Origin of the sequence: Variovorax sp. dw_954 (assembly GCF_018449755.1) — a bacterium.
GTDB lineage: Bacteria > Pseudomonadota > Gammaproteobacteria > Burkholderiales > Burkholderiaceae_C > Variovorax.
Genome location: NZ_JAAVVD010000008.1, coordinates 166,495 through 272,830, shown reverse-complemented (window position 1 = coordinate 272,830; position 106,336 = coordinate 166,495). Strand labels below are relative to the sequence as shown.

At 67.1% G+C, this 106,336-nt stretch carries 105 protein-coding genes (1 of these 105 cut by a window edge); 68 read left to right on the top strand and 37 right to left on the bottom strand.

Annotation, left to right across the window (positions count from 1 at the left end; genetic code table 11):
• The 9 genes from HB681_RS15595 to dnaJ form a co-directional block, all read left to right on the top strand.
• A partial coding sequence (locus HB681_RS15595) for a hypothetical protein (RefSeq protein WP_213955749.1) occupies positions 1-216 on the top strand: 216 nt, incomplete at its 5' end.
• Between the two features lie 10 nt (positions 217-226).
• Positions 227-991, top strand: a complete 765-nt coding sequence (locus tag HB681_RS15590; RefSeq protein WP_213955748.1) for a glucose 1-dehydrogenase — start codon at positions 227-229, stop codon at positions 989-991.
• Positions 992-1,104: 113 nt separating this feature from the next.
• Positions 1,105-2,097 (top strand): tripartite tricarboxylate transporter substrate binding protein, encoded by a 993-nt coding sequence (locus HB681_RS15585; protein ID WP_213955747.1) that lies wholly within the window; start codon positions 1,105-1,107, stop codon positions 2,095-2,097.
• 122 nt (positions 2,098-2,219) lie between these two features.
• A complete protein-coding gene (asd, locus tag HB681_RS15580; RefSeq protein WP_213955746.1) occupies positions 2,220-3,086 on the top strand; it encodes an archaetidylserine decarboxylase in 867 nt (288 codons plus the stop codon).
• Positions 3,087-3,241: 155 nt separating this feature from the next.
• Positions 3,242-3,598 carry a helix-turn-helix domain-containing protein gene (locus HB681_RS15575; RefSeq protein ID WP_213955745.1) on the top strand — a complete coding sequence of 119 codons (357 nt, stop codon included), beginning with the start codon at positions 3,242-3,244 and terminating at the stop codon, positions 3,596-3,598.
• A 111-nt stretch (positions 3,599-3,709) separates the two neighbouring features.
• The gene (locus HB681_RS15570) at positions 3,710-4,060 is read left to right on the top strand and encodes an FKBP-type peptidyl-prolyl cis-trans isomerase (RefSeq protein WP_213955744.1); all 351 of its coding nucleotides are present in this window, start codon (positions 3,710-3,712) and stop codon (positions 4,058-4,060) included.
• Positions 4,061-4,374: 314 nt separating this feature from the next.
• Positions 4,375-4,947 (top strand): nucleotide exchange factor GrpE, encoded by a 573-nt coding sequence (grpE, locus tag HB681_RS15565; protein ID WP_213955743.1) that lies wholly within the window; start codon positions 4,375-4,377, stop codon positions 4,945-4,947.
• A 117-nt stretch (positions 4,948-5,064) separates the two neighbouring features.
• Positions 5,065-7,005: a molecular chaperone DnaK gene (dnaK, locus tag HB681_RS15560; protein ID WP_213955742.1), complete on the top strand. Its 1,941-nt coding sequence runs from the start codon at positions 5,065-5,067 to the stop codon at positions 7,003-7,005.
• 88 nt (positions 7,006-7,093) lie between these two features.
• Positions 7,094-8,230 (top strand): molecular chaperone DnaJ, encoded by a 1,137-nt coding sequence (gene dnaJ, locus HB681_RS15555; protein ID WP_213955741.1) that lies wholly within the window; start codon positions 7,094-7,096, stop codon positions 8,228-8,230.
• 36 nt (positions 8,231-8,266) lie between these two features.
• On the opposite strand, the gene HB681_RS15550 is transcribed toward dnaJ, so the two are convergent.
• From HB681_RS15550 to HB681_RS15530, 5 genes are all read right to left on the bottom strand, one after another.
• Positions 8,267-9,817, bottom strand: coding sequence for a serine hydrolase (locus HB681_RS15550; RefSeq protein WP_213955740.1), 1,551 nt, complete (start codon positions 9,815-9,817; stop codon positions 8,267-8,269).
• Positions 9,818-9,931: 114 nt separating this feature from the next.
• Positions 9,932-10,387, bottom strand: coding sequence for a type II 3-dehydroquinate dehydratase (gene aroQ, locus HB681_RS15545; protein ID WP_213955739.1), 456 nt, complete (start codon positions 10,385-10,387; stop codon positions 9,932-9,934).
• 59 nt (positions 10,388-10,446) lie between these two features.
• Complete coding sequence (locus tag HB681_RS15540) at positions 10,447-11,280, bottom strand: shikimate dehydrogenase (protein ID WP_213955738.1); 834 nt, start codon at positions 11,278-11,280, stop codon at positions 10,447-10,449.
• Positions 11,281-11,441: 161 nt separating this feature from the next.
• Positions 11,442-12,371, bottom strand: a complete 930-nt coding sequence (locus tag HB681_RS15535; RefSeq protein ID WP_213955737.1) for a zinc ribbon domain-containing protein — start codon at positions 12,369-12,371, stop codon at positions 11,442-11,444.
• Complete coding sequence (locus HB681_RS15530) at positions 12,371-12,730, bottom strand: hypothetical protein (protein ID WP_213955736.1); 360 nt, start codon at positions 12,728-12,730, stop codon at positions 12,371-12,373. The genes HB681_RS15535 and HB681_RS15530 overlap by 1 nt, the downstream gene beginning before the upstream one ends.
• A 254-nt stretch (positions 12,731-12,984) precedes the next feature.
• Here HB681_RS15530 and HB681_RS15525 point away from each other — a divergent pair, with 254 nt between their 5' ends.
• From HB681_RS15525 to HB681_RS15475, 11 genes are all read left to right on the top strand, one after another.
• Positions 12,985-14,091 carry an S-(hydroxymethyl)glutathione dehydrogenase/class III alcohol dehydrogenase gene (locus HB681_RS15525; protein WP_213955735.1) on the top strand — a complete coding sequence of 369 codons (1,107 nt, stop codon included), beginning with the start codon at positions 12,985-12,987 and terminating at the stop codon, positions 14,089-14,091.
• Positions 14,092-14,222: 131 nt separating this feature from the next.
• Entirely contained in the window at positions 14,223-15,134 is a 912-nt protein-coding gene (locus tag HB681_RS15520; RefSeq protein WP_213955734.1) for an alpha/beta hydrolase, read from the top strand.
• Positions 15,131-15,991, top strand: coding sequence for an S-formylglutathione hydrolase (gene fghA, locus HB681_RS15515; protein WP_213955733.1), 861 nt, complete (start codon positions 15,131-15,133; stop codon positions 15,989-15,991). Before HB681_RS15520 ends, fghA begins: the two co-directional genes overlap by 4 nt.
• On the top strand, positions 15,988-16,461 hold the full coding sequence (locus HB681_RS15510; RefSeq protein ID WP_213955732.1) for a GNAT family N-acetyltransferase: 474 nt from the start codon (positions 15,988-15,990) through the stop codon (positions 16,459-16,461). The genes fghA and HB681_RS15510 overlap by 4 nt, the downstream gene beginning before the upstream one ends.
• Before the next feature lie 33 nt (positions 16,462-16,494).
• A complete protein-coding gene (locus HB681_RS15505; RefSeq protein WP_213955731.1) occupies positions 16,495-16,947 on the top strand; it encodes a TfoX/Sxy family protein in 453 nt (150 codons plus the stop codon).
• The gene (locus HB681_RS15500; protein WP_213955730.1) at positions 16,944-17,573 is read left to right on the top strand and encodes a 3'-5' exonuclease; all 630 of its coding nucleotides are present in this window, start codon (positions 16,944-16,946) and stop codon (positions 17,571-17,573) included. The genes HB681_RS15505 and HB681_RS15500 overlap by 4 nt, the downstream gene beginning before the upstream one ends.
• 19 nt (positions 17,574-17,592) lie before the next feature.
• On the top strand, positions 17,593-18,024 hold the full coding sequence (locus HB681_RS15495; protein WP_213955765.1) for a YeeE/YedE family protein: 432 nt from the start codon (positions 17,593-17,595) through the stop codon (positions 18,022-18,024).
• A gap of 5 nt (positions 18,025-18,029) precedes the next feature.
• Positions 18,030-18,482 carry a YeeE/YedE family protein gene (locus HB681_RS15490; protein ID WP_213955729.1) on the top strand — a complete coding sequence of 151 codons (453 nt, stop codon included), beginning with the start codon at positions 18,030-18,032 and terminating at the stop codon, positions 18,480-18,482.
• A 193-nt stretch (positions 18,483-18,675) separates the two neighbouring features.
• Positions 18,676-19,653 carry a tripartite tricarboxylate transporter substrate binding protein gene (locus HB681_RS15485; protein WP_213955728.1) on the top strand — a complete coding sequence of 326 codons (978 nt, stop codon included), beginning with the start codon at positions 18,676-18,678 and terminating at the stop codon, positions 19,651-19,653.
• Between the two features lie 225 nt (positions 19,654-19,878).
• Entirely contained in the window at positions 19,879-21,312 is a 1,434-nt protein-coding gene (gene gnd, locus HB681_RS15480) for a decarboxylating NADP(+)-dependent phosphogluconate dehydrogenase (protein ID WP_213955727.1), read from the top strand.
• Positions 21,313-21,419: 107 nt separating this feature from the next.
• Positions 21,420-21,974 carry a GNAT family N-acetyltransferase gene (locus HB681_RS15475; protein ID WP_213955726.1) on the top strand — a complete coding sequence of 185 codons (555 nt, stop codon included), beginning with the start codon at positions 21,420-21,422 and terminating at the stop codon, positions 21,972-21,974.
• Positions 21,975-22,011: 37 nt separating this feature from the next.
• Here the strand turns inward: HB681_RS15475 and HB681_RS15470 are convergent, their stop codons facing one another.
• From HB681_RS15470 to HB681_RS15460, 3 genes are all read right to left on the bottom strand, one after another.
• Positions 22,012-22,416 carry a type II toxin-antitoxin system VapC family toxin gene (locus tag HB681_RS15470; RefSeq protein WP_213955725.1) on the bottom strand — a complete coding sequence of 135 codons (405 nt, stop codon included), beginning with the start codon at positions 22,414-22,416 and terminating at the stop codon, positions 22,012-22,014.
• Positions 22,416-22,637 carry an AbrB/MazE/SpoVT family DNA-binding domain-containing protein gene (locus tag HB681_RS15465; protein ID WP_213955724.1) on the bottom strand — a complete coding sequence of 74 codons (222 nt, stop codon included), beginning with the start codon at positions 22,635-22,637 and terminating at the stop codon, positions 22,416-22,418. The genes HB681_RS15470 and HB681_RS15465 overlap by 1 nt, the downstream gene beginning before the upstream one ends.
• A gap of 150 nt (positions 22,638-22,787) precedes the next feature.
• A complete protein-coding gene (locus tag HB681_RS15460) occupies positions 22,788-23,516 on the bottom strand; it encodes an alpha/beta hydrolase (protein ID WP_213955723.1) in 729 nt (242 codons plus the stop codon).
• A gap of 128 nt (positions 23,517-23,644) precedes the next feature.
• Between HB681_RS15460 and HB681_RS15455 the strand changes: the two genes are divergently transcribed.
• The 6 genes from HB681_RS15455 (at position 23,645) to HB681_RS15430 (ending at position 31,959) form a co-directional block, all read left to right on the top strand.
• Positions 23,645-24,403, top strand: a complete 759-nt coding sequence (locus tag HB681_RS15455) for a class II aldolase/adducin family protein (RefSeq protein WP_213955722.1) — start codon at positions 23,645-23,647, stop codon at positions 24,401-24,403.
• Positions 24,404-24,473: 70 nt separating this feature from the next.
• Positions 24,474-24,674 (top strand): 4-oxalocrotonate tautomerase, encoded by a 201-nt coding sequence (locus tag HB681_RS15450; protein WP_213955721.1) that lies wholly within the window; start codon positions 24,474-24,476, stop codon positions 24,672-24,674.
• 129 nt (positions 24,675-24,803) lie between these two features.
• Positions 24,804-28,013 (top strand): efflux RND transporter permease subunit, encoded by a 3,210-nt coding sequence (locus tag HB681_RS15445; RefSeq protein ID WP_213955720.1) that lies wholly within the window; start codon positions 24,804-24,806, stop codon positions 28,011-28,013.
• A gap of 68 nt (positions 28,014-28,081) precedes the next feature.
• A complete protein-coding gene (locus tag HB681_RS15440; RefSeq protein WP_213955719.1) occupies positions 28,082-29,290 on the top strand; it encodes an efflux RND transporter periplasmic adaptor subunit in 1,209 nt (402 codons plus the stop codon).
• Positions 29,291-29,331: 41 nt separating this feature from the next.
• Positions 29,332-30,738 carry an efflux transporter outer membrane subunit gene (locus HB681_RS15435; protein ID WP_213955764.1) on the top strand — a complete coding sequence of 469 codons (1,407 nt, stop codon included), beginning with the start codon at positions 29,332-29,334 and terminating at the stop codon, positions 30,736-30,738.
• A gap of 54 nt (positions 30,739-30,792) precedes the next feature.
• Entirely contained in the window at positions 30,793-31,959 is a 1,167-nt protein-coding gene (locus tag HB681_RS15430; protein WP_213955718.1) for an acyltransferase, read from the top strand.
• Positions 31,960-32,075: 116 nt separating this feature from the next.
• On the opposite strand, the gene HB681_RS15425 is transcribed toward HB681_RS15430, so the two are convergent.
• The 9 genes from HB681_RS15425 to HB681_RS15385 form a co-directional block, all read right to left on the bottom strand.
• Positions 32,076-32,591: a hypothetical protein gene (locus HB681_RS15425; RefSeq protein ID WP_213955717.1), complete on the bottom strand. Its 516-nt coding sequence runs from the start codon at positions 32,589-32,591 to the stop codon at positions 32,076-32,078.
• 41 nt (positions 32,592-32,632) lie between these two features.
• Positions 32,633-33,715 carry a beta-ketoacyl synthase N-terminal-like domain-containing protein gene (locus HB681_RS15420; RefSeq protein ID WP_213955716.1) on the bottom strand — a complete coding sequence of 361 codons (1,083 nt, stop codon included), beginning with the start codon at positions 33,713-33,715 and terminating at the stop codon, positions 32,633-32,635.
• 79 nt (positions 33,716-33,794) lie between these two features.
• Complete coding sequence (locus tag HB681_RS15415; protein ID WP_213955715.1) at positions 33,795-34,070, bottom strand: phosphopantetheine-binding protein; 276 nt, start codon at positions 34,068-34,070, stop codon at positions 33,795-33,797.
• Positions 34,067-35,224, bottom strand: coding sequence for an ABC transporter permease (locus HB681_RS15410; protein WP_213955714.1), 1,158 nt, complete (start codon positions 35,222-35,224; stop codon positions 34,067-34,069). The genes HB681_RS15415 and HB681_RS15410 overlap by 4 nt, the downstream gene beginning before the upstream one ends.
• A gap of 13 nt (positions 35,225-35,237) precedes the next feature.
• Positions 35,238-36,149 carry an ATP-binding cassette domain-containing protein gene (locus HB681_RS15405; protein WP_213955713.1) on the bottom strand — a complete coding sequence of 304 codons (912 nt, stop codon included), beginning with the start codon at positions 36,147-36,149 and terminating at the stop codon, positions 35,238-35,240.
• Between the two features lie 17 nt (positions 36,150-36,166).
• A complete protein-coding gene (locus HB681_RS15400; protein ID WP_213955712.1) occupies positions 36,167-37,147 on the bottom strand; it encodes a BtrH N-terminal domain-containing protein in 981 nt (326 codons plus the stop codon).
• Positions 37,144-37,539, bottom strand: a complete 396-nt coding sequence (locus HB681_RS15395) for a hypothetical protein (protein ID WP_213955711.1) — start codon at positions 37,537-37,539, stop codon at positions 37,144-37,146. The genes HB681_RS15400 and HB681_RS15395 overlap by 4 nt, the downstream gene beginning before the upstream one ends.
• Before the next feature lie 5 nt (positions 37,540-37,544).
• Complete coding sequence (locus HB681_RS15390; RefSeq protein WP_213955710.1) at positions 37,545-38,681, bottom strand: beta-ketoacyl-ACP synthase III; 1,137 nt, start codon at positions 38,679-38,681, stop codon at positions 37,545-37,547.
• Positions 38,671-39,651, bottom strand: coding sequence for a dialkylrecorsinol condensing enzyme (locus HB681_RS15385; protein WP_213955709.1), 981 nt, complete (start codon positions 39,649-39,651; stop codon positions 38,671-38,673). Before HB681_RS15385 ends, HB681_RS15390 begins: the two co-directional genes overlap by 11 nt.
• A gap of 119 nt (positions 39,652-39,770) precedes the next feature.
• On the opposite strand from HB681_RS15385, the gene HB681_RS15380 reads away from it, so the two are divergent.
• Entirely contained in the window at positions 39,771-40,331 is a 561-nt protein-coding gene (locus tag HB681_RS15380) for an isoprenylcysteine carboxylmethyltransferase family protein (RefSeq protein WP_213955708.1), read from the top strand.
• 148 nt (positions 40,332-40,479) lie between these two features.
• Here HB681_RS15380 and HB681_RS15375 read toward each other — a convergent pair whose 3' ends face one another.
• Entirely contained in the window at positions 40,480-41,568 is a 1,089-nt protein-coding gene (locus HB681_RS15375; RefSeq protein ID WP_213955707.1) for a PA0069 family radical SAM protein, read from the bottom strand.
• Positions 41,569-41,951: 383 nt separating this feature from the next.
• Here HB681_RS15375 and HB681_RS15370 point away from each other — a divergent pair, with 383 nt between their 5' ends.
• A complete protein-coding gene (locus HB681_RS15370; RefSeq protein WP_213955706.1) occupies positions 41,952-42,569 on the top strand; it encodes a hypothetical protein in 618 nt (205 codons plus the stop codon).
• 18 nt (positions 42,570-42,587) lie between these two features.
• Here HB681_RS15370 and HB681_RS15365 read toward each other — a convergent pair whose 3' ends face one another.
• Positions 42,588-43,244: a glutathione S-transferase gene (locus HB681_RS15365; RefSeq protein WP_213955705.1), complete on the bottom strand. Its 657-nt coding sequence runs from the start codon at positions 43,242-43,244 to the stop codon at positions 42,588-42,590.
• Between the two features lie 115 nt (positions 43,245-43,359).
• On the opposite strand from HB681_RS15365, the gene phaZ reads away from it, so the two are divergent.
• The 7 genes from phaZ to HB681_RS15330 all read left to right on the top strand — a co-directional run bounded on the left by phaZ (position 43,360) and on the right by HB681_RS15330 (position 59,907).
• Positions 43,360-44,580: a polyhydroxyalkanoate depolymerase gene (phaZ, locus tag HB681_RS15360; RefSeq protein ID WP_213955704.1), complete on the top strand. Its 1,221-nt coding sequence runs from the start codon at positions 43,360-43,362 to the stop codon at positions 44,578-44,580.
• Positions 44,581-44,796: 216 nt separating this feature from the next.
• Complete coding sequence (glgB, locus tag HB681_RS15355; protein ID WP_213955703.1) at positions 44,797-46,695, top strand: 1,4-alpha-glucan branching protein GlgB; 1,899 nt, start codon at positions 44,797-44,799, stop codon at positions 46,693-46,695.
• Positions 46,688-48,727: an alpha-1,4-glucan--maltose-1-phosphate maltosyltransferase gene (locus tag HB681_RS15350; protein ID WP_213955702.1), complete on the top strand. Its 2,040-nt coding sequence runs from the start codon at positions 46,688-46,690 to the stop codon at positions 48,725-48,727. Before glgB ends, HB681_RS15350 begins: the two co-directional genes overlap by 8 nt.
• A gap of 13 nt (positions 48,728-48,740) precedes the next feature.
• Complete coding sequence (gene treS, locus HB681_RS15345) at positions 48,741-52,100, top strand: maltose alpha-D-glucosyltransferase (RefSeq protein ID WP_213955701.1); 3,360 nt, start codon at positions 48,741-48,743, stop codon at positions 52,098-52,100.
• Positions 52,097-52,957 (top strand): hypothetical protein, encoded by an 861-nt coding sequence (locus tag HB681_RS15340; protein WP_213955700.1) that lies wholly within the window; start codon positions 52,097-52,099, stop codon positions 52,955-52,957. Before treS ends, HB681_RS15340 begins: the two co-directional genes overlap by 4 nt.
• Positions 52,958-52,973: 16 nt before the next feature.
• Positions 52,974-54,803: a malto-oligosyltrehalose trehalohydrolase gene (gene treZ / locus HB681_RS15335; RefSeq protein ID WP_213955699.1), complete on the top strand. Its 1,830-nt coding sequence runs from the start codon at positions 52,974-52,976 to the stop codon at positions 54,801-54,803.
• A complete protein-coding gene (locus HB681_RS15330; protein ID WP_213955698.1) occupies positions 54,796-59,907 on the top strand; it encodes a malto-oligosyltrehalose synthase in 5,112 nt (1,703 codons plus the stop codon). The genes treZ and HB681_RS15330 overlap by 8 nt, the downstream gene beginning before the upstream one ends.
• A 122-nt stretch (positions 59,908-60,029) precedes the next feature.
• Here HB681_RS15330 and HB681_RS15325 read toward each other — a convergent pair whose 3' ends face one another.
• Positions 60,030-60,233, bottom strand: coding sequence for a hypothetical protein (locus tag HB681_RS15325; RefSeq protein WP_213955697.1), 204 nt, complete (start codon positions 60,231-60,233; stop codon positions 60,030-60,032).
• Between the two features lie 145 nt (positions 60,234-60,378).
• A complete protein-coding gene (locus tag HB681_RS15320) occupies positions 60,379-60,621 on the bottom strand; it encodes a hypothetical protein (protein ID WP_213955696.1) in 243 nt (80 codons plus the stop codon).
• A gap of 441 nt (positions 60,622-61,062) precedes the next feature.
• On the opposite strand from HB681_RS15320, the gene HB681_RS15315 reads away from it, so the two are divergent.
• From HB681_RS15315 to HB681_RS15305, 3 genes are all read left to right on the top strand, one after another.
• Positions 61,063-62,427 carry a homoserine dehydrogenase gene (locus tag HB681_RS15315; protein WP_213955695.1) on the top strand — a complete coding sequence of 455 codons (1,365 nt, stop codon included), beginning with the start codon at positions 61,063-61,065 and terminating at the stop codon, positions 62,425-62,427.
• A gap of 349 nt (positions 62,428-62,776) precedes the next feature.
• A complete protein-coding gene (locus HB681_RS15310) occupies positions 62,777-63,475 on the top strand; it encodes a hypothetical protein (protein ID WP_213955694.1) in 699 nt (232 codons plus the stop codon).
• Positions 63,476-63,482: 7 nt separating this feature from the next.
• A complete protein-coding gene (locus HB681_RS15305) occupies positions 63,483-64,052 on the top strand; it encodes a hypothetical protein (RefSeq protein ID WP_213955693.1) in 570 nt (189 codons plus the stop codon).
• Here the strand turns inward: HB681_RS15305 and HB681_RS15300 are convergent.
• Positions 64,007-64,462: a CBS domain-containing protein gene (locus HB681_RS15300; protein ID WP_213955692.1), complete on the bottom strand. Its 456-nt coding sequence runs from the start codon at positions 64,460-64,462 to the stop codon at positions 64,007-64,009. The genes HB681_RS15305 and HB681_RS15300 overlap by 46 nt on opposite strands.
• 144 nt (positions 64,463-64,606) lie before the next feature.
• On the opposite strand from HB681_RS15300, the gene HB681_RS15295 reads away from it, so the two are divergent.
• Both HB681_RS15295 and HB681_RS15290 read left to right on the top strand, forming a co-directional pair.
• A complete protein-coding gene (locus HB681_RS15295; RefSeq protein ID WP_213955691.1) occupies positions 64,607-65,911 on the top strand; it encodes an O-acetylhomoserine aminocarboxypropyltransferase in 1,305 nt (434 codons plus the stop codon).
• Position 65,912: 1 nt separating this feature from the next.
• Positions 65,913-66,719 carry an alpha/beta hydrolase gene (locus HB681_RS15290; RefSeq protein WP_213955690.1) on the top strand — a complete coding sequence of 269 codons (807 nt, stop codon included), beginning with the start codon at positions 65,913-65,915 and terminating at the stop codon, positions 66,717-66,719.
• Between the two features lie 12 nt (positions 66,720-66,731).
• Here the strand turns inward: HB681_RS15290 and HB681_RS15285 are convergent, their stop codons facing one another.
• On the bottom strand, positions 66,732-66,914 hold the full coding sequence (locus HB681_RS15285) for a hypothetical protein (RefSeq protein ID WP_213955689.1): 183 nt from the start codon (positions 66,912-66,914) through the stop codon (positions 66,732-66,734).
• A gap of 323 nt (positions 66,915-67,237) precedes the next feature.
• Between HB681_RS15285 and HB681_RS15280 the strand changes: the two genes are divergently transcribed.
• The 10 genes from HB681_RS15280 to HB681_RS15235 are packed head-to-tail and all read left to right on the top strand — an operon-like array spanning position 67,238 to position 77,482.
• The gene (locus tag HB681_RS15280; protein ID WP_213955688.1) at positions 67,238-68,632 is read left to right on the top strand and encodes an MFS transporter; all 1,395 of its coding nucleotides are present in this window, start codon (positions 67,238-67,240) and stop codon (positions 68,630-68,632) included.
• A 30-nt stretch (positions 68,633-68,662) separates the two neighbouring features.
• Positions 68,663-69,406, top strand: a complete 744-nt coding sequence (gene pcaH, locus HB681_RS15275) for a protocatechuate 3,4-dioxygenase subunit beta (protein ID WP_213955687.1) — start codon at positions 68,663-68,665, stop codon at positions 69,404-69,406.
• The gene (gene pcaG, locus HB681_RS15270) at positions 69,403-70,029 is read left to right on the top strand and encodes a protocatechuate 3,4-dioxygenase subunit alpha (RefSeq protein ID WP_213955686.1); all 627 of its coding nucleotides are present in this window, start codon (positions 69,403-69,405) and stop codon (positions 70,027-70,029) included. Before pcaH ends, pcaG begins: the two co-directional genes overlap by 4 nt.
• A gap of 32 nt (positions 70,030-70,061) precedes the next feature.
• Complete coding sequence (locus tag HB681_RS15265; protein ID WP_213955685.1) at positions 70,062-70,601, top strand: carboxymuconolactone decarboxylase family protein; 540 nt, start codon at positions 70,062-70,064, stop codon at positions 70,599-70,601.
• A gap of 1 nt (position 70,602) precedes the next feature.
• Complete coding sequence (locus tag HB681_RS15260) at positions 70,603-72,246, top strand: acyl-CoA synthetase (RefSeq protein WP_213955684.1); 1,644 nt, start codon at positions 70,603-70,605, stop codon at positions 72,244-72,246.
• An 8-nt stretch (positions 72,247-72,254) separates the two neighbouring features.
• Positions 72,255-73,037 (top strand): SDR family oxidoreductase, encoded by a 783-nt coding sequence (locus HB681_RS15255; protein WP_213955683.1) that lies wholly within the window; start codon positions 72,255-72,257, stop codon positions 73,035-73,037.
• A gap of 26 nt (positions 73,038-73,063) precedes the next feature.
• Positions 73,064-74,089 (top strand): poly(R)-hydroxyalkanoic acid synthase subunit PhaE, encoded by a 1,026-nt coding sequence (locus tag HB681_RS15250; protein WP_213955682.1) that lies wholly within the window; start codon positions 73,064-73,066, stop codon positions 74,087-74,089.
• Positions 74,086-75,225 (top strand): class III poly(R)-hydroxyalkanoic acid synthase subunit PhaC, encoded by a 1,140-nt coding sequence (gene phaC, locus HB681_RS15245; protein ID WP_213955681.1) that lies wholly within the window; start codon positions 74,086-74,088, stop codon positions 75,223-75,225. Before HB681_RS15250 ends, phaC begins: the two co-directional genes overlap by 4 nt.
• A complete protein-coding gene (locus HB681_RS15240; protein WP_213955680.1) occupies positions 75,222-76,433 on the top strand; it encodes an acyl-CoA dehydrogenase in 1,212 nt (403 codons plus the stop codon). Before phaC ends, HB681_RS15240 begins: the two co-directional genes overlap by 4 nt.
• A complete protein-coding gene (locus tag HB681_RS15235) occupies positions 76,430-77,482 on the top strand; it encodes a phosphotransferase family protein (protein WP_213955679.1) in 1,053 nt (350 codons plus the stop codon). The genes HB681_RS15240 and HB681_RS15235 overlap by 4 nt, the downstream gene beginning before the upstream one ends.
• Positions 77,483-77,572: 90 nt before the next feature.
• Here HB681_RS15235 and HB681_RS15230 read toward each other — a convergent pair whose 3' ends face one another.
• Genes HB681_RS15230 through HB681_RS15220 form a run of 3 tightly spaced genes read right to left on the bottom strand, consistent with a single transcriptional unit; the run spans position 77,573 to position 79,849 of the window.
• Positions 77,573-78,238 carry an epimerase gene (locus HB681_RS15230; RefSeq protein WP_213955678.1) on the bottom strand — a complete coding sequence of 222 codons (666 nt, stop codon included), beginning with the start codon at positions 78,236-78,238 and terminating at the stop codon, positions 77,573-77,575.
• Positions 78,239-78,241: 3 nt separating this feature from the next.
• A complete protein-coding gene (locus tag HB681_RS15225; protein WP_213955677.1) occupies positions 78,242-78,610 on the bottom strand; it encodes a thioredoxin family protein in 369 nt (122 codons plus the stop codon).
• Positions 78,611-78,637: 27 nt separating this feature from the next.
• Complete coding sequence (locus HB681_RS15220; protein WP_213955676.1) at positions 78,638-79,849, bottom strand: YihY family inner membrane protein; 1,212 nt, start codon at positions 79,847-79,849, stop codon at positions 78,638-78,640.
• A gap of 134 nt (positions 79,850-79,983) precedes the next feature.
• Here HB681_RS15220 and HB681_RS15215 point away from each other — a divergent pair, with 134 nt between their 5' ends.
• The 16 genes from HB681_RS15215 (at position 79,984) to dhaK (ending at position 94,419) form a co-directional block, all read left to right on the top strand.
• Positions 79,984-80,388: a DUF2069 domain-containing protein gene (locus HB681_RS15215; protein WP_213955675.1), complete on the top strand. Its 405-nt coding sequence runs from the start codon at positions 79,984-79,986 to the stop codon at positions 80,386-80,388.
• Complete coding sequence (locus tag HB681_RS15210; RefSeq protein WP_213955674.1) at positions 80,385-81,803, top strand: FAD-binding oxidoreductase; 1,419 nt, start codon at positions 80,385-80,387, stop codon at positions 81,801-81,803. The genes HB681_RS15215 and HB681_RS15210 overlap by 4 nt, the downstream gene beginning before the upstream one ends.
• A 29-nt stretch (positions 81,804-81,832) precedes the next feature.
• Positions 81,833-82,021, top strand: coding sequence for a type II toxin-antitoxin system CcdA family antitoxin (locus tag HB681_RS15205; protein WP_213955673.1), 189 nt, complete (start codon positions 81,833-81,835; stop codon positions 82,019-82,021).
• Entirely contained in the window at positions 82,018-82,851 is an 834-nt protein-coding gene (locus HB681_RS15200) for a thymidylate synthase (RefSeq protein WP_213955672.1), read from the top strand. Before HB681_RS15205 ends, HB681_RS15200 begins: the two co-directional genes overlap by 4 nt.
• Before the next feature lie 9 nt (positions 82,852-82,860).
• Positions 82,861-83,364: a dihydrofolate reductase gene (locus HB681_RS15195; protein WP_213955671.1), complete on the top strand. Its 504-nt coding sequence runs from the start codon at positions 82,861-82,863 to the stop codon at positions 83,362-83,364.
• On the top strand, positions 83,361-84,395 hold the full coding sequence (locus HB681_RS15190; RefSeq protein ID WP_213955670.1) for a nitronate monooxygenase: 1,035 nt from the start codon (positions 83,361-83,363) through the stop codon (positions 84,393-84,395). The genes HB681_RS15195 and HB681_RS15190 overlap by 4 nt, the downstream gene beginning before the upstream one ends.
• A complete protein-coding gene (locus HB681_RS15185) occupies positions 84,392-85,477 on the top strand; it encodes an App1 family protein (protein ID WP_213955669.1) in 1,086 nt (361 codons plus the stop codon). Before HB681_RS15190 ends, HB681_RS15185 begins: the two co-directional genes overlap by 4 nt.
• Positions 85,478-85,617: 140 nt before the next feature.
• On the top strand, positions 85,618-86,649 hold the full coding sequence (locus tag HB681_RS15180) for a LacI family DNA-binding transcriptional regulator (protein WP_213955668.1): 1,032 nt from the start codon (positions 85,618-85,620) through the stop codon (positions 86,647-86,649).
• 56 nt (positions 86,650-86,705) lie between these two features.
• The gene (locus HB681_RS15175) at positions 86,706-88,046 is read left to right on the top strand and encodes an extracellular solute-binding protein (protein ID WP_256354081.1); all 1,341 of its coding nucleotides are present in this window, start codon (positions 86,706-86,708) and stop codon (positions 88,044-88,046) included.
• A gap of 36 nt (positions 88,047-88,082) precedes the next feature.
• On the top strand, positions 88,083-89,042 hold the full coding sequence (locus HB681_RS15170; protein ID WP_213955762.1) for a sugar ABC transporter permease: 960 nt from the start codon (positions 88,083-88,085) through the stop codon (positions 89,040-89,042).
• A 7-nt stretch (positions 89,043-89,049) separates the two neighbouring features.
• Positions 89,050-90,006, top strand: coding sequence for a carbohydrate ABC transporter permease (locus HB681_RS15165; RefSeq protein ID WP_213955667.1), 957 nt, complete (start codon positions 89,050-89,052; stop codon positions 90,004-90,006).
• Entirely contained in the window at positions 90,003-90,209 is a 207-nt protein-coding gene (locus HB681_RS15160) for a hypothetical protein (RefSeq protein WP_213955666.1), read from the top strand. The genes HB681_RS15165 and HB681_RS15160 overlap by 4 nt, the downstream gene beginning before the upstream one ends.
• A gap of 381 nt (positions 90,210-90,590) precedes the next feature.
• The gene (locus HB681_RS15155) at positions 90,591-91,715 is read left to right on the top strand and encodes an ABC transporter ATP-binding protein (RefSeq protein WP_213955665.1); all 1,125 of its coding nucleotides are present in this window, start codon (positions 90,591-90,593) and stop codon (positions 91,713-91,715) included.
• A complete protein-coding gene (locus HB681_RS15150; RefSeq protein WP_213955664.1) occupies positions 91,708-92,736 on the top strand; it encodes an ABC transporter ATP-binding protein in 1,029 nt (342 codons plus the stop codon). Before HB681_RS15155 ends, HB681_RS15150 begins: the two co-directional genes overlap by 8 nt.
• A gap of 38 nt (positions 92,737-92,774) precedes the next feature.
• The gene (dhaL, locus tag HB681_RS15145; protein WP_213955663.1) at positions 92,775-93,398 is read left to right on the top strand and encodes a dihydroxyacetone kinase subunit DhaL; all 624 of its coding nucleotides are present in this window, start codon (positions 92,775-92,777) and stop codon (positions 93,396-93,398) included.
• Between the two features lie 31 nt (positions 93,399-93,429).
• Positions 93,430-94,419, top strand: a complete 990-nt coding sequence (gene dhaK, locus HB681_RS15140; protein ID WP_213955662.1) for a dihydroxyacetone kinase subunit DhaK — start codon at positions 93,430-93,432, stop codon at positions 94,417-94,419.
• A gap of 76 nt (positions 94,420-94,495) precedes the next feature.
• Here the strand turns inward: dhaK and HB681_RS15135 are convergent, their stop codons facing one another.
• Together HB681_RS15135 and HB681_RS15130 are read right to left on the bottom strand one after the other, a co-directional pair.
• Positions 94,496-94,921 carry a type II toxin-antitoxin system VapC family toxin gene (locus HB681_RS15135; RefSeq protein WP_213955661.1) on the bottom strand — a complete coding sequence of 142 codons (426 nt, stop codon included), beginning with the start codon at positions 94,919-94,921 and terminating at the stop codon, positions 94,496-94,498.
• Positions 94,922-94,927: 6 nt separating this feature from the next.
• A complete protein-coding gene (locus HB681_RS15130; protein WP_213955660.1) occupies positions 94,928-95,185 on the bottom strand; it encodes a type II toxin-antitoxin system Phd/YefM family antitoxin in 258 nt (85 codons plus the stop codon).
• A 103-nt stretch (positions 95,186-95,288) separates the two neighbouring features.
• On the opposite strand from HB681_RS15130, the gene HB681_RS15125 reads away from it, so the two are divergent.
• Positions 95,289-96,014, top strand: coding sequence for an SOS response-associated peptidase family protein (locus tag HB681_RS15125; RefSeq protein WP_213955659.1), 726 nt, complete (start codon positions 95,289-95,291; stop codon positions 96,012-96,014).
• A 53-nt stretch (positions 96,015-96,067) separates the two neighbouring features.
• Here HB681_RS15125 and HB681_RS15120 read toward each other — a convergent pair whose 3' ends face one another.
• Entirely contained in the window at positions 96,068-97,546 is a 1,479-nt protein-coding gene (locus HB681_RS15120) for a coniferyl aldehyde dehydrogenase (protein WP_213955658.1), read from the bottom strand.
• Positions 97,547-97,897: 351 nt separating this feature from the next.
• On the opposite strand from HB681_RS15120, the gene xth reads away from it, so the two are divergent.
• Complete coding sequence (gene xth / locus HB681_RS15115; protein ID WP_213955657.1) at positions 97,898-98,671, top strand: exodeoxyribonuclease III; 774 nt, start codon at positions 97,898-97,900, stop codon at positions 98,669-98,671.
• 93 nt (positions 98,672-98,764) lie between these two features.
• Here the strand turns inward: xth and ntrC are convergent, their stop codons facing one another.
• From ntrC to HB681_RS15075, 8 genes are all read right to left on the bottom strand, one after another.
• Complete coding sequence (ntrC, locus tag HB681_RS15110; RefSeq protein ID WP_213955656.1) at positions 98,765-100,315, bottom strand: nitrogen regulation protein NR(I); 1,551 nt, start codon at positions 100,313-100,315, stop codon at positions 98,765-98,767.
• Positions 100,316-100,338: 23 nt separating this feature from the next.
• A complete protein-coding gene (glnL, locus tag HB681_RS15105) occupies positions 100,339-101,415 on the bottom strand; it encodes a nitrogen regulation protein NR(II) (protein WP_213955655.1) in 1,077 nt (358 codons plus the stop codon).
• A 5-nt stretch (positions 101,416-101,420) separates the two neighbouring features.
• Complete coding sequence (locus HB681_RS15100; RefSeq protein ID WP_213955654.1) at positions 101,421-101,921, bottom strand: hypothetical protein; 501 nt, start codon at positions 101,919-101,921, stop codon at positions 101,421-101,423.
• 128 nt (positions 101,922-102,049) lie between these two features.
• Positions 102,050-103,465, bottom strand: a complete 1,416-nt coding sequence (gene glnA, locus HB681_RS15095; protein WP_213955653.1) for a type I glutamate--ammonia ligase — start codon at positions 103,463-103,465, stop codon at positions 102,050-102,052.
• Positions 103,466-103,610: 145 nt separating this feature from the next.
• Entirely contained in the window at positions 103,611-104,435 is an 825-nt protein-coding gene (locus tag HB681_RS15090) for a molybdopterin-binding protein (RefSeq protein WP_213955652.1), read from the bottom strand.
• Positions 104,432-105,310 carry an EI24 domain-containing protein gene (locus HB681_RS15085; protein ID WP_213955651.1) on the bottom strand — a complete coding sequence of 293 codons (879 nt, stop codon included), beginning with the start codon at positions 105,308-105,310 and terminating at the stop codon, positions 104,432-104,434. The genes HB681_RS15090 and HB681_RS15085 overlap by 4 nt, the downstream gene beginning before the upstream one ends.
• A gap of 16 nt (positions 105,311-105,326) precedes the next feature.
• Complete coding sequence (locus HB681_RS15080; RefSeq protein ID WP_213955650.1) at positions 105,327-106,301, bottom strand: sterol desaturase family protein; 975 nt, start codon at positions 106,299-106,301, stop codon at positions 105,327-105,329.
• 14 nt (positions 106,302-106,315) lie between these two features.
• Positions 106,316-106,336, bottom strand: the 3' portion of a protein-coding gene (locus HB681_RS15075) for a polysaccharide deacetylase family protein (RefSeq protein ID WP_213955649.1). 780 nt of this gene lie beyond the right edge of the window; only the last 21 of its 801 coding nucleotides appear in the window; its start codon lies beyond the right edge, outside the window; its stop codon occupies positions 106,316-106,318.

Sequence of the window (106,336 nt, the reverse complement as noted above, 5' to 3'; positions counted from 1 at the left end):
GCCGGTGACGTGACTCCCATGTGCCACCACGCCCACCGCTTCCACAGCCTCAGCGCAACCGGCGCCGCCGGGCTGCTGGTGTTGCACCCGGCTGGGGATGGACTGCGCCAATTGCAGCGTGGGGGCGAACAACAAGCCCTTCAAACACGCAAGTCCTGCCGTCCGGCGGCCATAGAAGAATTGCGCGAAGCTCGGGACCGAGTCAATTTTTTATGAAGGAATCGACATGGAAGACCTGAAAGGCAAGACCGCCCTCATCACTGGCGCCAGCACCGGCATCGGCGCCGCGGTCGCCATCGCCTATGCGGCGCGCGGCATGCGCGTGGCAGTCCACTACAACAGCTCTTCCGATGCCGCCGAGAAGGTGGTCACCACGATCAAGGCTGCTGGTGGCGAGGCCTTCACCTTGCGCACCGACGTGCGCGACACCGCCGCCATCAAGGAGGCCACACGGCAAGCCCACGACCAACTCGGCGGCATCGACGTGCTGGTCAACAACGCCGGCAGCCTGGTCAAGCGCGTGCCCATCGCGGACTTCGACGACGCGCTGTTCGACGAGGTGATGCACATCAATGCCCGCTCGGTCCTGGCCTTCTGCCGCGAGGTGGTTCCGCTGATGCGCGCGCGCAAGAAGGGCGGCAGCATCATCAACGTGTCCTCGGTGGCGGCGCGCAATGGCGGCGGCCCGGGCGCCTACCTCTATGCCGGCGCCAAGGGCTTCGTCAGCACCGCCACGCACGGGCTGGCGAAGGAGCTCGCGCCCGACAACATCCGCGTCAACGCGGTCGCCCCAGGCGTGATCCAGACGCCGTTCCACGACCGCTTCTCGACCGCGGCGATGCTCGAATCCTTCAAGGCCAGCATCCCGCTGGGCCGCATCGGCGATCCGGAGGAATGCGTCGGCGCCTTTCTCTATTTGGCCTCTGACGCTATGTCCGGCTATGTGACAGGCCAGATCCTCGAAGTCAACGGCGGCCAGTACATGCCCTGAGCCGCCATCGATCGCAAGACGCCAGAACAACAAGAGCGCCACCCGCAGATGCCGAGGGAGCTGCGGGCCCTCGCCTCCATTCTTCCTGCAGACAGCTTCCCGGAGACAAATCCATGCAACGCCGCACTCTCGTCCAGTCCGCCATCGCCTCGCTCGCCGCGGGCGCCCTGCCCGCCTTCGCGCAAGGTGCGTGGCCCACGGGCAAGACCATCAGCTACATCGTGCCCTTCCCGGCCGGCGGCACCACCGACGTGCTGGCGCGCCTGATCGCGCAACAGCTCGGCGTCGCGCTCGGCACCTCGGTCATCATCGACAACAAGGGCGGCGCGGGCGGCAGCGTCGGCTCCGAGATCGCGGCGCGCGCCGTACCTGACGGCTACACGATGCTGGGCGGCACGATCAGCTCGCATGCGATCAACGTGAGCCTGTATCCCAAGCTCGGCTACGACCCGATCAAGTCCTTCGCGCCGGTCACGCTCATCGGCACCAACCCCGTGGTGCTGGTGGTGAACCAGGCCAGCCGCTACAAGACCCTGAAGGACGTGATCGACGCGAGCAAGGCCAAGGCAGGTTCCGGCGGGCTCTCGTCGGCCTCCGCGGGCACCGGCACCTCGCAGCACCTGGCGATGGAGCTGCTGGCCTACAAGTCGGGCGTGAAGTTCACGCACATCCCGTACAAGGGCAGCGGCCCGGCCATCCAGGACGTGATCGGCGGGCAGGTCGACATGATGTTCGACACCACCGTCGTGGCCGGCCCGCACATCCAGAGCGGCAAGCTGCGCGCCATCGCGGTCACCTCGGCCAAGCGCCTGCCCTCGATGCCCGACGTGCCGACCGTGGCCGAGTCCGGCATCAACGGCCTCAAGGACTTCGAGGTGGTGTCGTGGCAGGCCATCTTCGTGCCGGCCGGGACGCCCGCGCCCATCATCGACCGCCTGCACTCCGAGATCCGCACGATCCTCGCGAAGAGCGACATGCAGGAAAAGCTCACCGGCTTCGGCATGGCGCCGGCCGACATGACGACGACGCAGATCGCGACCTTCCAGAAGGCGGAGGTCGACAAGTGGGCCGCAGTCATCAAGGCCGCGAACATCAAGGCCGAGTAAGCCGCGGCCACGTCAACCGCGTAGCCGGCGCAGCGGATGCACGGCCACGCGCTGCCTGAGGAATGGCGCGTCGGCCTTTACATAGAATGCGCCCCTCGCTCCGCATACAAGGCAATCCCACCGTGTCCGACCGCTCAGCCGTCCTGCCCCAATACCTGATCCCCAAGCAGGCACTGACGAACTTCGCGGGCTGGGTCGCCGGCAAGGAGCGCGGCAAGGTCACGACCTGGATCATCAAGCGCTTCGTCGCCAAGTACGGCGTCAACATGAGCGAGGCGCTCGACAGCGACATCCGCGCCTACAAGACCTTCAATGCCTTCTTCACCCGCGCGCTCAAGCCCGGCGCCCGCCCCCTGGCCAAGGCCGACCTGGTCTGCCCGGTGGACGGCGCCATCAGCCAGTTCGGCCGCATCGAGGGCGACCAGATCTTCCAGGCCAAGGGCCATCATTACAGTTGCGCCGCCCTGCTCGCCGGCAGCGCGGCGCTGGCAGCGCCGTTCACCAACGGCAGCTTCGCGACCATCTACCTGAGCCCCAAGGACTACCACCGCATCCACATGCCGTGCACCGGCCGCCTGCTGCGCATGACCTATGTGCCGGGCGACCTGTTCTCGGTCAACCCGACCACCGCGCGCGGCGTGCCCGGCCTGTTCGCACGCAACGAGCGCGTGGTGTGCCTGTTCGAGTCCGAGCTCGGCCCCTTCGCGCTGGTGCTGGTCGGCGCGACCATCGTCGGCAGCATGCAGACGGCATGGCACGGCGTGGTCAACCCGCCGCGTACCGGCAAGGTGCGCGAATGGCGTTATGAAGACAAGCAGATCGTGCTCCAGCAAGGCGAGGAAATGGGCCGCTTCCTGCTGGGCTCGACGGTCGTCCTTCTGTTCCCCGGCCCGCCGCTCGCGTTCAGCCCGGTATGGGTTCCCGCGCGCCCGGTCCGGCTCGGCGAAGTCATGGCCAACCGCAGCTCGCAACAAGCCGCATCACAATGATGCTTTGGCGCCACAACCCGCATGCAGCGGGCTGTGGCAGCTATAAAACTTGTAGCAGCCGACTGCCTCCCGCGATATAGTCCCCGACCGGCCCGGACAGCGGAAACGCGCGGTGCCGCCGCCGGAGACCGCCTTCCCCGAGGAGATGAATGTCGATGAGCATGAAGGAAAACGCAGCCGTCAGCCAGTTGCTGGCACTGCTCGAGGCCCGATACGCCCTGCGCGTGCTCTGGGCCTTGCGCGACGGCCATGCGCAGACCTTCCGGTTGCTGCAGGACAGCGTCGGCGGCATCACGCCCAACACGCTCAACACCCGCATCAAGGAACTGCGCGAGGCCGGCATCGTGCACCACGGGAGCGACGGCTACAGCCTCACCGTCAGCGGGCAGGATCTCCTCAAGCGCCTCTCCGACCTGCAGGCCTTTGCCGGCAAGTGGCAAGGCGGCCCGGCCAAGAAGGCGGCCGCGGCAATCGCAGCCGCTGCGACGACCAGCGCTCCGCTCCTCAAGTAGCTGCGGCCGACGGGGCTGCACGCCGACCCCGGGGCGGCGGCGCAGCGAGCCCACCCCCTGGGCCCGTTAAACTGCGCGGCTCGCATTTTCCCGACCGATCCAGGAGACCCCATGCCCACCACCCCCTCCGGCCTTCAATTCGAAGACACCAAGACCGGCGACGGCGCCGAAGCCAAGCCTGGCCACCACGTGCACGTGCACTACACCGGTTGGCTCTACAACGACGGCGTGCAAGGCGCCAAGTTCGACTCCAGCCGCGACCGCAACGACCCCTTCGCGTTCTCGCTGGGCGCCGGCCAGGTCATCAAGGGCTGGGACGAAGGCGTCGCCGGCATGAAGATCGGCGGCCAGCGCACATTGATCATCCCGGCATCGCTGGGTTATGGTGCCCGCGGCGCTGGCGGCGTGATCCCGCCGAATGCCACGCTGAAGTTCGACGTCGAATTGCTCGACGCGCACTGATCGCCCGCCGAGTGGGTCGGCGCGCGAGGCACGGCCCACGCCGACGGGACACCGAAAGCGTCCCGGCTGGCCGACACCGCCGATGGGTTGCAGTTCACGCCGAGGTCCGGCGCCACTTGCTGTCGCGTCTCCACCCCGTCGCCTGACACAAATACCCGCGTTGCGGGAGAGACGGCGACCACATTCCGGCAAGCCGGTGACCGTGTTCCCGGCAAGCCAGGCCCGTCGACCCGAAATAGCGTCTCCGACGCATTTTTTTGCTTGAAACCGCCCAAAGCGGCCCCAATTCGGGCGGAATCCACTGTTTTTAGACCATGTCAGCAGAAACAACCCCCATCGATCCATATCAGCTCACGGGCGAGCCCAGCCCCGAAGAGATTGAAGCCGCTCAGGCCGCGACCGCAGCCGAGGCGCAAGACGCCCTGACTGTCGCGCAAGCCGAGCTGGCCACGCTGCAGGCGGAAAACGCCGCGCTGAAGGACCAGTTCCTGCGGGCCCAGGCCGACGTGCAGAACGCCCGCCGCCGCGCCGACGACGAAATCACCAAGGCGCGCAAGTTCGCGGTCGAAGCCTTTGCCGAAAGCCTGCTGCCGGTCACCGACAGCCTCGAAGCCGGCCTGGCCCATGCCGACGCCACGCCAGAGCAGATCCGCGAAGGCGCCGAAGCCACGCTGCGCCAGCTCAAGAGCGCGCTGGAGCGCAACAAGGTCATCGAGATCGCGCCAGCTGCCGGCAGCAAGTTCGACCCGCACCAGCACCAGGCCATCTCGGTCGTGCCGGCGCCCGACCAGGAAGCCAACACCGTCGTCACGGTGCTGCAGAAGGGATACACGATTGCCGAGCGCGTGCTGCGCCCCGCGCTCGTCACGGTCAGCGCCGCAGGCTGATCGACCCGTTTCATACAGACGAATCCACAGGAAACCCCCGCTTCATCCCTTGAATCCCGCGCGGTTATCCACACGTTCTTCACAACCTCACTTTTTCAGATTTCAGGAGCTATCACCATGGGCAGAATCATCGGCATCGACCTCGGCACCACCAATTCGTGCGTGTCGATCATGGAAGGCAACACCACGCGTGTGATCGAGAACTCGGAAGGTGCGCGCACCACGCCGTCGATCGTCGCCTACCAGGAAGACGGCGAAGTGCTGGTCGGCGCCTCGGCCAAGCGCCAGGCCGTGACGAACCCCAAGAACACGCTCTATGCCGTCAAGCGTTTGATCGGCCGCAAGTTCGAGGAGAAGGAAGTGCAGAAGGACATCAACCTGATGCCCTACACGATCACCAAGGCCGACAACGGCGACGCCTGGGTCGAAGCCCGCGGCAAGAAGCTCGCACCGCAACAGGTCAGCGCCGAGATCCTGCGCAAGATGAAGAAGACCGCCGAAGACTACCTCGGCGAGACGGTGACGGAAGCCGTCATCACGGTGCCGGCCTACTTCAACGACGCTCAGCGCCAGGCTACCAAGGACGCCGGCCGCATCGCCGGCCTCGATGTCAAGCGCATCATCAACGAACCCACCGCTGCGGCCCTGGCCTTCGGCCTCGACAAGCAGGACAAGCGCGACCGCAAGATCGCCGTGTATGACCTGGGCGGCGGCACCTTCGACGTGTCGATCATCGAGATCGCGGACGTGGACGGCGAGAAGCAGTTCGAAGTGCTGTCGACCAACGGCGACACCTTCCTCGGCGGCGAGGACTTCGACCAGCGCGTGATCGACTACATCATCGGCGAGTTCAAGAAGGAACAAGGCGTCGACCTGAGCAAGGACGTGCTCGCGCTGCAGCGCCTGAAGGAAGCCGCCGAAAAGGCCAAGATCGAGCTGTCGAACAGCCCGGCCACCGACGTCAACCTGCCCTACATCACGGCCGACGCCTCGGGTCCGAAGCACCTGAACATCAAGCTCACGCGCGCCAAGTTCGAATCACTGGTCGAAGAGTTGATCGAGCGCACCATCGCCCCGTGCCGCACCGCCATCAAGGATGCCGGCGTGAGCGTGAACGACATCAGCGACGTGATCCTGGTCGGCGGCATGACCCGCATGCCCAAGGTGCAGGAGAAGGTGAAGGAATTCTTCGGCAAGGAACCGCGCAAGGACGTGAACCCTGACGAAGCCGTCGCCGTCGGCGCCGCCATTCAAGGTCAAGTGCTGTCGGGCGACCGCAAGGACGTGCTGCTGCTGGACGTGACTCCGCTGTCGCTCGGCATCGAGACGATGGGCGGCGTGATGACCAAGATGATCACGAAGAACACCACGATCCCGACCAAGTTCGCGCAGACCTTCTCGACCGCCGAGGACAACCAGCCGGCCGTGACGATCAAGGTGTTCCAGGGCGAGCGCGAGATCGCGACCGGCAACAAGCTGCTCGGCGAGTTCAACCTCGAAGGCATCCCGCCGGCATCGCGCGGCACGCCGCAGATCGAGGTGAGCTTCGACATCGACGCCAACGGCATCCTGCACGTCGGCGCCAAGGACAAGGGCACCGGCAAGGAAAACAAGATCACCATCAAGGCGAACTCGGGCCTGAGCGAAGAAGAGATCCAGAAGATGGTGAAGGACGCCGAACTGAACGCCGCCGAAGACAAGAAGAAGGTCGAGGTGGTGCAGGCCCGCAACCAGGGCGAAGCCATGGTGCACAGCGTGAAGAAGTCGCTCGGCGAGCACGGCGACAAGCTGGAAGCCGGCGAGAAGGAAAAGATCGAAGCCGCGATCAAGGACGTCGAGGAAGCCCTCAAGGGTGAAGACAAGGCCGCGATCGAGGAAAAGACCAACACGCTGATGTCGGCCAGCCAGAAGCTCGGCGAGAAGATGTACGCCGACGCGCAAGCGGCAGCCGGTGGCGCCGCAGGCGGCCCGGGGGCTGGCGCGGAACATGCTGCGAACAGCGCGCCGGCCGACGACAACGTCGTGGACGCTGAAGTCAAGGAAGTGAAGAAGGGCTGATTCCGCAGCCCCGCATCAAGGCTGGAACACCCTTCCAAGGTGGTCCAGCCTTTTCTGCTTGTAGAGAAGAAGCCCGCACGGACAGAACATGGCCACCAAACGCGACTATTACGAAACCCTCGGCGTCCCAAAGAACGCGAGCGAGGAAGAAATCAAGAAGGCTTATCGCAAGCTTGCGATGAAGCACCACCCTGACCGTAATCACGGCGACAGCAAGGACGCCGAGATCAAGTTCAAGGAGGTCAAGGAAGCCTACGAAATGCTGTCGGACGGCCAGAAGCGCGCCGCTTACGACCAGTACGGCCATGCCGGCGTCGACCCGAACATGCGCGGCGGCCCGGGCGCGGAAGGCTTCGGCGGCTTTGCGGAAGCGTTCGGCGACATCTTCGGCGACGTGTTCGGCGGTGCGCGCGGCGGCCGTGCCGGCGGCGGACGCCAGGTGTTCCGCGGCAGCGACCTGAGCTACGCGATGGAGATCACGCTCGAGGAAGCGGCCGAAGGCAAGGACTCGCAGATCCGCATCCCGAGCTGGGACGAGTGCGGCACCTGCCACGGCAGCGGCGCCAAGCCCGGCACCAAGCCGATCACCTGCACCACCTGCCACGGGCAGGGCGCGGTGCAGATGCGCCAGGGCTTCTTCAGCGTCCAGCAGACCTGCCCGCAGTGCCACGGCACCGGCAAGATCATTCCCGAGCCGTGCGCCACCTGCCACGGCCAGGGAAAGCTGAAGAACAACAAGACGCTGGAAGTGAAGATCCCGGCCGGCATCGATGATGGGATGCGCATCCGCAGCACGGGCAACGGCGAACCCGGCACCAACGGCGGACCTCCGGGCGACCTCTACATCGAGATCCGCCTGAAGAAGCACGACCTGTTCGAGCGCGAAGGCGACGACCTGCATTGCGTCGTGCCGGTGAGCATGACGACGGCGGCGCTGGGCGGCGAGATCAACGTGCCGACGCTGAAGGGCGCGGCAGCCATCGACATTCCCGAAGGCACGCAAAGCGGCAAGCAGTTCCGCCTGCGCGGCAAGGGGATCAAGGGCGTGCGCGCGTCCTATCCGGGCGACCTGTATTGCCACGTGCGCGTCGAGACGCCGGTGAAGCTCACCGAGCATCAACGCAAGCTGGTGAAGGAACTCGACGAGTCGCTCAAGAAGGGCGGCAACAAGCACAGCCCGACGGACAAGGGCTGGTTCGACCGGGCGAAGGAATTCTTCAGCTGACAGTCCCGCGAAAGGTGGCGCGCAACCGGAGATCCGCTACGCGCCGCCTCGCACGAAGGTCCCCAGTCCTTCGCGGTCGTAGTACTCCAGCGTCAGCCGGTCGCCCGCGAAGCTGGCCTTCGAGATCGTGCCCGGCCCGGCGTTCTCGTTGAACAGGGTGAACGTGAAGACGTCGCCGTCCCAGTGCTTCAGCGGGAGCCGGAGCGGTGCTTGGCCAAGCACCATCACCAGCCCACCCGCTTCCTGGACCACCCGCAACGGCCCGTGATAGGCGTTGCCATAGGTGCCGGCATAGGCCGCCAAGCCTTGCGCCGGCGCCGGCCGCGCGGGCGGCGCGACACCCACCAGGGAGCCTTCGGGGTCGGCAAACGCCGCAAACCCCTTCGTGAAGATGTCCGCCCACGGCTGCTGGATCGCACCGAACTGCAGCAGATCGAAGAACTGCGCGACCAGGGTTTCCGGGACGCCGATCGGCGTCGCATTGGTCAACGCGACCATGCCGACGCCGGTGGACGGCACGACCGTGAACGCCGTCCCCGTCCCCAGCGCGAAACCGCCGGAGTGGCTGAACGAGGCCCGACCGGCTGCGGTGGTGCCGACGTTGAAGCCAAATCCGTAGTGCCCCGCAGGGCGCGCCCCGCTCGCCGGCGAAGACAATATTTGCGGCGACACGGCAGGCACCAGCGCAGCAGCGTCGACGATCGTCCTGCCCGCGAATGCTCCCTGCCCCACCATCATCGACAGCCATCGGGCCACGTCGTTCACCGACGAGGTGACGCTCGCAGCGGGCGCCTGTGCGTCCGGCATGCGCACCGGGCCGGGCACGTACACACCGTTGGCCTTGACGTGGCCCACCACGCGGTTCGACCGCGCCTGGAAGTCCGCGAAGCGCGAGCTGGTCCGGGTCATGCCCAGCGGGACATAGAGCGTTCGTTCGCACAGCGTCGCCCAGTCGACGCCGGCCGCCGCGGCGACAGCGGCGGCCCCGCCGGTGAGACCGAAGTTGGTGTAGTGGTAGGACTTGCGAAATGCGTCGAGCGGCAGATGGCGCAGGCGCTGCAGCACCTGCTGCCGGTCGTAGCCCAAGTCCTCGAGGCGGTCGCCAGCAAAGGCGGGCAGGCCGGAACGATGCGCATAGAGGTCGCCGATGGTGAGCTGCGCACTCACGGCCGGGTCCTTCAATTCGAACCAGGGCAGGTGCCGCCGCACCGGCGTGTCCCACGCGATGCCGCCCTGCCCGACCTGATGCGCCACGACCGAGGCACCCAGCGACTTGGACACTGACGCGAGCTGGAACACCGTGTCGGCATCCACCGGCGCCTGCGTGCCGGCGACCCGCGTGCCGAAGCCCTTGGCATAGATCGTCCGGTCCCCCTGCACGATCGCGACGGCCATGCCGGGCAGGCCCGACTTCTGCATCAAGGCGCCGGCCAGCCCGTCGAGCTGGGCGACCGCAGCCTGGAGCTTCGCCTCGTCAGTCGAAGCAGCCGCCACACGGTTCTGGCTGCTACTACCGCCGCAACCCACGAGCCCGAATGCCGCGCAGGCGCCCAGAAAATGGCGGCGTTGCCGCAGTCGGGAGTTCATGTCGACCTTCCGGGCCGCGCGTCGCCGGCGGGTTCGCCGGGATCACGGGTCGGAAGGATTCTTGTACGGCGGCACCGGCCGGCGCAACATCGCTTCCGGCGGATGGCGCCTGGGCTATGCCTTGTCGGCGAGGCGAACCAAGGCTTCGATGGCGAGCGGATAACCCTTCACGCCCAGCCCCACGATGATGCCGCGCGCGGCCGGCGAGATGAACGAATGGTGGCGGAACTCCTCGCGCGCATGCACGTTGGAGATGTGCAGTTCGATCAGTGTGACGCTCGCGCCCTTGATCGCATCGTGCAACGCGACGGACGTGTGTGTGTAGGCGCCCGGGTTCATCACCACGCCGATCATGTTGCCCGCCGCGATCTCGCGTCCGGCCTCATGGATCCAGTCGATCAGCTGGCCTTCATGGTTGGATTGGCGGCATTCGACCGCGACGCCGAGCTTCGCGCCCGCCTCCGCGCACATGCGCTCGACATCGGCCAGCGTTTCGTAGCCGTATTGCGCGGGCTCGCGCGTGCCGAGCAGGTTGAGGTTGGGGCCGTTGAGGACGAGGATTTTTTTCATGGTCTTGGCATTGTCGGGGGGGTTGGGGGGTGGGCCAGGCGCGAGCCGGCCGCGGGGGCTCAGTACTGGATTTGCGCCGACGCACGCAGTTCGTCGGGGGTGCTCGTGCCGTAGCCGAAGAACTCGAGGTACGCCGGGATCATCTCGAACAACATGTCGGTGCCGACCTGGATCGCGCAGCCCTTGTCCTTGGCGGCCTGCAACAGCGGCGTGTATTCGGACTTCATGACGACCTCGCCGACGAAGGTGGTGGGCGCGATGCGGTCGATGTCGAAAGGCAGCGGATCGCCCTCCTTCATCCCCAGTGGCGTGGCGTTCACCACCACGTCGAAACCGGCCGGGTCCTTCGAACCGGTCTTCACCACCAGTTGCGGATAGTGCTCGCGCAGGCGGCCGGCCAGCGCCTCCACCGAGGCGGTGTTCATGTCGAACAGCGCCAGCTCGGCCACGCCCGCGCCGGCCAGCGATGCCGCGATGGCCGACCCCACCCCGCCCGCGCCGGACACCAGCACCCGCGCGCCCTTGAGCGCGCGGCCCTTGCGCTCGACGCCGCGCACGAAACCGGCGCCGTCGAACTGATCGCCCAGCAGCGTGCCGTCGGGCCGCTTCAGGATCGCGTTGCAGGCGCCGGCAATCTTCGCGGTCGGCGTGACCTCGTCCACCAGGCTCATCGTCGTGACCTTGTGCGGCATCGTGACCAGCGCGCCGCGCAGGTTGGTCAGGGTGGCCAGCGTCTTCAGGAAGGCGGGATAGTCGTCGGGCTTGACGCCCATCGGCATCACGACCGCGTCGATGCCCTTCCGGTCGAACCACGGGTTGTAGATCATGGGCGCCTTGAACGACTCGGTCGGGTAGCCGATGTGGGCGATGAGGGTGGTCTTGCCGCTGATCATGATGGGGTTGTCTCCGATGGTAGGTGCGCCACTTTAGGAGCCACGGTGCGCGGCGTACACCACATCAGGGCCACCTTCGATCGATCAGCGCAAACGCATGATCGATGAGCGATCTTTTTTCGGGTTTACCCGCTTCGGCGAGCCAACTGCTTCCTTCCGGATCAGTTGGACAAAGTGGGGTTGCGCTTTTCTTCCATCAGGCGCTGCTGTGCCTGCACGACCCGGCATTCCGCCGTCTGACGCAGCGCGGATCTAGCGCACTCGGTGACCTTGCAGCGCGCGGTCGCGAAGAAGTTCATCCCGCTGCACGCCTTGGCCAGAAATGAAGCAGCAGCCGGCGCGGGCGCCGCCGCCGCGTGCGGCTTGTGCACGATACGCGCGGGGGCCGGCGTGCCCGGGTGACCTTCGGCTTGCGATGGGGCTTCCTGCCCTGCCTGCGTCGAAGCGGTGACGAGCACTTCGCCGGGAGCCAAGGTCGACGCCGCTGTTGGTGCAGATGCAGCCCGGGGCGCGCCGGTCGGCGTGGTTGCGGGTCCGTTCGAGGCTTCGGCGGCCACTGTTCGCGCCGGCTCGACGCTGGATGCCGGCGCGGTCGTCGCGGGCGCCGTGGTCGTTGCAGGCGCTGTGGTCGTCGCAGGCGCCGAAGTCGTTGCAGTCGTCGCGGTCGTTGTCATCGCAGTCGTCGCGGGCACCGCCGGCGTCACCGCAGCCTCGCGCTCCTCGACCCCGTTGCCGGCCTTGTAGATGTACCACCCGCCCGCGCCCGCCGCAGCCCAGCCCGCCGCACCGACCAGCAGCGCGATGGCAAGCGCGCCGACGCTGACCCACAGGCCCTTGCGCCCCCTTGTTTCCGGCGGCGGGGCCAGCGCGGCGGCGGCGCGCACCCGCTCCTGCGGCGCCTGCAACGGCACAGAAGCCGCGAACGCAGCCAGCGCCGAGGGCATGCCCTCCGACGCCGCTGCCTCGCGTGGCGCCGGCCGCGCCGCCAGCTGTGTCGCTTCGAAGCCCGCCGGCAGCGCGCCGATGCACTCGATGCAGAACTTCGCGACCGAACGGTTTTCCGTGCCGCAGGCGGGGCAAACCAGCGCCATCAGTGCGCGTGCTCAGGCACTGCCGAATGGCCGGTGACGCGGACGCCCTCCTGCGCCGCAACGAGGTCCCGCTGCGCCGACAGCACCAGCACGGCCTGGTGCGCCGTACGGCTGGCTGTCTTGGTGTGGCCGATCAACGTCTGCCACTCGCTGGCCAGGACTTCTGGCGGGCGCGATGCCGCATCGCGCAACAGCATCTGCGCAACGTCCACCAGCGCGGCGGCGGAGGTCAGGCACATCCCGATCGCCTCGCGGGCCGGCGTGTCGGTCGCACCACCCGTCGCACTGTCGCGGGCCATGACTTGCTCGATGGCGATCAAGGCACGCTCCAGGAGGGCTCGCTCGGAGATGGTGTTCATCGCGGATGGCGGAGTACGCACTGTTGGGTTGGCGGGAATCGTGCCATTCGACGGCCGCAACGCCGCGTGCAATAAGACACGTTTAGAAACATTAGTTAACTCAATGTAGCACTCCCGTGGGTCGCCGCAAAGGGTCCAGGGTCGCGGAAGCCATGGCGGATGCCGGCCGCTTTTTCGCAACCGGACGCTCTTGCGGGCCGGGACTCGCCTCTATAGTCAGCGCTGTCCTCCACCGTCCACCGATACCGATCATCATGAAAACCAAAGCCGCCGTCGCCTGGAAATCCGCCGTCCCGCTGACCATCGAAACCGTCGACCTGGAGGGCCCTAAATTCGGCGAGGTGCTGGTCGAGATCAAGGCCACGGGCATCTGCCATACCGACTACTACACCCTCTCCGGCGCCGACCCGGAAGGCATCTTCCCGGCGATCCTGGGCCACGAAGGCGCAGGCATCGTGGTGGACGTCGGCCCCGGCGTGACCACGCTGAAGAAAGGCGACCACGTCATCCCGCTCTACACGCCGGAATGTCGCCAGTGCAAGTTCTGCCTCAGCCGCAAGACCAACCTGTGCCAGCAGATCCGCGGCACGCAAGGCAAGGGCCTGATGCCCGACGCGACGAGTCGCTTCAGCCTCGACGGCAAGCCGATCTTCCACTACATGGGCACGTCCACCTTCAGCAACTACACGGTGGCGCCGGAGATCTCGATGGCCAAGATCCGCAAGGACGCGCCCTTCGACAAGGTCTGCTACATCGGCTGCGGCGTGACCACGGGCATCGGCGCGGTGATCTTCACGGCCAAGGTCGAGGCGGGCGCCAACGTGGTGGTGTTCGGGCTGGGCGGCATCGGACTCAATGTGATCCAGGGCGCGAAGATGGTCGGCGCCGACAAGATCATCGGCGTCGACCTGAACCCGGAGCGCGAGGCGATGGCGCGCAAGTTCGGCATGACGCACTTCATCAATCCGAAGGACGTGCCGAATGTGGTCGACGCCATCGTGCAACTCACCGACGGCGGCGCCGACTACAGCTTCGAATGCATCGGCAACACCCAGGTCATGCGCCAGGCGCTGGAATGCACTCACAAGGGCTGGGGCCGCAGCATCATCATCGGCGTGGCCGAGGCGGGTGCGGAAATCAGCACCCGGCCGTTCCAGCTCGTCACCGGCCGCAAGTGGGAAGGCTCGGCCTTCGGCGGCGCACGCGGACGCACCGACGTGCCGAAGATCGTCGACTGGTACATGGAGAACAAGATCAACATCGACGACCTCATCACGCACACGATGCCGCTGGAGGACATCAACAAGGGCTTCGAGTTGATGAAGCGGGGGGAATCGATCCGGGGCGTGGTGATCTACTAGCTCGCCCCCAGGTCGCCGCGGCACTTCGTGCCGCGACTCCCCCTCCCTACCGGAGGCACCACCAGCGTTCGGGCAAAGCCGGTTCCGCGGTGGTTCTGGAATGGAAACCGTCGCCGTTTGAGGATTGTTGAATGGAAGCATTGAGGCCGCTGAAACGCATCGAAGCCGGCGTGCTGGACGTCGCATTTGTCGAGGCTGGGCCGGCCGATGGCGCGCCAGTGCTCCTGATGCACGGCTTTCCGTACGACATCCATTCCTATGCCGAGGTCGCGCCGATGCTGGCCGCGGCAGGCTGCCGCGTGATCGTGCCGTACCTGCGCGGCTATGGCCCCACCCGCTTTCTCGACGCCGCGACACCGCGTTCCGGCGAGCAGGCCGCGCTCGGCGCCGACCTGCTCGCGCTGATGGATGCGCTGCACATCCCGCGCGCCGTGCTCGCCGGCTACGACTGGGGCGGCCGCGCGGCCTGCGTGGTGGCAGCGTTGTGGCCGCAGCGCTGCACCGGGCTGGTCTCGTACAACAGCTACAACATCCAGAACATCGCGCGGGGCATGGAGCCCGACACGGCGGAAAACGAGCACCGGCTCTGGTACCAGTACTACTTCCACTGCGAACGCGGCCGGGCCGGCCTGGCCAGGGACCGGCGCGGCATCGCGAAGCTGCTGTGGAAGCTGTGGTCGCCGACCTGGCCTTTCGACGACGCCACCTTCGAGCGCAGCGCCGCGGCTTTCGACAACCCGGATTTCGTCGACGTGGTGATCCAGTCCTACCGGCATCGCTTCGGCCTGGTGCCGGGCGATCCGGCCTATGCCGACATCGAACGCCGGCTCGCCGCGCAGCCTGCCATCACCGTCCCGTGCATCACCTTCGACGGCGCCGACGACGGCGTGCGCGATCCGGCCGACGCGTCGGTGCATGCCGCCCGCTTCACTGGCCCGCGCTCGCACCGCATCGTGCCGGGCGTGGGCCACAACATGCCGCAGGAAGTGCCGCGCGTGTTCGCCGATGCGGTCCTTGAACTCGTTGCCTCGCGCGGCCCATGACCACTCCCTTCAAGCTGCTCTCCGAACACCGCTGCTTCGGCGGCATGCAACGCTTCCTGGAGCACGCGTCGCGCGAAGTCGACCTGCCGATGCGCTTCTCGATCTACCTGCCGCCGCAGGCGGCGATCGGCAAGGTGCCGGCGTTGCTGTACCTCGCCGGCCTGACCTGCAACGAGGAGACCTTCGTGGTCAAGGCCGGCGCCCAGCGCATGGCGGCCGACCTCGGCATCGCGCTGATCGCGCCCGACACCAGCCCGCGCGGCGCCGACCTGCCCGGCGAGGCCGACAGCTGGGACTTCGGCGTGGGCGCCGGCTTCTACCTCGACGCCACCGAAGCCCCGTGGGCGAAGCACTGGCGCATGGAAAGCTGGCTCATCCAGGAGCTGCTTCCGCTCGTCGGCGCCCACCTGCCGCTCGACATGCAGAGGCTCGGCATCTTCGGCCACTCGATGGGTGGCCACGGCGCGCTCACGCTGGCCTTGCGCCACCCCGGGCTGTTCAAGTCGCTGTCGGCCTTTGCGCCCATCTGCGCGCCCATGCAATGCCCGTGGGGCGAGAAGGCATTCACCGGCTACCTGGGCGCCGACACCACGCGCTGGCTCGCACATGATTCGACGGTGCTGATGCAGCAGCAGCCCGTTGCACCCTACCCCGCCGGCATCCTGGTCGACCAGGGCCTGGCCGACAAATTCCTGCCCGAACAATTGCATCCGCAGTTGCTGGAAGCCGCTTGCGCGGCGATCGGCCAGCCGCTCATGCTGCGCCGGCACGAAGGCTACGACCATGGCTACTACTTCATCCAGAGTTTCATGGCCGACCATCTGGCGCATCATGCGCGGACACTCCACACCCCATGACACCGGCCCCCACCTCCCACGTCCGCGGCAGCCGCTTCACGCACGAGGAAGCCGTCGCCGTTGCCGGCATCTGGCGCCGCGCGTGGTCTTCCGCGCGCCACGATGCGATGGTGGTGGAGCCCATCGGCCATTGGCTCGCGCGCGTGAACGCGGAGTTCAGGCCACCCAGCGAACTGCTGCTGGTGGAACGCGAAAAGCAGGTGCTCGGCTTCATCGTGCTGCACACGGCGCACCGCTATGTCGCGCAGCTGTATGTCGACCGGCACGTGCATGGCCAGGGACTCGGGCGCATGCTGCTCGACGAGGCCAGCCGGCGCATGCCGGAAGGATGGAAGCTGCACGTGGCCCTCGACAACGTGCACGCACAGCATTTCTACGCGCGCCGCGGCCTGGCGCCCGGCGTGGTCGACCGGCACCCTGGTACGGGCATTCAACGGGTTGCCTACCATTGCATCCCGGGCGCACGCTGACGCGCGCGCGCCCACCATGTCAAGGAACCAGGCATGAGCGAGTTTGTTTCCAGCCTGCATGAAGCCTTCGAGCGGCTCGGCCGCATCGAGACGCGGCGCATGTTCGGCGGCCACGGCATCTACCACGAGGGCCGCATGATCGGCCTGGTGGTCGCCGACACGCTCTACCTGAAGTCCGATGCCGAAACCGTCGCGCACTTCGACCGGCTCCAACTGCCGGCCTTCGAATACCGCAGGGGTGACAAAACGATGCAGACCTCCTACCGCCAGGCGCCGGCCGACGTGTTCGAGGACCGCGAGGAGGCTGCGGCCTGGGGCCGACTTGCCTGGGAGGCCGCGCTGCGATCCGGCCATGCGCCAAAGGCACGGACTCCGAGGACCGCGTTGAAGCCGAAGCCCGCGAAGCCCGCGAAGAGCGCAAAGAGCGCAAAGAGCGCGAAGGCCGCAAAGACCGCCAAGGCCCCCCGCAAGGCGGCCGCGCGATGATCGCGACGCCGCCACCCCCGCTGCCCACCCGCGAGGAAATCGCACTGCTCGACGAGTTCCCCGGGCTCGGCATGCCCGACATCGAACTGGTGGCCACCGCCGAACACGCGGCACGCGCGCTGGCCGCGCTGGGCCGGCTCGACGTGGTCGGCTTCGACACCGAATCCAAGCCCACCTTCCTGAAGAACGAAGTGTCGTCCGGTCCGCACACGCTGCAGCTGGCGACACTCGACCACGCCTGGGTGTTCCAGTTGCACGATGCCGATTGCCGCGCCGCCGCCGCGAGCCTGCTGGCCTCCAGCGCGCTGACCAAGGTCGGCTTCGGCCTTTCCAGCGACCGCACACAGATCCGCGCGAAGCTCGGCGTGGAGCCGCAGGCCGTGATCGACCTGGACATGGTCTTCCGACGTCGCGGCTACAAGAACTCGGTCGGCGTGAAGACGGCGGTGGCGCTGGTGTTCGGGCAGCGCTTCAGCAAGTCACGCAAGCAGAGCACGTCGAACTGGTCCAGCCGGCACCTGAGCGAAGGTCAACTTCGGTACGCGGCGAACGATGCCTGGGCGGCGATGCGCGTGTACGAGGCGTTGGGGCTGCGGCCGGCGCACTCGGCGGACGTACGAGGGTGACGCAATGCAGTCGCTGCGCATCGCCATCGACTGGACCGCGTTCACGCCATGGCACGCCCTGGCGGGCGGCGCGTTGATCGGCCTGGCCGCCGGCATGTTCGCGTTGCTCAACGGCCGCATCGCCGGGATCAGCGGAATCATGGGCGGACTGCTGCGGCCGGCGCGGGGCGACATCGGATGGCGGATGGCCTTCCTGCTCGGGCTGGTCGCTGCGCCGCTCGCGTTTGCGGGGTGGGGCGTGTTGGCGCCGCTGCAGATCGACATCGGCTTCGCCGGGGTCGGCGCGGCCGGCTTGCTCGTGGGACTCGGGACACGCTATGGGTCGGGTTGCACCAGCGGGCATGGCGTGTGCGGCGTGTCGCGGCTCTCGCCGCGCTCGATCATCGCGACGCTGGCTTTCATGGCGGCCGGCTTTGCCACGGTGTTCGTCATGCGGCATCTGTGGCGCTGAAGCACATGCAAGCGTTCGCTGCCTTCGCTTCTGGCCTGGTGCTTGGCATCGGCCTGCTGCTGTCCGGCATGGCCAATCCGGCCAAGGTGCTGGGCTTTCTCGACCTGTTCGGGCGCTGGGACCCGTCGCTGGCCCTGGTGATGGCGGGGGCGATTGCGGTCGCATCGCTGGGCTTCCTCGCGGCGCGGCGCCGCACGCGCTCGCTGCTGGGCACGGACATGAAGCTGCCCGGCGCCGGTCGCATCGACCGCCGGCTGGTTCTTGGCAGCCTGGTCTTCGGCGTGGGCTGGGGCATAGCCGGCTTCTGTCCCGGTCCCGGCCTGGTGGCGCTCGGCATGGGCGAGCCCAAGGCGCTGGTCTTCGTGCTGGCGATGGTGAGCGGGATGGCTGGCTTCGAGCTGATTGAATGGCTGCGCCGTCGCGCAGCCAGGAACCCGAGCGAGGCGACCGCGGCATAGCCCGTCTGCCCCGCGCCCTCCACGCCGGGGCCGGGCGCAGCACGGGTGCCGGGCGGGCCTGCATCGCGTTTATCCGGCTGTCCCATGCGCTGGATCATCCCTATGCTCGCGCTTGTCGCCGTCAGCTGCCTGGGAACCCTCGCATTGGCACGGGCATGGCGACTCCAACAAAACCTATTCAAGGAGGCAAGACATGACCCATTTCAAGAAACTCGGCGCCCTGCTGACTGTGCTGCTGCTGGCCGTGGGCGGAGCGCATGCCCAGGGCAGCGGCAAGCCCGTCAACCTGATGGTCCCCTACCCGGCCGGCGGACCCTCGGACTCCGCGGCCCGCATCGTGAGCGTACCGCTTGGCAATGCGCTCAAGGAGCAGGTCATCGTCGAGAACCTGGGCGGCGCGAGCGGCTCGATCGCCGCGCAGAAGGTGCTGTCCGCGCCCGCCGACGGGCGCTACGTCTTCCAGGGCAGCCCCAACGAATTGATCCTCGCTTCGCTGGCCAATGCCGCCATCAAGCTCAAGGCCGAGGACTTCCGGCTGGTGCATCCGATGACCGATGCCACGATGGTGTTCGTCGCGCGCAAGGACCTGCCCGTCAACAACGTCGACGAGCTGATCGCGTTGGCGCGCAAGTCGGCCGACAAGCCACTCAACTACGGCAGCGTGGGCATCGGCTCGCTCTATCACTTCATCCTGGAGGACGTACAGCAGCGCACCAGCATCAAGCTGAGCCATGTGCCCTACAAAGGCAATGCGCCCTTGCTGCAGGACCTGGGCGGCGGGCAGGTCGACTTCGCGGTGCTGGTCTACAGCTCTGCGATGGGCGCGATGGCCGAGCAGGGACGCCTCAAGATCATCGGCCAGCTTGGCGCCACACGTTCGCCGTTCCTGAAGAACGTGGCCACGGCCGCGGAAGGCAAGGAACTTCCCAAGCTGGAGTACACGATCTGGAGCGGACTCTTCGTGCCCAAGGCCACGCCGGACGCAGTCGTCGAGCGCCTGCATGCGGGCATCCAGGCCACGCTGAAGGACGAGTCCGTTCGCTCCCAGATGGCGGTGCAGATGCAGACGGTGTCGGAGCCCGTCTCCGTTGCGCAATCGGCAAAGTTCTATGAAGCGGAAAACGCCCGCTACCGCGCGATCGCCAGGTCGATCAACCTGCAGCCTCAATAAGACGGAGGCGAAAGGGCCCACCTTGCCGGCAGGCGCGCACTGGCACGGCCGCCCGGTTCAACGATCCGACCCTGCCGGTGGGCGCAGCCCGACGGGTGCCGCCAGCGCGCCGCTTCCTGAGCCGGGCGGCATTGCGCTTCCCCCGCGAAGCACGCCGGCGCAAGGCCCGGCAAAATGCCTTGCTCCGCACAACAACGGGCGCTTGCCCACCTCACTAGGGACAACATGAGCAGCAGCACTGACAAGAAGAGCGACTTCGGCCTGATCGGCCTCGCCGTGATGGGCCAGAACCTGGTGTTGAACGTGGAAAGCCGCGGCTTCCAGGTCAGCGTCTACAACCGCACCACCGCCACCACCGACGACTTCGTGGCGAAGCATCCGGGCAAGAAGCTGGTCGGCTGCGACACGCTCGAGGCTTTCGTGCAGAGCCTTTCCAGGCCGCGCAAGATCCAGATCATGGTCAAGGCCGGCGCGCCGGTCGACCAGGTCATCGAGCAACTCATCCCGCTGCTGGAAAAAGACGACATCGTCATCGACGGCGGCAACAGCCTCTACACCGACACCGAGCGCCGCGACGCCTATATGACCAGCAAGGGCCTGCGCTTCATCGGCGCGGGCGTATCGGGCGGCGAGGAAGGCGCGCGCAAGGGGCCGGCCATCATGCCGGGCGGGCCGGAGTCCACGTGGGAAGTGATGAAGCCGATCTTCGAGAGCATCGCTGCGAAGGTCGACGGCCAGCCCTGCGTGATCCACATCGGACCGGGCGGCGCGGGCCACTACGTGAAGATGATCCACAACGGCATCGAGTACGGCGACATGCAGTTGATCTGCGAGGCCTACAGCCTGTTCAAGGCGGCCGGCTTCACGAACGCGGAGATGGCCGCGATCTTCACCGAGTGGAACGAAGGCGAACTGCAGAGCTACCTGATCCAGATCACCGGCAAGGCGCTGGAGCAGACGGACCCGGAAACGGGCCAGCCGCTGGTCGAGCTGATCCTCGACAAGGCCGGCCAGAAGGGCACGGGCCAATGGACGCTGCTCAACGCGGCCGAGAACGCGGTGGTCATCAGCACCATCAACGCGGCCGTCGAGGCGCGCGTGCTCTCCTCGCAGAAGAAGCAGCGCGTGGTCGCCAGCACGCAATTGCAGGGCCCGGTGCCGGCGCTCGACAAGGTGAAGAAGGAGCTCGTCGCCAAGGTGCACGACGCGCTCTACGCCTCGAAGGTGATCAGCTACACGCAGGGCTTCGACCTCATCAAGACCATGGGCGAGAAGAGGAACTGGGGCCTGGACTTCGGCGGCATCGCGTCGATCTGGCGCGGCGGCTGCATCATCCGCGCGCGCTTCCTCAACCGCATCACCGAGGCCTACCGCAGCGACCCGCAGCTGGCCAACCTGATGCTCGCGCCCTTCTTCAAGGACCTGCTCAACCGCACGCAGCAGAACTGGCGCGAGGTGGTGGCGCTGGCCGTCACCAACGGCATTCCGGTGCCGGCCTTCAGCGCATCGCTGGGCTACTACGACAGCTACCGCTCGGCGCGCCTGTCGGCCAACCTGCTGCAGGCGCAGCGCGACTTCTTCGGTGCGCACACCTATGAGCGCACCGACAAGCCCGAAGGACAGTTCTTCCACACCGATTGGCCCGAGGTCATCGGCTGACGACGCGGCCGCCGGGCCCGGCGCAGGTCGTGCAGCCTCCATCCGCCTGCCGGAGGCCGCGCCAGCGGTCCGGCGGATTTCGCCGTGTTTCCCGCATGGAGGCATGCATGGACTATCCGACTCATCTCGCAGAGGACTTCCAGCTGGCCGATGGCACGCAGTGCCGCATCCGGCCGATCCGCGCCGACGACCTGGCGCAGCACACCGACTTCGTGCATCACCTCTCACCGGCCACCGGCTTCGCGCGGCTGCTGTCGCCGCGGATTCCGGAAGAGCCCGAGTTGCGCCGCATGACCGATGTCGACTACGAGCACGAACTGGCGTTGATCGCGCTGGCGCGCGAAGGCGATGGCGAGGTGCATGAAGTCGGGGTCGCACGCTACGTGCGCGGCGACACGCCCGAGACCGTCGACACCGCCGAATTCGCCATCGTGATCGCCGATGCATGGCAGCACCGGGGCCTGGCCGAGCAGCTCATGCGCCGCCTCATCGCAGCCGCCGGGCAAGCCGGCGTGCGGCGCCTGGCCGACATCACGCTCTACGACAACCGCGGCATGCTGGCGCTGGCGCGCAAGCTGGGGTTCAAGGCGCAGCGCGATCCGGGCGATCCCAACGTGACGCGGTTGCGGCTCGACTTGAAGGGGGACGCCGAACGCGCGTGAACCGGGCCAGCCGCTCGCAGCGGAAGTGCTTTGGCGACTACTGCGAGCCTGGCAGCCGCGCCCCGTTGACCTTGGCCGCACGCTTGTCGAAGGTCCACAGCGGCAATTCGCCCGCTTGAGCCGCCAAGGCGATGTGCAGGCAGTCGGCAAAGTCGGCGGAGCCACCGCGGTACAGCTGCAGGGCCACCTCGAGGGCTTGCTCCGACTCGAAGGTCAGTTCCGCGGCCGAGAACAGGCTGCTCAACGCCGCCATCACGTCATCCTTCGCATACTCGAAACTGGCACGCAGCACCCACTCCAGTTCAAGCGTGACGGTCACCGGCACGAACAGCGTCAAGCCCTCGCTGACGCACTTGCGAATGAGTTTCCTGGCCGTCGCCAATTGCGCTTCGTCGTCCTGCACCAGGTAGCGGATCAGGACATTGGTGTCCAGCGCCGGCATCAGCGCCAGGGGTTCATGTCGTCCACGGCAACACGCTTGCCCTTGGGGGCCTTCAGCATGCCGGCCATGTCGAGGATGGACCGGGTCTTGGCCCGAACGATGATGGTGCCATCGGGCATCACCGACCAGACCAGGCGCGTTCCTGCCGTGGCATGCACGAGCGCCCGGACGTCGGCCGGGACCGTGGTCTGACCCTTGGCGGTGATGGTGGACTCAGTCATTTTTCGCCTTACTTTTCATTTAATTGTAATGCAACATAGCAATGCTGGCAATAAGCTACGACCTGCCGTCCGGACCCGCATCGACGGGCAGTGACGCTGCGGGAGGCCCCGGCATCGTGAGCAGCACACGCCACCCGGCCGAAGCCCAGCCTAATCACGCCCCGCCTCAAGAATCGCCTGCGCCAGCCGCTTCGGGTTCGAGAAGAACATCTCGTGGCTGCCCGGACACTCCACCAGCCTGAACAGCCCCAGCCGCTCCGACAGCCGCGGATGCCACGGCATGCTGTGCGGCAGCGCGATGTCCTGCTGGCAATTGACGTAGGACTTGCCCAGCGCCAGCGCAGCCAGCGGCTGGCTCAGCTTGATCTTGTCGGTGAAGGTGGCGTAGGGGTGCGGGTTCAGCTTCGCGTACGCCGCCTGCGCAGTGGCCATGTCGGCGTCGTTGATGAAGGCGTCGCGCCAGATCTCGAAGGGCAGGTTGACCGCGTTGTTGCCGGCGCCCGCGATGGCGTCGAACATCGCGACGTAGTGCGGCGGCACCATGTCGTTGAGCGACTCGCCGTCGAGCGGGACGAAGGCGTTGATGTAGACCAGCCGCTTCAGCCGCGCCGCGATGCGATCGGCCACGCCGGAGATCACCATGCCGCCGTAGCTGTGCCCCGCAAGGCGCACCTCGCTCAGGTTGTTCTCCTCGATGAAGGCGACGATCGATTCGATCGCGTGCGCCAGGCCGGTGCTGGCGCGGTCGTCGCCGGGCCGGTTGCCGGCGACGGTCGGGCAATGCACGGTGTGGCCGGCCTCGCGCATGACGGCGGCGACGGCTTCGATCTCGGCGCCGGTGTGCCAGGCGCCATGGACAAGGACATAAGTGTCGGGCATGGATGTCTCCGTTGTGGTTTTGGGCCGGGGGAAATCGTACGGGAATCGCCCGACATGCGCCCGCCGCACGCGCGCCGTGCCGCAGCGCTAAAGTGACGCTCCCTCCGCCGTGTGACAGCCTGCATCGCATGAACCAGAACCGCCGCCGACGCCCGGCCCGCACCGAGCAGCAAGTCCGCACCGACCTCGCCGCCGCCTACCGCATGGCCGCGCAGAACGGCTGGGACGACACGGTCTACACGCACCTCTCGGCCAGCGTGCCGGGCGAGCCGGGCCATTACCTGCTGAACCCCTTTGGCGCCACCTTCGACGAAATCACGGCATCGAGCCTGGTCAAGGTGAACGTGCGCGGCGAGGTGATCGACGGCTCCGGCGCGCGCGTCAATCCCAGCGGTTTCGCGATCCACGGCGCGGTGCACGCGGCCCGGCCCGAGGTCGAATGCGTGATCCACCTGCATACACCCTGGGGCGTGGCCTTGTCGATGCTGCCGGACGGCCTGCAGCCAACGTCGCAGTACGCGATGCGCCTCTACCGACGGCTCGGCCGCCATGCCTACGAAGGGCTGGCGCTGGGCGCGGACGAACAGCGGCGGCTGGTGGCCGACCTCGGCGCGCTCGACGGCCTGATCCTCGAGAACCACGGCACGCTGGTCGTCGGTCGCACCGTGGCCGAGGCCTGGATGCTGATGCACTTGCTGGAGCGAGCCGCCAAGGCGCAGTTGCGCGCGATGGCGGCCACGGGCGGCGCGCTGCGGGTCGTCGGCGACGCGCTGGCCGCGCGCACCTACGACGAATGGGTGGGCGACGGCAGCGAATGGGACGGCGATGTCGAATGGCCGGCGCTGCTGCGCCGGCTGGATCGCAGCGACCCGGGGTACCGCGAATGAACGGGCCTCGGCACGCGCCCCAAAGTCGCAGCAAACTCAGCACGCACAAACCCACAGGAGCCACCCAACCATGCCCACCATCCGAGTCGAACTCTTCGAGGGCCGCACCGTCGAGCAGAAGCGCGCCCTCGCGCAAGCCCTGACGGACGCCACAGTCCGCACGCTCGGCGGCTCGCCCGGGTCCGTCGACATCGTCTTCTATGACATCGCCAAGCAGGACTGGGCCACCGGCGGCACGCTCTGGAGCGATCCGCCGCCACCGGGCGGCTGAAGCCCGCGCAGAGCGAGTCGAGCTGGTATCGGGAACGTAAAGCCGACGGCAGGCACCAAATGTGCTGCATGCCGTCCTTGCGGGCTTTGCCCCTACGATGACGCCCTCCGCCGATTGAAGTAACAATTCGTGTCCATGGTCCAACTCGCCCTGCGCCGCCCCTACACCTTCATCGTCATGGCGATGCTGATCGTGCTGGCCACGCCCTTCGTGCTGCTGCGAATGGCCACGGACATCTTCCCGGAAATCAACATTCCGGTGATCAGCATCATCTGGAACTACAACGGCCTGCCGGCTTCGGAAATGGGCAACCGCATCTCGGCCCAGACCGAGCGCAGCCTGACCACCACCGTCAGCGACATCGAGCACATCGAGTCGCAGTCGCTTGCGGGCGTGTCGGTGATCAAGGTGTTCTTCCAGCCGACCGCCAACATCGAGACTGCCATCGCGCAGGTGGTGGCCTCGATGCAGACGCAGGTGCGGCAACTGCCGCCCGGCATCACGCCGCCGCTGGTGATCAAGTACTCGGCCTCCAGCATCCCGGTGATCCAGCTCGCGCTGTCCAGTCCGACGCGGGCCGAGAACTCGCTGTTCGACGCGGCCGTGAACCAGTTGCGGCCCCAACTGATCACGATTCCCGGCGCGGCCGTGCCCTTTCCGTACGGCGGCAAGAACCGGCTGATCTCGGTCGACCTCGACACCCAGGCGCTGCAGGCGCGCGGCCTGTCGCCTACCGACGTGGTGAACGCGGTCAACACGCAGAACCTGATCCTGCCTTCCGGCACGGTGAAGTTCGGCGCCACCGAATACGCGGTGAAGATGAACGGCTCGCCGAACGAGATCGTCGGCCTGAACGACCTGCCGGTGCGCACGGTCAACGGCGCGACGACCTACCTGCGCGACGTCGCCTATGTGCGCGACGGCTTCTCGCCGCAAACCAATGTGGTGCGCCAGGACGGGGTGCGCGGCGTGCTGCTGTCCGTGCTGAAGAACGGCGGTGCATCGACGCTGGACATCGTCTCCAACCTGCGCGCGCTGCTGCCGGTCGCGGCGCAGGGCATGCCGCAGGACATCAAGATCACGCCGCTGTTCGACCAGTCGCTGTTCGTCAAGGCGGCCGTGCAGGGCGTGGTGGCCGAAGCGGCGCTGGCGGCCGCGCTGACGGCGGCGATGGTGCTGCTCTTCCTCGGCAACTGGCGCAGCACGCTGATCATCGCGCTGACCATCCCGCTGTCGATCCTGGCGTCCATCCTGGTCCTGTACAGCCTGGGCGAGACGCTGAACCTCATGACGCTCGGCGGGCTCGCGCTGTCGGTCGGCATCCTGGTCGACCAGGCCATCGTCACCATCGAGAACATCGAGCGGCATCTGCACATGGGCACGCCGCTGCTGGAGGCGATCGACACCGGCGCCGGCGAGATCGGTGCGGCGGCCTTCGTGTCGACGCTGTGCATCTGCATCGTGTTCGTGCCGATGTTCTTCCTCAGCGGCGTGGCGCGCTTCCTGTTCGTGCCGCTGGCCGAGGCGGTGGTGTTCGCGATGCTGGCCTCCTACCTGCTGTCGCGCACGCTGGTGCCGACGCTGGTGATGCTGCTGATGGGCGGCGTGCATGAAGCCAATGCGGCGAGCACGAAGCCGAGCCTGCTGCAGCGCCTCTACCGCGCCTTCGACCGGCAGTTCGAACGCGTGCGCCGCGCCTACACGCTGGTGCTGTCGACGGTGCTGTCCAGGCGCGGCGCCTTCATCGGCATCTTCCTCGGCTTCTGCGTGCTCTCGTGCGGGCTGTTCACCGTCCTCGGCCGCGACTTCTTCCCGAGCGTGGACGGCGGCCAGATCCGCCTGCACATGCGCACGCCGACCGGCACGCGCATCGAGGAAACGGCACGCCTGGCCGACGCGGTGGAGCAGGCCATCCGCGAACTGATCCCGAAGGACCAGCTCGAGACCATCCTCGACAACCTCGGCGTCCCCAACAGCGGCATCAACCTCTCGTACAGCAACGCCGGCACCATCGGCACGCTGGACGGCGAGATCCTGATGTCGCTGAAGGAAGGCCACGAGCCCACCGAGAAGTTCGTGACGCTGCTGCGCGCCGAACTGCCCAAGCGCTTCCCGGGCACGGAGTTCTTCTTCCAGCCCGCCGACATCGTCACGCAGATCCTGAACTTCGGCCTGCCCGCTGCCATCGACGTGCAGTTCGGCGGCAACGACCAGGCCAGCAACGCGGCCTTCGCGGCCGACCTGGTGAAGTCGATCCGCAAGATCCCCGGCGCCGTCGACGCGCACGTGCACCAGCGCCTGGACGGCCCCAGCCTCAACCTGCAGATGGACCGCACGCGGCTGCAGCAATACGGGCTGACCGCATCGAACGTCGGCCAGAACGTGCTGATCGCGCTGTCGGGCAGTTCGCAGACGGCGCCGGCCTTCTGGCTCAATCCGGCGAACGGCGTGGTCTACAACATCGCGGTGCAGTCGCCGCAGTACAACGTCGACTCGCTCGATTCGCTGCTCAACATTCCGGTCGGCAACTCGGGGCCGAACAGCAACCAGGCGCCGCAGTTGCTCGGCAACCTGGTTGACGCGCAGGCGGCGCGGCAGGCGGCCATCGTGTCGCGCTACAACATCCAGCCGGTCGTCGACGTGTTCGTCAGCGTACAGGGCACCGACCTGGCCAATGTCGCCGGCGAGGTGAAGAAGCTGGTCGACGAGATGCGTCCCAAGCTCGGGCGCGGCAACGTCGTCACGATCCGCGGGCAGGTGCAGACCATGCAGAACTCGTTCATCGGGCTGGGCGTCGGGCTGCTGATGGCGATCGTGCTGGTGTACCTCCTGATCGTGGTGACTTTCCAGTCGTGGATCGACGCGGCCATCATCATCACGGCGCTGCCGGCGGCGCTCGCCGGCATCGCATGGATGCTGTTCATCACCGGCACCACGCTGAGCGTGCCGGCCCTGACCGGCGCGATCATGACCATGGGCGTGGCGACGGCCAACTCGATCCTGCTGATTGCCTTTGCCCGCGAACGCCTGGCAGCAGCCGTACCGCCGCTGTCGGCCGCGCTGGAGGCCGGCGCCACGCGCATCCGGCCGGTGCTGATGACGGCGCTGGCGATGATCATCGGCATGATCCCGATGGCGCTCGGCCTCGGCGAAGGCGCCGAGCAGAATGCGCCGCTGGGCCGCGCCGTGATCGGCGGCCTGCTGTTCGCCACCGTCTCCACCCTCTTCTTCGTGCCGGCGGTCTTCGCCGGCGTGCACAGCCGGCTTGCGCACCGCAAGGCGGCCCGCGAACAAAACCATCCGACGCCACCTGTCACCGTGGCGCCCCAGGAGAACTGAAGCCATGACGCCCACGCTCTTTCATTGCGTGCTTTCCCTGCCCCGCGACTTCTCACAGGAGCCTGGCCATGAGTGAGCAACGCCACGCCGGCCTGGCCATCCACGGCGGCGAAACGGACGATCACCACGACCTGCTGCGGCGCCGCCAGATCGTGCGCCGCACGCGCTGGCTGGTGCTCATCGTGCTGGTTCTGCTCGGGATCGGCGCCGCGCGCACGGTCCTCGTGCGAATGTCCAACGCGAAGGAACTGCAGGCCGGCACCACCGAGCGGGCCACGCAGTACGTCAAGACCGCGCTGCCGACCAAGCCCACCGCGGGCCAGACGCTGGCGCTGCCGGGCACCTTGCAGGGCTTCGTGCAGTCGCCGATCAACGCGCGCGCCAGCGGCTACCTCAAGCGCTGGACCAGGGACATCGGCGCGCGGGTGCAGCAAGGCGAGTTGCTGGCCGAGATCGAGACACCCGAAATCGACCAGCAACTGTCGCAGGCCGTTGCTGCGCGCGAGCAGGCCGCCGCCGGGCTCTCGCTGGCCAGGAGCACCGTCGCTCGCTGGGAGGCGCTGCGCCAGAAGGACGTGGTCTCGCAACAGGACCTCGATGAGCGCCGCAGCGCGGTCGCCTCCGCTGTCGCCAACCTGGCCGCCGCCGACGCCAACGTGCAGCGCCTGAAGCAGACGGAAGGATTCAAGCGCGTGCTGGCGCCCTTCGCTGGCGTCATCACACGACGCAATGTCGACGTCGGCGACCTCATAGACGCCGGCGCCGGCAATGGCGGCCGGCCGCTGTTCCTGCTCTCCCAGACCGACCCGCTGCGCGTCTACATCAACGTGCCTCAGGCCTATGCCCAGCTCATCAAGGCCGGCCAGCCGGTGGTCGTGACGCAGGCCGAATTGCGTGGCCAGACCTTCAAGGGGGAAGTCGCGCGCTCCTCCGGCGCCATCGATACCGCCACGCGAATGATGCAGGTCGAGGTGTCCTTGCCGAACCGCGAAGGCATCCTGCTGCCGGGCGCCTACGTGCAGGTCTCCTTGCCCCTGGCGGCGAGCCTGTCGCTCACGGTGCCGGCGAACGCGCTGCTGTTCCGCGCCGAGGGCACGCGCGTCGCGCTGGTCGATGCCAACAACACGGTGCGCCTGCGCCAGGTGACTCTGGGCCGCAACTACGGCGAGACCGTGGAACTGCTGGACGGCATCGCCCCCACCGATCGGCTCGTGCTCAACCCCTCCGACTCGCTGGCCGAAGGCGATGTGGTGGCCCTGGCCAAGGAAAGCCCGTGAAGCCGTCGTACCGCGTTGCCGTCTCGCTGGCTGTGGCGGCGATGCTCGCCGGCTGCGCCGTCGGCCCGGACTATCGCGCGCCGAGCACGCCGGACCTGCCTGTGACCTGGCAGGTCGAGCATCCCTGGCGCCAGGCCGAGCCCGGCGACTCGATCGACAAGGGACGCTGGTGGACCCGCTACCAGGACGCGCAGCTCGACGCGCTGCAGCAGAAGGCGCTGGCCGACAACCCGACGGTGGCGATTGCGGTCGCGCGGCTGACGCAGGCGCGCGCCACGCTGGACGCGAGCAGCGCCGCACGCTATCCGCAGGTCGGCCTCGGGGTGCGGGCGCAGCGCTTCAAGATTTCCGGGAACCGGCCGCTGACGAACTACAGCACGCCCAACTTCGAAACGGTACAGAACGATTTCGCCCTGTCCCTCACGGCCAGCTACGAGATCGACTTTGCCGGGCGCGTGAAGCGGCTGGTCGAAGGCTCCGCCGCCTCCGCCGAACAGTCGGCCGCCGACCTGGCCAATGCGCGTCTGCTGGTGTCCGCGGACCTGGCCACCAACTATTTCAACCTGCGCTACACCGACGTCGAACTCGACGTGGTGTTGCGCAGCATCGAACTGCAACGCCGCGCGCTGGAGTTCGTCACTGCGCGGCATGACCTCGGCGCCGTGTCGGGCCTGGACGTGGCGCAGCAGCAGGCGCTGCTGGAGAACACGCTGACCCAGGTCGACCTGCTGAAGAAGCAGCGTGCGCAGTACGAGCATGCCCTGGCCACGCTCACCGGCACGCCGGCGCCGGCCTTCGCCGTGGCGCCCGACCTGAAGCCCATGACGCCGCCGGCCATTCCGCTGGGCCTGCCCTCGGAGGTGCTGCAGCGCCGGCCCGACGTGGCCTCGGCGGAGCGCGCGATGGCGGCGGCCAATGCGCAGATCGGCATTGCCACGGCGGCCTTCTATCCAAGCATCACGCTGGCGCCGACGGTCGGCGTGGACAGCCGCATGATCGAGTCGCTGTTCGATGCGCCCAGCCTGCTGTGGTCGGTGGGTGTGTCAGCCACGCAGATGCTGTTCGACGGCGGCCGCATGCGTGCCAACGTGAATTTCGCCCAGGGTGGCTACGAGGCGACGGTGGCGAACTACCGGCGCGTGGTGTTGACCGCGATGCAGGAAGTCGAGGACGGCATCAGCGGCCTGGCCGCGCTCGACAACGCAAGCCGCCAGGCCCTGTCGGCCGTGGCCGCGTCGCGGCGCGTGCTCGACATGTCCACCACGCGCTACGAGGGCGGCGCCTCGACCTACCTCGACGTCATCACCGCGCAGCAGGCCGTGCTCAACACCGAGCGCCAGGCGGCCCAGGTGCTGGGCCAGCGGCTCGTCACCTCGGTGTTCCTCGTGAAGGCTTTGGGCGGCGATTGGTGCAGTACGTCACGGGACCCGGCGCCCGGCTGCGGATAGCGGCTGCACAATGGTGTTCCGACACAGGCTCACCCCACGCGGTGCTCTCCCCTTTTGAACACTGAACACAAATTCGTCTGGCTGGACTTCGTTCGCGGCCTGTCCGCGATTGCGGTTTGCCTGGGCCATTTGCGAGCCGCAACCATCGTGGACTATGCCGAGCTCGGGCAAGGAAACCTGCTGCAGAAGGCCTTCTATGCCGCCACCGGCCTCGGCCACCAATCGGTGATGGTGTTCTTCGTGTTGAGCGGCTTCTTCGTCGGTGGATCCGTATTGCGCAGCGGCGCAGGCTTCAACGCGGGCCGCTATGCGCTGGCCCGGCTGTCGCGGCTATGGGTGGTGCTGGTGCCCGCCCTGCTGCTCACCGCGGTGGTCGACCAGGTGCTGGCCAGCATGGCGCCGGACGTGCTGAGCGGCGGCTACAAGCCCATCTGGAATTCGGGCCCGGTCGATGGCCACGACTATTCGAGCAGCTGGAGCACCCTGCTCGGCAACCTCGTGTTCGTGCAAACCATCCTGACGCCGGTGTTCGGCATCAACAGTCCTCTGTGGAGCCTGGCCAACGAGTTCTGGTACTACGTGCTGTTTCCGCTGTGTTCGGTGGCCATTGGCTGGTCGGTGCGCCGCGAGGCCGCCACGGTGGCGCCGCGCGTGGTGGCCGGCGCGCTGGCCGTCGCGATCCTGTTCTGGCTGCCGGCGGACATCCGCGATGCCTATTCGATCTGGCTGATGGGCCTGGTCGTCTACTTCAGCCGCGGCCGGCTGTCTCCGACGCTGCGGCGTGTCGTGATGGTGGTGGGCCTGGTGGCCTTTGCCGCGTCACTGGGCTACAGCAAGTCCGACACGTTGCAGGCGCGCCTCGGCTGGCCGGTGGACCCGACCATCGGCGTGTGCTTCTGCATCCTGTGCGTGGCCCTGGCCAACCTGCCAATGCCGAAGAACATGAACTCGATGTTCGTGCGGCTGAGCCACGGCATGTCGACCTTTTCATACTCGCTGTACCTTTCGCACTTTCCGCTGGTGGCGCTGATCGGCGCACTTGGCTATGGCACGACGCGCGTGCGCCCGGACCTGGCCGGCATCCTGCAATTCACCGGCTGGCTGGCCCTGCTGCTGGTGGTGGGCGGCGTGTTCTGGTGGCTGTTCGAGCGCAAGACCGATGAGGTGCGACGCTTCGTCGCGGGCCTGCCCAAGCGCTATCTGCACGCCAGCGGGTCCTGATACGACTTTGCAATCAAGCGCAGAACAAGGCGGAGCGCCGCCGACAGTGCTGTAGCACGGCAAGGCGATCCAACGCAGTTATGCGTTCGATTGCGAAGTCGCATGAGCCCCCAAGCTCATGCGCCGGGGGCGTCCGGCAGCCAGCGCCACCATTCGCCCCGCAGCGCCTCGCCCTCCTGCTCGATCCAGCCCAGCAGCAGGCCATCCGGCCCCGCGCCGCACGCGGCCACGCGCATCAGCAACGACGCGTCGCGGCACACCATGAAACTGGCGTCGCCCTGCCAGCCCAGCCCCTTGGCCAGCGCCGCGAGCATCAGCCCCGACTGGCTCTGCATGAAATCGAAGGGCATCGGCAGGCCGGTGCGCAATTGCGTCATGCTGTCGCGCGTGGCCGTCTGGGGACCGCTCAGGCTGGCCACGCGCAGCCGGGCGCCGGATGGCAGCGCGGACTCGCCGGCGGCGTCCAGGCATTGCCAGGCGCCGTGGAGCGCCAGTTCGGCCCACACGCCGATGCGGCGCGGGCGGGCGCCAAGGCGCGCGGCCAGTGCGTCGCGCCAATCGGGCGGCGGCGGGTCCGACACAACATGCGCGGCGAGCCGCCAACCCGGAATGGATCCGACGGATTCGCTCATTTGCCGCCGTACGCCCGGCGCGGCTGCGCCTCGCTGCGATGTCATGACCCGCAGTCCTCCAGCACCAGCGCCGCATGCCCACCGCCAAAACCGATGGCGTTGAACAGGATGTGCCGCAGGCGCGCGGGCGTCTGCGCGGCGAGCGCCACGTCCAGCGAGGGATCGAGCGCGTAGTCCGCGGCGGGCCACGCACCGGTCTCGATGCAGGCCAGCAGCAGCACCAGTTCCGCCGCCCCGGCCGCGCCAAGCGTGTGGCCGATCAGCGGCTTGAGCGCGACCATCGGCGGCAGGCTGGCGAACAGCGTCTTCAATGCCATGGCCTCGATGGCGTCATTGGCCGGGCTTCCGGCGGCCTGCGGCTTGATGAGATCGATGTCCTCGGCATGCACGCCGGCTCGCCGCAGCGCGGCGCGGGTCACTGCGGCGATGGCGCCGGCATCGGCGCCGGTCGGCGTGTCGCCGGCGACCACGTTGGCGCCGCCGGCCAAGCGCCAGCGGGACGGCGTGTTGCTCAACACCATCGCGGCCGCGGCTTCGCCGAGCACCAGTCCATTGCGCTGCGCGCCGAAGGGCAAGGCGCGATCGGGCGAAAGCAGCTGCATGCCTCCGAAGCCGGCCAGCGTGAGGCGGTTGCTGAACTCGATGCCCAGCACCAGCGCTTGTTGCACCGCGCCGCCGCGGATCAGGTCGGCCGCCGCCAGCACCGCATTGACGGCCGACGTGCACGCCGTCGACACGGTGAACACCGGCCCGCGCCAGCCGATCGCCTCGGCCACCAGGTCGGCAAAGACCTGCACGTCGCCGGCGAAGCAGCCGGCCTGCTCCTCGAAGCCCACGTCGAGCGACGACGAGGCGACGAAGAGCGGCATCTGCGGCGACACCCTGTCGCATGGCAGGCCGCACTGCGCGACCACCTCGCGCACCGTGCGGCGCAGTTGCCCAAGCCAGTCGCCTTCGGGGGGTGGCAGCGCATGCACCGGCCATGAGAAGCCGCCCGGGACCGTCGCAGGCCTCGCGGGGACGCCGCCCTGTCGCAGCGCGGCCAGCGATTGCGGCAGGCCCCGGCCGAGCGCGCAGGCGAGGCCGGTGCCTGCCAGGTACACGTCGGCGGTCGTGGCGCTCATGGCCCCCACGCTCGGCACTCCGTGTTCTCGCTGCACCAGGGAGGGGGCGCGAGTTTGCTTGGGCGGCCCGGCGCTGCGCTCATGGCCGGCTGGCGCTCAAGTGCGCCGCCAGATGCGCAATCGAGCTCAGCGCCCGGCGCGTCTCCTTGCTGTCGGGCATGCGCACGCCATAGCGCTGCTGGATGGCCATCGACACCTGCAGCGCGTCGAGCGAGTCGAGGTCCAGCCTGGCATCGGGGCCGAACAGGGGTTCGTCGTCGGACAGGCCGCCTTCGGGCGCAGTCTTTTCCACGGCGTCGAGCACGAGCGCTTTCAACTCGGCGATCAGGTCAGGCAGCGAAAGGCTTTCGTTCATGCGGCACGTCTTTGAAACAACAGGGCGGCCAACGCCAGCATGACCGCGGAAAAAACAAGCAGGCGAACGAGCTCGGGCAGCATTTCCGCCAGGCCGCCGCCGCGCAGCAGCGCCGTCAGCAGGGCTTCCAGGCCCCAGTTCATCGGGGACCATTCGGCCACATGCTGCATGGCCGCGGGCATCACGAACTTCGGCACCATGATCCCGCCGACAGCTGCCATCAGCACGTTGGCGACGGGTCCGACCGTAGCGGCCTGGGCATGCGTGCGCACCGCGCAGGCCAGCGCCAGCGACAGGCTCACCGCGGCCAGGCCGATGGCCACCAACGCCACGACCAGCGCGTCCCAATGGATGCCTGCGAGCGACAGCGCATCGCCGCCGAGCAGGGGCATGAGCCACACGCCCACGGCCAGCATCAGGGCGGCCTGCAAGGCATTGACGCCGAGGTAGGGCAAGGCCTTGGAGACCAGCAGCATGCCGGTCGGCACGCCCAGGCTGCGCAGCCGTCCCAGCGTGCCCGACGCGCGCTCCTGGATGAACAGGCTCGACATCGACGCCACCACGAAGAACATGCCGAACACCAGCCAGGCTGGGACGCTTTGCTGCACGGCCGTCGGTCGCGGCCCGCTCGGCGCGAAGCGCTCGGCCTCCAGCAGCGTGGCCATCGATGCGCCGGGTGGCGCAGGCGGGCCGCCGGCCACGGAGGCTTCCAGCCGGCCCTTGACTTCGCCGGCCACACCGACCAGTTCGGCCCGCAGCGCGTTGAACAGGTTGCCGTCGATGCCGGGCTCCGCGAGCAGGCGCATGAGCGGCACGGTCGGCAGCGTGTCCGCGTTCAATGCGTCCGACAGACCGGGCTGCAGCACGATCACGTACTTGAGCTGGCCGTTCGTCAACTGCGCCTGCCAGTCGGCCGGCAAGTCCTGCGGCGTTCCGTGAGCGCGCTTCCAGTCGGCCAGGATCGACTGCGCGGGCACGCCGTTGTCGTGCTGCCGGACCGCATAGCGCAGGGCCGTCAAGGGCGGGTTGTAGTAGTCCTTGAGCGCCAGCGACATCACCACGATGAAGATCACCGGCATCAGGAACAGCGCGGCCAGGCCATGCACGTCGCGCACGAGGGCAATCAGCTCCTTCTTGATGAGCGAGGTCAGCATGGCGGGGCGAACTTCATGTGTCTCGTAGCGAGCGATGAGTGAGCGCCATGAACAACTGCTCGAGGTTGTAGCGCCCGAACTCGGCCTGCCGCACCGTCACGCCCGATGCGTCGAGCGCGTCCAGCACCTGGGCCGGACGCGCATCGGCGGCGAGCCGCACGCGCCAGTGGTCGGGGCCCTGCTCCACCTCGCCATAGCGCGCGAGCATCGCGCCATCGACGCCCTCGGCGCGCACCGTCAGCACCCTTCCTCCTTCGGAGAGCAAGGCCTCCAGCGTGTCGTTGCGCAGCACCCGGCCGTTGTCGAGGATCGCGACGCGGTCGGCGATGGCCTCGACTTCTTCCATGTAGTGCGTCGCATAGATCACCGCCGCCCCATTGGCGGCCAGCGTCTTGATGGCGTCGAGCACGAAGGCGCGTGACTGCGGATCCACGCCCACGGTCGGCTCGTCGAACAGCAATAACTCGGGCTCGGCCAGCAAGGCGATCGCAAGGTTGAGCCGCCGCTTCAATCCGCCCGACAGGCGCTCGGCGCGCACCGTCGCAAAGGATTCGAGTTGCGCGAAGCCGATGCATGCCGCGATGCGCGCCCGCTTGCGCGCGCCTTCCAGCCGGGCCGCACCGGCAAAGCATGCGAGGTTCTCCGTCACGGTGAGCATCGGATAGAACGCATGCTCCTGCGGCGCCACCGCCATGCGCGTGGGCGTGCGCGCGCGCACCGCCTGCAAGGGCTCGCCATCCACCAGCACGCGTCCGCCTTGCACGGCAAGCGCGCCCGACACATGCGAGATCAGCGTGGTCTTGCCCGCGCCGTTGGGCCCGAGCAGGCCCAGCACGCTGCCGCGCCGGGCCGTCAACGACACGTCGTCGAGCGCGGCTTGCGCGGCGCCGGGGTAGCGGTAGCTCAGGTGTTCGAGCGCCAGCACATGCGTCCCTTGTGCGCCTATGCCACGGCGCGCTTCAGGTCGCGAAAGAAGGCTTCCTCCTGGTCGGCCTGGCCTCGCAGCAGGCCGGCCAGTGCGGGCGGGTCGACGGGCTCCCGCCCCTTGACCATGCGCGCCGCCTTGAGGGCGAAGCGCCGCCAGCCATCGCCGATTTCGGTCATGCGGCTGGAGAACTCGACGAGCTGCGGCATCGACGCAATCTGCGCAGCCTCTTCCAGGAAGGCCGCGTAGATGAAGCGGAAGCCCGCGCCACCGGTGCCGATTTCTTCCTGCATGCGCACCATGTGGCCGATGTAGTCGATCGTGCGGGCATCCCCGGCCGGCAGGCTCGCCAGCTTCCTTGCAAGCGTCCGCATGCCGCGCACGCCGATGAGCGGCACGGGCGCCTGCATGGTGCGCACGGTCTTGCGGATGGCCTTGACGATGGCCTCGGGCTCGATGGTCTTGCGGTCGATCCTTTGCGGGTAGTAAAGCAGTCCCTTGGGCGCCAGCACGCCCTTGGCGAAGCGCGCTCGCGCCATGTCCGCACTGCCGCAGCGCATCGGTGTCTCGAACACCGGATCGCTCACCAGGTAGTCGTCGCCCTCCTTGCCGTACACCAGCAGGTTGTGCGCGTTGAAGTGAAAGCGCATCTGCGGCGGAAAGTACGGCAGCCAGTAGACCGAGGTCTGCAGGCCCACGAGTTGGCCCTCGGCCAGCAGCGCATCGAGACGCGCCTGCCCCGCTTGCGGATCGCCGAAGGTCTCGAACCGGAAGCGCGCAGCCAGCGGCGCCAGCATGCCCTTGATGATCGACCTCGGCGGCATGCGGTAGGAGATGAGCGGCAGCCCCGACAGCTTGATGAATGGGAAGTACGCGAAGGTCAGCGCCGACGCGAGCCCGAAGGCAAGGCTCTCCGTCATCGGCACGCCATGGTGGCGCAGCATATTGGAGATGACGCCGCTCTCGCAGTGCGCGGCATGCCGGTGTTCGAAATTCATGGCAGCCGCTTCAAGGCTTCGACCGACAGGCCCAGCGCATCCGCATAGCGCGCAAGTTGCGCGGGCGACAGATCGGCGAAATGACGGGCCTGCAGGTGGCGCCGCACGCGCCATTGCCAGAAGCCACTGGTCTGCGACAGCAAGGCCACGTCCATGCGGCGCTCGTACATCCAGTATTCAAGCGGCGATGCGGTGCCTGCGAGCACGCGCGCGCGTGCTTCCCCGGCCTGCGCAACCAGTGCTTCCACTGCATGCGTCGTGACGATTTCCTCCGCCTCCCAGCCGCGCGAGCCGACCGTCACCGTGTGGCCGCTGGCGTCACGCGCGTACATGAGCTTGCGATGCCCGTCCAGGGTGGCATTGCCCTCTTGTGGAACCGCGTCGACGTCCATGACGGCTACACCGCTTCCAGGTGCACGAAGCCACTGGAAAAACGGCCGCTTTCAGGCACGAACATCAACAGCTTGTGCCCCTTCTGCAAGCGACCCGACCGGATCAGCGCATCGAGCATGATGAACGGCGAGGCGGCGCCGGTGTTGCCCATCTGTGCAAGGTTGTTGAACCAGCGTTCGCGCGGGATCGGCAGGCCGACATCCTCGAGGCATTGCGCCACCGGCTGCGCGAAGAAGTGCGACGACAGGTGCGGCAGGAACCAGTCGATCTCGTCCACCCTCAGCCCGCGCCGCGCGATGATGTCGCGCAGCGGCTCGCCAACGGTGGCGCGCACGATGTTCTCGTTGAGCAGGCGCACGTCCTGCTTGATGGCGAAGATCGACTGGGCATGCCATTGCGAGGACGGCGTCTGCATCCAGCCTTGCAGCGTGCCGTCGGCAGCGCGATCGGCGCCGGCGTACATGCACACCGGCAGCTCATGGGCGGCGGAAGACAGGTCGATCCAGTCGATGCGCAAGGACAGCGCGCCGCGCGGTGCGCACTCCAGCAACATGGCGCCGGCGCCATCGGACAGCATCCAGCGCAGGAAGTCCTTTTCGAAGGCAATCTCGGGCCGCGCTTCGAGCGCGTCGACCTTGTGCGCGATCTCGGCCTCGAAGTTGGAAGCCATCAGCAACGGGGACGCCAGTTCGGAACCCGTAGCCACCGCGCGCTGCGCGTCCCCCGCGCGTACCGCCAGCCAGGCGTATTTCAGGGCCGCGATGCCTGACAGGCAGACGCCGGCGAGGGACACGGCTTCCAGGCGTGGCCAGCCCAGTTCGCCGTGCACCATCACCGCGTGATTGGGAATGAGCTGGTCTGGCATCGAAGTCCCGGTGGCCAGGCAACCCACGGGGCCGATGTCCTCGCCCAGCGCGCGAACGGCATTCGCGGTGAGTTGGGCGTTGGTCATGGCCACCTTGCCGGTGGCGCGATCGATGGCGTAGTGCCGCGACCGGATGCCGTTGCTGCGCAGGATCAACCGGCGCGCACGCGAGTCCTTGCCGCCGATCCGGCCGAGGACATCTTCGATTTCGTCGTTGGAGACCGGCGAGAAAGGTAAATAAGCTGCTGAACGCGTCAGGAATACATCAACTGTCATAACGGTGGCATCGGTCTGTGGCCGAGCCTGAGGGCAGCTCAAAGCGGGTCTTGATTTTAGTCAGTTGGCTCCTGAACAACGGCCGCAGCAGGGCCTGCAGTCCCAGGCTCACAGGCACGACGGTGACGATGAGTGCCAGCAGGAACAGCACATAGGCCAGCACCAGCGGCTGCCGCTGCGCGCTGCCCGGCCGCCCCACCGCCATGATCAGCTTGCCCCAGAGGAAGAAGCTGCGGGTGCCGGCCTTCTCGCTCACGTAGAGGCGAGGCTCGGCCACCACCGCGCCCAGGCCGGCCAACAGGGGCTGCGTGCCGCGTTCCGCATCGGCGTGCAGGCCATCGCGCAGCGCCAGCCCGAAGCGGCGCGCACCCGCGATCTGCGCTGCGGTCAGCCCCGCATCGGGCATGCCCCAGAAGCCGCGCTTGCGGCCGAGCAGCAGCCAGGCCGGCGTGGTGATGAACGTGGCCAGCGTGGGACCGGGGTCGGTCAGCACCACGTTGTCGATCAGCCGTGCGCCGACAGCGGCCAGCATCGCCTTGAGCTTCTCGTGCGCCGTCAGCCACATGTTGCGGCAGGCGATCACCGAGACGACCGGCTTGCCCCTCAACAGGCGCGCCGCGACCGGGTGCTGCAGGAAGGCAGCGATGGGCTGCGACGGCGCCAGGAACCAGACCTGCCAAGGCAGGATGACGAGGTCGAACTCCTCGTCACCCGTCAGCGACAGGGGCGCCAGCGGGGCCGGTCGCATATGGGCCGTCTCTGGGAAGGCGTCGAAGAAGCGGAGGAAAGGCCACGGGAACGGCAGCGGCTGCAAGGGCTTCAACGTCTCGACATGCACCTGGATGCCGGGATCGCTCTGCAGTGGCATGAGGATCTGGTCCGCAACGGCGTCGAGTTGTCCCGTCTGGGAATAGCGAATGGCGAGCACGCGCTTGGGAGGCGCGGTCGCGCTCAGCGGAAGTGAGGTCACAGGGGCAACAGGCGGGGAAGACGTGCGAGTGTAGGGGAATATGACAGTGTGAAATCTCTGTGACGTACGCAAGACGTGGGCCGGCAGCCTCGCCTGGCGCGGCGTGTAGATTCGGCGCCATGCTCCACCCTCTCGTTCTCGTCGCCGCCTTTCTCGCCGGGTCTGCCGCGCTGCTGCACGTCTCGCGCGGCGCATTGCGGCGCCCCGGCTCGCACGGCTTCTATCGCTTCTTCGCGTGGGAATGCATCCTGCTGCTGGTCCTGTTGAACCTCCCGGTCTGGGGCGACGACCCCTTGGCGCCGCATCAATTGCTGTCCTGGCTGCTGCTGGTCGCCTCCGCATGGCTGCCGCTGCATGCCGTGCGCCTGCTCAAGCGGGTGGGGCGACCGACAGAGGACCGCCAGGACGACGCCCTGCTCGGCTTCGAGAAGACCAGCGCCCTGGTGACGAGCGGCGCCTTCCGCTACATCCGCCATCCGATGTACGCGGCGCTGATCTTCCTGGCCTGGGGCGCCTTCCTGAAGCAGTTTTCATGGGTCGGCCTGGCGCTGGTGCTGGCCGCCACGGTGCTGCTGTTCATCACCGCCTTGCGGGACGAGAAGGAGTGCCTGCAGCACTTCGGCGAGGCCTATCGGGCGTATATGCGCGGAACGCGACGCTTCATTCCATTCGTGCTGTGAACTGAATGCGAAGACCGAACGCAGAAGTCGCAAAGGTTTCGCAGAAGTCGCAAAAGAAATTCCAAAGATTTCCTTTGCTTGAATTCCTTCTGCGACTTCTGCGAGTTTTTGTATTCCTTCTGCGTTCGGCTGTCCGAATTCCAATGCGTCAGAACAAGCTCCGCTGCCCCACCGCTCCCGGCGGCCGGAAGGCCTCGAGGTCCATGGGAATGCGCTCGCGGTTGAAGCCGATGCGCTGCGTCGCCTTCTCGAAGCGCTGCCGGATGAGTTCGGCCCAGAGGCCGCTGCCCTTCATGCGCGTTGCGAAGTCGGCGTCGTAGTCCTTGCCGCCGCGCATGTCCCGGATGCGCGCCATGATGCGGCCCGCGCGCTGCGGGTAGTGCAGTTCGAGCCACTGCTTGAACAGCGGCGCCACCTCCCAGGGCAGCCGGATCACGTTGTAGAAGGCGCGCCGCGCGCCGGCCTCCCAGGCGGCTTCGAGCACCTTCTCCATGTCTTCGTTGACGAACGGAATCTGCGGCGAGACGCTCACGCCGACCGGCACGCCCGCGTCCACCAGCGTGCGGATCGTGCGCAGGCGCCGGTGCGGCGCGGCGGCGCGCGGTTCCAGCTTGCGCGCGAGTTCGCCGTCGAGCGTGGTCACGGTGATGTAGACGGCGGCGAGACGGTCCGCCGCCATCGGCGCGATCAGGTCCAGGTCGTGCTCGACGGCGCTCGACTTGGTCACGATGGCGAAGGGGTGATGCGTCTCGTGCAATACCTCGATGACGGAACGCGTCAGGCGGAGTTCGCGCTCGATCGGCTGGTAGCAATCGGTGGCGGTGCCGATCGCGATCTGGCTGGGCCGGTAGTTCTTCCGCCCGAGTTCGGCGCGCAGCACTTGCGCGATGTTGCGCTTGGCAATGAGCTTGGTCTCGAAGTCCAGCCCCGGCGACAGGTTGAGGTAGCTGTGGGTCGGCCGCGCGAAGCAGTAGATGCAGCCATGCTCGCAGCCCCGGTACGGGTTGAGCGAGCGGTCGAAGGGAACGTCCGGCGAATCGTTTTCGCCGAGCACCGATTTCGCATCCTCGAAGCGGACCTCGGTTTGCGGCGCCGATCTTTGCTCGGCGGCATCGTCCTCCAGCGTGCCCCAGCCGTCGTCGTAAGCGTCGCGCGCGTCCTTCTCGAAGCGATGCGGGATGCGCGTCGCCGCGCCGCGGCCCTTGAGGGCATGGACGGGAATGAAGGTATCGGTCATGACGAAAATACTGGATGTATTCACAGTATGTCGCTATCCGGTGTCGGACGCCAGCGACACATCCATTCCCTTTACAAACACGAACTAGGGTTTACCCTTAAACTGTCAACATTCGTCAACTCTTCTGAGAGGTTCCCCATGTCGATTGCTATTGCTTGTCTCGTGAGCGTGGGCGTTGTCGTCGCTTCCTACTTCGTCACCGTCGGCAAGGCCTCCGAGTAGAACTTATTGCCCGCTCCCGACGCGTGCCCTGTCGGAGTGGGGTCCTATGTGCTAATTGCGCCTGCCCCGGGCGCGACGTAACATCACGATACATAAAATCAGGGTGCGGATCGATGTCCCGGCAGGTTGCCGGCACGCGTCCTTGCCCGCAGGGGGAAGTGATGAGGTCTGCATACAGCGTGCTGGGCGTCCATGGGAACGCCAAGTCCGGCGAGATTGATCGCGCGTTCAATAAAACCCTGGCAACGTTCACGCGTGAACGCCTCCGTGTGGATGCCGGCGCCGACGCCAGGTTGGCGGACGTGAGGGAAGCCTACAAGGTGCTGCGCAACCCCGACATGCGCGCCGCGCATGACCGCAAGCTGGCGCAGGCGGTCTCTTCGGAGCCTGTCGTTTCATCCTGGGTGGAAATCCACTATCCCGAAGGCAAGGGGCCGTCGCAGTGGGGGCGCGTGACGATGCTCTTCGGCCTGTTGCTGGCCGTCCTTGGCGGCGGCGCCTGGTACCTCGAGCAGCAGCGCGACCGCGCCGCCGCCGAGGCGGCCGTGGCCAGGGCCGAGCAAGTCGCGCAGCAGCAGGCGACTGCGGAAGCCCGGCACCAGCAAATGATCCAGGCGCATCTGGTCGAGAAGTCGCGCCGTGACGCCGAAGCAAGGGAACTCGAGCGTCGCAGGCAACGCGAACGCGTACCGGCCAAGGCGCAGCGCACCGAGGCGCCGTATCTGCAATTCCAGAAGGTTGCGGCGGACGGCGACGGGAACAGCACCTTCTCCCGCTAGGGCTGCGCTGAACAGACCCTAGAACTCCGCTTCCAACTCGTCGATCGCCTCCGGCTCCTGCTTCGCCGCGGCGATCCACTCCTTCATCTCGGGCAGTTCCATCATGTGCTTGACGTAGCCCGCGCAGGCGGGCGGCAGCTTCACGTCATAGGTGATGAAGCGCGTCACCACCGGCGCGTACATGGCGTCCGCCAGCCCGGGCTTCTTGCCGAAAAGGTAGGGCCCGTCAAATTTACCGAGACATTCCTTCCAGATCTCCACGATGCGGTCGATGTCGCCTTGCGCGCGCGACCAGATCTTGAAGTTGGGGAAGCGGGCCTTGACGTTCATCGGCATCGCGCCACGCATGCTGGCAAAGCCCGAATGCATCTCGCCGCAGATCGCGCGGCAGTGGGCGCGGGCCCGCACATCGGTGGGCAGCAGGCCCGCCTTGGGCTTGATCTCGTGCAGGTACTCGCCGATGGCCAGCGTGTCCCACACCTTGAGCCCGTCGTGCTGCAGCGACGGCACCAGCATCGACGACGAAAGCAGCAGCATCTCCGCCTTCATCGCGGGGTCGTCCGGCGGGATGATCTTCTCGACGAAGTCGAGCCCGGCGAAGCGGCACATGAGCCAGCCGCGCAAGGCCCAGGCGCCGTAATTCTTGCTGCTGATCGTGAGGATGGGTTTGGACATGGCGGTGCTCCTTGGGCTGTTGTCGTGCCGGCCTGCGGCCTGCAACCGTGCAAGCCTCATGCCACATGCACCGCGTCGGCGCGCGGCTTGGCCCGCAACTTGCCTTCAGTGCTGCATGCTTTACCGGGCCTACCAAAACCAGACAGACATGCTTTCTCCACTGCGGCTCGGTGCGCAGTTCCTGGGAGCGTCCTTGTGGAGCGAAGGCTCCGAACGCACTGCCGCCCGGCAGATATCGGCGCAGATGGAGGTGTTCTCGCGCATGCGGCTCACGCACACGCGGCCCAGTTGGGGCATCGATACGGTGATGGTCGACGGCGAGGAAGTGGCGGTGCATGAAGAGCCCACGCTGATGGCGCCCTTCGGCACGCTGCTGCACTTCCGCAAGGACACCAAGGCGGTGCACCCGCCGGTGCTGCTGGCCGCACCACTGTCGGGCCACTTCGCGACGCTGTTGCGCGAAACGGTGCGGACCCTGTTGCGCGACCACGACGTCTATGTGACCGATTGGCGCAACGCGCGTGACGTGCCGCTGTGGCAAGGCAAGTTCGGGCTCGACGAATACACCACCACGCTGATCGATTTCATGGCCGCCATCGGCCCCGGCGTGCACCTGGTGGCGGTGTGCCAGCCCTGCGTGGCCGCGATCGCCGCCACCACGCTGATGTCCGAGGACGACCATCCCGCGACGCCACGCAGCCTGACGCTGATGGCCGGCCCGGTCGACTGCCGCGTCAATCCGACCAAGGTCAACGAACTCGCGACGGAGCGGCCCATCGGCTGGTTCAAGCGAAATCTCATCAGTCGCGTGCCGTGGCCGCATGCGGGTGCGGGGCGCAAGGTCTACCCCGGCTTCCTGCAGTTGACCGCGTTCATGAGCATGAACATGGACCGGCACAAGAAGCAGTTCCGCGACCTCTACGCGCACCTGGTCGAAGGCCGCATCGAGCAGGCCAACAACATCCGCGATTTCTATGACGAGTACCTGGCGGTGAACGACCTGCCCGCGGAGTTCTACCTGGAGACGGTGGAACGCATCTTCCAGACCTACGACCTGCCGCGCGGCGAGCTCACAATCGTCGGCCGAAAGATCGATCCCGCGGCCATCCGCCGCACCGCGCTGCTCACCGTCGAGGGTGAGCGCGACGACATCTGTTCCGTGGGCCAGACCGTGGCCGCGCAAGACATGTGCAGCGGCATCCGTCCCTACCTGAAGGCACACCACCTGCAAGCCGGCGTGGGCCACTACGGCGTGTTCAGCGGCACCCGGTGGAACACGCAGATCTACCCGCGTGTGCGCGAGACGATCCACGCGGCGGCCGAAATCATTCGCTGATCGAAGAGACGCCGAAGAGGCGAGTCCAGCACACCCGGGCGAGGCGCAGGCCCGGAACCGGCGGACGCGTTGGAGCTATTCGCGCCTTCGCAAGCGTGTAGTCGGTGTCCGACGCGACAAGGCGCACACCTGCCTTGCGCACACCTGGCGCCTGCGCTTCAATGAATCGCTCGCAAGCCCCGGGACGCGTCAACCCGTCCGGTCACAGGGAACACAGTGCAAATCCATCATCAGCATTTCGGCGAGCAAGACAGCTGGCTCTTTCGCGAAGGCACCCATGCCCGCATGCACGACAACCTCGGCTGTCACCTGCATGCGGACGGCAGCGGCGCCACCTTTGCCGTGTGGGCGCCCAATGCGCAGGCCGTGTCGGTCATCGGCGACTGGAACGGCTGGGACGACAGCGCGCTGCGCATGCACCCGCGGCCCGATGGCAGCGGCATCTGGGAGGCCATCGCACCCAAGGCCACGCAGGGGCAAGCCTACAAGTACCGCGTCTTCTCGCAATTCAACGAGTATGTGGTCGACAAGGCCGACCCCTTCGCGTTCTGCGCGGAGGCGCCGCCGGCCACCGGCTCGCGCGTGTGGTCGCTGGACCATGAATGGCATGACGGCAACTGGATGGCCACGCGAGGCGCATGCAATGCGCTGGATGCGCCGATGTCCATCTACGAAGTGCACCTCGGCTCGTGGAAACGCCGCGACGGCCAGATGCTCAGCTACCGCGAACTCGCGCACCGCCTGGCCGACTATGCGGCCGACATGGGCTTCACCCACGTCGAGCTGATGCCCGTCACGGAACACCCTTTCTATGGTTCCTGGGGCTACCAGACCACCGGCTACTTCGCGCCGACCGCGCGCTACGGCACGCCGCAGGACTTCATGGCCTTCGTCGACCACCTGCACCAGCGCGGCATCGGCGTGCTGCTGGACTGGGTGCCCTCGCACTTCCCGACCGATGAACACGGCCTCGGCTATTTCGACGGCACGCACCTGTTCGAGCATGCCGATCCGCGCCAGGGCTTTCATCCGGAGTGGAACTCCAGCATCTTCAACTACAGCCGCAATGAGGTGCGCAGCTTCCTGATCTCGTCGGCGCTGTTCTGGCTGGAGCACTACCACCTGGACGGGCTGCGCGTCGACGCCGTCGCCTCGATGCTCTACCTCGACTACGCGCGCAAGCACGGCGAGTGGATTCCCAACCGGAACGGCGGGCGTGAGAACCTCGAAGCCATCGAGTTCCTGCAGGACCTCAACCAGGCCATCTACCGCGAGCAGCCCGACACGGTGCCCATCGCCGAGGAATCGACGGCCTGGCCGCTGGTCACGCGTCCTGTCGACATGGGTGGGCTCGGCTTCGGCATGAAGTGGAACATGGGCTGGATGCACGACACGCTGAAGTACTTCAGCAAGGACCCGATCCATCGCCGGCACCACCACGACCAGCTGACCTTCTCGCTGGTCTATGCCTTCAACGAGAACTTCGTGCTGCCGCTTTCGCACGACGAGGTGGTGCACGGAAAGGGGTCGCTGATCGGCAAGATGCCGGGCGACAACTGGCAGCAGTTCGCCAACCTGCGCGCACTGCTTGGCTACATGTGGGGGCATCCGGGCAAGAAACTGCTGTTCATGGGCGGCGAGTTCGGGCAGCGGCGCGAATGGACGCATGACGGCGAACTGGAATGGTGGGTGACCGAACTGTCGGACCATGCCGGCCTCCAGGCCTATGTACGGCAACTCAACCGCGTGCTGCGCGAGGAGCCCGCGCTGCACCAGCTCGACTTCTCCTCCGAAGGCTTCGAATGGTTGCAGGCGGACGAGGCCGAAACCAGCGTGCTGGTGTTCCTGCGCAAGCCGCTCGCGGGCGGCACTCCCGTGCTGATCGCTTGCAATCTGACCCCGTTGCCGCGTACAAACCATTGCGTGGGTGTGCCCACGGGGGGCGTCTGGCGAGAACTGCTCAACAGCGACGCGAAGGAGTTCGGCGGTGCGGGCTGGGGCAACATGGGCAGCGTGCAAGCTGCACCGCTTCCCGTCGGCCGCCACCCCTATACGCTGACACTGACGCTGCCACCGCTGTCCACGTTGATGCTGAGGCCCGCTGCTCATGACTGAATTGCATACCCCGGTCCTTCTCACGCCCACGCTGCCAGGCATGCCCGACGACGGCCATGCGCGCGCCGTCATCGACGCCGTGCTGCCGGTGGTCGACGGCGGGCGCTTCGCGGTCAAGCGCACCGCCAGTGAAAAACTGGAGGTGAAGGCGCATTGCTTCGCCGACGGGCATGACGTGCTTCGCGTGCTGCTGCTGTGGCGCGCCGACGGCGGCGCCACGCATGAAGTGCCGATGGTGCTGCTGAACAACGACATCTGGGAAGCCGACTTCACCGCGCCCACACCCGGGCGCTACAGCTATGGCGTGGTGGCCTGGGTCGACTCGTTCGCGTCGTGGCGGCATGAGCTCACGCGGCGCGTCGACGAAGAGGACATCCGCGTCGCGGTGCAGGTGGGCGCCATCGAAGTGGCCGCGGCGTCGGGCCGGGCCTCGGGCGCGGACCGGCAGGCATTGACCCAATGGGCGCAGGCCCTCGATCGCGACGCAGCAGACCGGGCCATCGACGGCGCGGCGCTCAAGGCGCAGGCGCTCGACCGGGACCTGGCCGAGCTGGCCGGGCGCTATCCGGACCGGCGCTTCCAGACGCGCTCGGCCGAGTTGCCGCTCATCGTCGACCGCGTGCGGGCCCGCTTCAGCAGCTGGTACGAGTTGTTCCCGCGGTCCACCGGTGCACCGGGCACGCACGGCACGCTGCGCGACGTCGAGAGCCGCCTGCCGGCCATCGCGAAGATGGGCTTCGACGTGCTGTACATGCCGCCGATCCACCCCATCGGGCGCATCGACCGCAAGGGCAAGAACAACACGCTCGTGACCGAGCCCGGCGACGTGGGCAGCCCCTGGGCCATCGGCGCTGCCGAGGGCGGGCACAAGTCGATCCTGCCGGAACTCGGCACGGCGGAGGACTTCCGTCACCTGGTGGCGGCAGCGGCCACGCATGGCATCGACATCGCGCTCGACATCGCGTTCCAGTGCGCACCCGACCATCCCTACGTCAAGGCGCATCCCGGCTGGTTCCGCTGGCGCCCCGACGGCACCGTGCAGTACGCCGAGAATCCGCCCAAGAAGTACCAGGACATCTATCCCTTCAACTTCGAATGCGATGACTGGCAGGGCCTGTGGATCGAGCTCAAGAGCGTGTTCGACCACTGGATCCACGAGGGCGTGAAGATCTTCCGCGTCGACAACCCGCACACCAAGGCCTTCCCGTTCTGGGAGTGGTGCATCACGCAGATCAAGCGCGAGCATCCCGGCGTGATCTTCCTGGCCGAGGCCTTCACGCGGCCCAAGGTGATGCACCGGCTGGCCAAGCTCGGCTATTCGCAGTCCTACACCTACTTCACATGGCGCAACACCAAGGAAGAACTGACGAAGTACTTCACCGAACTCTCGCAGGGCCCGGGCTACGAGTACTTCCGCCCCAACGTCTGGCCCAACACGCCGGACATCCTGCACGAGCAGTTGCAGACGGGCGGGCCGGGCATGTTCCGCCTGCGCCTGGTGCTGGCCGCCACGCTGGCCGCGAGCTACGGCATCTACGGCCCGGCGTATGAATTGCTGGAGCACTTGCCGCGCGGCCCGAACAGCGAGGAATACCTGGACTCCGAGAAGTACCAGATCCGCAGCTGGGACCACGACCGCCCCGACAGCATCGCCCCCCTGATCGAGCGCGTGAACCGCATCCGCCACGACAACGTCGCCTTGCAGTTCAACCGCAGCCTGCGCTTCCTGCCGGTGGAGAACGACCAGTTGCTGGCCTACGCGAAGGAATCCGACGACGGCCAGAACATCGTCGTCACGGTGGTCAACCTTGATCCGCACAACGCGCAATACGGATGGGTCCATCTCACGGCCGATTCCATCGGCGTGGACCCTGGCGGCACTTGGCAGATGCATGATCTGCTCAGCGACGAGCGCTACCAATGGCAGGGCGACTGGCACTACGTGCGCCTTGACCCGCACCACACGCCTGCGCACATCATGCTGGTGCGGCGCCGCACGCGCAGCGAGCAGGACTTCGACTACTACCTCTAGGGGCATCAAGAACATGAACGCCAATGTCCCCGCCCTTGCCCTCGAAACGCCAGAGGTCGATCACACCAGCGACCCCCAGTGGTACCGCGACGCGGTGATCTACCAGCTCAACGTCAAGGCCTTCTTCGACACCGACGGCGACGGCATGGGCGACTTCAAGGGGGTCACAGCCAAGCTCGACTACGTGAAGGACCTCGGCGTCAACACGATCTGGCTGATGCCCTTCTACCCATCGCCTTTGCGCGACGACGGCTACGACATCGCCGAGTACGAGGACGTGCATCCGCAGTACGGCACGCTCGCCGACTTCCAGGAGATGCTCGACGAGGCGCACAAGCGCGGCCTGCGCGTGATCACCGAGCTGGTCATCAACCACACCTCGGACGCGCATCCGTGGTTCCAGGCCGCGCGCAACGCGCCGCCGGGCTCGCCCGAGCGCAACTTCTACGTGTGGAGCGACACCGACCAGATCTACCAGGGCACGCGCATCATCTTCACCGACACCGAGACCTCCAACTGGACCTGGGACCCGGTGGCCAAGCAGTTCTTCTGGCACCGCTTCTTCAGCCACCAGCCGGACCTCAACTTCGACAACCCGGCGGTGCTGGAAGCGATCTTCAAGACGATGCGCTTCTGGCTCGACATGGGCGTGGACGGCTTCCGGCTCGATGCGATCCCCTACCTGGTCGAGCGCGACGGCACCAGCAACGAGAACCTGCCCGAGACGCACGCCGTCATCAAGAAGATCCGCGCTGCCATCGACGCCGAATACAAGAACCGCTTCCTGCTGGCCGAGGCCAACATGTGGCCCGAGGACGTGCGCGAGTACTTCGGCAACGGCGACGAATGCCACATGGCGTACCACTTCCCGCTGATGCCGCGCATGTACATGTCGATCGCGCAGGAAGACCGCGATCCGATCGTCGAGATCATGCAGCAGACACCCGACATCCCCGAGGGCTGCCAGTGGGCCGTGTTCCTGCGCAACCATGACGAGCTGACGCTGGAGATGGTGACCAGCCGCGAACGCGACTACATGTACACCACCTATGCCTCCGACAAGCGCGCGCGCATCAACCTCGGCATCCGGCGGCGTCTCTCGCCCCTGATGGACAACGACAAGGACCGCATCAAGCTCATGAACGGCATGCTGCTGTCGATGCCGGGCTCGCCGATCATCTACTACGGCGACGAGATCGGCATGGGCGACAACGTGTTCGTCGGCGACCGCAACGGCGTGCGCACGCCGATGCAATGGGCGCCCGACCGCAACGCCGGCTTCTCGCGCGCCGACCCGCAGCGCCTCTACCTGCAGCCGATCATGGACCCGATGTACGGCTACGAGTCCGTCAACGTCGAGGCCCAGCTGCGCGACAACAGCTCGCTGCTGCACTGGACGCGCCGCATGCTCGCGGTGCGCAAGACCAGCAGCGCCTTCGGCCGCGGCAAGAAGGTCTTCATGCGCCCCGGCAATCGCAAGGTGCTGGCCTACCTGAGCCTGTTCGAGGATGACGTGATCCTGCAGGTGTTCAACCTGTCGCGCGCCGCGCAGCCGGTGGAGCTGGACCTGTCGGCCTACAAGACACGCGTGCCGGTCGAGATGCTGGGGCGCACGAGCTTCCCGCCCATCGGCGAGCTGCCCTACCTGCTGACCATGCCGTCCTACGGCTTCTACTGGTTCAAGCTCACCACCGACGCGCCGATGCCCGTGTGGCATCAGGAGGAAGTGGGCTTGCGCGACCGGCCCACGCTGGTGCTGTTCGACGGTTGGCAAAGCCTGTTCCGCGAAAGCGTGATGCCGTGGCGCATGGCCATGGCCGACCGACTGCGCGAGCAGGTCGAGTCCGATCTGTTCGCGCGCCACATCGAGGTGCAGCGCTGGTACGGGTCCAAGGGCAGCGCCATCGCACGCACCACCATCGGCGAGCACGCGGTGTGGGAACGCGGCCGGCTGCGCTGGATGCTGCCGCTGCTCGACGTGCAGGCCGCGGACGGCCCCTCGACCTACTTCATGCCGCTCGCCCTGGCCTGGGAAGACCACGACGAAGAACGCATGAAGCAACTCACGCAGGCCGTCATCGCCAAGGTGCGCCAGCAGGCCGAAGTGGGCCTGATGGGCGACGCTTTTTATGACGAAGCCTTCTGCCGCGCCGTGGTGATGGGCATCGCGCAGGGCCTGGTGCTGCCGGCCACGCATGGCGAGATCCGCTTCACCTCCACCGGCGCCCTGGTCGACGTGACCGACGAGGACATCGATGCGCTCGAGGTCAGCAAGCCCAGCGCCGCCAGCAGCAACACGGTCGTCACGCTCGGCGACCAGTTGTTCCTCAAGGGCTATCGCCGCCTGCACGAAGGCGTGAACCCGGAACTGGACGTGGGCCGCTATCTCACGCAGGTGGCGCGCTTCGCCAACTGCGTGCCGGTGGCCGGGGCCATCGAATACCACGGCGCCGACGGCAAGGTGATGACGCTCGCGCTGCTGCAGGCCTATGTGCCGAACCAGGGCGATGCATGGGACTACACGCTGGGCTACCTGGACCGCGTGCTGGCGGAACAGCGCGACCTGCCCGAAGGCGGCACGGTCGTCGACCACGGCGCCTTCCTCAAGCTGACGCGCGTGCTGGGCCAGCGCACCGCCGAACTGCACCTGGCCTTCGCGCGTTCTCAAGGCGACCCCGCATTCGACCCCGAGCCGCTGGTCGCCGCGGACCGTATCTCGCTGCGCGACAGCGCAGCTGCCGAGGCCCGCCGCAGCTTCGACATGCTGCGCCAACGCCTGCACGGCCTGCCGCCGGAGGCGCAGCTCGATGCCGAACGCCTGCTGGGGCGCGAAGCCGCGTTGCTGCAGCGCATCGAGGCCTTCCCAACGGAGGCGAGCAGCCCGGTCGCCTTCAAGACCCGCTTCCACGGCGACTACCACCTGGGCCAGGTGCTGGTCTCGCGCAATGATTTCGTCATCATCGACTTCGAGGGCGAACCGGCCCGCAGCTTTGACGAGCGGCGCGCCAAGACATCGCCGCTGCGCGACGTGGCCGGCATGCTGCGCTCCTTCAACTATGCGCGCTGGTCCTCGCTCAAGCGCAACGCGCAGAACCCGGAGGAACTGGCCCGCCTCGACATCGCCGCCGCCGACTGGGAGCAGCAGGTGCGCCAGGCTTTCCTGGGCGGCTACGTCGACACGCTGGCCGCGGCCGGCGCGGCGCCACCGGAGCCGGGGATGCTGTCGCTGTTCGAGATCGACAAGGCCATGTACGAGCTTCGCTACGAGTTGAACAACCGGGTCGACTGGGTCCAGGTGCCGATGCAGGGCCTGCAGGCACTGGCCACCGGCGCCGATGGTCCACGGATTGAAGCAAGAGGAGATGTCGCATGAACCAGTTCCAGATCGGCCTCGAGCCGCTGCGCGCCTTCCTGTTCCAGATCGGCGCCTACCTGCCGCGGCTGTTCTTCGCGGCCGTGGTCATCGTGGCCGGCTGGCTCATCGCCAAGGTGGTGCGCTTTGCCGTCACCAGGGGGCTGCGGGCCGCCAACTTCGGCTTGCTGACGCAGCGTTCGGGAATGGACAACTTCCTCAAGCAGGGCGGCCTCAGCAAGGACACCAGCGACCTGATCGGCCTGCTGGCCTACGGCATGGTGCTGCTGGCCGCGCTGATCATCGCGTTCAACGGCCTGGGGCTGACCTACATCACCGACCTGCTCGGCCGCGTGATGTGGTTCGTGCCGAACATCTTCGTCGCCCTGCTGGTGCTGGCCTTCGGCTCCTACTTCGCCAAGTTCGTGGGCGATGCGGTCGTCCATTACGGCCGCAGCGCCAAGCTGGCGGATGCGACCTTCTTCGGCAAGGTGGCGCGCTACGCGATCATGATCTTCGTGGTGCTGATCGCGCTGGACCATGTGAAGGTCGGCGGCGACATCGTGCGCGAGAGCTTCCTCGTGATCCTGGCCGGCGTGGTGTTCGCGCTGGCGCTGGCCTTCGGCCTGGCGGGCAAGGACTGGGCCGCGGACCGCATCGCGCAATGGTGGCCGCATGGAGGCCGCGCCACGCCGCCCGCGCCCGCCACGACGCCGCAACGCGACATTCCCCCTGTGGCGCCCGCGGAAAGCGCCTTCGAGGCGCCAGCAGCGCCGGCCAGCGAACAGGCCGCCGCCACCAGCCACGTGACCACGCTGCGCCCGCGCGGCCGGCCGCTCATCCAGAGCCGGCCCGCCGATCCACCGCCACCGCTTTGAAAGACCCAAGCCGCGCATGAACCATGTTCACGCCATGCCCTTCGGAGCCTCCGTGCTCGACGCTGGCGTGAGATTCAGCTACTGGGCCCCAGACGCAGAACGCATCGGGCTCGAACGAGGTGAGCAGCCGCCCGTGCCCATGCAACGCACGGCGGATGGCTGGCACCGGCTGGACGTACCGCAGGCCCGCGCAGGCGAGCGCTATCGCTTCTGCCTGCCCGACGGCACGCGGGTGCCGGACCCCGCATCGCGGCGCAACCCGGTCGACGTGCACGGCGCCAGCGAGGTGATCGACCCACAAGCCTACGCCTGGCACGACGACGAGTGGCGCGGACGCCCCTGGACCGAGGCGGTCATCTACGAACTGCACATCGGCGCCTTCACACCGGAAGGCACTTTCGCGGCGGCACGCAAGCGCCTGGTCGACCTGGCCACGCTCGGCATCACGGTCGTCGAGCTGATGCCGGTGGCCGCCTCGCCGGGCCACCAGGGCTGGGGCTACGACGGCGTGCTGCTGTTCGCTCCCGATGCCTGCTACGGCACGCCGGACGAGCTGAAGGCTTTCGTCAATGCAGCGCACGACCTCGGCCTCATGGTGCTGCTGGATGTGGTCTACAACCACTTCGGCCCGGAGGGCAACTACCTGCACGCGGGCAGCCCCCACTTCTTCAATGCCGCGCACCAGACCCCCTGGGGCGCCGCCATCAACTACGACGGCGAAGAGGCGCGCACGGTGCGCGATTTCTTCGTGCACAACGCGCTGTTCTGGGTGGAGGAATACCGCTTCGACGGACTGCGCATGGATGCGGTGCACGCGATCCGCGACGACAGCCGCCCCGACATCGTCGAGGAGATCTGCACCGCGCTGCGCGACGGGCCCGGCCGCGAGCGCCAGGTCCACATCGTGCTGGAGAACGATGCCAATGGCGCGCGCTACCTGGCGCGCGACGCCGCCGGCCAGCCCCGTATCGCCACCGCACAGTGGAACGACGACCTGCACCATGCCGCCCACGTGCTGGTCAGCGGCGACACCGATGGCTACTACGCCGACTACACCGATGACCCCATCGGCCACTTCGGCCGTGCACTCGCGGAGGGCTTCGTCTTCCAGGGCCAGGCATCGCGCTTCCGCGACGGTGAAATGCGCGGCGAGCCGAGCACGCACCTGCCCTCCAACGCCTTCGTCTCCTTCCTGCAGACGCACGACCAGGTCGGCAACCGCGCCTTCGGCGACCGCATCGATGCGCTGGCCGATCCGGCGTTGCTGCGCGCAGCCTATGCCTGCCTGCTGTTGTCGCCGCATGTGCCGATGCTGTTCATGGGCGAGGAATACGCGGCCTCCACGCCCTTTCTCTACTTCTGCGACTTCGGCCATGAACTCGCTGCCGCGGTGTCGGACGGCCGGCGCGCCGAGTTCGGCAAGTTCGCAGCCTTTACCGACGAAGCCGCGCGGGCCCGCATCCCCGACCCCAACGCGGCCTCCACCTTCGAGGCTTCGAAGCTGAACTGGCAAGAGCGCTTGCACGGTCCGCACCGCGACTTCCTTGCCTTCATCTCGGAATTGCTGGCGATCCGCCGGCGCCTCGTCACGCCGCACCTGGCCAACCAGCGTGGCGGCGGGCAGTATTGGCGCGAAGGCGAGGTCCTGCGCGTCGATTGGTCGCTCGGCAGCGCGCGCCTGCGCCTGCTCGCCAACTTCGGCAGGAAGCCGCTCACCGGCATCCAGCCGCTGGCCGGCTCACCGATCTACGCCACCGGCCTCGCGCCCGCCGGCAACAACAACGAAACGCTACGCTTGGCCCCTGGCGCGGTCTGCGTCACGCTGCAGGAAAACAACCATGGATGAGGCTCCCGGCGAACACGAGGCATTGCATGCCCTGTGCGCCCACTTCGGCATTGCCACGGACTACCACGACATCTTCGGCCACCGGCATGTCATCGCACCCGACAACCTGCGCGCGCTGCTCGGCACCTTCGGCATCGACATCGCGCAGCCGCTGCAGCAGGGCCTGCGCGCCGTGCGCTCGGCCGCATGGCTGCTCGCGCTGCCGCCCGCCGCGGCCGTCGACGCCGGCCAGCCGCACTGGTCCCTCGGCGTTCGCGTGCCCGCCGCATTGGCTGAGGCGCACTGGACGCTGGTGGAGGAAAGCGGCACGCGCCACCGCGGCCATGTGCGCCTGCACGACTTCCACGAAGAGTCACGCACCGACGTGAATAGCGTGGCGCATTGCGAGCGCCGCGTCGCATTCACGGTGGCGTTGCCGATGGGCTACCACCGCCTGACGCTGGACGACCTGCCCGGCGAGACGCTGGTCATCAGTGCACCGCCGAATTGCTACAACCCGCCGGCCATGAAGGACGACGTGCGCGTGTGGGGCCCGGCGGTGCAGCTGTATGCGCTGCGCTCCAACCGCAACTGGGGCGTCGGCGATTTCACCGACCTGGCCCGCTTCGCGCAGCAGGCCGCGCAACGCGGCGCCGGCATCCTCGGCCTCAATCCGCTGCATGCGCTGTTCCCGCACAACCCGGCGCACGCGAGCCCCTACAGCCCGTCCTCGCGGGTGCAGCTCGACGTGCTCTACATCGACGTCGAGGCCGTCGACGAATTCCGCGAATGCGAGCCCGCGCAGCAGCGCGTGCGCGCGCCGGAATTCCAGGCGCGGCTGACCGCCCTGCGCGACACCGAACTGGTCGACTATCCCGGCGTCGCCGCGGCCAAGTTCGAGGTGATGGAACTGCTCTACGCGCACTTCCGCACGCAGCACATCGCCCACGGCACGACCAGCGCGGCGGCCTTCGACGCCTTCCGCGCCGACCGCGGCGATGCGCTGCGCAAGCACGGCTTGTACGAGGCGCTGCAGGAGCATTTCCACCAGTCCGATCCCGGCACCTGGGGCTGGCCCGTGTGGCCCGAGGCCTACCGGTCACCCGATACGCCCGAGGTCGCGCACTTCGCCGAGTCGCATGCCGAGCGCATCGGCTACTTCGAATACCTGCAGTGGCAGGCCGCGCGCCAGCTCGGCTACGTGCGCGAGCAATGCCAGGCGCTGGGCATGGCGGTCGGCCTCTACCTCGACCTGGCCGTGTCGGTCGACCGCGCAGGCTCCGACGCCTGGTGCGAGCGCGACCTGTTCGCGCTGGGCGCCAGCGTCGGCGCGCCGCCCGACGAGTTCAACCCCAACGGCCAGGGCTGGGGCCTGCCGCCGCTGCGGCCGGACAAGCTGCGCAGCAGCGGCTACCGCTTCTACATCGAGACACTGCGCGGCAGCATGCGCGGCGCCGGCGCCTTGCGCATCGACCATGTCATGGGCCTGATGCGCCTGTTCTGGATACCGCCCGACAAGACACCGCAAGATGGCGCCTACGTGCACTACGCGCTGCACGAGATGCTGGCCATCGTCGCCATCGAGAGCCAGCGCCAGCGCTGCATGATCATCGGCGAGGACCTCGGCACCGTGGCCGACGAGATGCGCGGCGCGCTGGCCCGCTTTCAGGTGCTGTCGTACCGCCTGCTGTACTTCGAGCGCAACCATGAAGGCGACTTCAAGGCGCCGGACGAATACCCGCGCCATGCACTGGTTGCCATCAGCACGCACGACCTGGCCACCCTCACCGGCTGGTGGGCCGGCCACGACCTGCGCCTGCGGCTCACGCTAGGCCTGTTCCCGAGCCAGGCCATCTTCGAGAAGCAGTTGTTCGACCGCGCCCAGGAGCGCGTCCGGTTGCTGCTCGCGGTGCAGCGCGTCGGCCTGCTGTCGGCCGATGCCGTGGTCGAGGCCACTGGCGCGCAAACGCTGTCGGCCGCCACCGTCACCGCCATCCACGCCTACCTCGCGAGCACGCCGTCGCAGGTGATGATGGTGCAGCTGGAAGACACGGTCGGCATGCTGGAGCAGGCCAACATGCCCGGCACCACCGACTCGCAACCCAACTGGCGCCGCAAGCTGCGCCTCGACCTGCCGCAACTCGCGGCCGACGTGCCGACGCTGCAGTTGTGCGAGGCGCTGGCCGCCATTCGTCCGCACCCCGCACCGCAGGCCGGTGCGCGCCGCAGCGCCGAGGCGGTGATCCCGCGCGCCACCTACCGCCTGCAATTCCACAAGGACTTCACTTTCGACGACGCCATCGCCGTGCTGCCCTACCTGGCGCGGCTCGGCGTGAGCCACATCTACTGCTCGCCGATCCAGCGCGCGCGGCCAGGCAGCATGCACGGCTACGACGTGGTCGCGCACGACGAGATCAATCCCGAGCTGGGCGGCCGCGAAGGCTTCGAGCGCTTCAGCGCCGCGCTCAAGTCGCACGGCATGGGGCAGTTGCTCGACCTGGTGCCCAACCACATGGGCGTGCTCGGCGCCGACAACGCCTGGTGGACCGACGTGCTGGAGAACGGTCCGTCGTCGCTCTACGCGCAGCACTTCGACATCGACTGGCACCCGCTCAACATCGAGCTGCAGGACAAGGTGCTGCTGCCCGTGCTGGGCGACCACTACGGCGACGTGCTGGGGCGCGGCGAACTGGTGCTGGTCTTCGATGCCGAGGCCGGCAGCTTCGCGCTCCACTACAACGAGCACCGCTTCCCGCTCGCGCCGGAGACCTGTCCGCGCGTGCTGCAGCGCGCCGAGTCGCGCATCGCCGATGCCGACATCGGCGCCAGCCTGGCCAGCGTCGCTGCATCCTTCGGCCACCTGCCGGCGCGCACCGCCACCGGGCCCGAAGCCGTGGCCGAGCGAGCGCGCGACAAGGAGGTGCTCAAGGGCCGGCTCGCGCGGCTCGTGTCCCGGCAGCACGACGTGGCGCATGCCATGGCCTCCGCCGTCGCGGAATTCAACAGCGCGGCCGAGCGCGACGCACTGCACGAACTGCTCGACGCGCAGGCCTACCGACTCGCCTTCTGGCGCGTGGCGGCCGACGAGATCAACTACCGCCGCTTCTTCGACATCAACGACCTGGCGGCCTTGCGCATCGAGCGCGAGCCGGTGTTCGAGGCCACGCACGGCATGGCGCTCGACCTGGCGGCCGCCGGCCTGGTCGACGGGCTGCGCATCGACCACCCCGACGGCCTGTACGACCCGGCCCAGTACTTCGAGCGCCTGCAGCATGGCTTCGCGCGGCGCGCCGGCATCGCGCTGCCGGGTCCGGATGCGCAGGGCCGGCCGGCGCGGCCGCTCTATGTGGTCGCGGAAAAGATCGCCGCCTCGCACGAGGAAGTGCCCGAGCAATGGCACGTGCACGGCACCACCGGCTACCGCTTTGCCATGGTGCTCAACGGCGTGCTGGTCGACACCGGCGCGGCCGACCGCTTCGACCGCATCTGGCGCAGCTTCACCGGCGTCGAGGCCTCCTTCGGGCAGCTCGCCTTCCTTGGCAAGCACGCCATCATGCGCAACGCACTGTCGTCGGAACTCAACGTGCTCTCGACCGAGCTGCTGCGCATCGCGCGCGCCGACCGCCACACGCGCGACTACACGCTCAACACGCTGCGCCGCGCGCTGGCCCAGGTGGCGGCCTGCCTGCAGGTGTACCGCACCTACATCATCGAGGCGCCCTCGGCGCAGGACTTCCACTACATCGAGCAGGCCGTCGCCCGGGCGCTCCAGCACAGCCCCGAGGCCGATGCCTCGGTGTTCGACTTCGTGCGCCGCACGCTGCTGGGCAAGGCGGTGGCGGATGCGCCTGCCGAACTCCATGCGCGCGTGTTGCGCTTTGCGATCCGCTTCCAGCAGTTCAGCGCGCCGGTCACGGCCAAGGGCGTGGAAGACACGGCCTTCTACCGCTACTTTCCGCTCAGCTCGCTCAACGAAGTGGGCGGCGAGCCTGCGCATTTCGGCATGACCGTGGCAGCCTTCCACGAGGCCAGCACCGACCGCGCCCGCCGCTGGACGCACACCATGCTTGCCACGTCCACGCATGACAACAAGCGCTCGGAAGACGTGCGCAACCGAATCAACGTCCTGTCGGAATTTCCTGCGGCCTGGCGCCTCGCCCTGCGCCGCTGGCGCGAGATGAATGCAGCGGCGCCCGGCAGCGCGGCGTTGCCCAGCGCGGCCGACCAGTACCTGCTCTATCAAACGCTGCTCGGCACGCTGCCGGCCGGCGGCCTGGACGACGACACCCGCGCGCCGTACATCGCCCGCATCGAACGCTACGCGCTGAAGGCCGCCCGCGAGTCGAAGGAGTTCACCAGCTGGGTCACACCGAACGCCGACTACGAAGCCGCGCTGACCGGCTTCGTGCGGCGCCTGCTGCCCCCTGCGCAAGACAATGCCTTCCTGCCCGACCTGCAGGCGATGAGCGCCACGCTCGCCTGGTTCGGCGCGCTCAACAGCCTGTCGATGACGCTCATCAAGTACACCTCGCCGGGCGTGCCCGACCTGTACCAGGGCAACGAGCTGATGGACCTGAGCCTGGTCGATCCGGACAACCGCCGGTCGGTGGACTATGGGCTGCGCGCGCAGTGGCTTGACGCACTGGCGGCACAGGCGCAGCAGCAACCCGCCGACATCCCGACGCTGGTGCGGGAGCTCGCGCAGTCACCGCACGACGGGCGCGCCAAGCTGTGGCTGACCTGGCGGCTGATGGGCTTGCGCAAGGAGGTGCCGCTGCTGTTCCGCGATGGCGGGTATGCGGGGCTGCACGCCCGGGGCGCCAAGGCGCAGCACATCGTGGCGTATGCGCGGCAGCACCGGGGGCAGGCGCTCGTGGTCATCGCGGGGCGCCTGTTCGCAGGACTGGAGGCCGACGCCGCCGATGCCGCCGCCGCGCAACGCCTGCCGCTGGGCACTGCGAGCTGGGGCGACACGGTGGTGAAGCTGCCGGGGTGGGCGGAGGGCACCCGCTTTCGCAATGTGCTGACCGATGAGACGCTGGTGATGGTGGACGGGGCCGTGCGGGTAAGTGAGGCGTTTGGCAGTTTGCCTGGCGCTGCGCTGGTCGCGCTGCCTGCTGCGTGAAGAAAACCGCCCGGGATCGTGGGCCTACGCAGGGGCGATGCGCTCCAGCGCTTCGCTCACCTTCACGATGACGATGCCCCGATGGCTGCCCATGATCAGCAAATGGCAGTCGCCGCTGACGATCAGGTTGGCCTGCGCGGCCACGGCCGCACGATGACGTGATCGTCGTCCGGGTCATTGGCCACCACGCGCGGTACTTCGCCAGGAGGCTGCACCAGCGCAACGATGAGCTCATACCTGCGCATCAGGGCAGTCACGTCGGTGTGCAGCAAGGCGAGGCGCTTGGCGAACCTTGGATAGTTCAGGGTATGTTCCAACTCGGCCAACACATCGCACTGCTGAACAACTCGATTCCCTCGTCGACCGCCTGCGACATCAAGCGCAAGGGAGGGCCGCTCCACAGCAGCGCGCCAATCACCACGTTGGTGTCAAGCAGCAGTCGTTGGTGACCGGGCGCTGCAGGCGCCGCCATCAGTTGGTGTTGCGCTGGCGGCGCTCGGCGCGCACCTCGCGCACGATGTCCACGATCTCTTGCTCGATCTCGGGCGTGTGCTCTTTGACCGGCTCACGCGCGTGCAGCGCTCTCAGGCCCTCGACGGCTTCGCGGCGCAGTTGCGCGCGCAGGATGGCTTCCATCTTCTCGGGCGAGAACAGGCCAGCACTTCGGGCTTGCTGGGCCAGTTGCTCGGGCAGATCGATTTGCACGGTGGTCATTCGGGGTTCCTCGCCGGGGGTGCGCAGGTTGCTTTTCAGGTTGTACCGCTGGTCGCCCCGGTTTGGCTGAACCAACCGCCGAAGTCCCTGATTCAGCAAGTGCCAGGCGTCCTTCTTCCGCTTGGCCTCAGGCGCAATGCATCGGGCTCGGCGCGAGCCCGCCCGAGGCCCACCACCAGAACCTGCCTTACACTTGCCGGCTCATGTCGTCCCATCCCCTCCCCCTCGCATCCAACGCCGCTCCCCGGCGCCGTGCGATGCCGCTCGCCTTCGCGCGAGCAGTGGATGCACGAATGATTACCACCATGACCGCCGCGGCCACCTGAGCACGCGCAGGTGGCCGCTTCGGCAGCCACCTGGTGTCTCTTCCGCTTCTCCAGCGAATCCCAAGAAACCCAGCTCTGGCAGCCGGGTTTTTTTGTTTTTGCCAGGAGAAGTTTCATGTATCGCGATCCCGTCCAGTCCTTCCAGCCCGAGCACCAGGTGCCGGCCAGTCTTCGCCCCCTGCGCGTGGGCATGATCGGCATCGGCACCGTTGGCGCCGGCACCTTCCGCGTGCTGCGCCGCAACCAGGCCGACATCGTCGCGCGCACTGGGCGCGGCATCGAGATCGTCATCGTCGCCGCCCGCCAGCTCGGCCGGGCTGCGGAGATCGTGGGCGACACAGGCGTGACGCTCACCGACGATCCGCTGCAGGTCGCCGCCCATCCCGGCATCGACGTGGTGGTCGAAGTGGCAGGCGGCACCGGCCCCGCGCGCGACTGGGTGCTGGCCGCCATCGCCCACGGCAAGCACGTCGTCACAGCCAACAAGGCCTTGCTGGCCGTGCATGGTACGGAGATCCTCGACGCCGCCCGGCGCAACGGCGTGGCCGTGGCCTACGAAGGCGCGGTGGCGGTGAGCATCCCCATCGTCAAGGCGCTGCGCGAAGGGCTGGCCGCGAACCGCATCGAATGGGTCGCCGGCATCATCAACGGCACCAGCAACTTCATCCTCTCCAGGATGCGCGACGAGGCGCTGGACTTTGACACGGCGCTCGCACAGGCCCAGGCGCTGGGCTATGCGGAGGCCGACCCGGCCTTCGATGTCGAAGGCACCGATGCCGCGCACAAGCTCTCCTTGCTGGCCGCCAATGCGTTCGGCATGCCGATCCGATTCGCCGATGCGCAGGTCGAGGGCATCACGGGCCTCTCGCGCCTGGACGTGGCCTGCGCCGAGCAACTGGGCTACCGCGTCAAGCTGCTGGGCATCGCACGGCGGCAGGCGCACGGCGTGGAACTGCGCGTCCAGCCCGCGCTGCTGCCCGCCACGCACCTGCTGGCGCAGGTGCACGGCTCCATGAACGGCGTCATGATCAAGGGCGATGCGGCCGGCATCACGATGTACTACGGCGCGGGCGCCGGCTCCGAGCAGACCGCCTCCGCAGTCATCGCCGACCTGGTGGACATCGCGCGGCTGGATGGCACCCGTGCCGCGCAACGCGTGCCGCACCTGGGCTTCCAGGCCCATGCGGTGCGTGATCTGCCGGTGCTCCCGCGCGCCGACGTGTGCGGCGCGCACTACCTGCGGATACCGGTGGCGGACGCCAGCCAGGCCGAGGCGATGGCCAACTGGCTGGCGGCGCGGCAGGTGCCCGTGCGCCGTGTTGCGCTCGCCGACGCGCAGCCCGGCATCGGCCCGCAAGTGCTGGTGCTGACCGAGACGGTGGTGCAGGCCGATCACGACCAGGCCGTGCAGGCGCTGCATGCCCATCCCGCGCTGGCGGGCCGGGTCACGACCCTGCGCGTGGAAGACTGGATGGCCTGAGAAGGTATGAATCTTCCTACTGCGGCCACCGATCTCGGGTGTGCGGTCCTCACCGCACGAGAGTGGGGTTCCGGTCCGCGAACCGGCCTCCCGGCAGGCGCCCTCGCTACGAAATCTTCACACCTTCTGACGCCACTCCTCCGAGGCGTCGGCCGGGGCGGCCTGCGCGCGCGTCCCGGCCAGTGATTTATTTGGCAGTTCCCGCAGCCCGCGCCAACGAAGCGCAGCCACTGAGAAACATTCACACCGTAATGTGTCTTGGTCGTGAACAATTGCCAAGCAACAGTGCCTCAACACCGTTCTTCCTCGATAGCATCGCGCCTCCAGGGATGTTTCAGGGAAGAAATCGATGAGTTCAACGAGAAGAAAGTTCGTGCTGTCGGCCGCCGCCGCAGCACTTGGCGCCGTCGCATTGACGGGCTGCTCGCGCAGTTCCATGCCGGAGGCGCCCAGGCCGGTCGTGAAGAAGATCCTCGTGCTGCCGGTGCTGCCGCCAGACCGCTTCTGGACCTACAACAACCTGATCGGCGGCGTCATCGCGTCGGCCATCGCCAATCGCATCAAGAGCAACATCTTCGACGAGAAGATGGCCTCCGAGCGCAACGCCATGGGCCCGAAGCTCACGGCCGCCCTCGTCGAGCAATTGCGCCGCCAAGGCTATGACGCCGAGGTGCTCGACTGGCCCGATCGCAAGGACCCCTACGCCGTCGACATCGACAAGCTGCCGGGGACCGCTCCCGTGCTGCACGTCTACTTCGGCGAAGCGGGCATGGATTCTGCCAAGTTCTCGCGCTACTACCAGCCGCGCGTCAACATCAGCGTGGACCTCGTGGGCCGTGGCACGGTCGGCTCGCTGTATGGCGAATCGATCTACTACGGCGCCGACGCGCGCGGCGAGGCCTCCTGGAGCGTGCCGGCGCCCGAGCGCTTCCGCTTCCCGGACTTCGAATCGCTGGTGGACCGCCCGGCAGAGGTCGTTGCCAGCATCGACGCCGGCATCCAGGGCCTTGCGCAGCAGGTGGCGCGCAACATCAAGGACCAGACCTGAAGAAGGTGTGAGCGAACCCGCCATGCTCGAAGTCATTGCCAAGACCCTGGGCCGCCTGGTGATGAGCGGCCTGCTGCTCGTCGCCTGGCACGCGTACAAACGCCACGCCGACGGGAGCAGTTCCGGCGACATCGATGCGTGGAACGCCATGGAATACGGGGCTGCCTTCCTGCTGGTCTGGGCAGCCTACCCCGTGCTGGCGCGCTTCGCCGGACCCGACGCCGAAAAGCTCCAGCAACAGGCGGCCATGCCCGAGGCCGCATGGGAAATCGCCTGCGAGAACGCCAGCGCCCGGGCCATCGCCCAGTACGGTCGGTCCGCAGGCGTCAGCCAGACCTGCCCGCTGTGCAAGGGCCTCGTCTCGGTGCGCGCCGTCGATGGCGGCATGTGGCTGTCGGTGGCCACCGACTGCGCCTGCCACAGGTGCGCGGGCAAGTTCCGGCTGCCCTCGCCTCGCGCCCGGAGCGCGGCGGTCCTCGCCAGGGGCCGCGACAGGCTCCGCGGCTTCGACGTGCCGACGACGCAGCCGGCTCAGTTGCTGCCGGACACGTCTTCCGAAGGCCAGTCGCGGATGTAGGCCTTGAGCATCTTGTTCTCGAAGTTCTGGCTGTCGACGACCGCCTTGGCCACGTCGTAGAAGCTGATCACGCCCATCAGCATGCGCTGGTCCATCACGGGCATGTAGCGGGCATGCTGCTCGAGCATGATGCGGCGGATCTCGTCGAGCTCGGTTTCCATGGTGCAAGTGACCGGATGGTCGTCCATGGCCTTGCGCACCAGCGTGCTGCCGACACCGCCGCCATTGGCCACGATGGCCTGGATCACTTCGCGGAAGGTGAGCATGCCCACCAGGTCGCCATGCTCCATGACGACGAGCGAGCCGATGTCCTTCTCGGCCATCGTGTTGACTGCCACCAGGAGCGTCTCGTCGGGCGTGACGGTGAACAAGGTGCTGCCCTTGACGCGCAGGATGTCGCTGACTTTCATGGTGGTTTTTCCTCTGCTGGGCGGTGGCGAATGCGAATTGAATATAGCCCACAATCATCGCCCACCGAGGCGCCCGCGCCGCCCACCGCATCGCTGCAGGGGTCGGCGGGTCGCGCCGAATTCCTGCCCCAACCAAAGGCCCTCATGCCAGGCTATTCCGATCCCGGTTTCGACACGCTCGCACTGCACGCGGGCGCGGCGCCCGACCCCGCCACCGGCGCGCGCGCGGTGCCGATCCACCTGACCACCTCCTTCGTCTTCGAGTCCAGCGACCATGCCGCTGCGCTGTTCAACCTGGAGCGCGCGGGCCATGTCTACAGCCGCATCAGCAACCCGACCAATGCGGTGCTGGAGCAGCGCGTGGCCGCGCTGGAAGGCGGCATCGGCGCCATCGCCACGGCCAGCGGACAGGCCGCACTGCACCTGAGCATCGCGACGCTGATGGGCGCCGGCTCGCACATCGTGGCCAGCACCGCGCTCTATGGCGGCTCGCAGAACCTGCTGCACTACACGATGCGGCGCTTCGGCATCTCGACCACCTTCGTCAAGCCCGGCGACCTGGACGGCTGGCGCGCCGCGATCCGCCCGGAGACGAAGCTGCTGTTCGGCGAGACGGTCGGCAACCCCGGTCTCGACGTGCTGGACATCCCCGCCGTGAGCGACATCGCGCATTCGGCGGGCGTGCCGCTGCTGGTCGACTCCACGCTGACCTCGCCCTACCTCATCAAGCCCTTCGACTGGGGCGCGGACCTGGTCTATCACTCGGCGACGAAGTTCCTCTCGGGCCACGGAACGGTGATCGGCGGGGTGGTGGTGGACGGCGGCAGCTTCGACTGGGAGCGCTCGGGCAAGTTCGCGGAACTGACCGAGGCCTACGACGGCTTCCACAACATGGTGTTCAGCGAGGAAAGCACGGTCGGCGCCTTCCTGCTGCGCGCGCGCCGCGAGGGCCTGCGCGACTTCGGCGCATCGATGAGCCCGCACACCGCGTGGCTGATCCTGCAGGGCATCGAGACGCTGCCGCTGCGCATGGAACGGCACATCGACAACACGCAGAAGGTGGTCGAGTTCCTGGCGGCGCATCCCTTCGTCTCGCATGTCGGGCATCCGCTGATCGAGTCGCATCCGAGCCATGCGCTGGCGAACAAGCTGCTGCGGCACGGGGCCAAGGGCGCGGGCGCGGTGTTCAGCTTCGACCTGAAGGGCACGCGCGAGCAGGGCAAGAAGTTCATCGAGGCGCTGAAGCTGTTCAGCCATCTGGCCAACGTCGGTGATTGCCGCAGCCTCGTGATCCACCCGGCCAGCACGACGCATTTCCGGATGACGGACGAGGCGCTGGCGGGGGCAGGGATTTCGCAGGGGACGATCCGCCTGTCGATCGGGTTGGAGGATCCCGCCGATCTCATCGACGACCTGAAGCGCGCACTCAAGGCCGCGGAGAAGGCGTGACATGAACTACACCGTCAACGGCCATACCACCTACTGCTACACCGGCGGCAAGTCCTTCGACGCAGCCAAGCCCACCGTCGTGTTCATCCACGGCGTGCTGAACGACCACAGCGTCTGGATCCTGCAGAGCCGATGGTTCGCCAACCACGGCTGGAACGTGCTGGCGCTCGACCTGCCGGGTCACTGCAGGAGCGAAGGCAAGCCGCCGGCGAGCGTGGAGGAGGCGGCAGGCTTCATGCTGGCGCTGCTCGACGCGGCGGGCGTCGACAAGGCGGCGCTGGTCGGCCACAGCTTCGGCTCGCTGATCGCGCTGGAGACCGCCGCGCGTGCGCCGCAACGCGTCTCGCACCTGGCGCTGGTCGGCACCGCCTGTCCGATGACGGTGTCGCCGGCCCTGCTGGACGGCGCGCTCAACGCGCCGCAGCGCGCCATCGACATGGTCAACACCTTCTCGCATTCGCTGCTGGCGCCGCCACCCTCCTCGCTCGGACCGGGCACCTGGCTGCAGGGCGGCTCGCGCGCCCTGATGCGGCGCGTGCTCGCGAGCAACCGCGAGGCCAATGTGTTCCACATTGGCTTCAAGGCCTGCAACGACTACGCGAACGGCGAGGCGGCGATGGCCGCGGTCACTTGCCCGGTGCTGTTCCTGCTCGGCGAGTCCGACCAGATGACGCCGCCGCGCGCCGCCAAGGCGCTGACGGCCAAGGCGCGCGGCGCGAAGGTGGTCACCGTGCCGGCCGGCCATGCGCTGATGACCGAGGCGCCCGATCAGACGCTGTTCGCGCTGAAGGATTTCCTGGGCGCCTGAGGACCGGCGCGGTCAGAGCGGCGGCCGCAGCGCCTGCGCCGTCTCGCTCAACGCAGGCACCAATTCCGCGATCACCGACTCGCGCGGCCAAGGCATGCAGCCAGCCGATGCACGGCAGGCACTTGCGACTTGGCTGTTGCAGGCCACCAGGCGCGCATCCGCGAGTGACGCCGATCGCCGGAACCGGTCAGTCATCCCCGGCTGCACCACGGGCGGCAAACAGGCCGCATCCAGGCAGGTTCTCGCCCAGCCGGAGAACCCACGAACCGAACCGACAGTTTGCTGCCGGCGGAGTTCGCCACGCGCTCGTACGAGCACAGCGATAGCGACAACCGGCACCGCGCGCCGGGCTCCAGACCGCTCATCGGCATTGGTAGAAACCATTAAAACGATCGTTCATCGTGCAAGGTGGTCGATGAGCGCCGTTGTGTCAAAGGCATTCGTTGCGACCCGCGGAGGGGCTGGATACCTTAGGGGGGCACCTCCAAACGTCAACAAATTCACACCGGAGACAACCGATGGCAAGCACCTCTTCCCACGATCCCCACGCCAGGAACCAAACCAGGAAAGCCACCGCCAGTGGCTGGATCGGCTCGGCGCTGGAGTACTACGACTTCTTCATCTACGCCACTGCGGCGTCGCTGATCTTTCCGCAGATCTTCTTCCCGAAGACCGATCCCAAGGTCGCGATCATCGCGTCGCTGGCCACCTACGGCGTGGGCTATGTGGCCCGCCCCATCGGCGCCTTCTTCCTCGGGCACTGGGGCGACACCCACGGCCGCAAGATGGTGCTGATCGTCTGCATGTTCCTCATGGGCTTCTCGACCGTGGCCGTGGGCCTGCTGCCGACCTATGACCAGGTCGGCCTGTGGGCGCCGGCGCTGCTCGTCGCGCTGCGCCTGATCCAGGGCTTCGCGGTGGCCGGGGAGATCTCCGGCGCCAGCTCGATGATCCTGGAGCACGCCCCGTTCGGGCGCCGCGGCTTCTTCGCCAGCTTCACGCTGCAAGGCGTGCAGGCCGGCCAGATCCTCGCGGCCGCGGTGTTCCTGCCGCTGGCGCACTTCATGGACAAGGACGCGTTCAACAGCTGGGGCTGGCGCATCCCGTTCCTGCTGAGCTTCATCGTGATCGTGGCCGGCTACATCATCCGCAAGGAAGTCGACGAGACGCCCGCCTTTGCCGAGGAAGGCGAGCACGGCGAACTGCCCAAGGCGCCCATCGTGCAGGCCGTCAAGGAAAGCTGGCGCGACATGCTGCGCGTGATGTGCTGCTCGCTGATGAACGTGATCCCGGTGGTGACCACCATCTTCGGCGCGGCCTACGCGGTGCAGCCGGGCTACGGCATCGGCTTCGCGGCGGACGTGTACCTGTGGATCCCCGTGATGGGCAACATCGTCGCGGTGCTGGTGATCCCCTTCGTCGGCAACCTGGCCGACAAGATCGGCCGGCGCATCCCGATCATGGTGGGTGCGATCGTCTCCGGCCTGCTGTCCTTCGGCTACCTCTACGCGATCAGCATCCACAGCGTGCCGATGGCGATCATCTTCTCGCTGCTGATGTGGGGCGTGGTCTACCAAGGCTACAACGCGGTGTTCCCGAGCTTCTATCCGGAGATGTTCCCGACCCGCACCCGTGTCTCGGGCATGGCGATCTCGCAGAACCTCGGCACGCTGGTGTCGGCCTTGCTGCCGGCGCTCTTCGTCAGCGTGGCGCCCCCCGGCGCGACCGGCATCCCGATGACCATCGGCGCCATCACCCTGGCCATCTGCGCGGTGGCTGCCATCGCGGCCTGGACCGCCCGCGAAACCTATCGCGTGCGCATGAACGACCTTGGCAACGCCGACGCGGTGCCCGTGCCCAAGGCCGAATACGACCGGCTGCGGGCGCAGGCCATCGCCAGCGCCAAGGCCTGACGCCAGAACCCGAACGACAAGGAGACAAAGATGACGCATGCCGCCGCACCCGGCGATGAATTCATGATGCGCGACACCACCTCGCATCCGCCCGCCTATTCCCCGCCCTACAAGACCAGCATCCTGCGCAGCCCGCGGAACGCGCTGATCTCGCTGCAGCAGTCGCTGACCGAAGTGACGGCCCCGGTGTTCCGCCCCGAGGAACTGGGCCCGCTCGACAACGACCTGATCATGAACGCCTCGAAGGACGGCCTGCCCATCGGCGAGCGCGTCATCGTGCACGGCTATGTGCGCGACCAGTACGGCCGGCCGGTGAAGAATGCGCTGGTCGAGGTGTGGCAGGCCAACGCGAGCGGTCGCTACCGTCACAAGAAGGACCAGTACATCGGCGCGCTGGATCCCAACTTCGGCGGCTGCGGCCGCATGCTGACCGACGCGAACGGCTACTACGCCTACCGCACCATCCGCCCCGGCCCCTACCCGTGGCGCAACCGGGTCAACGACTGGCGGCCGGCCCACATCCACTACGCCATCTCCGGCGACGGCTGGGTGCAGCGCCTCATCACGCAGATGTACTTCGAGGGCGACCCGCTGATCTGGAGCTGCCCGATCCTGGGCATCGTGCCGAGCGAGGAACAGATCCGCGGCCTGATCGCGATGCAGGACACCAGCGCCTTCGTGCCGCTCGACAGCCGCGCCTACCGCTTCGACATCATCCTGCGCGGCCACCGTGCCACGCTGTTCGAGAACTTCGTGCAAGGAGCCAAGGCATGAACACCACCAAGCTGCTGCGCGAGACCGCTTCCCAGACAGCCGGGCCCTATGTGCACATCGGCCTGGCACCGAACCAGGCCGGCTTCGACATCTTCGAGAAGAACTTCGGCAACGTGCTGGTGACGCCCGAGACGAAGGGCGAGCGCATCCGCATCGAGGGCACGGTGTACGACGGCTCGGGCACGCCGGTGCGCGACGTGCTGATCGAATGCTGGCAGGCCAACGCCGACGGCGCGTACAACCATCCCGCAGACCGGCAGGCCGGCAAGTCGGTCGACCCATCCTTCCGTGGCTGGGGGCGCGCGTGCAGCGACTTCGACACGGGCATCTACAGCTTCGAGACGATCAAGCCCGGCGTGGTGGAAGGCCGCAAGGGCCGGCCGATGGCGCCGCACATCGCCTTGTGGATCGTCGCACGCGGCATCAACCTGGGCCTGCACACGCGGCTCTACTTCAGCGACGAAGCCGAGGCCAATGCCAGGGACCCGGTGCTGAACCTCATCGAATGGGAAGTGCGCCGCAAGACCCTGATCGCGCAGCGCGAGACGCGCGACGGCCAGGTGGTCTACCGCTTCGACATCCGCTTGCAAGGCGACGGCGAAACCGTCTTCTTCGACATCTGACTCTTCACGAATCCAACACCAGGAGACACCCTGTGCCCAACATCGAATACTGCAACGTCGACGACCCCGAAGTCGCCGAACTGGCCGCCACCATCCGCAAGCGCCGCTCCAGCGGCAAGCTGCTCAACCTGGACCGCATGCTGCTGCACAGCCCGGCCTTCGCCCGCGGCTGGAACGAGATGTTCGCAGCCATCCGCAACCAGCTGCAGGTGCCACGCCATATCAACGAACTGGCGATCTGCGCGGTCGCGCGGCTCAACAACGCGGACTACGAATGGATCCAGCACGCGCCCGAGTTCCTGGCCGCCAACGGCACGCAGGCGCAGCTCGATGCGCTCGACGACGTCACCGCCGCCTGCTACGACACTGCCCTCTTCAACGAGCACGAGCGCGTGGCCCTGCGGCTGACGCTGGACATGACGCGCCAGGTCAAGGTGCGCAAGGAGATCATCGAGAAGGCGCGCGTGCTGTTCGGCGAGCAACAGTTGGTGGAGCTGATGGGCACCATCGCGGGCTACAACATGGTGTCGCGCTTCCTGGTCGTGCTGGACATCGACGCGGCCGGGGAGTGACATGATCTCCTCCAACCAAGACGACGGCCTGCTCCGTCGCGAGGCGAACTACGTCCCGCTGTCGCCGCTGAGCTTCCTGGAGCGCGCCGCCAAGGTCTATCCGAACAAGACGGCGGTGGTGCATGGCGACTGGCGCATCAGCTATGCCGAGCTGTATGCGCGCTGCAGGCGCTTTGCATCGGCGCTGACCAAGGCCGGTGTCGGCCTCGGCGACACGGTGGCGATCATGGCGCCCAACGTCCCGGCGCTGCTCGAGGCGCACTACGGCGTGCCGATGGCGGGCGCCATCCTCAACACGATCAACACGCGGCTCGATGGGCCGGCGATCGGCTTCGGCCTGAAGCACAGCCGGGCCAAGGTGCTGATCGCGGACCGCGACTACGTGAAGCCGATGCGCGAGGCGTTGCAGGGGCTGGAATCGCCGCCGCTGGTGATCGACATCGTCGACGTCGCCACCGGCAAGGACGGCCATGGGGATTCGATGGCGATCGGCAAGGTCGACTACGAGTCCTTCCTCGAACAGGGCGATCCGGATTTCGAATGGAAGCTGCCGACCGACGAGTGGCAATCCATCGCGCTCAACTACACCTCGGGCACCACCGGCGACCCGAAGGGCGTGATGTACCACCACCGTGGCGCGTACCTCAACGCGATGGGCAATGCGCTGGCCTTCGGCTTGACGCCCGACACGGCCTACCTCTGGACGCTGCCGATGTTCCACTGCAACGGGTGGACCTACACCTGGGCCGTGACGCTGGTCGGCGGCACGCACGTGTGCCTGCGCACGGTCGACCCGGCGCGGATCTTCGAGTTGATCGGCAGCGAGCGCATCACGCACCTGTGCGCCGCGCCGATCGTGCTCAACATGCTGCTGCACTCGCCGACCCTGCCGAAGGACCCGTACGCCCACCGCGTGGAAGTCGCGACCGGCGGCGCCGCGCCGCCGAGCGCGGTGATCGAGGCGATGGAACGCATCGGCTTCAAGATCACGCACCTCTACGGCCTGACCGAGACCTACGGCCCTGCCACGCTGTGCGCCTGGCAGCACGACTGGGACGGCCTCGACCTGACCGCGCGTTCGGCCAAGATGGCGCGCCAGGGCGTCGCGATGCCGACGCAGCAGGAGATCGCCGTGCTCGACATCGAGACCGGCGCCCGTGCACCCTCTGATGGCAAAACGGTCGGCGAGATCGCGATCCGCGGCAACACGGTGATGAAGGGCTACCTGAACAATCCGGCCGCCACCGAGGAAGCGTTCAAGGGCGGCTGGTTCCGCTCCGGCGACCTGGCCGTCATGCACCCCGACGGCTACATCGAGATCAAGGACCGGCTGAAGGACATCATCATCTCCGGCGGCGAGAACATCTCGACGCTGGAAGTGGAGGAAGTGCTCTACCGGCATCCCAAGGTCATGGATGCGGCGGTGGTGGCCAAGCCCGACGAGAAGTGGGGCGAGACGCCCTGCGCCTTCGTCACGCTCCGGGCCGACGCCGGGGAAGTGAGCGCGGAGGAAATCATCAAGTGGTGCCGCGCCAGCCTGGCGGGATTCAAATGCCCGAAGAACGTGGTGTTCGGCGAGTTGCCGAAGACGGCGACGGGCAAGGTCCAGAAGAACGTGCTGCGCGAGCAAGCCGCACTGCTGTGAGCACCGCCATGACACAAGGCATCGAGAACATGTTCCGCGTCGACGGCCAGCGCGCGCTGGTGACGGGCGCGTCGAGCGGGCTCGGCCGCCGCTTCGCACTCACGCTGGCGAAGGCCGGGGCTGAACTGGTCGTCGTCGCGCGGCGCGCCGACAAGCTCGGCGCGCTGGTGGAAGAGGTGCAGGCGCTCGGCGGCAAATGCATCGCGCTGAGCCTGGACGTGACCAGCGGCGCCAGCATCGTCGCCTGCTTCGACGAACTCGAACGCGCCTGCGGCGGCCCCGCCGACATCGTGGTCAACAACGCGGGCGTGACGGTCACCAAGTCGCTGCTGCAGCACACCGAGGAGGACTGGGATTCCGTGGTCGGCACCAACCTCAAGGGCGGCTGGATGGTCGCGCAGGAAGCGGCGCGCCGGATGGTCGCCGCGAAGAAGGCCGGCCGCATCGTCAACATCGCGTCCATCCTCGGTGAGCGCGTGGCGGGCGGCGTCGCGCCCTATGCGATCTCCAAGGCCGGCGTGGTGCAGGCGACCAAGGCGATGGCGCTCGAACTGGCCCGCTACGACATTCGCGTCAACGCGATCCTTCCGGGCTACGTGGTCACCGACCTGAACCGCGACTTCCTCCAGAGCGAGGCCGGCGACAAGCTGCGCGCACGCATCCCGACACGCCGCTTCGGCCAACTCGAAGACCTGGACGGCCCGCTCCTGTTGCTGGCCAGCCCGGCCGGCTCCCACATGACCGGCGCGGTACTCGCGGTGGACGGCGGGCACCTGGTCAGCTCGCTTTGAAACTCCCCGTACAAGAAAGCACCTACATGAACGCCGAAAACAACAACGATGCACGCAACGAATCCGGCCGGCTCTTCGAGTGGTGGCGCGGCCAGATCGCCAACCTGGCCGGCATCGCCATGCCCAAGGGCGAAGCCGCGGCCGTGGACGGCGCCGGCCTGCCCTTCCCGGTCGGGCAGGTGGCGCAGGCACTGCAGCTCACGCAGCAACTGATCGGCCCGCTCTACCAGGGCTATGTCCAGGCGCTGCTCGCGAACCCCGACCCGGGCGAGGCCTTCATCTCGCTGCAGGACATGCTGCGCCGGCAGATGCAGGGCATCGCGGATGCACTGGTCGTGGTGGCGCCGGGCCTGCAGTCCGCCCGGACCCTGCTGACGGACGGCTGGGGCTCGATCTCGGCGCCGATGGAAGTGCTCGGCCAGGCGCTCGCGCCCTTGTCGCTCAACCTGGAGCGCGCCTACGGCGGCCTGGCCGATGCCTTCGGGCTGGCGCCGACGCGCGAGCTGCAGGGCGCGGCGCGCGAACTGGCAGCCGCCTCGCTCGGCAAGCAGCAGGCGCAGGCGCAGTACATGAGCATCGTCGTGGCCGCGTTGGCCAAGGGCAACGACATGCTGTTGAAGGACCTTCGCGCGATGGGCGAACGTGGCGAGTCGGTCGACTCGCTGCTGAAGCTGGTGCGGCTCTGGGCCCGTGCGCTCGATCAGTCCATGCACGGCGCGATGCAGGGCCCCGATGCGCTCGCGGCCTCCGCCGACCTGGTGCGGGCACGCGCGCGCACACGGCAGCAGAAGCAGCGCATCGTCGCCATCGCCAGCGAGGCGCTGAACATCCCGACGCGCGCGGAAGTCGACGACGCCTACCGCGAGATCCAGGAACTCAAGCGCCAGGTGCGCCGCCTGCGCAAGCCGGTCGCATCAGCGCCAGCCGCCGTCGCGGAACTGGCGGCTCCCAGGCCAAAGCCCAAGCCCAGCCCCAGGCCTGCGGCCAAGCGCACGCGATCCCTCCCCGCCGCTGCCAAGCGCATCCCATCTTCGAAGGGCAAGAAAGCATGACCGCCACCCCCACCGCCACGCTGCCGATCCGCCTCACCCCCGAAGGCGTCATGAAGGAACTGCAACGCGTCACCGAGAACATCACGCGCGGCAGCCAGCGCCTGGCTTCCTACACCGAGGACCAGCTAGCCATCGCGACCACCCCCAAGGACGAGGTCTGGCGGCAGGACACGGTGCGCCTCTACCGCTACCGCCCCATCGTCGACAAGCCGATGGGCCCGCCGATCCTGCTGGCCTACGCGCTGGTCGGCCGCTACCAGATGATCGACCTGGAGCCGGACCGCTCCTTCGTGCGCAAGCTGCTCGCCGAAGGGCTCGATGTCTACGTCGTCGACTGGGGCCATCCCACGCGCGCGCAGCGCTGGCTCACCATCGACGACTACGTCTCGGGCTACCTGGACGATTGCGTCGACGTGATCCGCGAGCGCCACGGCGTCGACCAGATCAACCTGCTGGGCGTCTGCCAGGGCGGCGTGTTCTGCACCTGCTATGCGGCGCTTTTCCCGGAAAAGATCAAGAACCTCGTCATCACCGTGACGCCGCTGGACTTCCACGGCGACAAGGCCCTGCCGCCCGAGCCGGGCTCCGGCTACATGAACCTGTGGGCGCGCGCGCTGCAGCCAGAGGACATCGACCTGATGGTGGAGACGATGGGCGTCGCGCCGGGCGCGGCGGTCGGCTTGTCCTTCCTGATGATGAGCCCGGTGCTCAACATGACGAAGTACACGACCGAGCTGGTCGATATCCTCGACGACGAGGCCAAGATGCTCGGCTTCCTGCACATGGAACGCTGGATCGCCGACCGGCCGGGGCACCCCGGCGAGGTCCTGCGCCAATGGTTCAAGGACCTCTACCAGGAGAACAAGCTGATCCGCAACGAACTGGTGCTGGGGGACAGGCGCGTGGACCTGAACAACATCCGCATGCCCGTGCTCAATGTCTACGCGCAGGGCGACGTGGTCGTGCCGACCTGCTGCTCCAGCGACATGGGGGACAAGTTCGGCACCAAGGACTACAGCGAGCTGTCGGTGCCTGGCGGCCACATCGGCACCTTCGTGGGCGGCAAGGCGCAGAAGGTGCTGGCGCCGTCGATTGCCAAGTGGCTCAAGGAACGCAACGAGGACGCAGACGCATGACGACGCAACCCCCGACCCCCATCGGCCATCTCCCGACGGAGCGCGCCCACGCCATCGGCAAGCGCGTCGAGGCCTTCGTCCGCGATGTCGTGATTCCCTACGAGCGCGATCCGCGCTGCGGGCCCCACGGCCCGAGCGAAGACCTGGTGCGGGAGTTGCGCGCCAAGGCCCGCGAGGCCGGCGTGCTCACGCCGCACATCCTCGACGACGGTGACCACCTCTCGCAGCTGGAGACGGCCCATGTACTGCGCTTCAGCGGCCTCTCGACGCTGGGCCCCACGGCCGTCAACACGGCCGCGCCCGACGAGGGCAACATGTTCCTGCTGGGCAAGGTCGCATCGCCCGCCCAGAAGAAGCGATTTCTCGACAAGCTGGTCAGCGGCGAGGCGCGCTCCGCGTTCTTCATGACGGAGCCGGCCGACGAAGGCGGTGCGGGCTCGGACCCGTCGATGCTGCAGACCACCGCGGTGCGCGATGGCGACGGCTGGGTCATCAATGGGCGCAAGGCCTTCATCACCGGCGCGGTCGGAGCCTCCGTGGGCATCGTCATGGCGCGCACCAGCACCGGCGACAAGACGACCGCTACCATGTTCCTGGTCGACCTGCCGCATCCGGCGATCCGCGTCGAACGCGTGCTCGACACCATCGACAGTTCGATGCCCGGCGGCCATTCGGTCGTCCTCATCGACGGCCTGAAGGTCGCCGACGACCAGGTGCTCGGCCAGGTGGACGAAGGCTTCCGCTACGCGCAGATCCGGCTGTCTCCCGCACGCCTGTCGCACTGCATGCGCTGGCTCGGCGCGTGCGTGCGCTCGCAGGAGATCGCCACCGCGTACGCGGTGCGGCGCAAGGCCTTCGGCAAGCTGCTGGTCGATCACGAGGGCGTCGGCTTCATGCTCGCGGAAAACATGATCGACCTGAAGCAGGCCGAGCTGATGATCGACTGGTGCGCCACGGTGCTCGACTCCGGCTCGCTCGGCACCACCGAAAGCTCGATGACCAAGGTGGCCGTCGCCGACCTGCTGTTCCGCATCGCCGACCGTTGCGTGCAGGTGATGGGCGGCACCGGCGTCTCGCGCGACAGCATCGTGGAGCAGGTGTTCCGCGAAGTGCGCGCCTTCCGCATCTACGACGGCCCGACCGAGGTGCACAAGTGGTCGCTGGCCAAGAAGATCAAGCGCGATGCGCTCGGAAAGGGCCACGCATGAGCGAGAGCAACACGAGCGCTCCGCCCCTCGCGCAACAGGACCTGACCGGGGAAAACCTCGCGCAATGGATGACGGCGAATGTCGACGGCTTCAAGGGGCCGATCTCGGCCGAACGCTTTGCCGGCGGCCAGTCCAATCCCACCTACAAGCTCACGACGCCGACGCGCTCCTACGTGCTGCGGCGCAAGCCCTCCGGTCACCTGCTCAAGGGCGCCCATGCGGTCGAGCGCGAGGCCTGCGTCATCGGCGCGCTGCACGGCGCGGGCTTTCCGGTGCCAAGGGTCTACGGGCTGTGCCAGGACGATGCGGTGATCGGCAGCTGGTTCTACGTCATGGAGATGATGGAGGGACGGATCATCTGGGACGCGACGCTGTCGAAGCTGCCGGCAGCCGAGCGCGCCGCGTACTTCGATGCGATGAACGCGACGCTGGCGCAACTGCATTGCATCGACTACGCCAGCATCGGACTCGGCGACTATGGCCGTCCCGGCGCGTACGTGGAGCGCCAGGTCAAGCGCTGGTCGAAGCAGTACTTCGAGGACGAGGCGGCAGGTCGCAATGCGCACATGGACCTGCTGGTCGAATGGCTGCCGAAGAACATTCCGGCCGGCGACGAGACCTCCATCGTCCACGGCGACTACCGCATCGACAACCTGATGTTCCATCCGACCGAGCCGCGCGTCATCGCCGTGCTCGACTGGGAGCTTTCCACGCTGGGCCATCCGCTGGCCGACTTCGCCTACCACGCCATGATGTACCGCATGCCGCCGGACATCCTGGGCGGCATCATGGGCGTGGACCTGGCGGCCTCGCGCCTCCCGGATGAGGCAGCGTATGTACGGGCCTACTGCGAGCGCACGGGGCGCGATGGCATCGGCGACCTGGACTTCTACGTCGCCTTCAACATGTTCCGCTTCGCCGCCATCCTGCACGGCATCCGCGGACGCGTGCTGCGCGGCACGGCGTCGAGCCCGGAGGCGGTGGCGCTGTCGTCGAAATTCGAACGGGTGGCGGAGCTGGCCTGGGGGGAAGCCACGAAGACCGCGTGAGCGGGTGCAATTTGAAGCTGGCAGGCGCTCGGCCCCTTCAGGTCCTTGCGCGGCAAAACAATGCAGGAGCTTCGGCCACCGGCCGGGTTCTCAAGCCCCGAGCCGATTGATGTCCGCCATCTCCACGAACGGGGACGGCGCGCCGCGCCTGGCCACCGCCAGCATCGCGCGCCCGACCTTCTCGCTCGTCGTCACCGAGTTGGGCGCGACCGCCCCGAACACCCGGAACAGCGGCCCGGTCAGGTTGTAGATGCCCTGGTACAGCGGCGTCTTCGAACGCACACCATGCAGGGGCTGGATGATGCCGGGCCGGAACATGTAGGCCGCCTTGAACGGCAGCTTCAGCAAGGCGTTCTCGGTCGCGCCCTTGACCCGCGCCCACATCACCGGCCCGCGCTCGCTGCTGTCGCAACCGGCGCCTGTCACGAAGGTGAAGGTCATCTTCGGATTGAGCCGCGCCAGCACGGTTGCGGCGGCCATAGGCAGGTCGTAGCTCAGCCGGCGGTAGTCGGCCTCCTTCATGCCCACGGACGAAACACCCAGGCAGAAGAAGCAGGCGTCGAAGCCCTTGAGCTTCGATTCGACCGCCGCGTAGTCGTAGAAGTCGCTGACGATCAATTCGCCGAGCTTGGGGTCGGACTTGCCGAGTGAACTCCGCCCGACCGCCACCACGCGCTTCACGTCGGGGTCGAGCAGGCATTCACGCAACACACCCTGGCCAACCATGCCGCTGGCGCCGAAAAGCAGGACTTTCATGGATCAGATCTCGAATTGTTCGGGGGCCTGGCGCAGCGCGGCCAGCAGCGTGCCCACTTCGGGGTCGGCGGCACGGGCCGGCTGCAGCGACGCGAGCATGCGCGAGAGCGTCTCGGCATGCGGCAGGATCGGCCCGACGAAATGGGTGCCTTGCCCGCCTGCGACGAGGAGGGTCGGAAAGGTCTCCACGTCAAAGTCGTCGGCAATGTCGGCATGGTCCTCAATGTCGACCCAGGCAAAGCGCATGGAAGGATGGGCCTTGGCCACCTGCTCGAACAGCGGGCGGTATTCGCGGCAGGCCCCGCACCATTCGGCGCAAAGGCACACCACCCAGAGGGCGTCATCGGCGGGGGATTGGAGTACTGCGTTCAAGGAAGCGGGATTATCAGTCGGGTGGAATTACAGCGCATCGCGCAGGCGCAACTCCGCGAGCGGGGCTTTTTGCCAGACCGGCTGCAGGCTCTGCGCCGGCGGCAGCAGCAGGCGCCCGACCAGCGGGGCCAGCGACGTGCTGTCGGGATCGGCCAGCAGCACGAAGCGCGGATCGTCGTTGCCGGGCGCTTCGGCCAGCGGCGCGATCCAGTCCATCGCGACCAGCGTCTCCAGCACCGGCGCAAGCTGGAGCGAGTCGACCCGCAAGCGCTGCACCAGCGCCGCGCCGCCGAGTCCGCGCGCCGCTGTCGACTGGGCGGCGTGCAGGTTCTGCAGCACTTCGAGCGCCAGCTGGAAGCGCCAGCCGGCCACGTTGCCGCGGCGCGCCACGCCCGTCATCAGGCTCGGCAGGTAGGCCGCGATGACCGCGCCGAGCAGCACGATCACCCAGGCGATGTAGATCCAGATCAGCAGGATGGGCAGGATCGCGAACGCACCGTAGATCACCGAATACGAGGGCATCAGGCTCAGGTAGAAGGCCAGGCCGCGCTTGGCGATGTCGATGGCAACCGCCACGAAAAGACTTCCCGCCCAGGCGTGCGCCCACTTGACGTGGGTGTTGGGCACGAAGCGGTACAGCGTGGCGAGGGCGCCCGCCACCAGGATGAATTCGACCGCGTCGAACAGCGTCTTGAGGAGGGCGATGCCTCCCTGTCCGCCGCCCCACGCCGCGAACGCCCAGCCCGTGGTGGTGATGCTGACCGCCAGCATCACCGGACCGAGCGTGATCGCGCACCAGTAGATCAGCACGCGCTGCGCCAGCGGGCGCGGCGTGCGCACACGCCAGATGTTGTTGAGCGTCTTGTCGATGGTGAGGATCAATGCGACGGCGGTGAACACCAGCACCACCAGCCCGGCAATGCCCAACCCGCTCGCCTTGCTCGAGAACTGGTTCAGGTAGTCCAGCACCTGGCGCGCAATGTTGTCGGGGATCAGGCTCTCGACCAGCCAGCGCTGGAGGCGTCCGCGCATGTACGCGAACATCGGGAACACCGTGAACAAGGCCAGCGCCACGGTGAAGAATGGCACCAGCGCAATGATGGTGGTGAAGGTGAGGCTGCTGGCCGTCAAGCCGAGCCGGTCTTCGCGAAATCGCTTTCCGAGAACGGCGGCGGTGTTGCGCCAGGGAAATTGCGAGAGATCGTGCAGCCACTGCCGGGAATTCATGCCCGGTATCATAGGTTCACCCCCCGGGCCGCCCGGCACTGCGAGTCGCGCCGCCACCCCCTCGGCGGGGCAGCACCAGCGGCCGCGCGAAGCCGATTCTTCGCGGTGTTCCTGGAAGGGGTCCTGCCACCTGCAAGCTTTCCGTTTTGACAACCACCGCAACGCCCTCTTCTTCCGTCGCCCTGACCCGTATCCTGGCCGTGGGCAGCCTGGTCGGCCTGATCGTGCTCGGCCTTGTGTGGGAGATGTGGCTCGCGCCCGTGCGGCCCGGCGGTTCCTGGCTGGCGCTCAAGGTGCTGCCGCTGATCGTGCCGCTGGCCGGGCTCCTGAAGAACCGCATGTACACCTATCGCTGGGTCAGCCTCATGGTCTGGCTCTATTTCACCGAAGGCGTGGTGCGCGCCTGGAGCGACGTGCTGCCGCTGAGCCGCGCGCTCGCGCTGCTGGAAGTGGTCTTGTGCCTCGTCCTCTTCGTCGCCTGCGCCTTTCACGTGCGGCTGCGCCTGCGCAACGCCGCGGCGCAACACCCCACCGGGACTGCCTCCTCATGACCGATTTGCTGGACCAACTGCGCGTCATCGTCGGCGCCCCCAACGTGCTCACCGAAGGCGACCTCACCGCCTACGAGCAGGACTGGCGCAAGCGCGACCGCGGCAAGGCGCTGGCCGTGGTGCGGCCGGGCAGCACGCAGCAGGTGGCCGGGGTCGTCCAGGCCTGCGCGGCTGCCGGCACCTCGCTGGTGCCGCAGGGCGGCAACACCGGGCTCGCGGTCGGCTCGACGCCGGACGCGAGCGGCAGGCAGGTCGTGCTGAGCCTGCAGCGCATGAACGCGGTGCGCGAGATCGACGGCGCCAACATGACCGTGACGGTGGAGGCCGGTTGCGTGCTGCAGTCGCTGCAGGAGGCGGCCGAAAAGGCGGGCTACCTGTTCCCGCTGAGTCTCGCGGCCGAAGGCAGTTGCACCATCGGCGGCAACCTCGCCACCAACGCCGGCGGCACGCAGGTCGTGCGCTACGGCAACACGCGCGACCTGTGCCTCGGCCTCGAAGTGGTCACGCCGCAGGGCGAGATCTGGGAGGGCACGAATGGCCTTCGCAAGGACAACACCGGCTACGACCTGCGCGACCTCCTGATCGGCAGTGAAGGCACGCTCGGCATCATCACCGCCGCGACGATGAAGCTCTATCCGATGCCCGCGGCGCAACTCACCGCATGGGCCGCCGTGCCGTCACTGGACCATGCGGTCACGCTGCTGGGCCTCGCGCACCAATACCTGGGCGCGGGCCTGACCGGCTTCGAGGTGATGGGCCAGTTCGCGTTGAGCCTGGTGGTGAAGCACTTTCCCGCGATGCGTGTGCCCTTCGCAGGCGACGCTTCGGCGCCCTACTGCGTCCTGCTGGAGAACTCCGACAGCGAATCCGAAGACCATGCCCGCACGCGCTTCGAGGCGCTGATGGAAAAGGCCTTCGAAGACGGCTGCATCACCGATGCCGTGGTGGCCGAGAACCTCACGCAGGCGCACCAGCTCTGGCACATCCGCGAAAGCATCCCGCTGGCGCAGGCCGAAGAAGGCCTGAACATCAAGCACGACATCTCGATTGCCGTGTCGCGCATCCCGGCCTTCGTCGCCGCCACGGACGCGCTGCTCCAGCGCGAGATCCCGGGCGTGCGGCTGGTCAACTTCGGCCACCTCGGCGACGGCAACCTGCACTACAACGTGCAGGCGCCGGCCGATGGCGATTCGAAGGCTTTCCTGAACAACGAGGAAGCGCGCGTGAACACGCTGGTGTACGACGCGGTGGAACAGTTCGGCGGCTCCTTCTCGGCCGAGCATGGCATCGGCGCGCTCAAGGTCGACAAGCTGGAGAAGCACAAGTCCCCGGTCGCGCTCGGCATGATGCGCGCCATCAAGCGCGGGCTTGATCCGCAGAACATCCTGAATCCGGGGCGAGTGCTGCGGGCTTGACCGCAAACCCGCCTGTATTCTTCGACCTCATGCACGACTTCGAAAACGCGCCGCACGAAGAGATCGAGCTCCAGCTCAACAGCAAGGTGCTCGAAATGGCCGAGCACCTTGGCCTGGATCTCTCCCGGACAGTCAACGATTTGCTGACCGCGGAAGTTGTCGCCATCCACAACGCCCGCACTTCCAGGGACGGGCGGCCACCCGCCCAACCGATATGACCCCCCGCCCCATCCGCTCCCAATACGAAGACTTCATGCGCCACGTCGACACGCACGGCGTGTTCAAGGCCGACCGCACCGGCACCGGCACCAGGAGCGTGTTCGGCTACCAGATGCGCTTCGACCTGAACGAAGGCTTTCCGCTGGTCACCACGAAGAAGGTGCACCTGAGGTCCATCATCCAGGAACTGCTGTGGTTCCTCACCGGCTCCAGCAACAACAACTGGCTGAAGGAGCGCGACGTCACGATCTGGGACGAATGGGCGCGCGAGGACGGCGACCTGGGCCCGGTCTACGGCGTGCAATGGCGCAGTTGGCCCACGCCCGACGGCGGCCACATCGACCAGATCAGCGACGTCATCAAGACGCTCAGGAGCAACCCTGATTCGCGCCGCATCATCGTGAGCGCCTGGAACGTGGCGGAGCTGTCGAAGATGGCGCTGATGCCCTGCCATGCCTTCTTCCAGTTCTACGTGGCGCCGCCGCAGGCCGAGGGCGAGCGCGGCAAGCTGAGCTGCCAGCTCTACCAGCGCAGCGCCGACATCTTCCTCGGCGTGCCCTTCAACATCGCGAGCTACGCGCTGCTGACGCACATGGTGGCGCAGCAGTGCGACCTGGACGTGGGCGACTTCATCTGGACCGGCGGCGACTGCCACATCTACACCAACCATGCCGAACAGGTCGCGCTGCAATTGGGCCGTACGCCGCACCCGTACCCCACGCTGCACATCAAGCGCAAGCCGGCATCGATCTTCGACTACCAGTACGAGGACTTCGAGGTGCTGGACTACCAGCATCATGCGGCGATCAAGGCGCCGGTCGCGGTCTGAGAACAGGAGATGACGATGGCACGCGTGAACCTCCTCTACGCCCGCGCCGCCAACGGCGCGATCGGCATCAACGGCACCCTGCCCTGGCACCTGCCCGAGGACATGGCGCACTTCAGGCGCACGACGATGGGCGCGCCGGTGATCATGGGGCGCAAGTCGTGGGACTCGGTGCCGCCCAGGTTCCGGCCGCTGCCGGGACGCCGCAACATCGTGGTCACGCGCCAGCCCGACTGGAGCGCAGAAGGCGCGCAACGCGCGGCAAGCCTGCAAGAGGCGCTCGCGCTGTGCGAACAGAGCGAAGAGGTGTGGGTGATCGGCGGTGCGCAGATCTTTGCCGAGGCGGCGCCTTTCGCGCATCGCGCGATCGTGACCGAGATCGACCGCGATTTCGACGGCGATGTCCATGCGCCGCCGCTTGGCGCAGACTGGCATGAAACGGCCCGTGAATCGCACGTCGCGGCCAACGGCCTGCCCTACAGTTTCGTGACGCTGCAAAGGAGCGAGGCACCATGAACATCCAGCAGTTGTTCGGCATCGAACTGCCGATCATCCAGGCGCCGATGGCCGGGGTGCAAACCAGCGCGATGGCCATTGCGGTATCGAACGCGGGCGGCCTTGGCTCGCTGCCCTGCGCGATGCTCACGCCCGATGGCCTGCGCACGGAACTGAAGGCCATCGCGGCGCAGACGACGCGGCCCTACAACGTCAACTTCTTCTGCCACCAACCCACCGAGCCCGACCCGGTGCGCGAGGCGAAATGGCGCGCGGCCCTCGCGCCGTACTACGCCGAGTTCGGCATCGACCCGGCCACGGTGCCTGCGGGTGGCGGTCGCGCACCCTTCTCGGCAGAGGTTGCCGGGCTGATCGCGGAGTTCAAGCCGCCCGTGTTGAGCTTTCATTTCGGACTGCCGCCGCCAGCGCTGCTTGCCCGCGTCAAGGGATGGGGCGCCAAGGTGATCTCCTCGGCCACGACGGTGGAGGAGGCGCGCTGGCTCGAAGCCCACGGCGTCGATGCCGTCATCGCGCAGGGCGTGGAAGCCGGGGGACATCGCGGCATCTTCCTCAGCGACGACCTCAGCACGCAACTCGGCACGATGGCGCTGCTGCCGCAGGTGGTGCGCGCGGTGAAGGTGCCCGTGATCGCAGCGGGCGGCATTGCCGACCGTGATGGCGTGGTCGCGGCGCTGGCGCTGGGCGCGGCCGGCGTGCAGCTCGGCACCTCGTTCATGCTGTGCGCGGAGGCGACCATCAGCCCGATGCACCGGGCCGCACTGCAAAGCCGGCGCGCCGAGCACACCACGCTCACCAACGTGTTCACCGGCCGGCCGGCACGCGGCATGTACAACCGGCTCATGAAGGAACTGGGAGCGCTGAGCGACGCCGCGCCCGCCTTCCCTTTCGCGACCGCCGCGCTGGCGCCACTGAAGGCCGCCGCCGAGAAGCTGGGACGTGACGATTTCTCCACGCTGTGGTCGGGCCAGAACGCCAGCGGCTGCCGCGCGATCCCCGCGGCCGACTTGCTGCGCTCGCTCGTGCCTGCATGAACTTGTCGGTCGCGCACGGCGTACGCGCCCTGCTGCTGCCCTTCTGGCTGGCCGTGGCGCTGTCGCCTGCGCTGCATGCCGAGCCGCTTCGCGCCAAGGACCAGGTGCTCTTCATGCCCGGCGTCGCGCGGGTCGTGGAAGGCGGCCAGCTTGAAATCGACGTGCATGCGTGGCTCTACGAGAAGGAGCGAATGCACGGCGTGAACAGCCTTCTGTCGCGCTACCTGAAGATCGACGTGCAGCGGCTCTCGCGGGCGGCCCGCACGCGCTTCGACCAGCGCACCGGCCTGTTCCACACCGAGTCGAGCGACGAGCGGGTGATCGACATCGTCGTGGACGCCACCGGGCTGCAGATCGCGCTGCCGCCGACCGCCGACAACGGCCGCACCAACATGCGGCTGTTGATCGATGCGCCCTCTCCGCGCCCGGACGAAGATGTGGTGCGGTTCCATGCCTTGACGGCGCCCGGCGATACGCGGCGCTTCAACGGCCAGGCGATCGTGGTGCCGCCCGTCGGGCTGTCGGTGGTCTCGGACATCGACGACACCATCAAGCACACCCACGTTCGCAACACGCACGAGATGATGTTGAACACCTTCACGCGGCGCTTCGATCCGGTGCCGGGCATGGCGCCGATGTACCGCACGCTCGCGGGCGAACCCGGCACGCGCTTTCACTATGTCTCTGCCAGCCCGATCCAGCTCTTCCCGCCGCTGGCCGAGTTCCTGCGCGCCGGCGACTTCCCCGTAGGCAGCGTGCACTTGCGCGAAAGCACCACCTGGCGATCGCTGCTGCCAGGCAAAGGGGCTTCGCGCGCGCACAAGCTCGCGGTGATCGAGCAGCTGATGGCGGATTTTCCGCAGCGACGCTTCCTGCTGGTGGGCGATTCGGGCGAGGCGGACCCTGAGATCTATGCCGAGCTCGCGCGAAAGCATCCAGCCCTCGTCGAGGCCATCGTGATCCGCGACGTGACGCAGGAAGGGCGCGAGTCACCGCGCTATTTCGCTACCTTCGACGGCGTGGATCCGGCGCGCTGGCATGTGCTGGTCGACGGCGACGCCTGGCCCGTTCCGGCGCGCTGAAGCGCCGCCCCCTCCTCCCTTCACATCACTGGCCTCCGGCATGAACCGGCATTGGACCGGCATGGGCCGAATGCTCCAAAACCCTGATTGATTTATTTATTGATGTTAATAGCATCACCAAACCAAATACGACATCAAGCATGTCCGCCACCCCCACCATTGCCGACATCGCCCGCATCGCCGGCGTGGGGACGGCCACGGTCGACCGGGTCCTGAACCGCCGCCCCGGCGTCAATGCCGAGACGGTGCAACGCGTGATGCAGGTGGTCGAGGAAGTCGGCGCGCCGCAGCAGCCCGGGCGACCCCGCAAGGGTGCCAACGCCCGTTTCGCCTTCGTGCTGCCGGCCGACGAATCGCCGTTCGTCGACCTGGTCGAGCGCCAGATCGCACAGGCTGCCGGCGACTTCCGGCACGCGCACATCACCGAGATCACCCACCGCATCGACACCACCGACCCCGTCCGCTTTGCCGAGGAACTGGCCCAGGTGGGCGACTGCGAAGGCATCGCGCTGATGGCGCCGGACCTCCCGCCCATCAAGCGCGCCATCAACGAACTGGTGCGTGCCGGCGTGCATGTCGTCACGCTGTTCTCCGACGTGGCCGGCTCGATGCGCGAGACCTGCATCGGCGCCGACAACCGCGCCGCCGGGCGCACGGCCGGGCTGCTGCTCGGCCGCATGGCTTACGGCGCCCGGCGCGACACGCTGCTGCTGTCGTCGCAGGCCACGCGGCTCAGCTCCGAGATCGAGCGGCGCATCGGCTTCGCGCAGGCCGTCGAGGAGCGTTTCCCCACGCTGAAGCTGCAGCGCACGCCCGACCTTCCGGCCGACAACGATGGCGCCTGCGAGGCGCTGCTGCAGACCCTGCGCGGCGACATCGACCCCGCGCGCGTGGCCGGCATCTACAACGTCGGCTCCGGCAGCGCCGGCGTCGCCCGCGCGCTGGGCGAATCGGGCCTGTTGCCGCAGGCCGGCGCGATCGCCCACGACTTCACCGACGAGCACGGTTCGCTGCTGTCGGCGAACGCGCTCAGCTATGTCCTGCACCAGGACATTCATTACTGCGTATTGACGGCGGCGCGCGTGTTGCGCGCGCTGTGCGAGAACGTCCGCGGCGCACTCAACGTGGTGCAGCCGCGCATCGAGATCCTGACGGCCGAGAACCTGCATTAGGTGCTCGACAGCCGGGTATGTGTCCTTGAAACCCCTTGTTTTTCTGGAGACTGCTCATGAAATCGATCTCGAAGATGCTGCCGGGGGTGCTCGCCCTGGCCACTGCTGCCGTTCTCGGCCTCACCAGCGCCAACGTACAGGCGCAGGACAAGACCATCACGCTCTGCTGGGCCGCATGGGACCCGGCCAATGCCCTGGTCGAACTGTCGAAGGACTTCACGGCCAAGAGCGGCGTGAAGATGAAGTTCGAGTTCGTGCCCTGGACCAACTTCGCCGACCGCATGCTCAACGAGCTCAACTCCAAGGGCAAGCTGTGCGACCTGATCATCGGCGACAGCCAGTGGATCGGCGGCGCGGCCGAGCAGGGCCACTACGTCAAGCTCAATGACTTCTTTGCCAAGGAAGGCATCAAGATGACCGACTTCGCGCCCGCCACCGTGGTGGGCTACGCGGAGTGGCCGAAGAACACGCCCAACTATTGGGCGCTGCCCGCCATGGCCGACGCGGTGGGCTGGACCTATCGCAAGGACTGGTTCGCCAAGCCCGAGATCCAGGCCGAGTTCAAGGGCAAGTACAAGCGCGACCTCGCACCACCCAAGACCTGGACCGAGTTCAAGGAAGTGTCGGAGTTCTTCCAGGGTCGCATGATCGACGGCAAGAAGGTCTACGGCGCCTACATCTTCACCGAGCGCGGCTCCGAAGGCATCACGATGGGCGTGACCAACGTGCTCTACCCGATGGGCTTCAAATACGAAGACCCGAAGAAGCCGTATTCGATGCAAGGCTTCGTCAACTCGCCAGACGCGGTGCGCGGCCTCGAGTTCTACAAGGCCATCTACAAGGGCAGCACGCCGCCCGGCCTGACCAATGCGTACATGGGCGAAGGGCTGGATGCCTTCAAGTCCGGCCAGGTCGCGATGATGATGAACTGGTTCGCCTTCTTCCCCGGCCTCTACAAGGACCCGAACGTCGGTGGCGACAAGATCGGCTTCTTCACCAACCCGTCGGACAAGGGCAAGGGCGTGCAGTTGGGCGGCCAAGGCATCTCGGTGGTGTCGTACTCGGCGAACAAGAACGAATCGCTGCAGTACATCAAGTGGTTCGCGAGCCCCGAGGTGCAGAAGAAGTGGCAGGCCATCGGCGGCTCGTCGGCGGCCAAGGCCGTGCTGGACGACCCGGCCTACCCGAAGAGCTCGCCCTTCGCGCAGGCTTTCCTCGACTCGATGGGCATGGTGGTCGACTTCTGGGCCGAGCCTTCCTACGCGCAACTGTTGCTCGCCATGCAGAAGCGCGTGCATGACTACGTCGTGGCCGACAAGGGCACCGCCAAGGAAGCACTGGACGCGCTGGTCGTTGACTGGACCAAGGTGTTCAAGGACGATGGCAAGGCGAAGTAAGAAGGCGTGAAGACCGTGAGCGCCATTCGTCCACCGATGCCGAGCCCCTCCGCCAAAGGAATCGTCGCCCGTGCCGCCGAAGCCACGCCACCGGCGGTGGCGATGCGCATGCGCGGGCTGTCGGACCGGGCGATCGCGTGGCTCTTCGTCGGGCCGACGATGGTGCTCCTGCTCGCGATCAACATCTTCCCGTTGATCTGGACGATCAAGCTGTCCTTCACCAACTACCGGGCCAACCGGCCCAACGCCAACGTGCTGGACGTCGGCATCGACAACTACGTGTCGGTGCTCACCGATCCGGACATCTGGCTGGCGATGCAGGCCACGGCGCACTTCCTGTTCTGGACCATCTTCCTGCAGATGCTGATCGGCTTCGCGCTGGCCTACCTCATCGACCGCAAGTTCCGCGGGCACGGCTTCTGGACCACGATGATCCTGATCCCGATGATGCTGTCGCCGGCCGTGGTCGGCAACTTCTGGGCCTTTCTCTATCAGCCGCAGATCGGGCTGTTCAACTACGCCGTGTCCTTCCTCACGGGCGTGCCGGCTTCGTCCTTCGAGATGATCGGCTCGGTCAAACTAGCGCCGTGGGCCATCATCATCGTGGACACATGGATGTGGACGCCTTACGTGATGCTGATCTGCCTGGCCGGGTTGCGCTCCATACCGGATTACATCTACGAGGCGGCTGAAGTTGATCGAGCATCGAAGTGGCGGCAGTTCTGGTCGATCACGCTGCCGATGGTGCTGCCCTTCATCATGCTCGCCGTGCTGTTCCGCGGCATCGAGAACTTCAAGATGTTCGACATGGTGAACCTGCTGACTTCGGGCGGGCCGGGGTCCGCGACCGAACTGGCGTCGATCACGCTGAAGCGCGAGGCATTCGAGAAGTGGAGGACCGGCTATTCGTCGGCCTTCGCGATCATCCTTTTCGTGTCGGTGTTCGGCTTGGCCAACATCTACGTGAAGGCACTCAATCACGTGAAGAACCGCTGAGGACGACATGAGCCAAGGCATCAGCACCGCGCATTCCGTCGTCGAGCCGAGTTCGCGCACGCGCTGGTTCGCCGGGTCGGTGGTCGTGCTCTATGCATTGATCACGATGATCCCGCTGGTATGGATCATCCTCACCGGCTTCAAGACGCCGCCGGACTCCATCAGCTATCCGCCGAAGATCGTGTTCACACCGTCGCCGCAGGGCTACTGCAACCTGTTCACGACGCGCTCGCGGCAGACGCCGGAATACGTCGCCGCGCTGCCACCCGCAACCGACACTTGCGACAAGGTCGCGCGTGCCGACAACATGGTGATCGCGGGGCCGTCGAACTACATCCCCCGCTTCATCAACTCGCTGATCATCGCCTTCGGCTCGACCGTGCTGTCGGTCGGCTTCGGTGTGATGGCGGCCTATGCCTTCTCGCGCTTCAAGGTTCCGCTGAAGGATGACCTGCTGTTCTTCATCCTGTCGACGCGGATGATGCCGCCGATCGCGGTGGCGATCCCGATCTACCTGATGTACCGTGAACTCGGCCTGTCGGACACGCGTCTCGGAATGATCCTGCTCTACAGCGCGGTGAACGTGTCGCTCGCGGTGTGGCTGCTCAAGGGTTTCATCGACGAGATTCCGCGCGAGTACGAGGAGGCCGCGATGGTCGACGGCTACACCCGTCTGCAGGCCTTCCGCAAGGTAGTGCTGCCGCAGGCGACCACCGGCATCGTGGCCACTTCGATCTTCTGCCTGATCTTCGCCTGGAACGAATATGCGTTCGCGGTGCTGCTGACCTCCGGCACGGCGCAGACGGCGCCGCCGTTCATCCCGATCATCATCGGCGAGGGCGGACAGGACTGGCCCGCGGTCGCAGCGGGAACCACGCTGTTCCTGATACCGATCCTGGTCTTCACGATCCTGCTGCGCAAGCACCTGCTGCGCGGCATCACCTTCGGAGCGGTGCGCAAATGAACTCGCCGATGCCCACGCATGCGCAACGCCGCTGGCCACGCTGGCTGCGGCGCGGTCCCATGGAGATCGCCGCCTGCGTCGTCATCACGGCCGGGCTGGTGATGATGCTGCAGCCCCTGGCGATGGTGCTTTACACGTGGTCGTTCGTGACGACGCTGTTTGGCACCTTGCTGTTCATGGTCGTGTCGAAATTTCCCGAATGAAGCGAGCGGAAATGAGACAGCCTCGTCGCTTGCAGAGCTCTTTCCGCGCCCGCTTTGTGCGCTGGGGACGGGATAACACCGACGGCGTACTCCACTCCGCGAATGTCCGCCGTCAGCCTGCGGCTGCCGGCTTTCGCAACTCCCCCTTTGTTTTGCTGCGCAGAGCACACCATCGACGCGATCCGGACGCGCAAGTGTTGATCGGCCCGCACGACGCGGCGTGTCCTGGGCCGAGGGCATCGGGTGTCCCCTGCAGCGAAATAAAGGAGGAGGCCGAAGGCCGGGGGACATTCGCGGAAGGGGATACCCGGTGGCCTCGGCCCGCGCTCGGGTCCGCAACTCACACGACATGCGCAGCACGCCACGCAACGGAAATGTGACATGGCCGACATCCGCGTCCACCACCTCCACAAGGCCTTCGCCGACTTCACCGCGGTCAAGGATTCCACCTTCACCGTGCACGACGGCGAGTTCTTCTGCCTGCTCGGCCCCTCGGGCTGCGGCAAGACGACCACGCTGCGCATGATCGCGGGGCTCGAACTGCCGACCTCCGGACAGATCTTCCTCGGCGACGAGGACGTGAGCTTCAAGCGCGCGTCGGCGCGCGACATCGCCTTCGTGTTCCAGATGTTCGCGCTCTATCCGCACATGAACGTGCGGCGCAACATCGCCTTTCCGCTGGTGTCTCAGGGCATGCCGCGCAAGCAGGTCGACCAGGCGGTGGAACAGGCTGCGCGCACGCTGCGCATCACGCACCTGCTCGACCAGCCGGTGTCGGGCCTCTCCAGCGGCGACCGCCAGCGCGTGGCGCTCGGCCGCGCGATCGTGCGGCAGCCGCTGGCCTTTCTCATGGACGAGCCGCTCGGCGCGCTCGATGCCGAATTCCGCGAGGTCATGTGCCAGGAACTGCGCGCGCTGCACGACCGCCTGCATGCCACCACCGTCTACGTCACGCACGACCAGATGGAAGCGATGGCCATGGCCGATGTCATCGCGATCATGAACGAGGGCGTGATCGAGCAGCTCGGCGCACCGCTGGAGGTGTACGAGCGGCCGGCCAGCGTGTTCGTCGCCGACTTCATCGGCGCGCCGTCGATGAACTTCCTGCCCTTCGAAGCGGCGATGGCCAGCGGCGACGACGCCATCCAGATCGGCCCCGCGAAGCTCATCGTGCCGGCCGCGCGCGAGGACGTGTCGGCGCGCCACCTGCTGTGCGGCGTGCGGCCCGAGCATGTGCGCTTCCACGACGATTCCATGCTGCGCGCCGAAGTGCTCGGTACCGAGTACCTTGGCACCAGTACCGTCGTCACGCTGGCCACCGCGCAGGGCGCAACGGTGCGGGCCAAGGTCGACGTCACGAGCCCCGCGCGGCGCGGCGACCACGTCGGCCTGGCTTTCGATTCACGCGCAGTGTCGCTTTTCGACGCCGCATCCGGCCGCGCGCTGCGCACCGCGCGCGACGACCAGCCGCACGCCGTGCGTCGCCAGGGAGCACGCCATGGCTGAGCTGCGACTCACCAACGTCGGCAAGCGTTTCGGCGCGATCCAGGCGGTCGATGGACTGAACCTCGACATCCCGAGCGGCGAATTCTTCGTGCTGCTCGGCCCGAGCGGCGCCGGCAAGACCACCACCTTGCGGCTCGTCGCGGGCCTGGAGCAGCCGGACGCAGGCAAGGTCTGCATCGCCGGACGCGAGGTGACCGCGCTGGCCCCGGCCCTGCGCGACGTCGCCTTCGTGTTCCAGCAGTACTCCCTCTATCCGCACCTGAGCGTCTTCGACAACCTCGCCTTTCCCCTGCGTTCGCCTTTGCGCCCGACGCCCGAGGCAGAGGTCCGCCGCAAGGTCGAGGAGGTCGCGCACATGCTGCGCATCCACGACAAGCTGAGGAACCCCGCGACCAAGCTGTCCGGCGGCCAGATGCAACGCGTCGCCATCGGCCGCGCGCTGGTGCGCAGCCCGTCGCTCTACCTCATGGACGAGCCGCTGTCTTCGCTCGATGCCAAGCTGCGCAACGACCTGCGCCTCGAACTCAAGCGCATCCAGCAGGACCTCGGCGCGACCATGCTCTACGTCACGCACGACCAGATCGAAGCGATGACCATGGCCACGCGCATCGGCGTGCTCGATGCGGGCAAGCTGGTCCAGGTCGGCACGCCGCAGCAGATCTACGAAGACCCGCGCAGCAGCCACGTCGCGGCGCGGCTCGGCTCGCCGCGCATCAACCTCTTTCCACGCGCGCTGGTGCCGGCTGTCGCGGGGCCACGGCAGGCGGTCACGGTCGGCGTGCGGGCGGAGCATCTGCGAATCCATCGCGATGCGGCGGACACGGCCCACCGCGGCGCCCGCGTCAAGCGCATCGAGCGGCTGAGCGACCAGCACCTCGTGCACGTCGGCCTCGACGACAGCGACCAGGAACTGATCGTCTCCGCGCCCGGCGGCGAGCGCTTCGAGCCCGACGATGCGGTGCGCGTCGAACTGATGCGCCCACTGTGGTTCGACGCCGAGGGCCAGCGCATCGCCGCATGAGTGAATGACTGCATGAATCACCAACAGGGAAGAACGACATGACCGATCAGATCGACCTCATCCGCAACGCCACGCAAACGCTCATCGACCACGTCGACGAACTCACCGCGCTGGACCAGGCCATCGGCGACGGCGACCACGGCCTCAACATGCGGCGCGGCGCGCTCGCGATCCAGGGCAAGCTCGACGACATGGCCGGCCAGTCGCTCAATGACGCGCTGCGCACCATGGGCATGACCTGCATGTCGACCATCGGCGGCTCCTCGGGCCCGGTGTTCGGCACGCTGATGGTCACGCTCGGCAAGGAGCTGCCGGACCCGCCGACTGCCGCCGCGCTGGCCAGCGCCGTCGACGCCGGCATCAAGGCGCTGACACGGCTCGGCAAGGCGGAGGTCGGCCAGAAGACGCTGCTCGACGTGCTCGACCCGGTGCAGAAGGTGCTGGCCTCGGGCGGTGACAACCTCGCCGCGCGCGTGCGCGAGTGCGCCTTTGCCAGCGCCGAAGCCACGGCCGCGATGGACGCCATCAAGGGCCGCGCCTCCTTCCTCGGCGACCGGGCGCTGGGCCATGTGGACCCGGGTTCGCGTTCGATGGCATTGATCATCGGTGCGATCTGTGACAGCCTTTCCTCGCCCTCGCCAACGTCTTCCCTTTCCGCCTGAATCGCCTGACTCGCCAGAAAGCCACCGCCCCATGAAGAAGCTCATCAACGACGTCGACAACATCCTGACCGAATCCCTTGACGGCTTCGCCGCCGCACATGCCGACATCGTGACGCTTGGCGAGGGCGGCCTGTTCGTGCGGCGCAAGACGCCCAAGCCCGGCAAGGTGGCGCTGATCTCCGGCGGCGGCTCGGGCCATGAGCCCTTGCACGCCGGCTTCATCGGCCACGGCATGCTCGACGCGGCCTGCCCCGGCCAGGTCTTCACCTCCCCCACGCCGGACCAGATGCTGGCCGCGGCGCAGGCCGTGAACACCGGCGCGGGCGTGCTGTTCATCGTCAAGAACTATTCCGGCGACATGATGAACTTCCAGATGGCCGCCGAGATGGTCGATTGCGAAAACGAGACCGTCATCGTCAACGACGACGTGGCGGTGGAGAACTCCACCTACACGACCGGACGACGTGGCGTGGCCGGCACGCTCATCGTCGAGAAGATCATCGGCGCGGCGGCCGAGCGCGGCGACTCGCTCGCGCAACTGAAGGCGCTTGGCGATGCGGTCAACAAAGCTACCGCCTCGATGGGCGTGGCGCTCACCTCCTGCACCGTGCCGGCCGCAGGCAAGCCGACCTTCCAGATCGGGCCGGACGAGATGGAGATGGGCGTCGGCATCCATGGCGAGCCGGGCCGGCGCCGCGTCAAGCTCGCGTCGGCGGACGACATCGCGGCGGAGCTGACCGGCGCGATCCTCAAGGACCTGTCATTGAAGGCCGGACAGGAGGTGATCCTGCTGGTGAACGGCTTCGGTGGTACGCCGCTGATGGAGCTGTACCTGATGGTCAACTCGGTGCGCAAGATCCTCGATGGGCACGGGTTGAAGGTGGCGCGCTTCCTGACCGGGCCGTACGTGACCTCGCTGGAGATGGCGGGTTGCTCGGTGACGGTGACGGCCGTCGATGCGGCCACGCTGGCGCTGTGGGACGCGCCGGTGCATACGCCGGCCTTACGCTGGGGCGTCTGATCGCAAGCTGGCCCTCAGGCCGCTGCGACGCGCGGGGGCCGAATCAACGATTCGATGTGCTCACTGCGGGAACGCTCTACCGCGTGGACCGACCCGCAGTTGTCGCGAAAGGATTGAATACTTCGACGCCAAGCCCCTTGAAATCCGCGACATTCCGCGTCGCAACCGTGAGCCCATGGACTCGCGCCGTCGCGGCGATCATGGCGTCTTCATAAAGCGTGTCGGACTTCCTGTGCATCAGTCGCGCCCAGTTCCGGAATGCCGGCACATCCATTGGCAAGACGTTGTAGGCCGCGGACAGCATCTCGAGCCATGCCTCGATTTCGTCGGCCTTTTCCGTGTCCTGCTCCCGCGTCAACTCGATGCCTGCCTGGATCTCGCCCAGGGTCACGGCTGAAAGGAAAAGCTGCGCGTCATCCATCGATTCGATCCAGGCAACCACAGCGCCGTGAGGTCGAGGCTTTCGGAGTTCGGAGACGACGTTGGTATCGAGCAGGTACATGCGGCGTTACCGGATCGGCGCCACGTTGCGGCGCCTTGCGCCTCCTCGGGCCGGAACCATCATGTCTGCGCGCGCCGTGTCCGACAGCAGCAGTTGCTTCAGCGAAGGGCGTGCAGCGGACTGCAGGCGCCGCCACTCTTGCACGGGCACCAGCACTGCGGCCTCGGCACCTCGCCGTGTCACCATCTGCGGCCCCTCCGAGAGGCACGCCTCCAGGAACTCGCTAAACCTTGCCTTCGCATCCTGAACGGGCCATGTGTGCATCGCAACTCCTACAGACTAGTTATCTGACTAGTCTGTCAAGGTTTCAGTCGCTTGTCAAACGCCGGGGCTTGGCGCCTGCATTGCCCCGACAATCGCGAGTCTCATGTGCACCCGCTACACCCCGCCCGACTGGGCCGCCATCGAGCGCGAGTGGCTCATCGGCGCCCGCAACCAACCACCGTGGCCGGCCGAGATATTCCCGCGCTCGCCTGGTCCTTTCATCCGCCGCACACGCGACGAGGTCGACTACGCACGCCAACTGGTCGTGGGCCAGTGGGGCCTGATCCCCTGGTTCGCGACCGAGGCCAAGCTGAAGTTCCCCACCAGCAACGCGCGCTCTGAAGAACTCTCCGCCAAGGCCAGCTACAAGCAGCCGTGGGCCCGCGGCCAGCGCTGCATCATCCCGGCCGCCACCTTCGACGAGCCCAACTGGGAAACCGGCAAGAACGTCTGGTGGACCTTCAGCCGCGCCGACGGTGCGCCATGGGGCCTTGCCGGCCTGTGGAACCTCTGGACCGACAAGCTCACCGGCGAGGTGCACGAGAGCTACACCATGCTCACCATCAACGCGGACGCGCATCCGTTGATGAACCGCATGCACAAGCCCGACCCGAAACTCGGCGCCGACCAGCAGGACAAGCGCAGCGTGATCCCGATCGAGCGCGGCGATGTCGACCAATGGCTGGCCGGCACCGTGAAGGAAGCGACCGAACTGCTGCGCCTCGCGCCAGTGGACATGTTTGTCGGCGCGCCCTCCGTCGCAGCGGCGCCACCGCCGAAAAAGCCGAAGACGCCACCGGCCCCACCGCAACAGGCCGGGCTCTGGTGAGGCGCTGAGCCACGTCCGCCCCTCGGGGCGCAGCAGGAAGATAGACGTGTAGATCAGTGCGCCCCGGTCGAGCCGCCCAGGCTCGGATCGGCGCTGCCCAGGAAGTACTTCATCGTCAGGCGCTGCACGAAGTTGCCATACGGCGGATAGAACAGGTCGACCGGGAAGAAGCGATGGCGCTTGAACACCGTCTTCGCATGCGACAACTCGCGGAACCCCTCTTCGCCGTGGTAGTTGCCCATGCCCGAGTTGCCGATGCCGCCAAAGGGCGCGTCGTGGTTCACCACATGCCAGCCCCAGTCATTGATCGACACCCCGCCCGAGTGGGTGCGCGTGAGCACTTCGTCGCGCTCGGCGCCGTCGTAGCTGAAGCAATACAACGCGAGCGGCCGTTCGCGGTCATTGATGTAGTTGATGGCCTCCTCCATCGTGTCGTAGGGCACCACGGGCAGCAGCGGGCCGAACAGTTCCTCCGTCATCACCAGCATGTCGGGCCGCAGGTTCGTGATGATCTGCAAGGGCAGCGAACGGTCGCTGCCGGTGGGCATCGGCCCACAGGACTCGATGCTCGCCCCCTTCTCGCGGGCATCGTCCAGCAGCTTGCCGATGCGCTTGAACTGGCGGTCGTCGACCACGGAGGTGAAGTCCGGGTTGCCCGTCGTCTTGCCCTTGAAGAAGGACTGCACCGTGCGCCGCACGCCCGCGATGAACTCCTCAATGCTCTCACGCGGCACCAGCGCGTAGTCGGGCGCAACGCAGATCTGCCCGGCGTTGGTCGTCTTGCCGTGCGTGACGCGCTTGGCGGCATCGGCCACCGGATAGTTGCGCGTCACCAGCGCCGGCGACTTGCCGCCCAGTTCCAGCGTCACCGGCGTCAGGTTGGCCGCCGCGGCGCGCATCACGATCTTGCCGACGGCGGGCGAGCCGGTGAACACGATGTGGTTGAAAGGCAGCGTGGTGAAGACGCTCGGGTCGACCAGTTCCTCGCCGACCACGGCCACCAGGTCCTCCGGGAAGACCTCGGCCAGCATCTTGCGCAGCAGCGCATTGGTGGCCGGGGTCGCCTCGGGCATCTTGATCATCACGCGATTGCCCGCGGCCAGCGCCGCGATCGCCGGGCCGACCGACAGGTAGATCGGGAAATTCCACGGCGTGACCACGCCGACGACGCCCTTCGGCTGGTAGCGCACCGAGACGCTGTTGGTCAGGAACAGCAGCTCGGTGGAGCGGCGGCTCGGCTTCATCCAGCGCTTCAGGTGCGAAATGGCATGGCTGGCTTCCATCGTCGAGCCCAGCAGGTCGAGGATCTTCGATTCGGCGTGCGAGCGAAAGCCGAAGTCCTTGCTCATCGCGTCGGCCAGCACGTCCTGGTAGCGCTGCATCTGCGTCTTGAGCGCCTGCACGCGCCTCACGCGCTCGCTGCCCGAGGGATACGGCTCGGCCCGGTAGGCCGCCTGTTGCGCAGCGAAGAGCCGCGCGACGCGCTCGTTGGCCTCGAGCGCGGCGGGAGTCTGGAATGGAGCGTTGTTCATGGAGCGGTCTCCGGGGAAGGGCTTGCGCGCCGCATCGGATAGTTGGCGCGCCCGACATGGCGCCTCTGCATGGTCATCCAGATGGGTGGCTGGATTCCACTCCCGCATGGCCCGCGCCGGACCATGGCATCGCATGGTGCGTCCATGCGATCGATGCGTCAACCTGTTGGCTCCGGCCATGACCGTGGCGCCGGCGTGCTACACCGCACACATCCAGGTTGCGGCAGCCCCGGGCGGGGCACAATGGGCGGCGCGGCGCGCCAGCCTGCCGCCGGACGCACGGCCATCGGATGCCTGGCATCGGCAATCCGGCGCATCGTTGTCCAACATCAGATCCCCTTCATTCCACCCATGCGAATCGCCACCTGGAACGTCAACTCCCTCACCGCCCGCCTGCAGCATGTGCTCGACTGGCTGATCGCCAATCCGGTCGACGTGCTCTGCCTGCAGGAGCTGAAGATGACCGACGACAAGTTCCCGCTCGAAGTGCTCAAGTCGGCCGGCTACGAAGCCGCGGTGTTCGGCCAGAAGACCTACAACGGCGTCGCCATCCTGAGCCTGCAGCCGGTGCGCGACGTGGTGAAGAACATCAGCGGCTTCACGGACGAGCAATCGCGTGTGATCGCAGCCACCATCGACACGCCGGCGGGCGAGTTGCGGGTGGTCAACGGCTACTTCGTCAACGGCCAGGCGCCCGGCAGCGAGAAGTTCGAATACAAGATGAACTGGCTCAACGCGCTGCGCGAATGGTTGCGCCTGGAAATGATTGCGCACCCCCAGCTGGTGCTGCTCGGCGACTTCAACATCGTGCTGGAAGACCGCGACAGCTTCGACCCCATCGGCCTGGCCGAGACCATCCACCACACGACCGCCGAACGCGACCAGTTCAAGGCCTTGCTCGCGCTCGGCTTGACCGATGCGTTCCGCCTGTTCGACCAGCCCGAGAAGAGCTACTCATGGTGGGACTACCGCATGCTCGGCTACCAGAAGAACCGCGGCCTGCGCATCGACCACATCCTCGTCAGCGCGCCGCTCGTGCCGCTGGCCAAGAGCTGCGTGATCGACCGCGTGCCGCGCAAGTGGAAGACGCCAAGCGACCACGCGCCGGTGGTGCTGGAGATCTGACGGGCCGTTGAATACGGGATCGGACAGCCGGACGCATCCTCCGCGTCCTCCGCGTCCGGAACTCCGTATTCAACGGCCCTTGCAGCCCTCCAGCTACTCGATCCCCAGTTCCTGGATCTTCCGCGTGATCGTGTTGCGCCCGATGCCGAGCTTCTGCGCGGCCTCGATGCGGCGGCCGCGCGTGCTGGCCAGCGCGGTGAGGATCAGGCGCGACTCGAAGCGGCGCGACAGCGCATCCCACACATCGTGACGCCCCGCGGCGAGCAAGGCCTGGGCTTCGTGCTCCAGCCCGGTTTCCCAAGCCTCGACACTGCCGCCTGACGCAGGCACGGATTCGCCGCCCGCCGTGGATGCAGCAGCCGGCGCCACGGGCGACGCCGGTACCTCGGCCAAGGTCTCGTGCTCCGCGTGCACGCTCGCCGGCAGCAGCACCGATGGCGCCGGGGCGTGCGGCACCGGTCCTTCCACCGGCGCACCCGCGATCACTTCCGGTGGCAGGTCCTTCGGCTCGATCAATTGCGCAGGGGCCATCACCGTGAGCCAATGGCAGATGTTCTCTAGCTGCCGCACATTGCCCGGAAAGTTGAAAGTCGAGAGCTGCGCCAGCGCCGCGTCGGAGATCCGCTTGGGGTCCACGCCCAGCTGCTTGGCGCTCTGCTGCAGGAAGTGCCGCGTGAGCGAATACACGTCCTCACGCCGCTCGCGCAGCGCCGGCAGGCGCAGGCGAATCACGTTGAGGCGGTGGAACAAGTCCTCGCGAAAACTGCCCTGCTTGACGCGCTGCTCCAGGTCCTGGTGCGTGGCCGCGATCACGCGCACGTTCGCCTTCACCGCGTTGTGACCGCCCACGCGGTAGAAGTGCCCATCGCTCAGCACGCGCAGCAAGCGCGTCTGCAGGTCGAACGGCATGTCGCCGATTTCGTCGAGGAAGAGCGTGCCGCCATCGGCCTGCTCGAAGCGGCCGCGGCGCATCGTCTGCGCGCCGGTGAAGGCGCCGCGTTCGTGGCCGAACAGTTCGCTCTCCAGCAGGTCCTTCGGTATCGCCGCGGTGTTGATCGCCACGAACGGCCCATTCGTGCGCGGCGAGTGCTTGTGCAGCGCACGCGCCACCAGTTCCTTGCCCGAACCCGATTCGCCCGTGATCAACACCGTCACATTGCTTTGCGACAGCCGCCCGATCGCGCGGAACACGTCCTGCATGGCAGGCGCCTGGCCGAGCATCTCGGGCGCGGCCACCATGCGTTCCTCGGCCACTTCCTCGCGCTGGCTTTCATCGACCGCGCGGCGAATCAGTTCGACCGCGCGTGGCAGGTCGAAGGGCTTCGGCAGGTATTCGAAAGCGCCGCCCTGGAATGCCGAAACGGCGCTGTCCAGATCCGAGAACGCGGTCATGATGATGACCGGCAGGCCGGGGTGCGTGAGCTTGATCTTGTCGAGCAGTTCGAGCCCCGAGCCACCCGGCATGCGGATGTCGCTCACCAGGACCTGCGGGCCTTGCGACTCATCTTCATTGGCGGCTTCGAGCGCCGCAAGCACTTCGCGCGTGTTGGTGAAGCTGCGCGTCGGCATGTCTTCGCGCAGCAGCGCTTTCTCAAGCACAAAGCGTATCGATTGGTCGTCATCCACTATCCAGATCGGCTTCATGCAACTCCTGTTCGGCCTGGCTGCTAGGGCAGCGGTATCAATATCCTGAAATCGGTCCGGCCCGGGACGCTGTCGCACTCGATCACGCCGTGGTGTTGCTGCACAAAGGTTTGCGCCAGCGTCAGTCCCAGCCCTGTCCCGCCTTCCCTGCCCGACACCAGCGGGTAGAAGATGCGGTCCTTGATCGCGTCCGGCACGCCCGGTCCATTGTCAATGACATGCAATTCCAGTGCCAGTCGATACCACTGCTTGTTGAAGATGACCTGACGCGCCACACGCGTCTTGAAGGTGATCCGCGCATCGCCCGCGGCGCGCCGCTCGGCGAGCGCCTGCGCCGCGTTGTGAACGATGTTGAGCGTGGCCTGGATCAATTGCTCACGGTCGCCACGGAACTCCGGAATGGACGGATCGAAGTCGCGCTCGATGTGCAGGTCGCGCGGGAACTCCGCCAGGATCACCGAGCGCACGCGCTCGCACACCTCATGGATGTTGACGTCGCCCACCACGTGCGGCCGGCGGTGGGGCGCCAGCAGCCTGTCGACCAGCGTCTGCAGCCGATCCGCCTCGTGGATGATGACCTGCGTGTACTCGATGAGGTCGCGCGACTCCACCTCCATCTGCAGCAACTGCGCCGCGCCGCGGATGCCGCCGAGCGGGTTCTTGATCTCGTGCGCCAGGTTGCGGATCAACTCCTTGTTGGCCTGCGCCTGGTCGATCAGGCGCTCCTCGCGGTCCTGGCGCACCTGGTTCTCGATCGCCAGCATCTCGATGATCAACTCCCCCGTTTTCTCGGCACGGGAAAGCGTGACCTGCACCGGCATCAACTCATGGTTGACGCGCCGCAGGAAGGCCTCGTAGCGCAGGGTGGCGAATTCATGGGTGCAGGCGCCGTCGATGGCGGTGCGCAGCACCGCGGGTTCATGAAAGCAGGCGCCGAACTGCGAGCCCTCGAGCGTACGCCGCGAGGTGCCCAACGCATCTTCCAGGGCTGCATTGGCGAACAGGACCGAGCCATCCGGCTTCACCACGGCAATCATCGTGGCGAGCAGATCGAAGGACTGGAAACGCTTGGTGGTAGCCGCGGCCTTGCCGAAGGCCATGGCGATCACGGATTGGCCGGCGGCGGCAAGCGGCCGAGCTCGCGGCGGATGCCGGCGATGTCACTTTCGTTGCGGGCGATGTTGGCCTTCATTTCCGCCACGCGATCCAGGTATTTCTGGTAGTTGCGGGCCTCGCTGCCCTGCTTCTCGGGCTCGCCGTTGTTGTAATCCTTGAGCAGTTCGACCTGGCGCGCCTCGGCCTTCTTCAGCTCGGTCTGGAGCACCGTGCGCGCCTCGCCATCGCGCGCGCGCTGGTCCGCGGTTTCGACGCGCGGGCTGCCCGGCGGCGACTTCACCGCCCCGGCGCTGGACGACGCCGCTGCCGCCGGCCGCGCGCCCTGCACTACCGTGACATTGCCGCCCTCCATGACCTTGCAACCGCGCTTCTGCGCCTCGGTCGCGTTGTTCGTGTACTCGTTGCCGCAGCGGTAGACGCGCTCCTGGGCAAGCGCCGGCAAAGCGGCCAGGAGGACCAGGGGCAGTAACAGGATCGATGCAGGTTTCATGGTCATGTGGAAATGGCGCGACTGGGAAACATTTTCGTTGCAATTGGATGTGCTTGGCATTCGCATGTTCCCCGTCAACGAAAAAGGGCGGCCAAAGCCGCCCTTTTGTCACTGAAGAAGTTGTTCGCTCAGAGGGAATAGTACATGTCGAACTCGACCGGATGCGTCGCCATGCGGAAACGCGTGACTTCCTGCATCTTGAGGTCGATGTAGGCATCGATGTACGCATCGGTGAAAACGCCGCCCTTGGTCAGGAACGCGCGGTCCTTGTCCAGGTATTCCAGCGCCTGGTCCAGGCTGTGGCAGACGGTCGGGATCAGCGCGTCTTCTTCCGGCGGCAGGTGGTACAGGTCCTTGCTCGCGGCTTCGCCCGGATCGATCTTGTTCTCGACGCCGTCGAGGCCGGCCATCAGCAGCGCGGCAAAACCAAGGTACGGGTTCATCAGCGGATCGGGGAAGCGCGCCTCGACGCGGCGTCCCTTCGGGTTGGCCACGAACGGAATGCGGATCGAGGCCGAGCGGTTCTTGGCCGAGTAGGCCAGCTTCACCGGGGCTTCGTAGCCGGGCACGAGGCGCTTGTAGCTGTTGGTGCCGGGGTTCGTGATGGCGTTCAGGGCACGAGCGTGCTTGATGATGCCGCCGATGTAGTGCAGCGCGAATTCGCTGAGGCCGGCGTAGCCGTCGCCCGCGAACAGGTTCTTGCCGTCCTTCCAGACCGACTGGTGCACGTGCATGCCCGAGCCGTTGTCGCCGACGATCGGCTTCGGCATGAAGGTCGCGGTCTTGCCGTAGGCGTGGGCCACGTTGTGGATCACGTACTTCTGCAGCTGGACCCAGTCGGCGCGCTGGATCAGCGTGCTGAACTTGGTGCCCAGTTCCATCTGGCCGGCGTTGGCCACTTCATGGTGATGCACTTCGACCGGGATGCCGAGCGATTCGAGCACCAGGCACATTTCCGAGCGCATGTCCTGGAAGCTGTCGACCGGGGGCACCGGGAAGTAGCCGCCCTTGGTCGCGGGACGGTGGCCGGTGTTGCCGTGCTCGTATTCCTTGTCGGTATTCCACGAAGCTTCTTCGGAATCGATCTTCACGAAGCAGCCCGACATGTCGTTCTTCCAGCGCACGCCGTCGAACACGAAGAATTCCGGTTCCGGACCGAAGAAAGCCGTGTCGCCCAGGCCAGAAGCCTTCATGTAGGCCTCGGCACGCTTGGCCAGCGAACGCGGGTCGCGCTCGTAGGGCTTGCCGTCCGACGGGTCGATCACGTCGCAGGTCAGGATCAGCGTCGTTTCTTCGAAGAAGGGGTCGATATTGGCGGTGTTCGGGTCGGGCATGAGTTGCATGTCCGATGCTTCGATGCCCTTCCAGCCGGCGATCGAGGAGCCGTCGAAGGCGTGGCCGTCGGTGAACTTGCCTTCGTCGAAAGCCGAGACGGGCACGGTCACGTGCTGTTCCTTGCCACGGGTGTCGGTGAAACGGAAATCGACGAACTTGACCTCGTTTTCCTTCACGAGTTTGAGTACGTCGGCGACGGTCTTTGCCATCAAATTCTCCTTGCGATGGGGTGGTTAGAAATTCAGGGGTGGGGAATGCAGTTTCTGTGCCATTGTCAGCGCGTGCGACAGGGGCTTCGAATACGCCGTTTGGCCCTGATGGGAGGCATATTCTCCTCTTTTGGTGCGCACACTTTCAACGCACCATTTCGGGGCCGAGGCGTGCATTAAAACAGTGCAGGCCCTCGATGAGCTGTTGGTACGCCGCGGCCAAGCCCTCGGCATGGCCCTTCACGCCCAGTTCGATATGGCGGCCGTGCTCGGGGTGGTCGACGCTCGGCAGGCTGAACACCTTCACGCCCGGATGCGTGCGCTCGACGGCTTCCATCAGGGGCGTGAGGGTGGCCTCCATCGCACCATAGACGATCACGGATTTCTCCGCGCTGCGCCCTCGTGCGAACAGGTCGGCATAGCGCGCATCGAGGACCGATTCGATCATCGGCCAGGCCATCACCGGAAAGCCGGGCACGAAGTGCACGTCGGCCACGCTGAAGCCCGGAATCTTGTTGTACGGGTTGCGGATGATCGTCGCGCCTTGCGGGAACACGCCCATGTTGAGCCGATGCACGTTATCGGGGCGGTCGGGTTCGTAGGTGATGCCTTGCTCGGCCGCGGTGTCGCGCATTCGCTCGCGGATGAGGGCCTCGGCCTCCGGATGCAAGGCGAGCGGCCGGCCGAGCGCGGCCGCGGCGCACTGGCGCGTGTGATCGTCGGGCGTGGCGCCGATGCCACCGGTGGAAAAGACGATGTCGCCGGACGCGAAGGCGCGCTTGAGCACCGCGGTGATGCGCTGCGGCGTGTCGCCGACGTACTCCGCCCAATCGAGCTGCAGGCCGCGCGCCGTCAGCAGTTCGATGACCTTGGGCATGTGCTTGTCGAGGCGCTTGCCCGAGAGGATTTCGTCGCCGACGACGATCAGGCCAAAGGACCGCGGCCCCGCGCCGCTCGTTTCGCTTTTCATGGTGCTCCCCATTGAGTCTGGATGGCCCTGTCCCCATCGTGCGGCAGGGCCGGGCGGTTGCCGTTGGCATTGGGCACGGTGCGTTGCGCACGCAGTTGCGCCAGGGCGTCGAGGCAGTAGTGCGCGAACCACAGCGCCGAGAACGCGAACACCAGCGTGTAGATCCAGATCGCGATCGGCGCCAGCACGAAGAAGCCGGCGGCAAACAGAAGGCCGGACGCCCAGACGATGCTGGGCGCAGCGCCCAGATAGCCGCACAGCACGCCGATGCCCAGCAACGGCAGGCGGTGGGTGCGCAACAGCGTCGTACGCTCCTCGGCATTGGCATGCTCGGCCAGCGCATCGAAGCTCATCACGCGGTAGGTGAGCCAGCCCCAGATCAGCGGCGGCAGGACCAGCACCAGCGGCGGCACCAGCCACAGCGGCATCGACACCACCAGGGCAATCAGCGCCAGCAGCGTGAGCCCCAACGCCCGGATCACGCTCCAGATGAGCGGAGGCCCCTTCTTGTGTTCCAGCATCGGGAAGCGCCTCGTGGCCACGAGCCGTGTCAGCGCCGGCGCCATGAGGCCCGACACGATCAGCAGCGAGACCAGCACGATGGCCGGCGTTGCCGCCAGCACCACCACCAATTGCGCCAGCATGCCCGAGATGTCACCGGTGAAGAGGCGCCCGATCCAGCCCCAGAAATTCGCCAGCAGCGGCCAGGAATCCAGCGTTGCACGCGTCCAGACGACGGCCGGCTCCCAGAAAAAATAGCCGAGACAGGCCGCCAGCGCCACCATCAACACCAACGGCAAGAACGACAGCAATATCACGCGCGGGCGCAGGCAATAAGCAGCTGCGCGCCAGAAGGAATCGAGAAGAATACGCATCGGCTGCGAGGATACGCTACCGCTCACGACCGACCATGCGCCGCAAGCCCGTCCATTGCTGCGCCCAGAAGCCGCGTCCGTAGTCGCGCACGCGGCCCGATGCATCGGGCTCGACCTGGTCGCGGATGCCGGTGGGGTCATAGCGATGTTCGAAGTCCACGGTGCGAAACAGCATGTCCCACCAGGGCAGCAGCACGCCGAAGTTGTGGCCACCCAGCGTGGTGGGGCCGTTCGACTCGTGGCCGATGCCGATGCTGTGGTGCACTCGGTGAAAACGCGGGCTGATCCAGAGCCGCTCGCCGATCGCGCCGAAGGACAGGCGCAAGTTGGCATGCTGCAGGCTCTCGCTGAGCTGCGTGAAGGCGACGATGGCGATGAACTGCCCCGGCGCCACGCCGATGAGCTGCGCCACCACCACGATGATCGTGTCGTGGATGACGTCGTCGAGCAGATGGTTGCGGTTGTCGCTCCACATCGTCATCTGTCGCTGCGAATGGTGCAGCGAATGCAGGCCCCACCACCAGTTGAAGCGGTGCTGCCCGCGGTGGATGAGGTACTCGACGAAATCGAGCACGACCAGGTAGATCGCGAAGGCGACCCAGGGCACGTCGGTGACGCCCGGCCAGAGGTCGTCCAGGTGGAGCGAGCCCCATCCGTCGGCGCGCAACGGGCCCAGCGCGTCGTCGAACAGCGGTTGCAGCAGGAAGAACATGCCGAGCCGGAACAACCCCAACCGATGGATCAGCGTGTAGAGCACGTCGACGCGAATCGCGCGCCGGTCCGTCACCGCCTCGACCGGTCGCCAGCGCTGCAACGGCCCGATCAGCGCGATCAGGATGGCGATCTGGATGAGCCCGACCAGCACCCACCCGGTCGCGTCGAATGCATCCTCGACGAGGCCGCCCAGCCCCGCGGCGTACACGAGCGGCTGCACTGCCGCTTCGAACAGCCACTGCTGCAGCGCGGCGAATTGGTCAGTGAGCCATTCCATATCAGCCGTCCAACTCAAGAATGCGCAGCGATCCA

Excerpts from the sequence above, each read along its gene's own strand:
- pcaH (WP_213955687.1), top strand. The coding sequence starts at position 68,663 with ATGACGCATGCCGCCGCACCCGGCGATGAATTCATGATGCGCGACACC.
- HB681_RS15255 (WP_213955683.1), top strand. The coding sequence starts at position 72,255 with ATGACACAAGGCATCGAGAACATGTTCCGCGTCGACGGCCAGCGCGCG.
- HB681_RS15380 (WP_213955708.1), top strand. The coding sequence starts at position 39,771 with ATGCTCCACCCTCTCGTTCTCGTCGCCGCCTTTCTCGCCGGGTCTGCC.
- HB681_RS15530 (WP_213955736.1), bottom strand. The coding sequence starts at position 12,730 with ATGAACACCATCTCCGAGCGAGCCCTCCTGGAGCGTGCCTTGATCGCC.
- HB681_RS15465 (WP_213955724.1), bottom strand. The coding sequence starts at position 22,637 with ATGACTGAGTCCACCATCACCGCCAAGGGTCAGACCACGGTCCCGGCC.
- HB681_RS15470 (WP_213955725.1), bottom strand. The coding sequence starts at position 22,416 with ATGCCGGCGCTGGACACCAATGTCCTGATCCGCTACCTGGTGCAGGAC.
- HB681_RS15190 (WP_213955670.1), top strand. The coding sequence starts at position 83,361 with ATGAACATCCAGCAGTTGTTCGGCATCGAACTGCCGATCATCCAGGCG.
- pcaG (WP_213955686.1), top strand. The coding sequence starts at position 69,403 with ATGAACACCACCAAGCTGCTGCGCGAGACCGCTTCCCAGACAGCCGGG.
- HB681_RS15395 (WP_213955711.1), bottom strand. The coding sequence starts at position 37,539 with ATGGACGTCGACGCGGTTCCACAAGAGGGCAATGCCACCCTGGACGGG.
- HB681_RS15290 (WP_213955690.1), top strand. The coding sequence starts at position 65,913 with ATGAACTACACCGTCAACGGCCATACCACCTACTGCTACACCGGCGGC.
- HB681_RS15185 (WP_213955669.1), top strand. The coding sequence starts at position 84,392 with ATGAACTTGTCGGTCGCGCACGGCGTACGCGCCCTGCTGCTGCCCTTC.
- HB681_RS15160 (WP_213955666.1), top strand. The coding sequence starts at position 90,003 with ATGAACTCGCCGATGCCCACGCATGCGCAACGCCGCTGGCCACGCTGG.
- HB681_RS15165 (WP_213955667.1), top strand. The coding sequence starts at position 89,050 with ATGAGCCAAGGCATCAGCACCGCGCATTCCGTCGTCGAGCCGAGTTCG.
- HB681_RS15520 (WP_213955734.1), top strand. The coding sequence starts at position 14,223 with ATGGAAGCATTGAGGCCGCTGAAACGCATCGAAGCCGGCGTGCTGGAC.
- HB681_RS15260 (WP_213955684.1), top strand. The coding sequence starts at position 70,603 with ATGATCTCCTCCAACCAAGACGACGGCCTGCTCCGTCGCGAGGCGAAC.
- HB681_RS15370 (WP_213955706.1), top strand. The coding sequence starts at position 41,952 with ATGAGGTCTGCATACAGCGTGCTGGGCGTCCATGGGAACGCCAAGTCC.
- HB681_RS15175 (WP_256354081.1), top strand. The coding sequence starts at position 86,706 with ATGAAATCGATCTCGAAGATGCTGCCGGGGGTGCTCGCCCTGGCCACT.
- HB681_RS15450 (WP_213955721.1), top strand. The coding sequence starts at position 24,474 with ATGCCCACCATCCGAGTCGAACTCTTCGAGGGCCGCACCGTCGAGCAG.
- HB681_RS15100 (WP_213955654.1), bottom strand. The coding sequence starts at position 101,921 with ATGAAACCTGCATCGATCCTGTTACTGCCCCTGGTCCTCCTGGCCGCT.
- phaZ (WP_213955704.1), top strand. The coding sequence starts at position 43,360 with ATGCTTTACCGGGCCTACCAAAACCAGACAGACATGCTTTCTCCACTG.
- HB681_RS15510 (WP_213955732.1), top strand. The coding sequence starts at position 15,988 with ATGACACCGGCCCCCACCTCCCACGTCCGCGGCAGCCGCTTCACGCAC.
- HB681_RS15320 (WP_213955696.1), bottom strand. The coding sequence starts at position 60,621 with ATGACCACCGTGCAAATCGATCTGCCCGAGCAACTGGCCCAGCAAGCC.
- HB681_RS15205 (WP_213955673.1), top strand. The coding sequence starts at position 81,833 with ATGCACGACTTCGAAAACGCGCCGCACGAAGAGATCGAGCTCCAGCTC.
- HB681_RS15485 (WP_213955728.1), top strand. The coding sequence starts at position 18,676 with ATGACCCATTTCAAGAAACTCGGCGCCCTGCTGACTGTGCTGCTGCTG.
- HB681_RS15090 (WP_213955652.1), bottom strand. The coding sequence starts at position 104,435 with ATGAAAAGCGAAACGAGCGGCGCGGGGCCGCGGTCCTTTGGCCTGATC.
- fghA (WP_213955733.1), top strand. The coding sequence starts at position 15,131 with ATGACCACTCCCTTCAAGCTGCTCTCCGAACACCGCTGCTTCGGCGGC.
- HB681_RS15300 (WP_213955692.1), bottom strand. The coding sequence starts at position 64,462 with ATGAAAGTCAGCGACATCCTGCGCGTCAAGGGCAGCACCTTGTTCACC.
- HB681_RS15180 (WP_213955668.1), top strand. The coding sequence starts at position 85,618 with ATGTCCGCCACCCCCACCATTGCCGACATCGCCCGCATCGCCGGCGTG.
- HB681_RS15440 (WP_213955719.1), top strand. The coding sequence starts at position 28,082 with ATGAGTGAGCAACGCCACGCCGGCCTGGCCATCCACGGCGGCGAAACG.
- HB681_RS15375 (WP_213955707.1), bottom strand. The coding sequence starts at position 41,568 with ATGACCGATACCTTCATTCCCGTCCATGCCCTCAAGGGCCGCGGCGCG.
- grpE (WP_213955743.1), top strand. The coding sequence starts at position 4,375 with ATGTCAGCAGAAACAACCCCCATCGATCCATATCAGCTCACGGGCGAG.
- dnaK (WP_213955742.1), top strand. The coding sequence starts at position 5,065 with ATGGGCAGAATCATCGGCATCGACCTCGGCACCACCAATTCGTGCGTG.
- HB681_RS15135 (WP_213955661.1), bottom strand. The coding sequence starts at position 94,921 with ATGTACCTGCTCGATACCAACGTCGTCTCCGAACTCCGAAAGCCTCGA.
- HB681_RS15220 (WP_213955676.1), bottom strand. The coding sequence starts at position 79,849 with ATGATACCGGGCATGAATTCCCGGCAGTGGCTGCACGATCTCTCGCAA.
- HB681_RS15285 (WP_213955689.1), bottom strand. The coding sequence starts at position 66,914 with ATGACTGACCGGTTCCGGCGATCGGCGTCACTCGCGGATGCGCGCCTG.
- treZ (WP_213955699.1), top strand. The coding sequence starts at position 52,974 with ATGAACCATGTTCACGCCATGCCCTTCGGAGCCTCCGTGCTCGACGCT.
- HB681_RS15280 (WP_213955688.1), top strand. The coding sequence starts at position 67,238 with ATGGCAAGCACCTCTTCCCACGATCCCCACGCCAGGAACCAAACCAGG.
- HB681_RS15590 (WP_213955748.1), top strand. The coding sequence starts at position 227 with ATGGAAGACCTGAAAGGCAAGACCGCCCTCATCACTGGCGCCAGCACC.
- HB681_RS15415 (WP_213955715.1), bottom strand. The coding sequence starts at position 34,070 with ATGAACGAAAGCCTTTCGCTGCCTGACCTGATCGCCGAGTTGAAAGCG.
- HB681_RS15310 (WP_213955694.1), top strand. The coding sequence starts at position 62,777 with ATGAGTTCAACGAGAAGAAAGTTCGTGCTGTCGGCCGCCGCCGCAGCA.
- HB681_RS15490 (WP_213955729.1), top strand. The coding sequence starts at position 18,030 with ATGCAAGCGTTCGCTGCCTTCGCTTCTGGCCTGGTGCTTGGCATCGGC.
- HB681_RS15315 (WP_213955695.1), top strand. The coding sequence starts at position 61,063 with ATGTATCGCGATCCCGTCCAGTCCTTCCAGCCCGAGCACCAGGTGCCG.
- phaC (WP_213955681.1), top strand. The coding sequence starts at position 74,086 with ATGACCGCCACCCCCACCGCCACGCTGCCGATCCGCCTCACCCCCGAA.
- HB681_RS15390 (WP_213955710.1), bottom strand. The coding sequence starts at position 38,681 with ATGACAGTTGATGTATTCCTGACGCGTTCAGCAGCTTATTTACCTTTC.
- HB681_RS15340 (WP_213955700.1), top strand. The coding sequence starts at position 52,097 with ATGAACCAGTTCCAGATCGGCCTCGAGCCGCTGCGCGCCTTCCTGTTC.
- HB681_RS15575 (WP_213955745.1), top strand. The coding sequence starts at position 3,242 with ATGAGCATGAAGGAAAACGCAGCCGTCAGCCAGTTGCTGGCACTGCTC.
- dhaK (WP_213955662.1), top strand. The coding sequence starts at position 93,430 with ATGAAGAAGCTCATCAACGACGTCGACAACATCCTGACCGAATCCCTT.
- dhaL (WP_213955663.1), top strand. The coding sequence starts at position 92,775 with ATGACCGATCAGATCGACCTCATCCGCAACGCCACGCAAACGCTCATC.
- HB681_RS15235 (WP_213955679.1), top strand. The coding sequence starts at position 76,430 with ATGAGCGAGAGCAACACGAGCGCTCCGCCCCTCGCGCAACAGGACCTG.
- xth (WP_213955657.1), top strand. The coding sequence starts at position 97,898 with ATGCGAATCGCCACCTGGAACGTCAACTCCCTCACCGCCCGCCTGCAG.
- HB681_RS15080 (WP_213955650.1), bottom strand. The coding sequence starts at position 106,301 with ATGGAATGGCTCACTGACCAATTCGCCGCGCTGCAGCAGTGGCTGTTC.
- HB681_RS15155 (WP_213955665.1), top strand. The coding sequence starts at position 90,591 with ATGGCCGACATCCGCGTCCACCACCTCCACAAGGCCTTCGCCGACTTC.
- HB681_RS15230 (WP_213955678.1), bottom strand. The coding sequence starts at position 78,238 with ATGAAAGTCCTGCTTTTCGGCGCCAGCGGCATGGTTGGCCAGGGTGTG.
- HB681_RS15195 (WP_213955671.1), top strand. The coding sequence starts at position 82,861 with ATGACGATGGCACGCGTGAACCTCCTCTACGCCCGCGCCGCCAACGGC.
- HB681_RS15425 (WP_213955717.1), bottom strand. The coding sequence starts at position 32,591 with ATGAGCGAATCCGTCGGATCCATTCCGGGTTGGCGGCTCGCCGCGCAT.
- HB681_RS15525 (WP_213955735.1), top strand. The coding sequence starts at position 12,985 with ATGAAAACCAAAGCCGCCGTCGCCTGGAAATCCGCCGTCCCGCTGACC.
- HB681_RS15125 (WP_213955659.1), top strand. The coding sequence starts at position 95,289 with ATGTGCACCCGCTACACCCCGCCCGACTGGGCCGCCATCGAGCGCGAG.
- HB681_RS15570 (WP_213955744.1), top strand. The coding sequence starts at position 3,710 with ATGCCCACCACCCCCTCCGGCCTTCAATTCGAAGACACCAAGACCGGC.
- HB681_RS15350 (WP_213955702.1), top strand. The coding sequence starts at position 46,688 with ATGACTGAATTGCATACCCCGGTCCTTCTCACGCCCACGCTGCCAGGC.
- ntrC (WP_213955656.1), bottom strand. The coding sequence starts at position 100,315 with ATGAAGCCGATCTGGATAGTGGATGACGACCAATCGATACGCTTTGTG.
- HB681_RS15210 (WP_213955674.1), top strand. The coding sequence starts at position 80,385 with ATGACCGATTTGCTGGACCAACTGCGCGTCATCGTCGGCGCCCCCAAC.
- HB681_RS15585 (WP_213955747.1), top strand. The coding sequence starts at position 1,105 with ATGCAACGCCGCACTCTCGTCCAGTCCGCCATCGCCTCGCTCGCCGCG.
- HB681_RS15150 (WP_213955664.1), top strand. The coding sequence starts at position 91,708 with ATGGCTGAGCTGCGACTCACCAACGTCGGCAAGCGTTTCGGCGCGATC.
- HB681_RS15240 (WP_213955680.1), top strand. The coding sequence starts at position 75,222 with ATGACGACGCAACCCCCGACCCCCATCGGCCATCTCCCGACGGAGCGC.
- HB681_RS15250 (WP_213955682.1), top strand. The coding sequence starts at position 73,064 with ATGAACGCCGAAAACAACAACGATGCACGCAACGAATCCGGCCGGCTC.
- HB681_RS15400 (WP_213955712.1), bottom strand. The coding sequence starts at position 37,147 with ATGAATTTCGAACACCGGCATGCCGCGCACTGCGAGAGCGGCGTCATC.
- HB681_RS15365 (WP_213955705.1), bottom strand. The coding sequence starts at position 43,244 with ATGTCCAAACCCATCCTCACGATCAGCAGCAAGAATTACGGCGCCTGG.
- HB681_RS15085 (WP_213955651.1), bottom strand. The coding sequence starts at position 105,310 with ATGCGTATTCTTCTCGATTCCTTCTGGCGCGCAGCTGCTTATTGCCTG.
- HB681_RS15410 (WP_213955714.1), bottom strand. The coding sequence starts at position 35,224 with ATGCTGACCTCGCTCATCAAGAAGGAGCTGATTGCCCTCGTGCGCGAC.
- HB681_RS15535 (WP_213955737.1), bottom strand. The coding sequence starts at position 12,371 with ATGGCGCTGGTTTGCCCCGCCTGCGGCACGGAAAACCGTTCGGTCGCG.
- glnL (WP_213955655.1), bottom strand. The coding sequence starts at position 101,415 with ATGGCCTTCGGCAAGGCCGCGGCTACCACCAAGCGTTTCCAGTCCTTC.
- aroQ (WP_213955739.1), bottom strand. The coding sequence starts at position 10,387 with ATGAAAAAAATCCTCGTCCTCAACGGCCCCAACCTCAACCTGCTCGGC.
- HB681_RS15295 (WP_213955691.1), top strand. The coding sequence starts at position 64,607 with ATGCCAGGCTATTCCGATCCCGGTTTCGACACGCTCGCACTGCACGCG.
- HB681_RS15420 (WP_213955716.1), bottom strand. The coding sequence starts at position 33,715 with ATGAGCGCCACGACCGCCGACGTGTACCTGGCAGGCACCGGCCTCGCC.
- treS (WP_213955701.1), top strand. The coding sequence starts at position 48,741 with ATGAACGCCAATGTCCCCGCCCTTGCCCTCGAAACGCCAGAGGTCGAT.
- HB681_RS15170 (WP_213955762.1), top strand. The coding sequence starts at position 88,083 with ATGCCGAGCCCCTCCGCCAAAGGAATCGTCGCCCGTGCCGCCGAAGCC.
- HB681_RS15475 (WP_213955726.1), top strand. The coding sequence starts at position 21,420 with ATGGACTATCCGACTCATCTCGCAGAGGACTTCCAGCTGGCCGATGGC.
- dnaJ (WP_213955741.1), top strand. The coding sequence starts at position 7,094 with ATGGCCACCAAACGCGACTATTACGAAACCCTCGGCGTCCCAAAGAAC.
- glnA (WP_213955653.1), bottom strand. The coding sequence starts at position 103,465 with ATGGCAAAGACCGTCGCCGACGTACTCAAACTCGTGAAGGAAAACGAG.
- gnd (WP_213955727.1), top strand. The coding sequence starts at position 19,879 with ATGAGCAGCAGCACTGACAAGAAGAGCGACTTCGGCCTGATCGGCCTC.
- HB681_RS15435 (WP_213955764.1), top strand. The coding sequence starts at position 29,332 with ATGCTCGCCGGCTGCGCCGTCGGCCCGGACTATCGCGCGCCGAGCACG.
- HB681_RS15455 (WP_213955722.1), top strand. The coding sequence starts at position 23,645 with ATGAACCAGAACCGCCGCCGACGCCCGGCCCGCACCGAGCAGCAAGTC.
- HB681_RS15500 (WP_213955730.1), top strand. The coding sequence starts at position 16,944 with ATGATCGCGACGCCGCCACCCCCGCTGCCCACCCGCGAGGAAATCGCA.
- HB681_RS15130 (WP_213955660.1), bottom strand. The coding sequence starts at position 95,185 with ATGCACACATGGCCCGTTCAGGATGCGAAGGCAAGGTTTAGCGAGTTC.
- HB681_RS15330 (WP_213955698.1), top strand. The coding sequence starts at position 54,796 with ATGGATGAGGCTCCCGGCGAACACGAGGCATTGCATGCCCTGTGCGCC.
- HB681_RS15550 (WP_213955740.1), bottom strand. The coding sequence starts at position 9,817 with ATGAACTCCCGACTGCGGCAACGCCGCCATTTTCTGGGCGCCTGCGCG.
- HB681_RS15505 (WP_213955731.1), top strand. The coding sequence starts at position 16,495 with ATGAGCGAGTTTGTTTCCAGCCTGCATGAAGCCTTCGAGCGGCTCGGC.
- HB681_RS15460 (WP_213955723.1), bottom strand. The coding sequence starts at position 23,516 with ATGCCCGACACTTATGTCCTTGTCCATGGCGCCTGGCACACCGGCGCC.
- HB681_RS15120 (WP_213955658.1), bottom strand. The coding sequence starts at position 97,546 with ATGAACAACGCTCCATTCCAGACTCCCGCCGCGCTCGAGGCCAACGAG.
- HB681_RS15540 (WP_213955738.1), bottom strand. The coding sequence starts at position 11,280 with ATGATCAGCGGCAAGACCACCCTCATCGCCCACATCGGCTACCCGACC.
- HB681_RS15200 (WP_213955672.1), top strand. The coding sequence starts at position 82,018 with ATGACCCCCCGCCCCATCCGCTCCCAATACGAAGACTTCATGCGCCAC.